We start from the raw sequence: 115343 nt of genomic DNA on the forward strand, positions 1-115343 counted from the left end.
CGATGACGTCCCCCGACTCGGGATCGAGCCGTCCGGCGGCCTCGTTCGCCGCGGCCGTCGCATCGGTCGTGTCCGGCCGTACGACGGTGACCTCGCGGGCGGGGTCGGTGCGCAGTGCCCACACGCCGTGCTCGACGCGCAGCCGCAGCCGGAGGCACGGGTGCGCGGCCACGACGGCGTTCGCGGCGCGCTCGGCGTCGGCGAACCCGACGCCCTCGGGCGCCACCAGCGACCTGGCCTGGGCGAACCGGGCGAGCGATCCGCCCAGTTCGCGCTGGCGCAGGATGATCGGCGTCGGCGTGAGCGGGCCGTCCTGCGGGCGGGCGGGTGCGGGCGCCGCCCCGGTCCGCGGTGTCTGCGTGCCCGCGTGCTCGGCGAGCGCCCGCGGGGTCCGGAGCAGGAACACGTCCCGTGGAGCGATCCGGAGGCCGAGTGCCCTGGCCCGGTTGACCACGGTGATGGCGACGATGCTGTCGCCCCCGGCCCTGAAGAAGTCGGTGTCGCCGTCCGCTTCGGAGCCCGGCAGGGTCTCGGTGAAGATGTCGATCAGTGCGGCGAGGGCGGCGTCCCCGGTGCCGAGGGAGCCGGTCGCCGGGGTGTCGTCCTGTGCCGCCCGCTCGATCAGGGCCTTGCGGTCCAGCTTGCCGTTGACCGTCAGCGGCAGGACGTCGGCCCGCAGCACCCGCCCCGGCACCATGTGCGCGGGCAGCTTCGCGTTCAGCCGGGTGGTGAGGTCTCCGGGTACCCGTCCCACGATGTGCGCGATCAGGTCGTCGCCGCCGCCCGCGACGGTGACGGCCACGTCCACGACACCGTCGAGTTCCCGGATCGCGGCCTCGACCTCACCCAACTCGACGCGGAATCCCTTGAGTTGGATCTGATCGTCGGCACGGCCGGTGAACTCCAGCTCGCCGTCGAGGGTGCGGCGGGCGAGGTCGCCGGTGTGGTACATGCGGGCGCCGCCGCCCACGAAGGGGTCCGCCACGAACCGGCCCGCCGTGAGCCCGGGCCTGCCCAGATATCCGAGCGACACCTGGTCGCCGGCGACGTAGATGGCGCCCACGCGGCCCGGCGGGACCGGACGGAGCCGGTCGTCGAGCAGGTAGGTGGCCAGACCGGGGATCGGGCCGCCGATCGGGCTGACGTCGTCGCCCGGTTCGAAGTCCGCGGCGGTCAGCACCCGGTGGGTGACGTGGACGGTGGTCTCGGTGATGCCGTACATGTTGACCAGCTCGGGCGAGGCGGTGCCGTACCGGTCGACCCAGCCGCGCAGCCGCCCGAGATCCAGCGCCTCCCCGCCGAAGATGATCCGGCGCAGTGCGGTGACCGGTTCACCGGTATGCCGGTCGGCCTCGATGAACCGGTAGAACGCCGACGGGGTCTGGTTGAGCACGGTGACTCCGCGCTCGCGGACCAGCCGGTGGAAGTCGACCGGGGAGCGGGTCAGTGCATACTCGGGCACGAGCAGCTCACCGCCGTACGCCAGCGCGCCCCACAGCTCCCAGACCGCGAAGTCGAAGGAGAAGGAGTGGAACAGGACCCACACGTCGTGCGGGCCGAACTCCATCTCGGGCTGCGTGTTCGCGAGCAGCGTGACCACGCTGGAGTGCGGGACGACGACGCCCTTGGGCCGGCCGGTCGAGCCGGAGGTGTAGATCACGTACGCGGGATCGTGCCAACCGGCCGCACGCACGGGCCCGGTGGTGGCCGACGGCAGCTCGTCCCCCTGTACGAGCACGGCGGCCGACACGCCCGCACGGGCCAGCAGCCGTGTGAAGCGGTCCCGCTGTTCACGGTCCACGAGAACGACCTGCGGAGCGGCGTCGGCGAGGATGTACTCCAGCCGTTCGTCCGGGTAGGCCACGTCCAGCGGCACATAGGCGCCGCCCGCGCTGACGATCGCGACCAGGGCGACGACCTGCTCGACGGAGCGCGGGACGGCGACCGCGACCCGCCCGCCCGGCCCGACACCGGCCGCGCGCAGGGCCGAGGCCAGCTCGTTCTTGGCGTCGGCCAGTTCGCCGTACGTCAGTGACCGGCTCGTGCCGTCGAGACCGCACTGGGTGACGGCGGTGGCGGCCGGGGCGCGGCGCGCGGCGGCGTCGAACAGGCCGCCCAGGGTCGTCGGGCTGATCTGCGCGGGGCTCCGGGAGCCCTCGGGTGCCAGGTCGTCGACCAGGGTGTCCGGCCGGGTGAGCAGGCCGGTGAGGGTCGTGGTGAACGTGTGCAGGATCGCCCGGGCGCTGTCCTCCCGCAGCAGCTCGCCGTCGTAGATCAGGTTGAAGCGGGGACGCCCGTCGGGAGTGCGCTCCACGACCAGCGTCAACGGGTAGTGCGGGGCGCCTTCGTTCACGATGTCGGTGATGACCAGCGTATGGCCGGGCCCTCGCAGGGCGGCCACGTCGGTCGCGACGTCGAACACGACCAGGGTGTCGAACAGGGAGCCGGCACCGGCCTGGCGGCCGATCCTCGCCAGCGAGACATGCTGGTGCGGCAGCACGGCGCTCTGGTGTGCGCGCACCGAGGCCAGCAGGTCGCCCGCCGTGGTGGCGCCGGTCCAACGGGCCCGTACGGGGATCGTGTTGATGAACAGACCCACCATGTCCTCGATGCCGGGAACATCGGCGTCGCGCCCGGACACCGTGGAACCGAACACCACGTCCCTGCCGTGCAGGATGCCGCCCAGCGTCACCGCCCAGGCGCTGTGCACCGCCACGCTCAGCGGTACACCGGCCGAGCGGACGGCCGCGTCGATGTCGCCCACCGGCTCCACGGCGGTGTCGGCGAACCGATCGGACGGGGTGTGCCCCTCGGCGACCAGCGAGGGACCGGGCAGGTCGGTGAGCTCGTCGCGCCACACCCGGTCGCTCTCGTCGGCGTCGCGTCCGGCGAGCCGGCGCACGTAGTCGGGGAAGCCGCCGAGCGGGTAGCCGGTCCCCGGCGCGTGGTACTCGGCCAGCAGCGCGCGGAGCATCGGCGGCACCGACCAGCCGTCGGCGATGATGTGGTGCACGGTCTGCACGAGCACGCTGCCGCCCGAGCCCGCCCGGATGAGCGTGTACCGCATCAGGGGCCCGGTGGCCAGGTCGAATCCGGCGCGGCGGTCCCGCTCGGCCAGGTCGGCCAGCTCGTCCTCGGTGATGCCGGGGCGGTCCAGCGTGGTGAAGGGCGCCTGAACACCGCTCTCCAGCACGGACACCACCCGGCCGTCGGCCAGGGCGACGAACCGCGCGGCCAGGTTCGGGTACAGGGTGAGCAACCGGGTGGCCGCCGCCGCGAGCCGGTCGGCGTCCACCTCGCCCTCCAGTGTCAGCAGTTGCTGCTCGACATAGGCGCCCGCCGAGTCGTCGTCGAAGACCGAGTGGAAGTACAGGCCCTCCTGCAAGGGGGTCAACGGCAGGATGTCCCGCAGCGCGGGGCCGTCCAGGGCGTCGACGTCCGCCTGGGTGAGCCGCACCAGGGGGAAGTCACTGGGCGAGTGGCCGCCCTCGTCGAGCGCGGCCAGCCCGGACAGGGCCGCTCGGAAGTAGTCGCCGAGGGTCGCGATGTCCTGGTCGGTGAACATGCCGTCGGGCCAGGAGATGGTGGTGACCAGCTCGTATTCACCACTCGGGGCGGGTTCGGCGATCGCGTTGAACTCCAGGGGGCGCGGCAGGCGCATCCTGGGGTCGCGCTTCTCGCCCAACTGACCTGTGGTTCCCGTGAGTTGCCAATCCCCCGGCGCGCCCGCGTCGAAGCGGCCCAGGTAGTTGAACAGCACCTGCGGTGCGGGCGCGTCGAACTCGGTCCGGGTGAGGTAGCGCAGGGCGCCGTAGGAAACGCCGTTGTCCGGCACTCGGGCGAGGTCCTCCTTGACCGCCCTGAGCGCGGCGGCCAGATACTCGGGTGCGGTGAAGTCGGCCGCCGCTCCCGGGTCCACGGTCACCGGGAAGAGGGTGGTGAACCAGCCGACGGTCCGCGACAGTTCGGGGTCGAAACCGGCGGAACCGGCCACGAACTGTCCTTCGCGGCCATGCCCCTCCAGTTCGATGTGCGCGAAGGTCTGGTCCTGCCCGAGGTCACGACGCCACCGGGCGAGGGCGACGGCGAGCGCGGTCAGCAGTACGTCGTTGACGCTTGCGTAGAACTTCGCGGGGATCTGACCCAACAGCGCTGCCGTGGCCTCGGGCCCGACCGAGACGGTCCGCAGCCGCTCCCGCGCGACGGTGTCGCCCTCCGACAGCGCGCGCCTGCCCAGTGGCCGGTCCGCGCCCGGCAGGGGACGCCAGTAGTAGTCGCCGTTCGCGTGGAACGCCGCCAGCTCCAGCAGCTGCGTCCAGCGCCGGAACGACGTGCCCACCGCGGGCAGTTCGACCGACGCACCGGAGGCGCACTGCCGCCACGCCGTGGCCAGGTCCTCCATCAGGACCCGCCAGGACACTCCGTCCATCACCACGTGATGGACCGCCACGACCAACTGCCGTGCCGCGCGGCGCCAGACGGCTCGCAGCATGACGCCGTTGTCGGGGTCAAGACCTTCGGTGGCGAGCCCCACGCACTCGTCGAGCCGCCGGTCGCTCTCCTGCCACGCGACGGCGACCTGGTCGGCCTCCGGGATGTCGAAGCTCCAGTGGTCACCGCGGACGAGCCTGGCGCGCAGCATGTCGTGCCGCCGGACCACGGCGGCGAGGATCTCCTCGAGCGCGTCGGCGGTCAGCTCCGCCGGAGTGTTCAGCACCACCGACTGCACGAAGCCGTCGATCGCGTCCGTGGTCTCGCCGAGCCACTGCAGGGTGGGCGAGCCCACGACGGCACCGGTCGCGACATCGCGGTGGTCCACCGTGGAGACGTCCTCACGGCTCGCGACCGCCGCCAGCGCCCCCACGGTGCTGTGGGTGAAGATCTGCCGTGCGGTGACGTAGAGGCCCGCGTCCCGCAGCGCGCTCAGCAGGGAGATCGCCAGGATGCTGTCCCCGCCGAGCTGGAAGAAGTCCTGGTCGACGCCGACCTCGTCGAGCCGCAGCACCTCCGCGACCGCCGCGCACACCGCACGTTCGTCGTCGGTGGTGGGCAGGACGATCGGGCCCGACCCGATCACCGGCTCCGGCAACGCGTTCCGGTCGAGCTTGCCGTTCGCGGTGAGCGGGAACTCCGTCATCACGACGACATGGGCGGGCACCATGTACTCCACCATGTGCTCCGCGGCCCACGCCTTGACCTCGTCCGCCCTAAGGTCCTGGCGCCCGGCGACCGGGATCACGTACCCGACCAGATAGGTGCTGCCCGCGGCGTTCTTCTTCGCGACGACGCAGGTGTACCGCACCCCGGGGTGCTCCGCGAGGCCGACCTCGACGTCCTCGATCTCCAGCCGCATACCGCGGATCTTGATCTGGTTGTCCGCGCGGCCGAGGAAGTCCAGCGATCCGTCCGGGGCGAACCGGGCGAGGTCACCGGTCCGGTACAGACGGGACCCGTCGTCGGCGAAGGGGTTCGCGACGAACCTGGACGCCGTCAGGCCGGGCGCGCCCACGTACCCGCGCCCCAGGAGGAATCCGCCCGCGTACAGTTCACCGCCGACCCCGACCGGGACCGGGCGCAGTTCGTCGTCCAGCACGTACAACTGGGTGTTGGGGTTGGCCCGGCCGATCGACGTCGACAGGCGTTCCGCCGCGCCCCGGTAGATGACGTGCGAGACACCGATCGTCGTCTCGGCCGGCCCGTAGCCGTGGTACAGGGGGATGTCGAGCTGGGTGCGGAACCTTTCGTACAGCTCCGGAGTCAGGACCTCGCCGCCGCACCACACATGCCGCAGACTGTCCAGCCGGCCGGAGTCGCCCGCGATCTCCAGCAGTACGTCCAGCATGGACGACACCAGGTAGGTGAAGGTGACGCGCTGCTCGGCGATCACGCTCAGCAGATGGTGCGGGTCGCGTTCGCCGCCGGGCCGCAGGACCACCAGTCTGGCGCCGGTCACGAGCGGCAGGAAGATCTCGTTGATGGAGATGTCGAAGGACAGCGGCGCCTTGAACAGCGAGGCGTCGTCGTGGCCGAAGCCGAGGATCTCGCGCGACTGCCACAGCAGGCGCTCGCTGATGGCCTCGTGCCGGATCATCGCGCCCTTGGGGCGCCCGGTCGAACCGGAAGTGAAGATCACGTAGGCCAGGGCATCGCCGCGGACGGTGACCCCGGTCCCCTCGGTGGAGCAGGAGCCGTACCGCCAGTCGCCGAGGTCGACGGCCACCGCTTCCGGTTCACCCGGGTCGTGCTCGCCCGAGTCGTTGAGCTGCAGCACGACCCGGGCGTCCTCGATGACGACGGCACGGCGCGCGGCGGGCCACTGGGGATCGAGCGGTACGAACGCGCACCCGGCCTGGAGCACGGCGAGCAGGCCGATCACCATGTCGGCGGAACGGCTCAGTGAGATGCCGACGACGCCTTCGGCACCGAGGTGACCGCGTTCGATCAGATGGTGGGCCAACTGGGCGGACATCTCGGCTGCCTGACGGTATGTCAGAGACCGGTGCTCATCCACGATCGCGACGGCGTCCGGCCTGGTCCGGGCGTGCTCGCGGAACATCTCGACGACGGTCGGGCGGACCCGGTCGGCGCCGGTGTCGTTCCACCGCGCCAGGGTTTCGAGCCTCGTCGCCATGGTGGACGGCCCGATGGTGCCGATGGGCCGGTCCGGGAAGTCGGCCAGGTCGTCCAGCGCGAGTCGGGCGTCGGCCGGCACGACACCCTCCGGGGCGACGATGCTCCGCCCGTCGGCGTCGACCTCCCAACCCTCGGCCCCCGCACCGCCGTTGTCGACCCAGCCGAGTACGTCGGCGAACAGCGTGCCCGGGGTGAGGTCGATGCCGTCGGGACTGCGGCCCGTCGCCCAGTACGACAGCCCGATGGCACATGCTTCGGCGATGGTCCTGTCGGAGTAGTCGCCGACCCGTCGGCGTACGTCGGCCAGGCGCGCGGGAGACAGCGGTATGTGACGAGCGCTCGGTTCCATCGACGACTCAACGCCCCTTCTGAGCATAAAAGTTGACCGAACCCAACTAAGGGTTACCTAACTACCTTCTCGCCAGGCGCGCCACAGTCGCGCGTACCGGTCGCCCAGTGCGACCAGCTCCTCGTGCGTTCCCTGCTCGACGACGCGTCCCGCGTCCAGCACGGCGATCCGGTCGGCCGCCATCGCCTGGGTCAGCCGGTGCGCCACGAACAACGTGGTCCGGCCCGCACAGGCGGCCGTCACGGCCCGTTCCAGCTCGGCGGCGCCCTCGCTGCCGGCTTCCGCGGTCGATTCGTCGAGCACCACCACCGGGGCGCTGCCCAACACCAGCCGGGCCAGGGCGATCTGGGCGACCTTGGTGACGTCCAGGCGCTCGCCGCCCTCGCCGACCAGGGTGTTCAGCCCCTCGGGCAGTGCCTCGGCCCACTCGCCGGCGCCGACCGTGCGCAAGGCGTCCATCAGCTCGGCGTCGGACGCGGCCGGTGCCGCCAGCCGCAGGTCGTCACCGAGCGGCCCGGAGAACACATGTGTCTCCTGCGTCAGGATGCTCACCAGGGTCCGCGCCCCGGCCTCGTCCAGCCCGGCGAGATCGGTCGGCCCGATGCGCACCGACCCGGTCTGCGGGGTTGCGATGCCCGCGATCAGCGCGGCCAGGGTCGTCTTGCCCGCACCTGTCGCCCCCACCAGCGCGAGCGAACCACCCGCCGGAATCGTCAGGTTGACGTCCTTGAGGACCGGCTCCTCGGTACCGGGATAGCTGAAGGTCAGCGCTTCCACCGTCACCGGCAACGCGGCGGGGTGCGCCGATGCCACGGCCGGATGGCCCACCAGCCGCCCCTCCCCCGCCTCCCCCAGAACGCCGACCAGCCGGGTCAGGCTCGCGCCCGACTTCTGCGCCTCGTCGAAGGTGAACATGATCAGGCCCAGCGGGGTGAACAGCCGGTGGAAGAGCAAGGGGGCCGCCGACACCTCGCCCAGCGTGGCGGCATCGGTCTCCAGCAGGGCGTACCCCACGAGCAGGATCAGGACCAGCCCGATGAACTCGGCACGATTCTCCCGGCCGACGAACCGGCCGAAGAACCGGAACACCTCGATGCCGAGATTGCGTACCCGCCACGACTCGTCGGTGACCTTCTCGCGGAAGGCGTGCTCCAGGCGGTACGCCCGGACCGTGTCGATTCCGTTCAGACCGCTGATCAGCGCCTGCGCACGGTCCGCCTGGACGGCCCGCTGCTTCCGGTAGAGCGGGGCGGAGCGGGGGAGGTACCAGCGAAGGGCCAACGCGTACGCGGGCAGCGCGCCGGCGCCCGCCAGGCCCAGGCGCCAGTCCAGTCCGAACATGCCGAACGTGGCGATGGCGACCAGCACTCCCGCCGAGAACACCGTGGGAATGGCCGTACGGATGCCCTTGGAGATGACGGCAACGTCGTCACCGACCCGCGAGAGGACATCGCCACGACCGACCTGCTCTATCCGTGCGCTGGGCATCCCGAGCACCGCCCGGACGGCCCCTTCCCGCAGCCTCGCGAGCAGATCCGCGCCCAGCCGCCCGATCAGGTAGGTGGACACCGCGGTGGCCGCCGCGCCGAGCAGCGCGGCGGCCCCCATCAGCACGCCGATCGTGACCAGGACCGAGCGCGATTCGCCCTCGACCACCGCGTCGACCACCCGGCCGAGCAGCAGTACGGGGAGCACCTGGAGCGCCGCCCCGGCCACCGTGGTGAGCACGGTGGCCGCGGTCAGCCAGGGAACCTCGCGGCAGTGCGCCGCGACCCATCGAGCGGCCTCGCGGCCGGTCGCCGTGCGCAGGGTGGCCGGTGCCACCCCCATGTCGGTCGTGCTCACACCGCACCCTGGGCGGACCGGGGACAGGAAGTGTTGATCGACATCGTCAGCCGGCCGCCGACTTCACGAGCTCGTCGATGGCGTACGGCATGGACAGCAGGGTGCCCTGGGAGATGGCGGCGCCGACCGCCGGACCCTCGCTGTCCAGCAGGTAGGAGACGTTCCCCTTCTTCACGGCGTCCAGGTTGGCGAAGAGCTCGAACTTCTTCAGCGCTTCTGTGTCCGCCTTGTCGTTGATGACGAAGATGTGGTCGACGTCGACCAGGTCGACGCGCTCGGGCGAGAGCTTGGTGTAGAAGCTGCCGCCCGCGATCTTGTCGATCCCGGTCTGGTACTTGAAGCCGATGCCCGACACCAGGCGTCCGCGTACGTCGGTCGAGGTGAACGGCGCCACCGAGTTCTCGTACCAGGACAGCGCCACGGCGGTCTCGTCGCCGAACTGCGGGTGCTCCTTCTTGGCCGCGTCGAGCTTGCCCTGGATGTCCGCCACCATCTTCTCGCCGTCCTCGGCCCGGCCGAGTGCCTTGGCGATGTGCAGCGCGTTGTCCTGCCAGGGCGCGCTGAACGGCTCCTTCTCGGCCTTGGTACGGCCCACCGTCGGAGCGATCCTGGAGAGCTTGTCGTAGCCGGCCTGGTCGATCTCGGAGTAGACCGCGATGATCAGGTCCGGGCGCAGGGCGGCGATCTTCTCGTAGTTGGGGCCGTTGTCACCGTTCTTCATGATGACCTCGGGCCGGCTGTCGCCCCACTGGTCCTTCACCCAGGGCCACTGGGTGTTGATGTCGGGGCTCCGGCCCGCGGGGTTCGGGTACTGGTCGACCATGCCGACCGGCTTGATGCCGAACGCCAGGATGGTCTGGTCGTCGGTGTAGCCGACGGAGACGACCCGCTTCGGGGCCTTGGTGACCGTCGTGGATCCGAACGCGTGCTCCACAGTGACCGGGAAGGTGCCGGCCGCGGTGGTCGAGGTGTTGTCGCTCGCCTTGTCCGCCGAGTCCGAGTCGGAACCGCATCCTGCGAGGAGGCCGACGCCGAGAGTCGCGGCGGACAGCATCGCCGCCAGCCGCCGCCAGGTCCTCTTACGCGTCGTTCCGTGGAGGAGCATCCGCAATCTCCTTGCTTTCGCGCTGTGAGCGCCCCGTCCGAGGGCAGGCAAACCGTACCCCAGGGAGATAAGGTAAGCCTAGCCTAACTTCTGTAACTTTATTGCGAACTAGGCCAGTTCGACGTGTGTACGACCGATCGGCACGATGAGCGGCCGGTCACCCACGGGGTCGTCGATCACCTTGGCGCGCAGTCCGAACGCCTCGTCCAGCAGCTCGGTGGTGATCACGTCACGCGGGTGGCCCTGCGCCAGGATCGACCCCTCCTTCATCACGATGAGGTTGTCGCTGTAGCGCGTCGCCAGATTGAGGTCGTGCAGCACCATGACCACCGTGCAGCCCGACTCATGCAGGTCGTTCACCAGATCGAGCACGTCGATCGCATGCGCCAGGTCCAGGAACGTGGTCGGCTCGTCCAGCAGCAGCAGATCCGTGCCCTGGGCCAGGGTCATCGAGATCCAGACACGCTGACGTTGCCCGCCGGACAGCGTGTCGACCGGACGGTCGGCCAGGTCGGACACCCCGGTCATCGCCAGCGCGCGCTCCACGACGGCGGCATCGTCCGAGGACCACTGCCGCAGCCAGCTCTGGTGCGGATGGCGACCCCTGGCCACCAGGTCCGACACCGTCAGCCCCTCCGGCGCCACCGGCGACTGCGGCAGCAGGCCGAGCTTCTTCGCCACGTCCCTGGTCCTGAGTCCGGCGATGTCCTGGCCGTCCAGCACGACCGTCCCGCGGGAAGGCTTCAACAGCCGCGACAGGGTCCGCAACAGGGTCGATTTCCCACAGCCGTTGGGGCCGATGATCGTGGTGATCACCCCTGCCGGTATCGCCACGTCGAGATCGTCGATGACGGTCCGGGCGCCGTAGCCGACCGTGACACCTCTGGCTGCCAGCCGGGAGGTGTCATCGACCTCGGACTGCGTCCTGGTGACGGAGTGAGTGACCACAAGTCCCCCTTGTTCGGGCTTTCCTGACTCTGTACCGGCTGTCCGACTCCGTGCCGGCTATCTGCGGTTCGCCCGCACCAGCAGATGGACCAGGAAGGGGCCGCCGATCGCCGCGGTGACCACACCGACCGGGACACTGACCGGGAGTGCCGTACGGGCGACCAGGTCCGAGCCGATCAGCAGCAGGGCACCGAGCAGTCCTGAGGCCGCCATCGGCGGTGTCGGACACCGCGCCAGACGCATCGCCACCTGCGGCGCCACCAGCGCGACGAACGCGACCGGGCCCGCCGCGCTCACCGCCACGCCGGCCAGCAGGACCGCGCACAGGAGCAGGACCGCCCGCACGGCCGTGTAGCGCACGCCCAGGCCCGCGGCGACGTCGTCGCCGAGGTGCAGGGGCTTGAACTGGAACGCGACACACGTCACGACGGCCAGGAGGACGAGCGTGCCCCACAGCGCCACCCGGACCTCGTCCCACGAGCGGTTGTCCAACGAGCCCACCAGCCACGCCTGGGCCTGGGCCACGTCCCTGATGTCGGCCGTGGCCAGCAGCCAGGTCGTGATCGACTCCATCACGGCGCTCACCGAGATGCCGATGAGGATCAGCCGGAAGCCGTCGATCCCGCGCCGCCAGGCCAGGAAGTACACCAGCAGACCCGTGCAGAGACCTCCCGCGAGCGCCGCCGCGGACAGACCCACGGAGTCGACGACCGCCGCGGCGGTCCCGCCCGACACCGTCACCCCGAACACCGCGACCGCACTGGCGCCCCAGGTGATCCCCAGAGTGTCCGGGCTGGCCAGCGGATTGCGCGCGATGGACTGGGTGATCGCCCCGGACACCCCGAGCGCGATCCCCACGACGAGTCCGGCCAGGGCACGTGGCATCCGCAGGTCCATGACGACGAACTCGTCGACCTGCTCGCCCCGGCCGAGGATCGTGGCGACCACCTGGGGCAGGCCGATGGGGAAGTCCCCGACGCTGATGGACAGGCAGAACACCAGGAAGGTCGCCGCCGCCAGCAGGCCGGTCACGGACACGATCCAGGGTCGCCATACGAACGACATGCCGCCGAGCCGTACGCCCGGCGCCACCGATGGCTTCACATCCGTCCCGTTCATGCGTTCTTGAACCTTCCGCGCCAGACCAGAGCCGCGAAGAACGGGGCCCCGAGCAGGGCCACGAGAACTCCCGCGTCCAACTCGCCCGGCCGCACCACCAAACGCCCCACGATGTCGCAGACCAGCAGGACGATGGCACCGAGCAGACCCGCGTACGGCACCAGCCAGCGGTAGTCCGGCCCGGTCAGATACCGGGCGACATGGGCCACCATGAGCCCGAGGAACGCGATGGGGCCGCACGCCGCCGTCGCCGCGCCCGCCAGCAGGGTGATGGCGGCGATGCCGACGCTCCGGCTCCACGCGATGTTCACGCCCAGCCCTCGCGCCACGTCCTCACCGAGGTTCAGCAGATTGATGGAAGGCAGCGTGCTCAGCGCCAACAGCAGTCCGACCACGATGAATGCGGTCACCGGCCAGATCACGTCGAATCCGACCCCGGCCAGGGAGCCCGCGTTCCAGAACCGCAGCGCGTTCAGCGACTTCTGGTCCGACAGCGCGACCGCCGTGGTCATCGCCGCGAGGAACACCGTGACCCCTTGCCCGGCCAGCGCGAGCGTCAACGGGTTGCCCGCGCCCCGGCCGATGCTCGCCAGCCCGAACACGACGACACCGGCGACCCCCGCTCCCAGGAAGGCGAACCAGACGTACTGGAACGGGCTGGTGAACCCGAACAGGGCGATCACCGACACCACGGCGAACGAGGCACCGGAGTTCACCCCCAGCAAGCCCGTGTCGGCGATCGGATTGCGCGTGTAGCCCTGGATCAGCGCTCCGCCGACCCCCAGAGCGACGCCCGCCACGATCGCGAGCACCGTCCGGGGCACCCGTACGGTCTGCACGATGAGCCTGATCTCGGTGAGCCGCTGGTCGGAGTCGGGCGCCGCGAACAACCCGTGCCACACCTCGGCGGGACTCAACGCGCGCGCACCGACGGCCAGCGACACCGCCCCCGCGATCACGAGGATCACCGCCAGCGCGCCCAAGCCCACAACTCGCCTACGGCGCACCGGCGTTGTTGCCTTGGACGCGGGGCGCTCAACTGCTGTCGTGCCCATGTGGACGTACGCTATCCCTTGATCAGCGGGCGGTGCTGCCGGTTCCGTCGGCGACCGTGCGGGCCTCGTCCGGCACGGACTTGAGACCCCGGTCGAGGAGCGAGTCCAGGATCTCGCCGACCCTGATCGCGGTGTTGGACAGCAGGGACGACGTGATGCCGTGCGTGTGCTCCGTGCCGCCCTGCAGGTAGATGCCGCACCGCAGGTCGGAGTCCGTCGCGATGCGGTAGTCGCGCTCGACGCGGACGCGGCCCTCGTCGTCGCGCAGGCAGCGGTCCGCGACCTCTCCGAGCAGACCGGTCGGGTCGGCGGGACTGTAGCCGGTGGCGAAGACCACGACGTCGGCGTCCAGCAGGGTCTCCTCGCCGGTGACGAGGGACGTGACGGTGGCCCGGACCTTGTCCGTTGTCTCCTTGACGTCGGTGAGCCGCGAGACGTTGAGGAAGCGCAGGCGCTCGCTGCCGAGGACCTTCTCCTGGTACATCTGCCGGTACAGGTCGTCGATCAGATCGATGTCCACCACGGAGTAGTTGGTGTTGCCGTGGTAGTCCATCAGCCGGCGCTTGACGCTCTCCGACGCGGTGAAGAAGTCGTCGACGGCCTCGGGGTCGAAGATCCGGTTGGCGAAGCTGCTGTCGTCGGCCGGGCTGTACCCGTAGCGGGAGAAGACGGCGCAGACCTCGGCCCGGGGGAAGCGCCGGTGGAGGTAGGCGACGTTCTCCGCGGCGCTCTGTCCGGCGCCCACGACGACGAAGCGGGAGGGCGATCCGGCCTGAAGGTCATCGACCTTCGCCAGCAGTTCGGAGTTGTGCCAGACGCGGTCGGTGCGCTCCACGCCCTCCGGCATGAGGGGACGCAGGCCGGTGCCGATGACGAGGTTGCGTGCGCGGTGGACCGCGAGCCCCTCCCCCGACCGGACCGTCACGTCCAGGTACTCCACGGCACCGTCCCGTACGACCGGCATGACGCCGACGACCTCATGGCCGTAGGAGACGACGTCGTCGACCTTGTCGGCGGCCCACTCGAAGTAATCGTGGAACTCCACCCGCAGCGGGAAGAGGTTCTTGTGGTTGATGAAGTCGATCAGCCGTCCCTTGCTCTGGAGATAGCACAGGAAGCTGTACTCGCTGGCCGGGTTCCGTAGCGTCACCAGGTCCTTGAGGAAGGACACCTGCATGGTCGCGTCGTCGATGAGCATGCCTCGGTGCCAGCCGAAGCGCGGCTGCTGCTCGAAGAAGTGAGCCGTGATCACTTCCTCGCGGTCGGCGCGTGCGTTGTGCTCGCTGAGTGCGATCGCCATGGCCACGTTGGACGGCCCGAAGCCGATCCCAATGAGGTCGTGGATCAAAGGGGCGTCGCCAGGACGAGCCTGTGCCATGTCACTCCCATCGTGCGGCGGCGGCCGTGCGGGGCAGGCAGCCGTTGGTCGAGCATCGGGAAGTACGAAAGTCGGGCACGCCGAAGAGCCACGGCCCAAAACTTAGGTAAGGCTAAGCTCATCCTGTGGAACTGTCCATGGACAAAGCGGACAGTGCGGGGGTCGGTGACGGTCAACACACCACGATACGAGCCCAGTTGACCACTTAGGTAAGCCTTGCTTTACTGGCCACGGCCAATCCCTGCCTTGAGGAGGAACCCCATGCGGGTCGTCATGTTCGGTTACCAGACCTGGGGGCACCGCACTCTGCGAGCTCTCCTGGACTCCGAGCACGACGTGGTCCTGGTCGTGACCCACCCCAAGAGCGAGCACGCCTACGAGAAGATCTGGAGCGACTCGGTCGCCGACCTGGCCGAGGAGCACGGCGTACCGGTCGTGATCCGCAACCGGCCTGACGACGAGGAGCTGTTCGCGCGCCTCAAGGAGGCCGACCCGGACATCATCGTGGCCAACAACTGGCGTACGTGGATCCCGCCGCGCATCTTCGGCCTGCCGCGGCACGGCACACTGAACGTCCACGACTCGCTGCTGCCGAAGTACGCCGGCTTCTCGCCGCTCATCTGGGCCCTGATCAACGGCGAGCCCGAAGTGGGCGTGACCGCGCACATGATGAACGACGAACTCGACGCCGGCGACATCGTGCGGCAGGAAGCGGTACCGGTCGGGCCCACGGACACCGCCACCGACCTCTTCCACAAGACCGTCGACCTCATCGCCCCGGTCACCATCGGCGCCCTCGACCTCATCGCCTCCGGGCAGACGGCCTTCACCGAGCAGGACCGCTCCGAGGCGAGCTTCTTCCACAAGCGCTCCATCGAGGACAGCCGCATCGACTGGACGTGGCCGTCGAAGGACCTGGAGCGCCTGGTCCGCGCCCAGTCCGAGCCGTACCCCAGCGCCTTCACCTTCCACAGGGGCAAGCGACTCGAGGTCCTGGCCGCCGTGGTCTCCGAGGGGCGTTACGGCGGCACACCGGGTCGCATCTTCTACCGCGAGGGCGACGGCGTGGTGATCGTCGCCGGAGCCGACGCCCGCACCGGCCGCAACCACGGCCTGGCCATCACCCGCGTACGGACCGAGGACGGCCGCGAGCTGCCCGCGACCGAGTACTTCACGTCGATGGGCGGCTACCTGACCAACCGCCCCTGACCACGGCATCCCTACGGCGGCGATCGGTGAACGTCGTGAGGTTCGGATTCAGGCCGTCGTGATCAGTCTGCGGACCACCGAGGTGAAGAACGCCGCGCCGTCCGTGCCGGTGCCGACCAGGGGCTCGACGGCGTGTTCGGGGTGCGGCATGAGGCCGACCACGTTGCCCTGGGCGTTGGTGATGCCCGCGATGGCTCTCATGCTGCCGTTGGGGTTGCCCTCCAGATAGCGGGCGACCACGCGGCCCTCGGCTTCGAGGGCGTCGAGTGTGGGCTCGTCGGCGACGTAGCGGCCGTCGATGTTCTTCAGCGGGATCGTGACCCGTTGACCGGTGGTGTAGTTCCCCGTCCATGCCGTGTCCGCGTTCTCGATGGCCAACCGCTGCGGGCGGCAGATGAACCGCAGGTGCTGGTTGCGGGTGAGCGCTCCGGGCAACAGGCCCGACTCGCACAGCACTTGGAAGCCGTTGCAGATGCCGAGCACGGGCATCCCGCCCCGGGCCGCGTCCAGCACGGTGCGCATCAGGGGTGCGAACTGGGCGATGGCCCCGGCCCTGAGGTAATCGCCGTAGGAGAAGCCGCCGGGCAGGATCACCGCATCGGATCCTGCCAGGTCGGCATTCTTGTGCCACAGGGGAACGGGGCGTCCTCCGGCAAGCCGTACGGCCTTGGCGGCGTCGCGGTCGTCCAGTGATCCGGGGAAGGTGACGACTCCGATTCTCGCGGTCATGCTCGGGTCTCACCCCGGGCGGCGGTGGTGAGGTCGTTCCAGTAGCTCGGGGCGGCCCGGTCGACGCGACGGTGCAGCGGGTCATGGACCAGACGGGCCAGGACGCCCGCGGGGACGACGACCAGGCAGTAGAGCAGCAGGAGTGCGAGGTTGCGCAGGGGCATGGGGTTCTCCTTGTTCCGGCGATCGGTCAGTCGAGGGGGATCTCGTCGCGCCAGTCGCCGTTCTCGGCCCACTCCGGCTGGTCCTCCTTGAGCAGCAGGAAGCCGCCCAGGACGAGGACGTCGATCCGGGTCCGCATGAAGCAGGTGTACGCCTCCCGGGGCGAGCGGACGATCGGCTCGCCCCGCACGTTGAAGGAGGTGTTCACGAGCACCGGGCATCCGGTCTCCGCCTTGAAGGCGGTGAGCAGCCGGTGGAACGCGGGGTTGGCCTCCGGGCTCACGGTCTGGACGCGGGCGGACATGTCCACGTGGGTGACGGCCGGGACGGTGGAGCGGTGGACCTTCAGCCGGTCCAGTCCCCGGGCGTCGCCCGCGGAGTCCGGTACGGGCAGGCGCTGAGCCGCGGCCACGTCGGCGACCACCAGCATGTAGGGGCTTTCCTGCTTGAGTTCGAAGTAGTCCTGGGCGTCGGTGTCCAGGACGGCCGGCGCGAAGGGCCGGAAGGACTCCCGGAACTTGATCTTCTGGTTCATCGCGGACTGCATGTCGGTGTCGCGCGGGTCGCCGAGAATCGACCGTGCGCCAAGGGCCCGCGGTCCGAACTCCATACGGTCCTGGAACCAGCCGACGACCTTGCCCCGCGCCAGCTCCGTGGCCGTACGGGCAGCGAGCGCGTCCTGGTCCAGCGCGGTGTACGGCACTCCCGCTTCATCCAGGTACGCCCGGATCTCCTCATCCCGGTAGGCGGGGCCGAGGAGGGCTCCGGACATGGCGTCCCGGCCGCTGCCGAGGTGGGTGCGTTCGGCGCCGGACTCCATCGCCACGGCGAGGGCCGCGCCGAGAGCGCCGCCCGCGTCGCCGGCGGCGGGCTGGACCCAGACCCCGTCGAAGATCTCATCGCGGATGATCTTTCCGTTGGCGACGCAGTTGAGGGCGACACCGCCGGCCAGACACAGACGGGTTTCCCCGGTGCGCCGCTGGGCGTTGCGCGCCAGGAGTACGACGGCTTCCTCGGTGACCTGCTGGACGGAGGCCGCCAGGTCGAACTCACGCTCCGTCAGTGCCCCTTCGGGGCGGCGGCGCGGTCCGCCGAACAGCTCCTCGAAGCCCCGTCCGGTCATCACCTGGCCACGCAGATACTCGAAGTACCGCATGTCCAGGCGGAACGAGCCGTCGGGTTTGAGGTCGATGAGCCGTTCGCGGATGAGGTCCGCGTAGCGGGGCGTGCCGTAGGGGGCCAGGCCCATCAGCTTGTACTCGCCGGAGTCCACCTTGAAGCCGCAGAAGTAGGTGAACGCGGAGTACAGCATGCCGAGCGAGTGTGGGAAACGGAGTTCGGCCAGGGGTTCGAGCCGATCGCCCCGTCCGTGCCAGAGCGTGGTGGTGGCCCATTCGCCCACGCCGTCGATACAGAGGACCGCGGCGGATTCGTACGGGCTGGGGTAGAAGGCCGAGGCGGCGTGCGACTCGTGGTGGCGGCGGCAGACGACGTCCGGTACCGGTCCGAGGCCGAGGGCCGCGAGCTCCCGGCGGACGGTCCGGTCGGTGCGCCGTTTCCAGCGCAGCCAGTCGGGGAGGGTGTCACGGAACCCCGGGAAGGCGAACGGCGCGGCACCGGCGTAGGAGGAGAGCACCCGGCGGAACTTGAGGGCGGGGTCCTCGTAGTACGCGACGGCCGTGACGTCCTTCAGGCTCGCTCCGGCCTCGCGCAGACAGTACGACACCGCCTGGGCGGGGAACGAGGGGTCGTGCCGGCGCCGGGTGAACCGCTCCTCCTGGGCGGCGGCGACGACGGTCCCGCCGTTCACCAGAGCGGCCGCGCTGTCGTGGTAGTAGGCGGAGATGCCCAGGACGAGATCAGCCATGGTGCGTGTCCTCTCCCTCGACCCGAGCGTCGGTCCTGGCGGGACGTGGTCCGAACAGTGCGGTGCCGAGCCGCACCTGGGTGGATCCGGCGGCGATCGCGGCCTCGAAGTCGCCGCTCATCCCCATGGAAAGGGTGTCCCAGTCGTGTCCCGCCGCGACGTGCTTGGCGAACAGCTCGGCCAGCACCTCGAAGGCGGGTGGGGTCGCTCCTTCCTCGCCAGGCCCGGCCTTGCGGGGAATGGTCATCAGGCCGCGGACCGTCAGCCGGCGCAGGTCCTGGACTGTCTCCAGGAACGCGCTGAGCCGGTCGGGGGCGAGCCCCGACTTGGCCGGGTCCCCGTCGGCGTTGACCTGGACGCACACCTGGAGCGGTGGGAGGCCCTCGGGGCGCTGGGCGTCGAGCCGGCGGGCGGCCTTCTCGGAGCAGAGTCCCAGCACCCAGGAGAAGTTCTCGGCGAGCAGCCGGGTCTTGTTGGTCTGTATCGGGCCGAGATAGACCCACTGGGCCGCCGTGCCGTTGAGTTCGGTCAGCTTGGGGACGGCTTCGGTGGCGTAGCTCTCGCCGAACCGGTCCAGTCCCAGCGCCATCGCCTCACGGACGGCGGAGGCGGGGTGGCCCTTGGACACGGCGAGCAGTTCGACGTCCTGGGGGCGACGGCCCGCCGCGAGAGCGGCGGCGTCGATGCGGGCGCGCAGGACGTCCAGTCGGTCGGCTATCACGCGACCACGCCCCACAGGGCGGCTGCGGCGAGGACGACGAACACCACAGGGGGGATCCAGGGCAGGACGTTGCGCACCGGGCCGAGCCGTTCGGTAGCCGGAGCGAGCTGGTGGCCGAGCAGGGCCATGAGGGTGTTGACGGTGAAACCCGAGAGGTTGAAGCCGAGTCCGAAGGCGAGCAGCTTCCAGGTGCTCGCCCCTGAAGGCACCAGCTGCGGCAGGATCGTCAGGAAGAACAGCGCGATCTTCGGGTTGGACACATTGAGCAGGAAGCCCTTGATGAACGGGTGGGAGACGGCTTCCTGGGACGTGGCGCTCGCCGCCCCGTCGTTCTGCTGGGCGCGCGGGACGCTGGTCCAAGCCATGTAGGCCAGGAAGCAGATGCCGATGAGCTGCACCACGGTGTAGACCGTCGGGGCCGAGACCAGCAGCGCGGCGAGCCCGGTCACGGTCGCCAGCACATAGACGAACACGCCGAGTTCGACACCCAGGGCCGCCCGGACACCGGCTCGCGGGCCGCTGCCGACGCCGCTCGCTACGCAGTGCAGCATCGCCGGCCCGGGTGTCAGATTCACCACCAGGGCGACGGCGATGAAGGCGAGGACGCTGCTCAATGAATGTCTCCTTCGGTGTCGTGCACGCGCTGGGCACGGCGTGCCGCTCTTCTGGCCCGCAGCCCGCTCGGTGGGTTCAGCGACCGGTAGCCCGTCCTGACCCGCTCCCAGATCTCCGGTTCGCAGCCCGGGCCGAGCACGGAGGGCACGGTGGCCATGTAGGCGTCGACCGCGTCGGCGGCCCAGGCGGAGTGGCCGGTGGCGACGTTGTCGATGGTGTTGTGGATGTCGACGAAGCGGGTGCTGAACCCGTACGCCTCCAGGGCGATACGGGCCCGCCGGTAGCTGCCGCCCACACCGGACAGCTCCATGGCCACGTTCAGCCCCAGCACTTCCGGCAGGAAGGTGCGCGGCAGCCGTCCGATGGACAGCCAGTACACCGGCAGTTCGAACGACTCGTCGCGGAACCCCGGCCAGTGCGCGAACTCCCGTGACGCCGTGGGCGGCAGATCCACCCCCATCTCGCGCAGTACCTCGCGGTAGATCAGGGGGTGGTTGAGGTTGAGGTCGCCGTTGCCGAGTTCGTCCCAGTAGGTGGAGAACAGCAGGTGGCCGACGTCCGACGAGGCGTGGCCGTAGTCCGTGAAGCCCTGCAGCCAGCTGCCGTCGATCAGGGTCAGCGGCGCGAGCTGCACGGTGGCGTCGACCAGCGCTTCCTTGCTGGGCAGCGGGGTGTCCGCGCCCTGCTCGAACTCCTCGCCGTGCCGATCGTGCTGTTCCTGCAGCCAGGGCCGCAGCCCACGCGGATCCCATCGCTCCGGCGGCAGGTGCTCGGCCCGGTCCCAGCCGACGCGCGAACGCGCCAGCCAACCCCTTACGTACCGGGTCGCGAACCGGCGCACGGCGGGCGAGTCGCTCCGGCTGAGCAGCAGGTGGTAGGCATCGCGAAGGGTGCCGGGCGGCGCGTCGGACACGTCGGCGACGGGCCGTACGACCACCGGCCGGGGGCCTTCCTCCACCGTCCGCGTGCCTTCCTCGACCGGCTGCGGAGCTTCTTCGACCGTCTGCACGCCTTCCTCCACCGTGGGCAGCACACGACCGGCGGGGGGTGTGTGCCGAGCCTGGCCGGTGGGCGTCGCGGGCAGTGCGCGGATCCAGCGGCGGATCACCGCTTGGTCCCCGGGGGAGAAGATGCGGAACATCGGGCCGTTCTCGGCGATCAGCCCCTGCAGCAGTGGGCTGCGCTCGGGGCGGCCGGGTCTGACCAGACGGCTGGTCGCGAGGGCCCGGAGCAGTCCCTCGGGATCGGTGCGGGCCTCGGCGAACCAGTCGGCGAGGGAGCGGCCCTCGAACTCGAACTCCCGGTGGTACAGGGCCGCTTCACGGGCCCGCAGGCGCAGCAGCTCGGCCATCTCGTAGGCCGGGTCCAAGGCCGTGGACAGTTCCTTGTGGAGTGCGGTGCTCCACTGCCGCACGGTCGCCAGCGTCCAGCGGAAGCCGGCGAGCAGGCCCGGCGCGGCCGGTGCCTCGTCGAGCAGCGCGGCAACGGCGGCGCGCGCGAGGTCGAGCCCGTGGGGAGCCTCGGCGCGGCGGGCCGCCCCGGGGTCGAGGGCGGCCCAGTCGGCCGCCTCCGGCAGCAGCTCGCGTATCGCGGCCAACGGCGGGAGGAGTCCGACGGCGCGCAGGCACAGGTCGGCGCCGAGCAGTTCCGCCCGGTACGCGTCGGGCCGCCGGCTCATCGCCAGCAGCGGACCGGGCAGAGCGAAGGCCAGGTCGGACAGGTGCGGGTCCTGGGCCAAGCGCGCCGTGGGCGCCGCGCGCTCGGCGAGCCGCAGCTGGTGCAGCATCGCCCGGTACGCGTTGCCCCGGTCCGCGCCGCAGTGCCCCTCCCCGAGGTCCTCGGCGTAGAGGGAGAGCACGCGCATCGTCGACTCGGTGTCGCCGTTGCCGGGACCGCTCAGCCACTGGAGCCAGGCTCCCGAGACCAGGGCGAGGGGGGCCGCGCCCATGGCCGCCCGGCGCACCAGCGCGTCACGCGCCTCCGGGTCGACGGCCGACTCCGCGAGCTCGCGGTAGGCGACGCGGGCCGCGTCGGACCAGTCGGCCGCCCGGCGCTCCAGCCGCTTCAGCTCGTTGTGGGGTTCCGCCGGCACCGCGGTGCACGCCTCGGGAATCGTGACCGGAGGGGTGAAGCCCTCCGGGTCGGCGGCCTGCACATACAGGGTGCGGCAGTCCGGGGCGCCGGCCCGGGACCGGTGGTCGGCCGGTCCGGCCGTCGCCTGCTGGCGCTGCATCAGAACTCCTCTTCCCAGCCTCGGGTTCCAAGCGTCAGAACATCGGATAGATGGACGCGTCGTCCTTGGGTTTCCGCTTGCGCCGGAAGAGTCCGAACAGCTTGCGCAGCAGTGACATGGGGGCTCCCTTCAGGGGATCGAGTGCGATGTGGATCGAGTGCGATGTGGGTCGTCTGCGGGCGTGGTCAGGACAGGCCGAGGCCCGTGGCCAACAGCCGGGAGACGAGGTCGTAACCGTCGTCGGTGAAGTGCGCGCGGTCCACGAACAGCCACTGCCCGGGGGCCGCGGCCTGCGCCACCAGCGGGTTGAGATCCAGGAAGGCCACATCGCTCTTCGCGCACGCCTGCGCGATGCCCTCGGCGTAGCGGCGGCCGACCTCGGCGGGGGCGATGTCCCCGAAGAGCTGCCAGAAGGTGGACTCCTTGCGGTCCAGCTCCGCGAAGAGTTCCGTCTCCTCGGGCGCGGGTGCCTCGCGGACCCACGTGGCAAGTGGCTGCAGCGCAAAGGAGATCCGAGTGCCCGACGCGGCGGCCAGCAGCTTCCAGCGCTCCAGGTCGAGCGCGGTGCGTTCGACGGCGACCGCCAGGCGCTCATCGAGGCCGACCGGCGTCTCGTCGGCGGTCGGCGGCTGAGCGGCGGCCTTGCGTTCGCCCAGGCCGAAGCGGCCCGCGCGCCGGGGCTTGCGGTGCCGGGCGCGCAGTTCCTCCATCTGCTGGTAGTACTCGCCGGAGAAGAAGAACGCGCCGTAGTCGCCCTGCAACGACCGCGGGAGCCCGGCCAGCGCGAGGTTGTTCAGCCCGGACAGGATGACGATGTGGCCGACCGGGGGCAGCATCTCCCGGTGCAGCAGGTAGAGCATCATCTCCTGGGTGGAGCAGTAGCCGCGAACGCCGAGGTTCAGCCAGGGGGCCGAGGTCGCGTACCGCGTCCACAGCCGGGACGGGATCGCGGCGGCGTCGCTCGCGGCTCCCACGCCGAAGGCGGTGGAACTGCCGGCCAGCAGGTTGACCGGGCCCCCGGTCGGCGCGTCGACGACGGACGCGGTGCCGGCCGGTCCATGGGAGAGCCGGAATCCCAGGCGATCGGTGTTCACCACGTCGGACCGGTAGTCGGCGCGGTGGTGGTACATCAGATAGGGCACCCAGCGGGTCTCCCCACGGTCGACGAAGTCGTCGTACCGGGCCATCTGCGGGGTAAGCGCATAGCGCTTTGCGGTCACGAAAAGAGCTCCTGTCAGCGAGCGGTTGCCGGGGCCTGGGGGACGGTCAGTCTCCCCAGCCCAGATCGTCGTCGGACCGACCGAAGGCCGACGGGCCGCAGGACAGGGGGCACGGCATCGTCGAAGCCGGACATCGCCTGGTCAGAACCATGTGAACTCCACGTCTCCAAGGAACGGGTCACCGTAATGAGCCTGGACGACAACGCATTGGGGGTATACAGGCACGGGGTGTCGTGTCTGCGCCTGGCACGAATCCGCGGGGGGTGGGAAGGGCGTCGGCCCACAGTGCCACCGGCCCGGAGCGGTTCGCGGACACAGGGAACTCTCACCCGTGCATGCGATACTTGCCCGACACCTGGCGTCCTCCAACTCGACCTGGAACAGGGAGGATCAGGTCACTCGGGGTCTCGATCCGGCGCCCTTTCATGAGATCGGCCCGGTCGGCCCCCGACCGCCCGGTGTGGTTCTCACGCATGGCTTGGACACGGGGGTGTTTGGCGTGGAGATACCCGGCCTGCCCGACACTGGGGGACGGCCCACTCTGAGCGACGAGGCGCGGCTCGTCTACCAGTTCCTGGCCGAAGTCCAGGACGGTGCCTCGCCCGACGACGTACGCAGAGGGACGAATCTGTCCGCCGACCGTCTGGACCAGGCCGTCGACAGGCTGACGACCCTCAAGTTGCTGTGCGAGTCGTCGCAACGGGCAGGCACACTGCGGGCGCTCCCACCGGACAGCGCCAGAATGCAGCTGGTCTGGCCGATCGTCCGCGAACTGAACCGCCGCCGACGCGAAGTGGACGCCATCCGGGAAGTGTTCTCCGAGCTCTCGCAGGTCTACGAGAGCGCCTCCCTCCACGCTGCCAGGACCAGCCCCCTGGAAGTCGTCCGAGACCTCGACTCGGTACGGCGGACCATCACGCAGCTGGCCGCGGAGGCCGCCGAAGAGGTGATCACCGCGCAGCCGGGCGGAGCACGGTCGGCGGAGACCCTCAAGGAATCGCTGGAGCGCACTGACGAGTTACTCGGCCGAGGTGTCCGGCTGCGCACGCTCTACCAGCACCCCGCCCGGTTCAACACCGTCACCACGGAGTTCGTACGGCATGTCACCGCTCTGGGAGCGGAGGTCCGCACCCAGAGCGACGGATTCATGAGACTGCTGCTCTTCGACGGCGAAGTGGCGGTCACTTCCCTGCGTGACGACCGTTGCGGGGCGTTGATCGTGCGGGACCCGCACATGATCGACTTCATGCGAACCACGTTCGAACAGGCATGGAGCCGAGCCACCCCCTTCGCGCCCGAGTACGACCCCGCGATCGTCGACCGGACTCTGGACGACACCAAGACGGCGATCGCCCAGCTTCTGGTCGAGGGGCTCGAGGACAAGGTCATCGCGCGGCGGCTCGGCATCTCACTCCGTACCTGCCAGCGTCACATCTCCGACATCATGCGAAGGCTGGGCGCCAAGAACCGGCTGCACCTCGGCTACCTGCTGCACTCCCGCCGCATCCGCGAACGGGGCGTGGCTCCCCATACCTCCGCGGACACGGTCGGAGCGTCCTATGGAGACGTCGACTGAGTGAACGTGCCCCGGAGGTGGTGGCGAACGGTAACGGATCCGGCCGTTCGGTGACGATGATGCGAGGCCCGGTCGCAGTGCATTCCGCATCAGGTCGTCACCCCTGCGGGCCAGAGCCTCGGCGGGCGATTCGGCGGATCCGCAGCGCCTGGGCAACTTCACGTTTGGCGCGCATCTCCACCGATTACGGCGCTTGCGGCCTGGCTTGCCGTCTTTGGTGAGATCGAGCCATCTGATGGCGGGTTCAGTGGTGGTGTCATCGCGTCATCGATGAACTCGCCACGCCGGATGCCGACTTGTGAGCACACGGTTCCATCAAAAGGTCACAAACGGCGCCCTAACTTCCTCAACTAGCGCTTTATGGCAGAAATTGACCGTGCAGCGCGTTCCCGTGCGCCACTAGCGTCCTCAGGTGTACGCCCGAACCTTCGTGCCCTGATGCCCCATGGCACAGACCAGCCACCTCAACACGCTGACGTCACATGACGAAGGGAGGAACATGCGTAAACCCGCCACCGCGGCCGCATCGATTCTGGGAGCGCTCCTGCTTGCCGTCACCACGACGGGCACGGCTCACGCGGCGCCCGTCTCCGACGACGGCACCGATCGCGTCCCCAGCGACAGCGCCGACACACGGCTCACGTCCGTACCCAAGGGGGCGACAAAGGAATGTGTGGACACCGCACACCGCCGAGCCCTGCGGGCCTGGGCCTGTGTGGGTTCCGATCTGTACGCCAACGGCAAGGTCGAGCACCTGGCCAAGGGCAACAAGCCCCAGAAGCCGAGCCTCACCGTCGCTCCGAACGCCGACGACGACAGCTGGTGCGAACCCGTCGGTCTGTGCTCCCGGTTGGTCAATGACTACATCCGGGAGACCAAGGCGAACATCTGGTACGGCTACGGCTCCGAGAACGTCGGCACCTTCGACGCCGTCCTGCGCAACAACCTCAACGGACGCCAGCCGCGCCTCACGACGTCACTGATCCACGACGAGGGGCCGGCTCTGTACTTCCCTGACGTGCGGACCGTCTGCTGGGAGGAAGAATCCCTGTGGCCGGACAACGAGTGCGGCACCGACGTGATGGGCGGAGCATTCCTCTCGACACCGGGAGCGCGCTGGTCCAGCGGCGAGAAGCGCGGCGCCTGGCTCGAGAACTCCAACGAGTACTACCACGAGCTCGCCGCGAGCTGGGTACCCACGGGGCGTCCGCCATTGAGCGGCACGCTCTTCGAGACCCCGTACTTCAACTGCTACGGAACCTCGGACGACAACTGCTATTTTCCCGACGAGTGAGCAGTGACGAATGACGGGTGAGCAATACCGCCGTTCCTGGCGGGAGACCGATGCTCCCGGACCGCGCGGCACGATGAGCAGGACGAGGCGGGCGGGAACGTGCGGGAGCCGGTCATCCCGACGCGGCGGACGGGTGGCCGACCCTCGGTCGGCCGCCCGCCGTCACCAGGCGCGGCATCGCGAGTACGGAAGGGACCACAGTGCACCAACCGCCCTACACCTGGCCGGACTTCCCGCTCGCAGCCCCTCCGGATCCGCGCGCGCTGGCCATCGCCCCGGCGCCCGTCACCCTCCACCGCTCCGGCCGCCGCTACGAAAGAATCGGGGACTCCGGCTGGCACATGGTCGTCTGTTGGTACGCGGGCCCTGATCATGCGGTGCGCGTACGGGACCAACCGGACTGGCACACCGTCCGCACTCGCTTCGCCGCCCCCGACGCAGCCGATCGCACCCACGCCGAACCGCGCACCACGGACGACCAGGACATCATCGAGGAAGCCGTGAACAGCTATCTCGCGGAGGCCGGGATCCCGCCCCGTCCACGCGGCTTCACCTGGTTCATCGAGGTCCCCGCGCACCGCCCGCTGACCGCCCTGTGGCAGGACATCTCCCAGCGGGAGAGGCGCCTGCCGACACGGGCCCCCGGCGCCGACGAAATCGCCGCGGCCATCGCACCGGCCGTGACCCGCTTCTACGATCCCGACACCTACGCTGCCCTCGATTCCGGCCCGTTGTGACCTCCTGCGCAGGTGCCCAGCTGCGGCAGGACGGACCTGGCACGGCGGCGGCGTCGCCGCAACCCATCGGCTCAGGAGCCCTTCGCCGCCGGCTCCAGGATCGCCACGCACTCCACGTGATGCGTCATCGGAAACAGATCGAACGCCCGCAGCATCCGCACCCGATACCCCCCGTCCCGGAAGTACCCCAAGTCACGCGCCAGCGCCGCCGGGTCGCAGGCGACGTAGGCGATTCGGCGGGCGCCCAGTGACGCCAGGTGCTCGACCGTCTTCCGGCCCGCCCCCGCCCGCGGCGGGTCCAGGACGATCAGGTCGACCTCGGTGATGCCGGTGCGCGGCAGGACCGACTCGACCTTGCCCTGTTCGATGCGGACGCGCTCGAAGCCGGCCAGGTTGTGCCGGGCGTCCTCCACCGCGCGCTTGCCCGACTCGATGCCGAGGACGGCGCCCTTGTCGCCGAGGCGGTCGGCGAGGGCGCCGGCGAACAGCCCCACGCCGCAGTACAGGTCCAGCGCCATCTCGCCCTTGCGCGGCAGCAGGCCCTGCATGACCGCGGTCACCAGGGTGTCCGCGGCCTTCGGGTGGACCTGCCAGAAGCCGCCGCTGCCGACCCGGTAGGTACGGCCGTCCGCGCGCTCGCGGACGAAGGGGCGGCCGTGGACTCGGTGGGTGCCGCCGTCCTTCTCGCCGACCCGCATCACCGACACCGGGCGGTCCAGCTCCACGATCGGAAGCCGCGCGCCCGGCCGCGGCGTCAGGATCACCTGGCGGTCCTGCGAACCCGTCGCCGCGATCGCCTCCACCGACGCCATGCCGGTCCAGTCCCGCTTCTCGATGCCCAGTTCGCTGACGCCCTCGGCGGCGATCATGCAGTGGTCCACCGGCTCGACCTCGTGCGAGCGGTGCCTGCGCAGACCCGCACGGCCCTCGGCGTCGACGGCGTACTGCACGCGCGTGCGCCACTGCGGCACCTGTCCCGCGGGCAGCTTGTCGCCCTCGGCCGGCATCACCGTGCCGTCCCAGCCGACGTCCTGCGGCGTCAGTCCGGCGAGCCGCTGCAGCTGCTCGGCGACGACCTCGCCCTTCAGCCGGCGCTGGGCCCCCGGCTTGGCGTGCTGCCAGTCGCAGCCGCCGCAGCGGCCGGGGCCGGCGAAGGGGCAGGGTGCCTCGATGCGGTCCTTGGCGGCCGTGAGGATCTCCACGGCGTCCGCGCGCAGGAAGCGGTCGCCCTCCTCGCCCTCGGTCACCCGGGCCACCACCCGCTCGCCGGGCAGCGTGTGCCGTACGAACAGCACCTGGCCGGCGTCGGTGCGGGCGATGCAGTGCCCACCGTGGGCTACGGGGCCGATCTCGACCTCGTACTCCTCCCCCACCAGCGACTTCTTCTCTTCTGCCTGCATGGTGGGGTGACTCCAGATCGGGAAAGGGTACGGCCCGCAACCAGCCGTCTCCGGGGGGCCTGACAACAGCCCACCAGTCTACGTGCTCCCGGCCCCACGACCGCGCCCCGCCCGAGTCGGAGCCCCCGGCCCCACGACCGCCGCCCCGCCCGAGTCGGCGCCCCCGTCACTGACGGGCTTCGGTCTCCTTCGCCCGCTCCTGTGCCGGGCCCCGTCGCACCGCACCGGGCGCGTTCCACTCCCCGCGCTTGCGGGCGCGGACCTTCGCCGCCTCGGAGGACTGGAGCTGATAGGGCACCGAGGTGACCATGATGCCGGGCGTGAACAGCAGCCGGCCCTTCAGCCTCAGCGCGCTCTGGTTGTGCAGCAGATGCTCGTACCAGTGGCCGACCACGTACTCGGGGATGATCACCGAGACGGCATCGCGCGGAGACTCCTTCCGCAGGCTCTTCACGTACTCGATGATCGGCCGCGTGATCTCGCGGTAGGGCGAGTCGAGCACCTTCAGCGGTACCTCGATGCCCCGCCGCTCCCACTCCTCGCGCAGCGCCTTGGTCTCCGCCGGGTCGACGTTGACGCTGAGCGCCTCCAGGGTGTCCGAGCGCAGCAGCTTGGCGTAGGCCAGGGCGCGCAGCGCGGGCCGGTGGATCTTGGAGACCAGGACGACGGAGTGCACCCGGGAGGGCCGGACGCTGTCGTCGCTGGGGCCCTCGGGGGCGGAGAGTTCCTCGGAGACATGGTCGTAGTGGCGGCGGATGGCCGTCATCGTCACGTAGAAGATCACCATGCCGAGCAGGGCGACCCAGGCGCCGTGCGTGAACTTGGTGACCAGGACGACGACCAGGACGAGCCCGGTGAAGAAGGCACCGAAGGTGTTGATCGCGCGGGAGCGGACCATGTGACGCCGCTTGGCCTGGTCCTTCTCCGTGGCGAGCAGGCGGTTCCAGTGCCGGACCATGCCGATCTGGCTCAGCGTGAAGGACACGAACACACCGACGATGTAGAGCTGGATCAGGCGGGTGGAGTCGGCGCCGTAGATCCACACCAGGAGCGCTGCCGCGCCGGCGAGGAGCACGATGCCGTTGGAGAAGGCGAGCCGGTCGCCGCGGGTGTGCAGCTGGCGCGGCAGATAGCGGTCCTGGGCGAGGATCGAGCCGAGCACCGGGAAGCCGTTGTAGGCGGTGTTCGCGGCCAGGAACAGCACCAGGGCCGTAGCCGCCGCGAGCACGATGAAGAAGAAGCTGCCCTTGCCGAAGACGGCTTCCGCCACCTGGGTGATGACCGGGTTCTGGACATAGCCGGAGCCGACCGCGACACCGTCCTTGATCAGGTCCACGGCCGGGTTCTCGGCCATCCGGACCTTGGTCGCCATGGCGAGCCCGATGATGCCGCAGAACATGGTGACGGCCAGCAGGCCCATCATCGCCAGCGTGGTGGCGGCGTTCTTCGACTTGGGCTTGCGGAAGGCCGGGACGCCGTTGGAGATCGCCTCGACGCCGGTCAGCGCCGCACAGCCGGAGGAGAACGCGCGCAGGAGGAGGAAGACCATGGCGAAGCCCGCCAGCCCCTCGTGCTCCGGCTTGATCTCGTACGACGCCGTGGGTGCCCGCATGGTGTCGTCCAGGACGAGGCCGCGGAACGCACCCCAGGCGATCATGATGAAGACGCCCGTGACGAAGACGTACGTCGGGATGGCGAAGAGGCTGCCGGACTCCCGCACGCCACGCAGGTTCATCACCGTCAGCAGCAGGATCACCGCGGCCGCGCACTCGACCTTGTGCTCGACGACGAACGGGATCGCGGAACCGAGGTTCTCGATGCCGGAGGAGATGGAGACGGCGACGGTCAGGACGTAGTCGACCAGAAGCGCGCTCGCCACCGTCAGGCCCGCCTTGGGGCCGAGGTTGGTGGTCGCCACCTCGTAGTCGCCGCCACCGCTGGGGTAGGCGTGCACGTTCTGCCGGTAGGAGGCGACGACCGTGAACATCAGCACGACGACCGCGACCGCGATCCAGGGGCTGAAGTGGTAGGCCGACACGCCCGCGATGGAGAGGACCAGCAGCACTTCTCCGGGCGCGTACGCCACGGAGGACAGCGGGTCGGAGGCGAAGACGGGCAGCGCGATGCGCTTCGGCAGGAGCGTTTCCGCCAGCCGATCGCTGCGCAGCGCGCGCCCGATCAGAATCCGCTTGGGCACGTCGGTCAGTTTGGACACAACAGTGAATCGTAGGCCCCCGGCCTGGGGCGGAGCACATCCGGGTGAAATCGCGCACGGCGCGGGGGTGAATTCCGGGCCGGTCACGTGCCAGGCGCGGAGCCGGATGGCGTCCGCATGCCTCCATGACCTGCGTCGGTACGCTCATCACATCCGGGAGACCTCATGTCGCAGACGACAGCTGAGCTCGTCGGAGCCCTCGTCTCGCTGGCCGGACTCGGGGTCCTGGCGCTGGCCAGCGTCCGCAGCTTCAACCGCCGCTGAGGGCACGGAGGGACGCCCCGGTCGGCGTGTCGGTGCCGACGGCTACGGTGGGACCGAGGCACACGCGCGTCCACGATCCGTACCGCGAGGGATCATCCCGGGCATTCCCCGGCATGATGTTGCCCAGCGGTCCGCGACCGGCCCGCGCCCGTTGCCCGGCGAACCGAGAGAAGGTTATGAGCACCACGTTCACGCAAGTCAGACGCCTCACGAGGAGTGCGGGGTAAGCGCCGTGCACATCGTCATCATGGGTTGCGGAAGGGTGGGTTCCGCTCTGGCCCAGACCCTGGAGCAACAAGGGCACACGGTCGCGGTCATCGACCAGGACCCCACCGCGTTCCGCCGGCTGGGCCCCGGGTTCGGCGGCCGCCGCGTCACCGGCGTCGGCTTCGACCAGGACACCCTGCGCGAGGCCGGCATCGAGGAGGCGGGCGCCTTCGCCGCCGTCTCCAGCGGCGACAACTCCAACATCATCTCCGCCCGGGTGGCCCGCGAGATGTTCGGCGTGGAGAACGTCGCGGCCCGGATCTACGACCCGCGCCGCGCCGAGGTCTACCAGCGCCTGGGCATCCCCACCGTGGCCACGGTCCGCTGGACGGCGGACCAGATGCTGCGCCGTCTGCTGCCCTCGGGCGCCGAGCCGCTGTGGCGTGATCCCACCGGTGGCGTCCAGCTCGCCGAGGTGCACGCCTCCGCGGACTGGGTGGGCCACAAGATCAGCCGGCTCCAGGAGGAGACGGGCGTCCGCGTGGCGTTCCTGACCCGCCTCGGCGAGGCGATCCTGCCCAGTTCGCAGACGGTGCTGCAGGAGGGCGACCTGGTGCACGTCATGATGCGCGCCGACGAGGTCGACAAGGTCGAGGCGGCGTTCGCCAAGGGTCCCGAAGAGGAGGGCGGTCACTGATGAGGGTCGCCATTGCCGGTGCCGGCGCGGTGGGCCGCTCGATCGCGGGCGAACTGCTGGAGAACGGCCACGAGATCCTGCTGATCGACAAGGCGCCGACCGCCATCTCGGTCGAGCGGGTCCCGCAGGCGGAGTGGCTCCTTGCCGACGCCTGCGAGATCACGTCGCTGGACGAGGCGGCGCTCCAGCGCTGCAACGTGGTGATCGCGGCCACGGGTGACGACAAGGTCAACCTGGTCGTGTCCCTGCTGGCGAAGACGGAGTACGGCGTTCCGCGCGTCGTCGCCCGGGTGAACAACCCCAAGAACGAGTGGCTCTTCAACGAGTCGTGGGGCGTGGACGTGGCCGTCTCCACCCCGCGTCTGATGTCCGCCCTGGTCGAGGAGGCGGTGAGCGTCGGCGATCTGGTCCGCCTGCTCCGCTTCAGCCACGGCGACGCCAACCTCGTCGAGCTGACCCTCCCCGAGGAGTCGGCGCTGGCCGGCACCCAGGTCGGCGACGTCGAGTGGCCGCAGGACACGTCCCTGGTGACGATCATCCGCGGCACCCGCGTGCTCACCCCGTCCCGCGAGGACTCCCTGGAGGCGGGCGACGAGCTTCTCTTCGTGGCCGCCCAGGCCCGCGAGGAGCAGCTGGAGGACCTGCTGTCGGTCCGCCGCGAGGACACGGCGCGCTAGCCGCCCCGCGTGAGACATGAGGAAGGGCGCCCCGGGATTCCGGGGCGCCCTTCCTCACGCGTAACTACTCGGCCCGGCCGGCGGCGGCCTGGCGCTCCTTCTCGGCCTTCTCGGCCGCCTCCATCTCCGCGAACACGTCGATCGGCGCCGGAGCCTTCGCCAGGAACACCCAGGTCAGCCATACGGCCAGCAGGAACGGCGGGATCTTCAGGGTGACCAGCACCCAGCCGAACTGCGTCGTGTCGGCCCACCAGTACAGCGGGAAGAGGATCGCGCACTTGGCCAGCAGGATCAGGCCCCAGGCGTAACTGGCCTTCGCGTACGCCTTCTTGCGGCCGGGGTTGCGGGTGCGCCAGGAGAGGTTCTCCTTGAACACCGGACCCAGGATCAGGCCGATCAGCGGCACCCCGCACAGGGTCGTGATGATGTACGCGAGCGCCAGCCCCAGCGTGTAGAGCATGCCGGGCAGGTAGAAGTCCTTGGCGTTGCCGGTCATCATCGCGAACACGACACCGAAGGCGACGCCGAAGACGCCGCTGAAGGCGTGCTTGACGGTGTCGCGCCGCACCAGGCGCACGACCACCAGGATCAGCGACACCGCGAGGGCGGCGATGGCCGACAGGTGCAGATCCTTGTTGATCGTGTAGATGGTGACGAAGAGCAGGCCGGGCAGGACCGTCTCGATCATGCCGCGCATGCCGCCGAAGGCCTCGAAGAGCGCGGCCTCGGTCACCGCCCGGGAGTCGTGCTCGGCGTCTGCGGTGGTGTCTTCGGTCGGCTTGTCGAGCGACGTCACCGGCTACTCCCGTCCGAGGGGTCTCAGTTCGTATTTCGGGTTGAACAGCACACGGCGGCCCCGGCTCATGGAGACCCGGCCCGATGCGATCAGCCGGCGCCCGGGCTCTATGCCCACTATGGAGCGTCTGCCGAGCCACACCACGTCCAGGGCGGCGGAGCCGTCGAACAGCTCGGCCTCCAGGGCCGGGACTCCCGCACGCGGCCGCAGGGTGACCGTGCGCAAGGTACCAGTAACCGTCACGATCTGGCGGTCATGGCAGTCACAGATCTTGATGCAGCCGGTGGTCTCGGCGTCCTCACGCAGCTCCTCGGACTCCAGGTCCTCCTGCGACGAGGAGAGCCGGTCGAGCATGCGCCGGAACCGGCCCACCGACTTTTCGGAACGAGGAACAGCAGTCATGTCTTGAAGACTACCGGGCATCACTTCTCGAACCGATAGCCCATCCCAGGCTCCGTGACGAAGTGCTGGGGATGCGAGGGGTCCGCCTCCAGCTTCCGGCGCAGCTGGGCCATGTAGACCCGCAGGTAGTTCGTCTCCGTCCCGTACGACGGCCCCCACACCTCCTGCAGCAGCTGCTTCTGGCTGACCAGCCGGCCCGTGTTGCGGACCAGCACCTCCAGCAGATGCCACTCCGTGGGCGTGAGCCGTACGTCCTTCCCGCCGCGGTTGACCTTCTTCGCGGCGAGGTCGACGGTGAATTCCTCGGTCTCCACCATCACGTCGTCCTCGCCGCCCCCGGTGGGCTCGGCCCGGCGGACGGCGGCCCGCAGCCGGGCCAGCAGCTCGTCCATGCCGAAGGGCTTGGTGACGTAGTCGTCGGCGCCCGCGTCGAGGGCCTCGACCTTCTCGTCGGAGGAGTGCCGGGCGGACAGCACCAGGATCGGCACCCGGGTCCAGCCGCGCAGCCCGCGGATCACCTCGACGCCGTCCATGTCGGGCAGACCGAGGTCCAGGACGACCACGTCCGGGTGTCGGGTGGCGGCGAGTTCGAGGGCGGTGGCCCCGTCGTGGGCCGCGTCGACCTCGTACTTGCGGGCCTTGAGGTTGATCACGAGGGCGCGCACGATCTGCGGCTCGTCGTCGATCACCAGTACCCGGGTCATGTGGTCTGCCTTTCGGGTCGTACGGAGTGAACGGGCTCATCGGAGCGGGGGTGTCCCGTGGCGTGAGAGGGCTCGCCGGGGCCGGGTGGTTCCCCGGACCGCGCTCCCGCCGCCCTGAGGCTGAGCACCATGGTGAGGCCGCCGCCGGGGGTGTCCTCGGCGTGCAGGGTGCCGCCCATGGCCTCGGCGAAGCCGCGTGCGACGGCCAGGCCGAGCCCGACGCCGGCGCCGCGCGGGGCGTCGCCGTAGCGCTGGAAGGGGGCGAAGATGCGCTCCTTGGCCTCGTCCGGGACACCGGGCCCGCGGTCGACCACCCGGACCTCGACCCGGTCGGCGATGGCGCTGGCGGACACCAGGACCCGGCCGGCGTCCGGGCTGTACTTGACGGCGTTCTCGACCAGGTTGGCAACCGACCGCTCCAGCAGCCCGGGGTCCACGGCCACCATCGGCAGTGTCTCGGGGACGTCCAGGTCGACGCTGCCCTCGGGCACTCCGCCCAGTGCCATCGGCACCACCTCGTCGAGGTCGATCTCCCTGATCAGCGGGGTGACCGTGCCGGTCTGCAGGCGGGACATGTCGAGCAGGTTCCCGACCAGGTGGTCGAGCCGGTCGGCACCCTCCTCTATGCCTTCCAGCAGTTCGGCCTCGTCCTCCTCGGACCAGGCCACGTCGTCGGAGCGCAGCGAGGAGACGGCGGCCTTGATGCCGGCGAGGGGTGTGCGCAGGTCGTGGCTGACGGCGGCCAGCAGTGCCGTACGGATGCGGTTGCCCTCGGCCAGTTCCTTGGCCTGGTCGGCCTCCCGCTGGAGGCGCTGGCGGTCCAGTACGACGGCGGACTGCGCGGCGAAGGCGGCGAGGACGCGGCGGTCCTCGGCGGGCAGCACCCGGCCGGTCAGCGCGAGCGCCATGTGGTCGCCGACGGGGACGTCGACGTCCGCGTCCTCGGGCCGCACCGGTGCCTCTCCCGCGCCCACCCGGCCCGCGCAGGTCCACGGGTCGACGTCGCTCTCCCGTTCCAGCAGCGCCGCCGACTCCATGCCGAAGGTCTCGCGGACCCGCTCCAGCAGCTCCGTCAGGCCGGTCTCGCCGCGCAGCACGTTGCCGGCGAGGAAGGACAGGATCTCCGACTCGGCGCGCAGCCGGGCCGCCTGGTGGGTGCGCCTGGCCGCCAGATCGACCACGGAGGCGACCGCCACCGCCACGAAGATGAAGATCACCAGCGCCAGCAGGTTCTTCGGGTCGGCGATCGTGATGCGGCGCAGGGGTGGGGTGAAGAACCAGTTCAGCAGCAGCGAGCAGACCGCGGCCGAGGCCAGCGCGGGGTAGAGCCCGCCGAGCAGGGCCGCCGCCACCGTCAGGGTGAGGAACAGCAGCATGTCGTTCGCGAGCCCGAGGTCGGCGTCGATGTGGGTCAGCAGCAGGGTGAGCAGGACCGGGCCGCCGACGCCGACGAGCCAGCCGGCGAGGATCCGGGTACGGCCGAGGCGTGCGCCGCGGGCCACGGGCAGCCCGCGTCCCTTGGCGACCTCCTCGTGCGTGACGATGTGCACATCGAGGTCGGGGCCGGACTCGCGGGCCACCGTGACGCCGACGCCCGGTCCGAAGACGTACTGCCAGGTCTTGCGGCGCGAGGAGCCGAGCACTATCTGGGTGGCGTTCGCCCCGCGTGCGAAGGCCAGCAGCGCCGCCGGGATGTCGTCGCCGACGACATGGTGGAAGGTCCCGCCGAGGTCCTCGACGAGGGTGCGCTGGAGGGCCAGTTCCTTCGGTGAGGCGGACGTCAGCCCGTCGCTGCGGGCGATGTAGACGGCGAGCACCTCACCGCCGGCGCCCTTCTCGGCGAGCCGCGCGGCCCGGCGGATCAGCGTCCGGCCCTCCGGTCCGCCGGTCAGCCCCACGACGATCCGCTCCCGTGAGCCCCAGATCTTCGACACCCGGTGATCGCTGCGGTACTGCTTCAGATACTCGTCGACCCGGTCCGCCACCCACAGCAGCGCCAGCTCGCGGAGGGCGGTCAGGTTGCCGGGGCGGAAGTAGTTCGACAGGGCCGCGTCGACCTTGTCGGGCTGGTAGACGTTGCCGTGCGCCATGCGCCGCCGGAGCGCCTGGGGCGACATGTCGACGAGCTCGATCTGGTCGGCCCGGCGCACCACCTCGTCCGGCACGGTCTCCCGTTGCCGTACGCCGGTGATCGACTCCACGACGTCCCCGAGGGACTCCAGGTGCTGGATGTTGACCGTCGATATGACGTCGATGCCGGCCGCGAGGAGTTCCTCGACGTCCTGCCAGCGCTTGGCGTTGCGCGAGCCGGGGATGTTGGTGTGGGCGAGCTCGTCGACGAGGGCGACCTGCGGGCGCCGGGCCAGGACGGCGTCCACGTCCATCTCGGTGAAGGCGCTGCCCCGGTACTCCAGCCGTCGGCGCCGGATCTGCTCCAGGCCGTGCAGCATCACCTCGGTGCGCGGCCGGTCGTGGTGCTCCACGAAGGCGACCACACAGTCGGTGCCCCGCTCCACACGCCGGTGCGCCTCGGACAGCATGGCGTACGTCTTGCCGACGCCCGGTGCCGCACCGAGGTAGATCCGAAGCTTGCCGCGTCCCATGGTCCCCATTGTGTTCCGGTCATCGCTGCCTACGCAGCGTCGACCTTACGGCCAACAATCGAGACAAATGGGGCCGAGTGCCGCGGCGGGAGCGTCTTTGACGCAACTCTGACGCCCCGCCGCGGGTCAGGCGCCTCAGCTGGGGTTGTCGCCGTGGGTGAGGGTCTCCCACGCCACGAACAGGTTGTTGCTGCCGGCCGGGCGGCCGCGCTCGGTCAGCGTCTGGGTGTTGGTCATCGCGATGCCGAGGCGGTTGTGCAGGGCGTTGTATCCGACCTCGGTGATCGGGCCGAGGCCGAGCTTGAGGGAGCCGCCACAGAGCCAGCTCGGGGCGGCCGTACCCAGCTGGTACTTCGACTGGAACCCGAGCGCCTGCCGCAGCCGCTCGCCGACGTCGGTGCCATAGAGGTCCTGGCCCTGGATGCGGCTGGTCTCCGCGACGTGCGAGATCGCGGAGATGCCGTAGCCGGTGTGCGTGAAGTCGCGGCAGGTCTCCTGGGTGAGGCCGGTGACGAAGGTGCCCTGGCCCTGCCAGTACTTGACGATCTTGTCCCGGGTGTCGAGGTTCTGGCTCGGCACGGTCCTCGGCAGATCACCGTCGGAGGACAGATAGACGTAGGCCGCGGTGCGGGTGCGGAACTTCGCCATGGCCTTGTCGTACGACGCCTTGTCCTCCAGGAAGACGGAGATGCCGACGGCGGCCTCCATCATCGACAGCTCCCAGTTGCCGTTGGAGTTGGAGCCGTTGATGATCTCGGGCAGGTAGACGTTGCGGAGCATGGTGGCGAACCGTCCGGAGTTCGCCCAGCTCCCGGTGTACGTGTGCTTGATGATCTCGGCGGCCTTGGGCCAGGAGGAGCCGGCCCAGCCCGTCTGGAGCGGCGCGTTGCTGTTGGTGTGGTCCTTGATCACCGCGGACCAGGCGTCCATCAGCTCGATGGCCTTGCGCGCGTACCGCTCGTCCCGGGTGATGTACCAGGCGAGGGCGTCGGTGTAGGCCGCCATCGCGTCCTCGCGCTCGTCGGTGCAGCCGTAGTTCGGGTTGGAGTACGAGCCGCACTCGACGACCGCGCGCGGCTTGGGGGTGCGGTTCAGATCGGCGTACTTGCTCGCCCTCATCTGGTCGAAGGCGCCCTTCCAGGGCTGGGCGCCGGCGTTGACCTTGGAGCGCACGAAGTCCAGCTGGGACTTGGAGACGGTCACTCCGGGGTGGACGAAGGCGGCGGGCGCCGCATCGGCACGGTCGGCCTGCGGCCGCAGCAGCAGGGTGGACACCAGCGCGGTGGTCAGTACCGCGAACAGGGCGGTGCGACGGAATCTGCGTCGGTGACGTGCGGGAGCAGGTGACATGTGGGGGCCATCCGTTCTCGTACGTGAACAGTGAGCGTCCCTTTGAACACTCGCGATGGCCGCAGACGATAGGTACAGACCAATAGGCCGTCAAGGGTTCACGCAAAGGGTTCACGCACGAGAAAGGGCCGTACCCCCGACGGGGTACGGCCCTGATGTCCTTACGATGCTCAGCGGACCTCGGTGATCTCCGGTCCGCGCTGGAGCTGGCCCATGCCACCGGAGAAGCGGGATCCCGCCTCCTCCTGCTGCACGCCCTCGGGAACCATCTGGGCGTCGTTGGGCAGCTGCAGGACGATCGGGTCACGCGGGGCCATCGGACCCTCACCGCGGACCACGACCGTGTCCCGGAAGATCTGCTCGAGCAGACCGGCGGCCTGCGGCTGCACCGCGCCCTGGCCCGAGATCACACCGCGCAGGAACCAGCGGGGACCGTCCACACCGACGAACCGCACGACCTGGAAACCACCCGTGCCGTCCGGCAGTTGCACCGGTACCTGGGCCCGCAGCTCCCAGCCGAGCGGCCCCTCGACCTCGTCGATGATGCCACCCTGCTGAGTGATGCCGGAGCCGATCTCCTCGCGTACCTCACCCCAGATGCCCTCGCGCTTGGGCGCGGCGAAGGCCTGGAGCTGGATGGCGCTGTCGCGCAGCACGACCGTCGCCGCGACGATCGCGTCGCCCGCGACCTCCACGCGCAGTTCCATGCCGTCCACGCCCGGCACCAGCATGCCGCCCAGGTCCACCCGGCCCTCGGCGGGGTCACGGACCTCGGAGCTGTCCCAGGGCCCGTCGGGCCGCGGTTCCGGTTCGAGCCGTACACGCTCACGCGTGCCGTCGTCGTCCGCCTCAGAGTCGATGTCGACGACCTGCTCGGGCTCGCCGGCCGCGTCCTCGGCGGCACCCTTCTTGTTGCGACGTCCGAACACGTCACTGTCCTTCCCGGTCGGATACGACCGAAGCGTATCGATTCCCACCCGTAGTGCCGCCGTCGGCGGCCTGACCGCTTGTTTCGCTTGTATCGCCCACCGCGGCATGGCCGCCGGTGGACCCGAAGCCCCCCTCGGCCCGTGCCGAATCGGGAAGCTCCGCGACCTCCTGGAAGCGAACCCTCTCGACCTGCTGGACCACCAGTTGGGCAATCCGGTCGAAGCGCTCGAACCGCACGGGCTCGTGCGGGTCGAGATTCACCACGATCACCTTGATCTCCCCACGGTACCCGGCATCAACCGTCCCCGGGGCATTCACGAGGGCGACACCGAGGCGGGCGGCGAGACCTGAGCGCGGGTGCACGAAGGCCGCGTACCCCTCGGGGAGGGCGATCGACACCCCGGTGGGCAGGACGGCCCGCTCCCCCGGCTTCAGCTCCCGGCTCTCGGTGGTCCGCAGATCGGCTCCCGCGTCGCCGGGGTGCGCGTACGTCGGAAGCGGTACGTCCGCATCGACGCGCCGGATCAGCACGTTCAGGGGGTCGCGGCTCACGGGTTCACCTCGAAGGCACGGGCCCGCCGCACCTGGTCCGGGTCGTCCATGGCGGCCCGGATCTCCTCCGGACGGCCGTTGTCGATGAAGTGGTCGACCTTCACCTCGATGAAGAGGGCGTCGGCGCGGACGGCGACGGGCCCCTCGGGGCCGCCGATCCGCCCGGAGGCGGTGGAGTAGATCTTGCGACCCGCGACCGCCGTCACCTCGGCCTCCAGGTACAGCACCGTGCCGACCGGAACCGGCCGCACGAAGTCGGTCTCCAGCCGCCCGGTCACGGCGATGGTCCGCAGCAGCCAGTTGAGCGAGCCGAGGGTCTCGTCGAGCGCGGTGGCGAGAACACCGCCGTGCGCCAGTCCGGGCGCACCCTGATGGGCGGGCTGCACGGTGAACTCGGCGGTGATGCTCACACCGTCCCCGGCCCGCGCCTGAAGATGCAGCCCGTGGGGCTGCTCGCCGCCACAGCCGAAACACTCGCCGTAGTGCGCGCCGAGAAGCTCGCCGGGCGCGGGAGCATCCGCGTGCCGCACCGGTTTCACGGCGTCGGCCGGAGGCTGAAGAGCTGCTGAAGTACCTCTCACAGCCGCAGACCTTACCCGCGCGTCGGAATGTGTCGGACACCGTGCCAAGCTTGGCTTCATGCAGCTCTCCGCCGCCCCGTACGAAGAACGTCTCACCGCCCCCCGGTCCTGGTGGCTGATCTCGTTCCTGGTCGGGCTATCGCTGGCCCTGATCCTTCTGCCGTTCGGCACGCTCCCCATGCTCGCGGGCCTGGCGGGCGGTACCGCCGCGGCGGCGGTCGTGGCGAGTTCGTACGGCTCCATCCGCATCCGTGTGGTGGGCGACTCGCTGATCGCGGGCGAGGCGAAGCTTCCGGTGCGTGCACTGGGCGAGGCGCATGTCATGGACCCGGAGGAGGCGCGGGCCTGGCGTACCCACAAGGCCGACACCCGGGCCTTCCTGCTGCTGCGCGCGTACATCCCGACGGCGCTGCGCGTGGAGGTCGTCGACCCCGAGGACCCGACCCCGTACCTGTACCTGTCGACGCGTGAGCCGGAGCGGCTGGCGGAGGCGATCAGGGCGGCGAAGGCCGCGGCCTAGCACACCAGATCGGGCCGTCACCGGCCCGGTCAAGGTTTGTTCTCCCCGGGGCAAAATCTTCGTTCCGGGGCGCTCCGGGCCCTCAGTGGCCTCCGAGTTCCCTGCGCCAGTGGCTGCGCTCGGTGTCCCCCATCGGCAGCGGCTCCGCCGGCTTCTCCAGCGGCGGCAGCTCCAACTCCTGCCACGGCACCTGGACCTTGCGCAGGTCCGTACGGATGCGTGCCGCGAGTTTCTTGGTGTCCCGGCGGTTCATGGCCGCGCCCACGGCGGCGCCCACCAGGAAGGGCATCAGGTTCGGCAGATTGCGCACCATGCGCTTCATGATCTGCTGACGCAGTTCACGCTTCATCTGCCCGCCGAGAGCGGCGTTGACCGTCGAGGGCTTCGCGGGGTCGATGCCGCGTTCCTCGGTCCACGAGGACAGATACGCGGTGCTGCGCTCCCGGAGGTTTCCGGGCGGGCGTACGCCGTACACCTCGTGCAGTTCGGCGATCAGCTTCAGCTCGATGGCGGCCACGCCGGTGATCTCGGCGGCCAGTTCGGTCGGCATCGCGGGCGGCACGGGCAGCATCGCCGCCGCGCCCACTCCGGCCCCGACCGTCGAGCTCGCGTTGGCCGCGCCCGCCACGAGCTTGTCGGCGATCTGCTCGGGCCCGAGGCCCGGGAACTGCCGCCGCAGCGTGGCGAGGTCACGTACGGGGATACGCGGGGCGTTCTCGATGATCCGGTCGGCCAGGTACCCAAGGCCCGCTCTGGCGCGGCTGCCGCCCCTACGGACGCCTTCCCTGGCCCTTTCCCGGACGACCGCGACCCGCCGCCGGGCGACGGGCGCGGGAATCTCGGCCGGTGCCGGGAGGTCAGCCCCGGACATCGGTTCGAGCGAGGCTCCCGTCCCGGATGAGCCCCGCTCGTCGTCACGCGCGCCGTACGGGCCGTCGGACGGCCCCGAGTCCGCTTCCCGTTTGCGGAAGCGGCGCTTCCGAGGAGGGGTCGAGCCAGTCATGCCCGACCCGTCCTCAGTCGCAGTCGCGGCAGATCGGCTGACCGTTCTTCTCCCGGGCCAGCTGGCTGCGGTGGTGCACCAGGAAGCAGCTCATGCAGGTGAACTCGTCCTGCTGCTTCGGCAGCACCCGGACGGCCAGCTCCTCGTTCGAGAGGTCCGCTCCGGGCAGCTCCAGGCCCTCGGCGGCCTCGAACTCGTCGACGTCCACAGCGGATGTCGACTTGTCGTTCCGCCGTGCCTTCAGCTCTTCAAGGCTGTCCGAGTCGACGTCGTCGTCGGTCTTGCGTGGGGTGTCGTAATCCGTTGCCATGTCGCTCTCCCCCTCTGGGTGTCTGCGGTGTCTCCAGCGCACGTAACGCGTGAGAGGCCGGACTTGTGCCCGACCCGAGGCGGAGATTTTGCCTCACATCAAGGTCTGTTACTCAATCGACACCCAACCGGACTCCTCAAGAGTGATCGGCTTGGATGGCGAACGGGACCGTACACGGTCCTAATGCCGCAGTTCAAAGGCGTCTCACCCTGTACTTCCCGTGATCAAGACCCTCGAAAACCCGGATTTTCCCGGCTTTCCGACAGGTCACATGATCACGGAGAGTAGATGGCCGGAAATTCGCCCTTGTGATCGATCACACACGGTTCCGCTCGCCGTGCGCCCAGAAAATTCCGCGCAAAGCGAACATCCCCGTGCCAGCGGCGTGTGTCGGCGCACATGCTCTCAGACCGGCAGGGTGACTCGCATCACGAGCCCGCCACCCTCACGCGGCTGCGCCGAGATATGGCCACCGTGTGCCCGCACCACCGATCGCACGATCGACAGGCCCAGGCCCACACCCTTGTCACTGCCGGTGCGCTCCGTCCGAAGCCGTCTGAACGGCTCGAAGAGGTTGTCGACCTCGTACGCCGGCACCACCGGCCCGGTGTTGGACACCACCAGGACGGCCTGTCCGTGCTCGACGTCGGTGGTGACCTCGACCCAGCCGTCCTCCGGCACGTTGTACCGGACGGCGTTCTGCACCAGGTTCAGGGCGATGCGCTCCAGCAGGACGCCGTTGCCCTGGACCACCGCGGGTTTCTGCTCGCCGCGGATCACCACGCCCTTGGCCTCCGCCTCGGCGTGCACCTGGTCGACCGCCTGCTCGGCGACCTCGGCGAGGTCGACCGGTTTGCGCTCGACGATCTGGTTGTCGCTGCGGGCGAGCAGCAGCAGGCCCTCCACGAGCTGCTCACTGCGTTCGTTGGTGGCCAGCAGCGTCTTGCCGAGCTGCTGGAGCTCCACCGGTGCGGTCGGGTCCGACAGATGCACCTCCAGCAGCGTGCGGTTGATCGCCAGCGGGGTGCGCAGCTCGTGCGAGGCGTTGCCGACGAAGCGCTGCTGGGCGGTGAAGGCGCGCTGCAGCCGCTCCAGCATCTCGTCGAAGGTGTCGGCCAGCTCCTTCAGCTCGTCGTCCGGGCCGTCCAGCTCGATCCGGCGGGACAGGTCCGAGCCGGCCACCGCGCGGGCGGTGCGGGTGATCCGGCCCAGCGGCGACAGGACACGGCCGGCCATCGCGTAGCCGAAGGCGAAGGCGATGATCGCGAGGCCGAGCAGGGCGAGCAGGGACCGGCTCAGGAGATCGTCCAGGGCGACCCGGCGCTGCGCGTCGATGCAGTGACTGACCGCTTCGTTGAACTGCGGGTAGGTGAGGTTGGTGGCGTTGTTTATCGCCTGGCAGTTGTCGCTGGTGACCCTGAGCTGGTCGCCGTCCACGATCTTGAACAGCGGTTCGTTGCCGGTGTTGATCGCCTGCGCGGCCAGCAGATAGATGATCGACAGCAGCAGGATGCCGGCGATCAGGAACATGCCGCCGTACAGCAGCGTGAGCCTTATCCGGATCGTCGGGCGCAGCCACGGGAAGGGCGGCTCCGACCTGCGGGGGTCCCAGGTGGGTTTCGGGGGCGCCTGGGGCGGCGCGGGGGTGGCGGCCACGGCGGATCAGATCCGGTAGCCGGAACCCGGGACGGTCACGATGACCGGCGGCTCGCCCAGCTTGCGGCGCAGTGTCATGACGGTCACCCGCACCACGTTCGTGAACGGATCGGTGTTCTCGTCCCAGGCCTTCTCCAGGAGCTGCTCGGCGGAGACGACCGCGCCCTCGCTGCGCATCAGCACCTCCAGCACGGCGAACTCCTTCGGCGCGAGCTGTACCTCCTTGCCGTCACGGAAGACCTCGCGGCGGTTGGGGTCCAGCTTGATGCCGGCGCGCTCCAGGACGGGCGGCAGCGGCACGCTGGTGCGGCGGCCGAGCGCACGCACGCGTGCCGTCAGCTCGCTGAAGGCGAAGGGCTTGGGAAGGTAGTCGTCGGCGCCGATCTCCAGTCCCTCGACCCGGTCGCTGACATCGCCGGAGGCCGTCAGCATCAGCACCCGGGTGGGCATGCCGAGTTCGACGATCTTGCGGCAGACGTCGTCACCGTGCACCAGCGGGAGGTCGCGGTCGAGGACGACCACGTCGTAGTCGTTGACGCCGATGCGCTCCAGGGCGGCCGCACCGTCGTACACGACGTCGACGGCCATGGCCTCCCGGCGCAGTCCGGTGGCCACCGCATCGGCGAGCAGCTGCTCGTCCTCGACGACGAGTACGCGCACGTCGCTTGTCCTTCCTGTGTCCACCCGCGTAGCGGTTGTGTCGCGCGCGGGCAGGTGTGTTTGTCGGGTCTCTTGGCCTCCATCCTGCCCTTTTCGGCCATAAGTCGGCGGTAAGACGGGTGAGCGGAGCATGCAGGACAGGTGTGAGGCCCGGGAATGCGAGATTTTCTCTTCCGGTTGAGGTTTCCGTGGGAGGGACCGCGGGGAGGACGGCATGTACACCCCGCGATCACGCTCTGCTTGTGCCGCACCACCATGCGGTACGAGAGGATCCGCTTTCCGCAGAGCGGGTGTGGGTGTCCGGCACCGTCGCCGCCCGGCCTGGGCAGCGCTGGGCACCTACTGGAGACGTGATCGCCCCTTCCGAATGGCACACCCCCGTGCCACCGACCCACGACCCAGGACGAGGGGGCGCAGCATGGACGCATTCACCGCAGGACTTCTGCAGCGCATAAAGACGACCGAGTCCGACCTGACGCGGGCTCGTGACGAGGGCGACGACTTCCTCGTCGAGGTGGAGCAGGGCGAGCTCGACGACCTGCGCCGCCTCGCCGCCGAGCACGGTGTGGAAGTCGGCGCGTCTAGCGTCTGATCGGCTTTTCAGTACAACGGCGGCCCCCGGCGAATCCAGCGCCGGGGGCCGCTTCTTGCGTTTGTTCGCCGGGGTCAGTCGTGCCAGGCGCCCAGGTTCTCCAGCAGCTCCTGGAGGGGCTCGAAGACGCCCGGGGTCGCTGCGACCGTCAGATCGCGGGACGGGCGTTCTCCGGGGCGGCCGCCGGTCAGGGCACCCGCCTCGCGGGCGATGAGGTCGCCCGCGGCGAAGTCCCAGGCGTTGAGGCCACGCTCGTAGTAGCCGTCCAGCCGGCCCGCAGCCAGGTCGCACAGGTCGATCGCGGCCGAGCCGCCGCGGCGGATGTCGCGCAGCAGGGGGATCAGTCGCCGGGCCACGTCGGCCTGGTGGGTGCGGACCTCGGTGACGTAATTGAAGCCGGTCGAGACCAGGGCCTGGTCGAGGGGGGCCGTGGGGCGGCAGGTCAGCCTGCGCTCGCCGTCCCAGGGGCCACTCGCCCAGGCGCCCCCGCCCCGCACCGCGTGGTACGTCTCGCCGCGCATGGGGGCGGCCACGACTCCGGCCACGGTCTCGCCGTCCTGCTCGGCGGCGATGGAGACGGACCAGGTCGGCAGTCCGTAGAGGTAGTTGACCGTGCCGTCGAGGGGGTCGATCACCCAGCGGACGCCGCTGGTGCCCTCGGTGGAGGCCCCCTCCTCGCCGAGGAAGCCGTCGTCGGGGCGCTGCTCGGAGATCAGGTTCGTGATCAGCTTCTCCGCCGCGATGTCCATCTCGGTGACGACGTCGATCGGGCTGGACTTGGTCGCGGCGACCGCGAGGTCGGCCGGACGCCCGTCGCGCAGGAGTTCACCGGCGCGGCGGGCCGCCTCCTGGGCCAGGGTGAGCAGTTCCGTGGGCAGGGCGTCGGTCACGGGGCTCCTCATGCGTAGGGGCTGTCGGCGCCGGCTGCGGCGGGTTTGGGCGTGCGGGACGGGCAGCAGCCGACCGGGCAGAGGTTGTGGCTCGCGCCGAGCGCGCCGAGCGCGCAGGGCGTGACCTCCTCGGCACGCTCCACGGCGGCGCGCTCCAGGACGAGGTCGCGGACCGCGGCGGCGAAACGCGGGTCGTCGCCGACGGTGGCCGAGCGGCGCATCGGCAGGCCCAGTTCCTCGGCCTTCGCCCTGGCCTCCGTGTCGAGGTCGTAGAGGACCTCCATGTGGTCGGAGACGAAGCCGATGGGCGCGATCACGACCGCCGGGACACCGGCCGCGTGCCGCTCGTGGAGGTGGTCGCAGATGTCGGGCTCCAGCCACGGGATGTGCGGGGCGCCGGAGCGGGACTGGTAGACGAGCTGCCACGGGTGGTCCACGCCCGTGCGTTCGCGGACGGCGTCGGCGATCAGCCGGGCCACGTCCAGGTGCTCGGCGACGTACGCGCCGCCGTCGCCGTGGTCCTCGGGACGGCCGGAGCTGTCGGCCGCGGCGGTCGGGATGGAGTGGGTGGAGAACGCGAGGTGCGCTCCGGCCCGGACGTCCTCGGGGAGGTCGGCCAGCGAGCGCAGCACGCCGTCGATCATCGGCTCCAGGAAGCCGGGGTGGTTGAAGTAGTGCCGCAGCTTGTCGACCTTGGGGAGCTCGAGGCCCTCGGCCTGAAGTGCGGCCAGCGAGTCGGCGAGGTTCTCGCGGTACTGGCGGCAGCCCGAGTAGGAGGCGTAGGCGCTGGTGGCGAGGACCAGGATGCGGCGGTGGCCGTCGGTGACCATCTCGCGCAGTGTGTCCGTCAGGTACGGCGCCCAGTTGCGGTTGCCCCAGTAGACCGGCAGATCGAGGCCGTGCTCGGCGAAGTCCTTGCGCAGGGCGTCCAGCAGGGCGCGGTTCTGGTCGTTGATCGGGCTGACGCCGCCGAACTGGAAGTAATGCTCACCGACCTCCTTCAGACGTTCCTTGGGGATGCCCCGCCCACGGGTGACGTTCTCCAGGAACGGGAGCACGTCGTCCGGGCCCTCGGGGCCGCCGAAGGAGAGCAGGAGCAAGGCGTCGTAGGGGCTGGCATCGCGCGCGTCTGGCATGGGTCGATCCTGTCATCCGGTGCTGACAGCCGGGAAACGGCGGGGGGTCGACCCGGGTTCCCCGTTCGCCCGGAAGGGTGCGTTAGGGTCACCTAACTCGTAAGCTGTCTCGGCTGGCGACACGCCTTACCGCGCGCTCCAGAGCCTTCCCCGTCCACGCTTGCTTCCGCCTGACCGGAGACCCCCGTGCCCAGCCCCTACCGCGCCCTGTTCGCCGCCCCCGGCAGCAAGGCCTTCTCCGCCGCGGGACTCCTCGGCCGGATGCCGCTGTCGATGATGGGCATCGGCGTGGTGACCATGGTGTCGCAGCTGACCGGGCGGTACGGCCTGGCCGGCGCCCTGTCGGCCACCATCGCGCTCGCCGCGGCCGTGGCGGGCCCTCAGGTCTCGCGCATGGTGGACCAGTACGGGCAGGCGCGGGTGCTGCGTCCGGCGACGCTGATCTCGCTCGCGGCGGGCGCCCTGCTGCTGTTCGCGGCGCACTACGGGTGGCCGGACTGGGTGCTGTTCGTGGCGTGCGTCGGCATCGGCTGCGTGCCGAGCGTGGGGGCGATGATCCGGGCCCGCTGGGCCGCGCTGTACCGGGGGACGCCCCAGCTGCACACCGCGTACTCCTTCGAGTCCGTGATCGACGAGGTGTGCTTCATCTTCGGGCCGATCATCTCCATCGGGCTGTCCACGGCGTGGTTCCCGGAGGCCGGGCCGCTGCTGGCCGGCTGCTTCCTGGCGGTCGGCGTCTTCTGGCTGACCGCGCAGCGCGCCACCGAACCCGCCCCGCATCCGCGCGAGAAGCACGGGCAGCGGGGCGGCACCTCGGCCCTGCGCGCCCCGGGGCTCCAGGTGCTGGTGGCCACCTTCGTGGCGACGGGCGCGATCTTCGGTGCCGTCGACGTGGTCACCGTGGCCTTCGCGGACGAACAGGGGCACAAGAGCGCCGCGAGCGTGGTCCTCGCGCTGTACGCGGCGGGCTCCTGCGCGGCGGGCCTCGTCTTCGGGCTGCTGCGCTTCAAGGGGTCGGCGGAACGTCGTTGGCTGCTGGGCATATGCGCGATGGCCGTGAGTATGATCCCCCTCCTACTGGTCGGAAACTTGCCGTTTCTGGCCGTGGCGCTGTTCGTCTCGGGCATGGCCGTCGCTCCCACGATGATCACCACCATGTCCCTGATCGAAGAGCACGTACCACGCGCGCAACTGACCGAGGGCATGACCTGGGTGAGCACCGGGCTCGCGGTCGGGGTCGCGCTCGGCTCCTCCCTGGCCGGGTGGGTGATCGACGCGGCCGGTGCGGCCGCCGGGTACGGGGTTCCGGCGGTGTCCGGGGCCGTCGCGGTCGCGGTCGGTTTCCTGGGGTACCGCCGGCTCAGCAGGCCGGCTCCGCGTCGGGAGGGCACCGTTGAGCAGCACAGCGAGCGGGAAGAACGGCACGTGGCGTAACTGGGGCGGCAATGTCGCCGCCCGCCCCGCGCGGGAGGTAGCTCCGGCTTCCGTCGAGGAACTGGCCGGGGCGATACGCCGGGCCGCCGAGGACGGCCTGAAGGTGAAGGCGGTCGGCAGCGGGCACTCCTTCACCTCCATAGCCGCGACCGACGGTGTGCTGATCCGCCCTCAGCTGCTGACCGGCATCCGCCACATCGACCGCGAGGCCGGGACCGTCACGGTCGAGGCCGGCACCCCGCTCAAGCGCCTCAACATGGCCCTGGCGCGCGAGGGCCTGTCGCTCGCGAACATGGGCGACATCATGGAGCAGACGGTCTCCGGCGCCACCAGCACCGGCACCCACGGCACGGGCCGCGACTCCGGTTCGATCGCCGCCCAGATCAAGGGCCTCGAACTGGTCACCGCCGACGGCTCGGTGCTCACCTGTTCCGAGAAGGAGAACCCAGAGGTCTTCGCGGCCGCCCGTATCGGCCTCGGCGCCCTGGGCGTCGTCACCGCGATCACCTTCGCCGTGGAACCGATCTTCCTGCTGACCGCGCGCGAGGAGCCGATGCCGTTCGCGCGGGTCCTGGCGGAGTTCGACGAACTGTGGACCGAGAACGAACACTTCGAGTTCTACTGGTTCCCGCACACCGGCAGCACCAACACCAAGCGCAACAACAGAAGCGCGGGCCCCGAGAAGCCGGTGGGGCAGCTCGCGGGCTGGTTCGAGGACGAACTGCTCTCCAACGGCGTCTTCCAGGTGGCCCAGTGGGTCGGCCGCGCGGCGCCCGCCACGATCCCGACGATCGCCCGTGTCTCCAGCAAGGCCCTGTCCGCACGTACTTACACGGACATCCCCTACAAGGTCTTCACATCACCGCGCCGGGTGCGCTTCGTGGAGATGGAGTACGCCGTTCCGCGCGAGGCCGTCGTCGAGACGTTGCGCGAACTCAAGGCCATGGTCGAGCGCTCCGGGCTGCGGGTCAGCTTCCCCGTGGAGGTGCGCACCGCCCCGGCCGACGACATCACCCTGTCCACCGCATCCGGGCGCGACAGCGCGTACATCGCCGTCCACATGGTCAAGGGCACTCCTTTCCAGCGGTACTTCACCGCGGCCGAGCGCATCTTCACGGCGCACGAGGGGCGCCCGCACTGGGGCAAGGTGCACACGCGCGACGCCGAATACCTTGCCGGGGTCTACCCGCGCTTCGAGGAGTTCACCGCGCTGCGGGACCGGCTCGACCCGGACCGGCTGTTCCAGAACGACTACCTGCGGAGGGTGTTGGGCGCGTAGCGGACCCCGTCTCGAACGAACTCCCGGCATTGGTTCCGTTTCTGACGTTTGCGTGAAGTACGCCACGTTCCGACGACCCAATTCGCCCGCGTCACGGCCGAGTCACGCCCCTTGCCAGAAGTTGGGCGGCGTGCCAATCCACGCACGTGGCCCAAATGGAGTACTGTGGCGAGCCCTGGGTCCGGTCTCCCGCCTGGGCATCCGTGGCCTTCAAGGACCGCCGGGAGGGGGCTAGTTGCACAGGGTGACGGAGTTGGTCACTTAGCGTTGCGAATAGGTAACCGTGCCATAACGGCGATCCAGGGCCCTGGCCCGACACGCCGGGCAACTCGGCAAGGTTGTGGCAGGCTGCACCCGGGCAGGCCACACTCGACTAGCGGAAGCAGCGACGCACGTGACGTCGGCAGGCACCACCCGGGAGGTCCCCATGCCCGAACTGCGTGTCGTGGCCGTCTCAAATGACGGCACACGGCTGGTGCTGAAGGCTGCCGACGCAACGGAGTACACCCTTCCGATCGACGAACGCCTGCGCGCAGCCGTGCGCGGCGACCGTCCGCGCCTCGGCCAGATCGAGATCGAGGTGGAGAGCCATCTCCGCCCCCGCGACATCCAGGCGCGTATACGCGCCGGTGCCACCGCGGAAGAGGTCGCCCAGCTCGCCGGCATCCCCGTCGACCGCGTACGGCGCTTCGAGGGCCCCGTGCTCGCCGAGCGCGCCTTCATGGCCGAAAGAGCCCGCAAGACTCCCGTCCGCCGGCCCGGCGAGAACGCCGCCGGTCCGCAGCTCGGCGAGGCCGTCCAGGAGCGGCTGCTGCTGCGCGGCGCCGACAAGGACACCGTGCAGTGGGACTCGTGGCGCCGCGACGACGGCACCTGGGAAGTGCTGCTGGTCTACCTGGTGGCGGGCGAACCGCACTCGGCGAGCTGGACGTACGACCCGCCCCGGCGGCTCGTCCAGGCGGTCGACGAGGAGGCGCGCTCGCTGATCGGCGAGTCCGACGACCTCGCCGCGCCGGAGCCGAGCTTCCCGTTCGTGCCGCGGATCGCCCGGCTTCCGCGGGAACGTTCGATGGACCGTGCCCTCGACCGGCCGAGCCTGCCCGCGCAGGCGTCCGAACCGGCCGAGGAGACCACGGAGGAGCGGGACTCGCTGACCAGCCTGCTGGAGGCGGTGCCGAGCTTCCGCGGCGACATGGTGGTTCCCGAGCGCCCCGCGGAGCCCGAGGTGGAGGAGCCTCCGGCCGAGCCGGCCGCGGAGGAGCCTCCCGCCCCGGCCGCGTCGGCCGGTTCCGCCTACGCGGACGTCCTCATGCCCCGGTCCGTCGGCAGCCACCGTGATCGCCTCATCGGTGCCACCGACCGTCAGGCCGAGGCGGACGGCGTCCGTCCGGGCCGCCGGGCCGCCGTCCCGAGCTGGGACGAGATCGTGTTCGGCACGCGCAGGAAGAAGCAGGAGTAGCCGGTAACAGCCGGTCGTACGGCTGCCCGTGCGGCCGTACGAAGACGAGGGCCGCGTTGCTCGCAACGCGGCCCTCGGCCTGCATCTGGAGGCGATGTGTCCTGCGGGCGCCCTACTGCGGGTCCGGCCCCACGGCGACCGGACGGGACGGGTCCGAGGACCACTCCGACCAGGAGCCGACGTACAGGTCCGCCGAAAAGCCCGCGACCGCCAGGGCCAGGGCCTCGTGCGCGGCGGAGACTCCCGAGCCGCAGTAGACGCCGACCCGGGTGTCCTCGGAGGCACCCAGGGACTTGAAGCGGGCGGCGAGTTCCTCGGCGGGCAGGAAACGGCCGTCCGGGGCGACGTTCTCGTTGGTCGGGGCGGACACGGCGCCGGGGATGTGGCCGCCGACGGGGTCGATCGGCTCGACCTCGCCGCGGTAGCGCTCACCCGCTCGTGCGTCCAGCAGGACCCCCGACCGGGCGAGGGCCGCGGCGCCGTCGGCGTCGAGCAGACCCGTCGCCCCCGGCACCGGCTCGAAGTCGCCCTCCGCCGGCGTCGGCACCGAGGTCTCCAGCGGGCCCTGCCAGGCCGGCAGTCCGCCGTCGAGGACCCGTACGTCGGGGTGCCCCGTCCAGCGCAGCAGCCACCAGGCGCGGGCCGCCGCCCAGCCCTGTCCGCCGTCGTACACGACCACCGGCGCCCCCGAGGACACCCCCGCCCGCCGCATCGCCGTACCGAATTCAGCCAAGTCGGGCAGGGGGTGACGGCCGTGCGCACCGGGCGCGGAGGCCAATGCGCGATCCAGATCGATGTAGACCGCGCCGGGGAGGTGACCGGACTCGTAGGCCTTCCGGCCGTCGAACGGGGGCTCGCCGGGGGTCTTGGCCAGGCTCAACTGCCAGCGGACGTCGAGCAGCACCGGCGGCTGCCGCCCCGTCAGGGCGCTCGCGAGGTCGGATGCGGAGATGATGGCGTTCATGGCCACCATCCTCGCGCACGGGGTGGCCGCATCGCCCGGCTCCGGATACTCTGCCCGCCGGACAGGCCCGATCACGAGGCGTACGGGATCGGGCACATGCTGTACAGCCGATCGACATCCGTCGGCAATCGCACGGAAACGGGCAGTCCATCGCACACCGGGCATCCTCCGGTCGGCGGCCGTCGTGCGGCGGCGTGCCCGTAGCGCGCGCGACGATGGGCGGTGCGAGCATCGGCACGGGGGGCGGGACAGCGGATGAGACGCGGCCACCGCGAGGGGCCGAGGAGAGAGTGACGATGACCGAGGCACGGGGGTCGGCCGGCCCGAACGGCGTGACGCACGCTCGGCACGCGCCCGGCACGCCCTGCTGGGTGAGCCTGATGGTGCACGGGCTGGCCGCGACCCAGGAGTTCTACGGAGCGCTGTTCGGCTGGGAGTTCCGCCCCGGCCCCCAGCAGCTCGGTCCCTATGTGCGGGCCCTGCTCGACGGCCGTGAGGTGGCCGGCATCGGCCGGCTGCCGCCCGACCGTCACCTCCCCGTCGCGTGGACGCCCTACCTCGCCTCGAACGATGTGGACCTGACCGCCGACGCGGTACGGCTGTGCGGCGGCACCGTGGGCGTCGGCCCGCTGGACGCCGCCGAGGCCGGCCGGATGGCGATCTGCTCCGACCCCTCCGGCGCCGTCTTCGGCATCTGGCAGACAGCCGCCCACCTCGGCACCGCCATCACCGGCGTGCCCGGCACCCCGGCCTGGAACGAGCTGGTGACCTTCGAGTCGGTGACCGTGGCCAAGTTCTACGAGTCGGTGTTCGGCTACGAGGAGGAGGCAGCGGACTCCCCCGACCTCGACTACGTCGGCCTGCACCTCGACGGCCGCCCGGTGGCCGGCATCCACGGCGTCGGCACCGCCCTGCCCCGCGACCGGGGACCGCACTGGATGACGTACTTCGAAGTCGGCGACACGGACGACGCGGTGGAGCGGATCGTCGGCCTCGGCGGCCATGTGCTGCGGCCTGCCCGCGACAGCGCCCATGGCCGGGTGGCGACGGTGGCGGATCCCGAGGGCGCCCGGTTCTCCGTCATCGAGAACCCGCGCTGACGGCGGACCGCCCGGCGGTTCAGGCCGGCTGCACCGGGAGCACGTCCGGGGACAGTGCCGCCGCCCGTGCGCTGGCCGCCGTCATCCGGCGGCGGTGGTGGCGGCGGCACAGGACCTCGTAGCCGACGGCGTCGGACTGATTGACGTCGCCGACGACCACCTGGGCGCCTTCGACGACCATCTCGCCCCCTATCGTGCGGGCGTTGTGGGTGGCGCGGGCGCCGCACCAGCACAGGGCCTCGACCTGGAGCACCTCGACCCGGTCGGCGAGTTCCACCAGGCGCTGGGAGCCGGGGAACAGCTTGCTGCGGAAGTCGGTCGTGATGCCGAAGGCGTACACGTCGAGGCCCAGGTCGTCCACCACGCGCGCGAGTTGGTCGATCTGGTCCGGGGCGAGGAACTGGGCCTCGTCCGCGATGACGTAGTCCGCGCGGCCGCCCCGGGAGAGGTGGTCGACCATGTAGCCGTAGAGGTCCATGCCGTCCTCGACCTCCACCGCGTCGGTGACCAGGCCGAGCCGTGAGGACAGCTTGCCCTCGCCCTCGCGGTCGTCGCGCGTGAAGATCATGCCTGCGAGGCCACGCGCCGAACGGTTGTGCTCGATCTGGAGAGCCAGCGTCGACTTCCCGCAGTCCATCGTTCCGGAGAAGAACACCAGCTCGGGCATGTGGAGTTGAGCACCTTTCGGCAACAAGGGGGCTTGGGGAGGCTTCAGGAGCGTACTTCGAGCAGCGGGACCAGCTGCTCGGTGGGGGTCATCGAACCGTGGTTGCCGACCATCGCCGACTCCTTGGGCTCCCGCTCGGAGGCGATGATCAGGACGTCGTCGTGGGCGGCCGCGACCACGTCGCCGATGCGGTCGTGGACCCGCTCGTCGATCTGCGGCCCGAACCAGCCCGCTTCGATCGCCTCGTCCCGCGAGGCCACCCAGAACTGCTCGCCGAGCACCTCACGCCAGCAGGTGAGGACGTCGTTCGCGGCGCCCGGCACCGCGTACACGTGCCGCGCCCGGCCCTCGCCGCCCAGCAGGGCGACACCGGCGCGCAGCTCCCAGTCCTCGTCGAAGTCGATGCGGTGCTCTTCGTCGAAGGGCACGTCGATCATGCCGTGGTCGGCGGTGACGTAGAGCGCGGTGCGCGGCGGGAGTTGCTCGGCGAGGCGCTGGACGAGCCGGTCGACGTACATGAGCTGGCCGCGCCAGGTGTCGGAGTCGACGCCGTAGCGGTGGCCGGCGCCGTCGAGTTCGGCGTAGTACGTGTAGACCAGGGAGCGGTCGCCGGCGGCCAGTTGCTCGGCCGCGAGGTCCATGCGCTCCTCGCCGGACAGCCGGCCGAGGAACGTTCCGCCACTGAGCGCGACCTTGGTCAGCGGGGTGTTCTGGAAGGTGGGCGAGGACACCTGGGCCGCGTGCACACCCGCCCGGTGCGCCAGCTCGAAGACGGTCGGATACGGCTGCCAGACGTGCGGCGGCGTCCACGGGTTCCAGCGCAGCTGGTTCATCAGCTCGCCGGTGGCGGGGTTGCGCACGGTGTACCCGGGCAGGCCGTGTGCGCCCGGCGGCAGTCCGGTGCCGACGGAGGCGAGGGAGGTCGCGGTGGTCGCCGGGTAGCCGGTGGTGAGCGGGCGTCCGGTGCCGCCGCGCGAGCTGCCGAGCAGCGCGCTCATGAAGGGGGCTTCCTCGGGGTGCGCCCTGAGCTGCTCCCAGCCGAGGCCGTCGATCAGGAACACGCAGTTGCGGTCGGCGGGGGTCAGCTCGCCTATCGAGGCGGTCATGCCCGGCACGGCCATGCCGGCGGCCAGCGTGGGCAGCAGGTCCGCGAGCGAGCCGCTGCCGTACTCGGGGGACGGCGCGGAGCTGACGGCGAGGGGTTCCGGATGGGGGTCCCAGGCGGTGGACTGAGCGGACTGGGACATCAGCGAGTGAGGTCCGCGGTCGCCTCGGAGAGGGCCTGGGCGAAGGCGAGCGCCTGGCGCACCGTCTCCGGTCCGTCGCCGGCCTCGCTGACGCGCAGGCTGAGGTCGTCCGCCGTCGAGCTGCCCGTGTAGCCGTGGTCGGCCTCGCAGTTGGGGTCGCCGCAGGCGGCGGGCTCCAGGTCGATGCGGGAGACGGCGCCCCAGCCGATGGTGAGGACCACCTCGCGGGGCAGTGTGCCCACGGTGTACTGCTCCGGGTTGGCGACGACGCGGCTGAGCACGACCGAGGAGATCCGGCCGAGCTTGACCGACTCCGTCGAGGTCGTGGCGTACGGCGTCGGGGAGGTGCTGTCGGCGGCCTGCTCATCGGTGTGGCTGACGATGAAGCGGTTGCCGGTGAGGACGAGGACGGTCACATGGCGCCGCACCTCGTTCTGGTCGAACGTGGTCTCCTGGTGGACCAGGTACGACCGGATGGGCTCGCCGCCCACGGCGGCCTCCACCGCCTCGGCCACGAGGGCCGGGTAGTAGCCGCTGCGCTCGATCGCCGCTCGCAGCCCCTGGGTCGTCGTACTGGTCTTGGCCATGACGCCCATCCTACGGGGGTGCACTGACTGCGAGGCACCGCTCACGGCGGTCTCAGTACGTCGGCAGCGTCCGCGGGCCGAGGTCGTCGCGGGCGGGCGGCAGCGCGAGGCGCACGGAGGCGCCGAGCACGCTCAGACCGTGGGTGGCGACCACGACCGGCTCCAGGGTGACCGCGACCACCTCAGGGTGGCCGTCGACCAGCCGCGACACCCGCAGCAGCAGCTCCTCCAGGGCGGGGGTGTCGACGGGTGTGGAGCCGCGCCAGCCGAACAGCAGCGGTGCCGTCCGGATCGACCGGACGATCGAGGTGGCGTCGCGGTCGGTGACCGGGATCAGCCGGTGCGCCATGTCGCCGAGCAGTTGGGAGGCGGCTCCGGCGAGCCCGAAGGACAGCACGGCGCCGGCCGCCGGGTCGATCACGGCCCGTACGACGGTGTCGACGCCGCGCGGTGCCATGGTCTGCACGACCGGCCTGAGCTCTTCCGGTCTGCCGAACAGCTCGGTCAACTCGGCGTACGCCCGCCGCAGTTGTTCCTCGTCGGCGAGGTCGAGCCGTACGCCGCCGAGGTCGGCGCGGTGCCGCAGGTGCGGGGCGGTGGCCTTGAGGGCGACGGGGTAGCCGAGGGTGCGGGCGGCGTCGACGGCCGCGCCGGGGGTGGGGGCGTGCAGGGCGCGGTGCACCTCGATGCCGTACTTGCCGAGCAGGTCGCAGGTCTCGTCGGTGCCGAGGGTGAGCCCCTGGCCGCGGGTGAGCAGGCCGTCGATCAGCCGGGCGGCGCCCTTCTCGTCGATGTCCTCGTACTCGGGGACCTTGCCGGGCTCGGCCGCCTCGCGCCGCCACTGGGCGTATTTGACGGCCTCGCCGAGGGCGCGGACCGCGCGTTCGGCGGCCGGGTAGGCGGGGATGAGGCGGGGGGTGTTCTCGGCGGCGTCCGACGGTTCGGGCAGCGGTTCGGCCGGGAAGTCCAGCGGGCGGACGGGGTGGGTGCGGGTCGCGGTGCGGGGCGCCGTCGATGCGGCCCGGGGTGCGGTGCGGGGCGCCGTCGCAGCGGGCCGGGGCGCGGTACTGGCCGCGGCGGACAGGGCCTCCGCGAGCCCTCCGAGCTCCACGTGCACCACCTGTACGGGCTTTCCCGGCACCCGCTCGGCCGCCGAGCTCAAGGCCTGCGCCAGCTCGGCGTCCCCCGTCGTGGCGTCCCCGATCGCCGGTATCGCGGTGACCACGACCGCGTCGCAGGTGTCGTCGGCGAGCGCGTGCGAGAGCGCCTCGTGGAAGTCGGCGGCCGACGCCGCGGTGGTCAGGTCCAGCGGTGGCAGCGGCCGCAGCCCCTCGGACAGGCAGGCGTCGTAGGTGAGCAGCCCCAGCGACTCGGAGTTCCCCAGGATCGCCACGCGCGGCCCGGTCGGCAGCGGCTGGCGCGCGAGCAGCAGGCCCGCGTCGACCAGTTCGGTGATCGTGTCGACCCGGATCACGCCGGCCTGCCGCAGCAGGGCGGAGACCGTGGTGTGCGGGAGCCGGGTGACCCGGACGGTGTGGCCCTGCGGCGCCGCTCCGCCGTGCCGGGCGCCCTGCACCACGACCAGCGGCTTCGCGGCCGCCGTGCGCCGGGCGAGGCGGGTGAACTTGCGCGGGTTGCCGATGGACTCCAGGTACATGAGGACGACGTCGGTGTCCGGGTCGTCGTACCAGTACTGCAGGACGTCGTTGCCGGAGACGTCGGCGCGGTTGCCGGAGGAGACGAAGGTGGAGATGCCGGTGACGCCGGTGACTCCGCCGCCGCGCCGGTGCAGCCGGGACAGCAGGGCGATCCCGATGGCGCCGGACTGCGCGAACAGCCCGATGCGGCCCGGCCTCGGCATCTCGGGGGCCAGTGAGGCGTTCAGCCGTACGTCGTCGGCGGTGTTGATGATCCCGAAGGCGTTCGGACCGATGATGCGCATGCCGTACGTGCGCGCCTGCCGGACGAGTGCGCGCTGGCGCTCGCGTCCGTCGGGCCCGCTCTCGGCGTATCCGGCGGAGAGCACGACCAGCCCCTGCACGCCGTGCTCGCCGCACTCGGTGACCACGTCGGGGACGTACTCGGCGGGCACGGCCACCACCGCGACGTCGACCTGCTCCTCGATGTCTTGCACGGAGCGGTGCGCGGGCACTCCGTCGAGTTCCTTGAGGTCCTCCGGGAACGCCTTGTTCACGGCGTACAGCCGCCCGGTGAACCCGGCCTCCCTGATGTTGCCGAGGACGCCGCGGCCGACGCCGCCGGGGGTGCGGCCGGTGCCGATCACGGCGACGGAACCGGGCACCAGCAGCCGCCGTACGGAACGGGCCTCGGCGCGCTGCTCGCGCGCGTACTGCACGGCGAGCGAGCGGTCGGTCGGCTCCAGGTCGAACTCCAGGCGTACGACGCCGTCCTCGAAGCTGCGCTTCTGGGTGTACCCGGCGTCCGTGAACACCTTGATCATCTTGGAGTTGGCGGGCAGCACCTCGGCGGCGAACCGGCGGATGTCGCGCTCGCGGGCGACCGCGGCGATGTGTTCGAGCAGGGCCGAGGCGACGCCGCGCCCCTGGTGGGCGTCCTGGACGAGGAAGGCGACCTCGGCCTCGTCGGCGGGTGCGGACGCGGGCATTCCGTCGGCGCCGATCCGGTCGTAGCGTACGGTGGCGATGAACTCGCCGCCCACCGTGGCCGCGAGTCCCACCCGGTCCACAAAGTCGTGGTGCGTGAAGCGGTGGACGTCCTTTGCGGACAGTCGCGGGTAGGGCGCGAAGAAGCGGTAGTACTTCGACTCGTCCGACACCTGCTCGTAGAAGCTGACCAGGCGCTCGGCGTCATCAACGGTGATGGGGCGGATGCGCGCGGTGCCGCCGTCGCGCAGCACCACGTCGGCTTCCCAGTGGGCGGGGTACTCGTGCCGGTCCGAGGCGCTCTGCATGGGGCCCAGATTACGGCTCGCGTCCGACAACGGCGCGGGGCAGTCCGTGGAGGACGTGTTGTGGGGTCGAGGCCGCGACCCGACGGTCACCATGGGAGGGACGTTTTGTCCCTCCCGGTCTGCTTCACGGGTGTGGGAAACTGGTCTAGACAACCCTGAACACCGAAGGGCAGCATCACATGGCTGAGCGCCGCGTCAACGTCGGCTGGGCCGAGGGCCTTCACGCCCGCCCCGCTTCCATCTTCGTCCGGGCCGCCACGGCCGCAGGTATCCCGGTGACGATCGCCAAGGCTGACGGCAACCCCGTCAACGCGGCCTCCATGCTGGCCGTCCTGGGCCTGGGTGCCCAGGGCGGCGAGGAGATCGTCCTCGCCTCCGACGCCGAGGGTGCGGACGCCGCCCTCGACCGGCTGGCGAAGCTGGTCTCCGAGGGACTCGAGGAACTGCCCGAGACGGTCTGAGCGGGGTCCCCGGTAAACGGTGAAGCCGCGTCCGCCTTTCCGGCGGGCGCGGCTTCGCTGTTTCGGGCCGCCCGGGTTCGCTGTTTCGGGACTCCCGGTTCACCGTTTCGGGCAGGCGTCGGCGGAATTCACGGCAGGCAGCAGAGAATCCGAAAAAGGGCAGCGGAAATTGTCCGCCGCCGAATATCTCCTCTTTGTATACGGCGCCCGTGTTAATGCCGCAGGCTCGGCATGTTTACGGGATGTTGCGAATTCCTCACACGCTCCGTGCGCTCGCCTCCCGCGGCGAACCGCAGGCGGTGCGCGGAGAGCGAGCGCTCGGTGTGCAGCGCCGTGATCGCGCGGGCGCGTTCGCCGTCGCCGCGCGCCACCGCGTCCACGATCGCGCCGTGCTCGGTCCAGGACTCCACGGGGTCGACCGGCGCCTCCACGGCGTACATCCAGGCGATCTTGTGGCGCAGCTGGGCCAGTATCGAGGTCAGGGCGGGGCTGCCGGTGGACTGGGCGAGCGTCTCGTGGAACCAGCTGCCCAGGGAGCGCAGGTCGTCGCTGTTCCCCCGCTTGGCCCGCTCCTGGCCCAGCCTGACCAGGCCGCGCAGGACCTTCAGATGGGCCTCGGTGCGCCGCTGGGCGGCCCGGGCGGCGCCGAGGGGTTCCAGCAGGCCGCGCATCTCCAGCAGGTCGGCGGCCTCCTGCTCCGTCGGTTCGGCGACGCACGCGCCCGCGTGGCGCCGGGTCACCACGAAACCCTCCGCCTCCAGAGTGCGCAGGGCCTCCCGCACGGGGACGCGGGAGACGCCGTAGCGGCGGGCGAGCAGTTCCTCGGTGAGCCGGCTGCCGCGCTCGTAGACACCGGCGACGATGTCGTCCCGGATCGCCGTGCACACCGAATGCGCCGGAATACGCATGACCGACCTCCGCCTTAATCCCCGTGAAACGTCTACGAATGACGTGTTCCCGAGGACTCTATGGCAACCGGCCGGAATTTCCGACGGCGAGCCGGAATCCATGGATATTTTTTGGTCAGCGAACCGGTCGAAAACATCGAAAGCCCCGGCTCGGGGAGCCGGGGCTTCGAGGGGGCGCGGTGGCGGCGTCAGAGGTTCACGCCGTGCCCGCGCAGATAGGCGACGGGGTCGATGTCGGAGCCGTACTCCGGCGTCGTGCGGGCCTCGAAGTGCAGATGCGGCCCGGTGACCTTGCCGGTGGCGCCGGACAGGCCTATCTGCTGGCCGGGGGTGACGGTCTGGCCCACCGAGACGCCGATGGACGACAGGTGGCCGTACTGCGTGTACGTGCCGTCGTTCATCTTGATCACGATGTTGTTGCCGTACGACCCGCCCCAGCCGGCCTCGACCACGGTGCCGGTACCGACGGCGTGCACGGAGGTGCCGCTCGCGGCGTGGAAGTCGACGCCGGTGTGGCTGCCGGAGGACCAGACGGCGCCGCCGCTCTTGTAGCCGGTGGAGACGTACGAGCCGGCGATCGGGGCGACGTACGACAGCAGGCGCTTGCGTTCGGCCTCGCGGGCGGCGCGCTCCTTGGCCTCGCGCTCCGCCTCGGCCTTCGCGGCCGCCTTCTGGCGCGCGGCCTCCTGGGCGGCCTTCTTAGCGGCGGCGGCCTCCGCCGCGGCCCGCTCCTGGGCGATGGCCTGGGCGTCGATCTGGTCCACGATCGAGTTCTCGACGGTGACGACGGGGATGAGGCCGGTCTGCTCCGCGGCGGGCTCGGCGGCGAGCGCCGGGGCGGCCAGGGTGCCGACGACACCGGTGGCGGTGAGCGCGGCGACTCCGGCCGCGCGGGCCGTGGTGCGCTCGAACCGGCCGGGCTTACGGTGCTTCCCGGTGGGGCGGTTCTTCTCGGTGCTCTTCCCGGTGGCGCAGGTGAACGCCATGTAGTGGCTGATCCTTTCCTTCCTTCTCGCCTACCGGGTTAGCTGACGGGTTCGGAGCAGGAAGGTCTCCTACGGGCCCCCTCGCGGCTCGCGCGGGCGTCCGATTCACCCCAGGGACTTCGATGGGTCCCCGGCTCCCCTGGCTCGCGCCGTACGGGGACTCGGCGATGGCTGTCCGGTGCCGCGGGTGCGGCGCACTGCCTGACGGACAGCCCGGAAGACGCTAAACGGGGCATCTTTCAATCCCCAAATGGATCCCGGTTTTTGTAGCGCATCCCACAGGGCAGACAGGCAACCTCTCCCTCAATTCGGGCATAAGGGGGCCCTGGTGACTCTTTCGTCACCAGGGCCTCTTACGCGCGTGTGGCGCCCTTCGCCGTCTACTCGGCTGCCACGACGGTGACTTGACCGATGCCGAGGGCCTCCACGGGCTCCCGGATCTCGGCCGCGTCGCCGACGAGGATCGTCACCAGACGGTCCACCGGGAAGGCGCTGACGGCCGCCGCGGTGGCCTCGACCGTGCCTGTCGCGGCCAGCTGCTGGTACAGCGTCGCCTGGTAGTCGTCGGGCAGGTGCTGCTCGACCTGGTCGGCCAGCGTGTTCGCCACGGACGCCGCGGTCTCGTACTTCAGCGGCGCCACCCCGACGAGGTTCTGCACGGCGAAGTCCCGCTCGGCGTCGGTGAGCCCCTCGCCGGCGACGCCCCGCAGCACCTTCCAGAGGTCGTCCAGGGCCGGACCGGTGTTCGGGGTGTCGACGGAGCCGCTGATGGCGAGCATCGCCGCGCCCGTGCCGTCCGGGGCGGAGCGCAGGACCTGGCCGAAGGCCCGCACGCCGTAGGTGTAGCCCTTCTCCTCACGCAGGACCTTGTCCAGACGCGAGGTGAGGGTGCCGCCGAGGCAGTAGGTGCCGAGCACCTGCGCGGGCCACACCCGGTCGTGCCGGTCGGGGCCGATGCGGCCGATCAGCAGCTGCGTCTGGACGGCGCCGGGACGGTCGACGATCACGACGCGTCCGGTGTCGTCCGCGGCGACCGGCGGGACGGGGCGCGGCTCGCCCGGGGAGCCGGTCCAGGCGCCCAGGGTGTCGCCGAGCAGGGCGTCGAGGTCGACGCCGGTGAGGTCGCCGACGACCACGACGGTGGAGGTGGCGGGGCGTACGTGCCGCTCGTAGAAGGCGCGTACGGACGCCGAGTCGATGGCCGCGACGGTGTCCTCGGTGCCCTGGCGCGGGCGGGACATGCGCGAGGTCGCCGGGAACAGCTCCTTGGAGAGCTCCTTGGCGGCACGGCGCGAGGGGTTGGCCAGCTCGTGCGGGATCTCGTCGAGCCGGTTGTTCACCAGGCGCTCGACCTCGGAGTCCTCGAACGCAGGCGCCCTGAGGGCGTCCGCGAGCAGGCCGAGTGCCTTGGGCAGCCGGGAGGCCGGCACTTCCAGGCTGACCCGGACGCCGGGGTGGTCGGCGTAGGCGTCGAGCGTGGCACCGCAGCGCTCCAGCTCGGCCGCGAACTCCTCGGCGGTGTGCTTGTCGGTGCCCTCCGACAGGGCGCGCGCCATGATCGTGGCGATCCCGTCGAGGCCCTTCGGTTCGGCCTCCAGGGGCGTGTCCAGGAGCACCTCGACGGCGACGACCTGCTGGCCGGGGCGGTGGCAGCGCAGGACGGTGAGGCCGTTGTCCAGCTTGCCGCGCTCGGGCGCCGGGAACGCCCAGGGCTTGGCCTGGCCGCCCTGGGGCTGCGGGTGGAACTCCATGCTGGCGAGCTCGGTCACTGCGCCGACTCCTCGGTCTCGTCGGTGGCGGAGGCGGCCCCTTCGGTGGCGGCGGCCTCCAGTTCCTCGGCCTCGTCGGCGACCGGCTCGTAGACGAGCACCGCGCGGTTGTCGGGGCGCAGCCGGGCCTGGGCGACGGCCTTGACCTCCTCGGCGGTGACGTCGAGGACGCGCTGCACGGCGGTGAACGCCAGCTGCGGGTCGCCGAACAGGACGGCGTACCGGCACAGTTCGTCGGCGCGGCCCGCGACCGTGCCGAGCCGGTCCAGCCACTCGCGCTCCAGCTGGGCCTGCGCGCGCTCCATCTCCTCGGCGGTGGGGCCCTCCTGCGCGAAGCGGGCGAGCTCATCGTCGACGGCCGACTCGATGACCGGCACCTCGATGTCGCCGGATGCCTTCACGTCCAGCCAGCCCAGCGAGGGCGCGCCGGCCAGGCGCAGCAGGCCGAAGCCGGCCGCCACCGCGCTGCGGTCGCGCCGCACGAGGCGGTTGTAGAGGCGCGAGGACTCGCCGCCGCCGAGGACGGTCAGCGCCAGGTCGGCGGCGTCGCACTCGCGCGTGCCGTCGCTCGGGAGGCGGTAGGCGGCCATCATCGCCCGCGCGGGGACGTTCTCCTCGACGACCTCGCGCAGCTGCTCGCCGATGACCTCCGGCAGCGCGCCGTCACGCGGGGCGGGCTTGCCGTCGTGGCCCGGGATGGTGCCGAAGTACTTCTCGACCCAGGCGAGCGTCTGCTCCGGGTCGATGTCGCCGACGACGGACAGGACGGCGTTGTTGGGCGCGTAGTAGGTGCGGAAGAACGCGCGGGCGTCCTCCAGGCCGGCCGCGTCCAGGTCGGCCATCGAGCCGATCGGCGTGTGGTGGTACGGGTGTCCGTCCGGGTACGACAGGGCGGTCAGCTTCTCGAAGGCCGTGCCGTACGGGACGTTGTCGTAGCGCTGGCGCCGCTCGTTCTTCACGACGTCGCGCTGGTTCTCCAGGCTCACCTCGTCGAGCGCCGTCAGGAGGCTGCCCATACGGTCGGCCTCCAGCCACAGCGCGAGCTCCACCTGGTGGGCGGGCATGGTCTCGAAGTAGTTGGTCCGCTCGAAGCTGGTGGTGCCGTTCAGCGAGCCACCGGCGCCCTGGACGAGCTCGAAGTGCCCCGTGCCCTTGACGCTGTTCGAGCCCTGGAACATCAGGTGCTCGAAGAGGTGGGCGAGTCCGGTACGGCCCTTGACCTCGTGGCGGGAGCCTACGTCGTACCAGAGGCAGACCGCGGCGACCGGCGTGAGGTGGTCCTCGGAGAGCACCACGCGCAGGCCGTTGGCCAGGCGGTGCTCCGTCGCGGTGAGGCCGCCGGATTGTGCCTCCGGTGTGGCCGTGTGACCCATGGGCAAGGTGTCCTTCCGGTCGCGTGCACTGCGTTGTGCCGAGCAGTTCGGCTTCAGTTCCTGCCACTGTATGCAGCGTCCGAAGGGTCGGCGAAGTTCCCGGTCAGAACGGCCCGCGTGGAGTGTGGGGGCGCGAGCCGGGACGACTCGTCGCCGGGGGGCCGCCATCTGCGGATCGGGGTGGTCGCGTGGCACGCCGGGGGTCGTTTGTGCCGGATGTGGCGTGTGTGTCGAGTTGTGGTCGTCGGGGCGGGGGACGCGGGCTGGTGCTCCGCGGACTCGCGCGGCTGATTGTCGATCACTCCGGCGAGTGAACGGTTGTGGGGCGTGAGCTTGCCACCGAGGTCGGAGTGCCTGCGCGGGCGTGGCCGGGCCAGGGCGGAGGCGCACCGGGAGCCGGATGATTTCGGCCGGGGGACGAACTCGACACGGCCGAGGGCGGACTCCCTCCCCCGGCAACCGGCCCGTCGACCAGGCCCGTTGATGCCGGATCGCCCCGTCGGTCGCCGGTGGGGCCCTGCGTCGGCGACACTTCTCACGCACCGGGCGGGAGACCGACATCGGGTCCTGGTCGGTGGTTGTCAGTGCCGCGGTCCACAATGGTCCGCGTCAGATCCGTCCACGCTTCAGCAAGGAGCCGGCAGCGATGGCCCGCCGTAGCACGAAGACCCCGCCGCCCGACGACTCGTACGAGGAGAAGATCCTCGACATCGACGTCGTCGACGAGATGCAGGGCTCCTTCCTCGAGTACGCGTACTCGGTCATCTACTCCCGCGCCCTGCCCGACGCCCGCGACGGCCTCAAGCCGGTGCACCGCCGCATCGTCTACCAGATGAACGAGATGGGTCTGCGCCCCGACCGCGGCTATGTGAAGTGCGCCCGTGTCGTCGGCGAGGTCATGGGTAAGTTGCACCCGCACGGCGACGCGTCGATCTACGACGCGCTGGTGCGCATGGCCCAGCCCTTCTCGATGCGCGTCCCGCTGGTCGACGGCCACGGCAACTTCGGCTCGCTGGGCAACGACGACCCGCCGGCCGCCATGCGGTACACCGAGTGCCGCCAGGCGCAGGCGACGAGCCTGATGACCGAGTCGATCGACGAGGACACGGTCGACTTCACGCCGAACTACGACGGCCAGGAGCGGGAGCCGGTGGCGCTGCCCGCCGCCTTCCCGAACCTCCTGGTCAACGGCGCGTCCGGGATCGCCGTCGGTATGGCCACGAACATGCCGCCGCACAACCTCGGCGAGGTCATCGCGGCCGCCCGCCATCTGATCCGCCACCCGAACGCGGATCTGGACACCCTGATGAAGCACGTCCCGGGCCCCGACCTGCCCACCGGCGGCCGGATCGTCGGCCTTGCCGGCATCCGGGACGCCTACGAGACGGGCCGTGGCACCTTCAAGATCCGCGCCACGGTCGAGATCGAGACCGTGACCGCCCGCCGCAAGGGCCTGGTCATCAGCGAGCTGCCCTTCACGGTCGGCCCGGAGAAGGTCATCGCCAAGATCAAGGACCTGGTCGGCTCGAAGAAGATCCAGGGCATCGCCGACGTCAAGGACCTGACCGACCGCGAGCACGGCCTGCGCCTGGTCATCGAGATCAAGAACGGCTTCGTGCCGGAGGCGGTCCTGGAGCAGCTGTACAAGCTGACGCCGATGGAGGAGTCCTTCGGCATCAACAACGTCGCACTGGTCGACGGCCAGCCCCTCACCCTGGGCCTCAAGGAGCTCCTGGAGGTCTACCTCGACCACCGCTTCGAGGTCGTCAGGCGCCGCAGCGAGTTCCGCCGCGGCAAGCGCCGTGACCGACTGCACCTGGTCGAGGGCCTGCTCACGGCACTCGTCGACATCGACGAGGTCATCCGGCTGATCCGCTCCAGCGAGAACAGCGCACAGGCGAAGGAACGCCTGATGGAGCGCTTCTCGCTGTCCGAGATCCAGACCCAGTACATCCTCGACACGCCGCTGCGCCGGCTCACCAAGTACGACCGCATCGAGCTGGAGGCGGAGAAGGAGCGGCTGGGCGAGGAGATCGCCGAGCTGACCCGGATCCTGGACTCGGACGCGGAGCTGCGCAAGCTGGTCTCCGCCGAACTGGCCGCGGTGGCCAAGAAGTTCGGCACCGAACGGCGTACGGTCCTGCTGGAGTCGGCGGGCACACCGGTCTCCACGGTTCCGCTCCAGGTGGCCGACGACCCGTGCCGGGTGCTGCTGTCCTCGACGGGGCTGCTGGCCCGTACGGCGAACGGCGACCCGTTCGCGGAGGACGGCGACGCCAAGCGCTCCAAGCACGACGTGATCGTCTCGGCGGTGCCGGCCACGGCCCGCGGCGAGGTGGGCGCGGTGACGTCCACGGGCCGCCTGCTGCGGATCAACGTCATCGATCTGCCGCAGCTGCCGGAGACGGCGTCGAGACCGAACCTCGCGGGCGGCGTGCCGCTGGCGGAGTTCGTGTCGCTGGCGGACGGCGAGACGCTGGTCTGCCTGACCACGCTCGACGAGTCCTCGCCCGGCCTCGCACTGGGCACGGAGCAGGGTGTGGTCAAGCGTGTGGTGCCCGACTACCCGTCCAACAAGGACGAGTTGGAGGTCATCACGCTGAAGGACGGTGACCGGATCGTCGGCGCGGTCGAGCTGCGCACCGGTGAGGAGGACCTGGTCTTCATCACGGACGACGCCCAGCTGCTGCGCTACCAGGCCGCGCAGGTCCGCCCGCAGGGCCGCGCCGCGGGTGGCATGGCCGGCATCAAGCTCACCGAGGGCGCGAAGGTCATCTCGTTCACCGCGGTGGACCCGGCGGTCGACGCGGTGGTGTTCACGGTCGCGGGCTCGCGCGGCACGCTGGACGACTCCGTCCAGACGACGGCCAAGTTGACGCCGTTCGACCAGTTCCCGCGCAAGGGCCGCGCCACGGGCGGGGTGCGCTGCCAGCGGTTCCTGAAGGGCGAGGACTGTCTGTCCCTGGCCTGGGCGGGCGCCGCTCCCGCACGGGCCGCGCAGAAGAACGGCACACCGGCCGAGCTCCCGGAGATGGATCCGCGCCGCGACGGCTCGGGCGTCTCGCTGGCGAAGACGGTGTCCGTGGTGGCGGGGCCGGTCTAGGCCGAGAGGCGGTCGCAGGCCAGGTCTAGGCCGACAGGCGGTCGCAGGCCAAATCTAGGCCGAGAGGTCTTCGAGGCCCTGCTCGTCAGGGCTTTGTACGTAGCGCAGGACGCCCCACATGCCGTGCTCGTCGGCCGCGTGTGGGGCGTCGCTCTTGCACGCCTCCAGGTCCTTGGCCACGGCGGTGGAGTCGATGCCGGAACCGATGAGGACGAGCTGGGTGAGACGGGTGCCTGCGTCGGCCCACGGTTCCGGGTAGAAGCGCAGGAACGGCCCGACGGCGTGCACGGCGTAGCGGTTCACGGCGTCGTGCGCCCCGAAGTCCACGTACCCCTTGATCCGGTACAGCCCGTCGGGCCTGCTGTCCAGGAACCCCATCAGCCGCCGCGGATCGAGGGGCTGTTCGGAGACGAAGGACAGGCTGTCGTAGGCGGCGTGCAGGTGCGCGTGGTGACCGTCGCTGTCGTCGCCGTCGCCGGTGTGCTCGTGCAGGTCGTCGAAGGACAGCTGCCCGATGCGCTCCTGGCTGGGCCTGCAGTCGAAGAGGAACCCGGGGTCGATCCGGCCGTAGGTGGCGGGAACGACGGCGGCACGGTCGGCGAGCTCACGGACCAGCCCGAGGACGCGTCCGCCGTCCGCCGCCCGGTCGAGCTTGTTGACGACCACGAGGTCGGCGAGCGCGAGGTGCCGGTCGATCGCGGGGTGCTTGGCGCGTGTGCCGTCGAACTCGGCGGCGTCGACGACCTCGACGAGTCCGCCGTACACGACGCCGGGATGCTCACTGGCGAGCAGCATGCGCACCAGCTCCTGGGGCTCGGCGAGTCCGCTGGCCTCGATGACGATGACGTCGATACCGGCGGCCGGCCGGGCGAGCCGCTCCAGATAGACGTCGAGCTCGCTCGCGTCGACCGCGCAGCACAGACAGCCGTTGCCGAGCGAGACCGTCGAGTCGCCGAGTGCGCCGGCGACCGCCATGGCATCGATCTCGATGGATCCGAAGTCGTTGACGATGGCCCCGATGCGGGTGCCTCCGCTGCGGTGGAGGAGGTGGTTGAGCAGAGTCGTCTTGCCGGAACCGAGGAATCCGGCGAGAACGACGACCGGAATCTGCTGCTGCCCGGGGCTCCGCTGACTCAACGTGCGACCTTTCTCACGCCGACGGGTGCACCGGCTCGCGGCTCGGCGCACATACGAGGAATTGAATGCCGACCCAGGATACGAGCGGGAAGAATCTTCGCGAAGTGAACGATTGTTAGCTGCACTTGCCGGGCAGACGTTGGGCATGGCGCCGGAGTGTGCGACCCTCGCTTCCCTCCGTGCGCCTCCTCTCCGCCTCCCCGCCGATCAGAGCCGCTCGGCACTCTGGGAGACGGCAAGCGCCGCCCACCGCTCGCCGGTCCCCTCCAGTCGACCCGCATCCCGACGACCGGCGGACGGCCGCCTGATCGGGGGTATTTGACATGGCCACACGGAAGCGCTCAGCACAGAGGCTGGGCTCCGCCGCGCTCACTCTCGTGGCAGCCACTGCCACGGTGGCACGGACAGCGCGTCAGAGGCGGTCCGAGAAGACGCGTCTGCACGAGCGACAGCTGGAGCTCGAAGAACTCGCGATCCGGCGAACGGCGCTGGCTCATCAGCAGCGTATGCACTGGGAGTTGCTGGCGAGGGCCATCGACGATCCCTCCCTCGCGGCGGTGATCGACACCTACGACCAGAGCATCCCGGCAGAGAGGCGCCGTCAGTTCCTCTACGCCAACGCCTGGTACGTCCACCTCTACCACCTGTACCAGGCGGAGCTGCTGGACCGGGAGGAGCTGTACACACGCCTGCGGGAGTTCTTCCAGAGCCCGGTCTTCCGCGAGTACTGGGAGGCATCGCGCCACATGCGGGCCAGCCTGGACGAGTCGTCCGTGGAAGCCCAGCTGGGACGGATGGTCGACGGGCTTGCCCGCGAGCTGGACGAATCCGATACGGACGAGTGGTGGGTCGTCGGCACCCCTCCGACCGACTGATCCGAGGGCTGCAACAGCGGAGCTGTCGGCGGGGGCAGTCGGCGGGCACCGGAGCAGAACAGCGCGGGACATGCGTGTGGCCTGGTGCCGTTCTGGCGCCAGGCCTCATCGGTGGAGATCGAGCAGTGACGGGGTACCGGCTGCTCGCCGGGTGCGTTGTGGCCCGGCTCGCTCAACGGTGGCTTGCGACCGGGAAGTGTGACGGTACGGTCCGGTTGGACGCGTGCTCGTGCGGGACTGTCAGGCGTCGGGGATGTCTGCCTTGGCGCGGATGAGAGTCTCCCGGCTGACGATGACGATGCGCTCGTAGTCGGCGCGGGCGGCATCGGCCGGCAGTTCCCCTTCAAGCGCCTCGGTGGCCTCGGTGCCGATGACGGCGAAATTGCCGTCACTGAGTTCGAACACGTCCGGGCAGGTCGCTCCTGAACTACTGCCTCGGGCGCTCGGAGGCACACCGATGCGGCGCACGATCTTCAAGGGTACCGGTCCTTAGGAACAAGGGGCTGGGCATAGTGGTGGGAAGCACGGTACTGGTGTTGCAAGTCTCCTGGACGCCGGATGGCGAAAAAGTCACCCGGTCGCGCCCCTCTTGCACCGCTGTTGACAGTCCCGCGGCCCATCACGCGCCACCTCAGCAGCGACACTGCCCCTCAAGCAGTGAGCCGACTCAAGTCAGGTTAGGCTCACCTCTGTGAGTACGTGCTCAACCGTCTCGCAGGACCTCGACGAGCCCATCGCGGGGACCGCGGCGACCGCGACGACATGGCTGCTGCTGGAGCAGCCCGGTCCGTGGGGTGCCAAGGCGCTCACCCAGAGCCACCTGGATCCCGCGTTGGGCCGCGCTCTGGAGGCGGCCGCGCGAGGCACGGGCGTACGCATCGCGCTGATCCGCCGCCCCGGCCGGCACGCGGACTGCGGCGGGCCCGCCGAACGCCAGGTCTACGTGGCCCACACCGTCCCCGGCGACGTATGGCTGCACGCTGCCACAATCAGCGACCCCCAACGTCTGCTCGACCTCGACTTCACCGCCCTCGGCATGGGCGATCACCACACCTTCGACTCGGTTCTCCAGGGGCGGCCCCACACAGGCGACCCGCTTGCGCTCGTCTGCACCAACGGCAAGCGCGACCGCTGCTGTGCCCTCCTGGGCCGCCCGCTCGCGGCGGAGCTCGCCGCCTCCGGGGTGGACGGGGTCTGGGAGGTCACGCACCTGGGCGGACACCGGTTCTCGCCCACGCTGCTCGTGCTGCCGTACGGCTACGCATACGGCCGGGCGCAGGCCCATGCCGTCAAGGAAGTCCTGCACGGCGTCCAGGAGGGCCGGATCGTCGTCGAGGGCTGCCGCGGGAGCTCTGCCTGGGAGCGACCGGCGCAGGCGGCCGAGCTGGCGGTCCGCAGAGCCACGGGCGAGACCGCCGCCGAGGCACTGAGCGTCGTGCGGACCGACGGCGCGGCCCCGCGGTGGGAGGTGACCGTCGCGCATGTGGACGGACGGTGCTGGCGGGTGATCGTGACCCAGGGCACCTCCCTGCCGCCCCGCCCCGAGAGCTGTGGGTCGGTGCTCGGCTCGCCCGCGCGGATGGACGTGGTGGCGCTGCGCGAGCTGAGGATGACAACGGCGCCGGCGAGCTGACCGAGGGGCGGATGGCACGGCTCGGCACGGGGCCGTCGGATGCCCACCCGACCGGCATCGATCAGGAGATCCACGCCACATCCCTCTACGGCCCTCCCCGCACCCCCACGTACCGTCATGGGTATGAGCCCCACTCCCCCCGCCCGTCGCCTGCGCCTGCATCTGCCCCGGCGGATGTTCGCGCAGGTGCTGCTGATGCAGGTGGCGATCGCCGCGGGAGTCGCGGTGCTCGCGACCGGACTGTTCCTCGCCCCGCTCAGCGACCAGCTGGACGACCAGGCGATGCGCCGCGCGCTGTCGATCGCGCAGACCACCGCCGCCCAGCCGCAGATCGCCGAGGACCTGACAGATACGCCGGCGACGGCCGGCGGCCCGGTGCAGCGGGAGGCGGAGCGGATTCGCACGGCCACCAAGGCCGAGTACGTCGTCGTGATGGACCGACGCGGGGTGCGCTGGTCGCACCCCACCCCCGGCGAGATCGGCAGGCTCGTCTCGACCGACCCGGGCCAGGCCCTCGCCGGCCACGACGTGATGCAGATCGACAGCGGCACCCTGGGCCGCACCGCCCGCGGCAAGGTGCCGCTGCGCGACGACGAAGGGAAGATCGTCGGGGCGGTCTCGGTCGGTATCGCGTACGACAGCGTGCGGGCCCGGCTACTGCACGCGATCCCGGGGCTGTTCGCGTATGCCGGCGGCGCCCTGGCGGTGGGCGCGCTGGCCGCCTGGCTGATCTCCCGCCGGGTCCAGCGACAGACCCGTGACCTGGCGTTTTCCGACATCTCGGCGTTGCTCGCGGAGCGCGAGGCGATGCTGCACGGCATCCGGGAGGGCGTCGTCGCCCTGGACCGCGGCGGCCGTATCCGCCTCCTCAACGACGAGGCGCGGCGGCTGCTCGGCATCGGTGACGAGGCCGCCGGCCGGTCCCTCGACGAGGCGCTCGGCGAGGGCCGTACCGCCGATGTGCTCGCCGGCCGGGTGACCGGCACCGATCTGCTCACGGTCCGCGGCCAGCGCGTCCTGGTCGCCAACCGCATGCCCACCGACGACGGGGGCGCCGTGGCCACCCTGCGCGACCGCACCGAGCTGGAGCAGCTCGGCCGGGAGCTCGACTCCACACGCGGTCTGATCGACGCCCTGCGCGCCCAGGACCACGAGCACGCCAACCGCATGCACACCCTCCTGGGGCTGCTGGAGCTGGAGATGTACGACGACGCCGTGGAGTTCGTCGGAGAGGTCGTCGGCGATCACCGGGCCACCGCGGAGCAGGTCGCCGAGAAGATCCAGGACCCACTGCTCGCCGCGCTGCTGGTGGGCAAGGCGACCGTGGCCGCCGAGCGCGGGGTCGCGCTGAGCCTTGCGGACCGCACCGGGCTCCCGGACCGGCTGATCGACCCCAGGGGCCTCGTCACGATCGTCGGCAACCTGGTGGACAACGCGCTGGACGCCGCCGCGGGCACGCCGCACGCGCGCGTGGAGGTCGAATTGCGGGCCGAGGGGCGTACCGCGACCCTCCGGGTGCGCGACACGGGCCCGGGAATCCCCGAGGAGCAGCGCGAGTTGATCTTCACCGAGGGGTGGTCCACCAAGCAGCGGCCGGCGCACCGCGAGCGTGGCATCGGGCTGCCCCTCGTGCGCAGGCTCGCCGAACGGCAGGGCGGCAGCGCGACGGTGGGCGAGGCGGCCGGCGGCGGCGCCGAGTTCACCGTGGTCCTGCCCGAGGCGCTGGCCGAGGCGCTCGCCGATGCGGAGCTGGAGCCCGCTCTCACCCTGCCGTCGGATCCGCGTCCGCAGCCCGTCGCCGAGGAGGAGTCGCGATGATCGAGGTCCTGGTCGTGGACGACGACACGCGCGTCGCGCGGGTCAACGCCGCCTACGTCGAGAAGGTGCCGGGCTTCCACGTGGCAGGCGAGGCGCACAACGCCGCCGAGGCGCTGCGCAGGGTGGAGGAGCTGCCTCAGCTGGACCTGGTCCTCATGGACCACTATCTGCCTGACGACACGGGCCTGGCGGTCGTCCAGGAGATGCGCCGGCGCGGCCACCAGACCGACGTGATCATGGTGACGGCGGCGCGGGACATCTCGACCGTGCAGGCGGCGATGCGGCACGGGGCGCTGCAGTACCTGGTCAAGCCGTTCGCCTTCGCGGGGCTGCGCGCCAAGCTGGAGGCGTACGCGGAGCTGCGCCGCACCCTCGACGGCGGCGGCGAGGCGGAACAGGTCGAGGTCGACCGCATCTTCGGCGCGCTGTCCGCCCCTTCGGAGCCGAACCTGCCCAAGGGGCACTCCCCCACGACCGCGGAACTCGTACGGCAGTCCCTGATGAACGCCGAAGGCCCGCTGTCGGCCCAGGAGATCGCCGAGCGGACCGGGGTGAGCCGCCAGACCGCCCAGCGCTATCTCAAGCTCCTGGAACGCACCGGACGCGCCCGCCTGACCTTGAAGTACGGGGACGCGGGTCGCCCGGAACACCGTTACGTGTGGGCGACCCGCGCCTGAGGCACGGCCCGTGGGGGCGGGGGAAGGAACCGTGCCACCTCTTGATACGGATGCCGACGGCCGAATCGTCAGCCGAGGGGACGCCGACACGCCGGGGCGCCCCAGCCGCACGACGCGGGGCGAGTCTTACGGTGCCGCGTGAGTCGTAGGGCGCGGGGCGTTCGTACGGTGCCGCGTGAGTCGTACGGTGCCGCGTGAGTCGTACGGCTTCGGGGCCTCGCCCCCCTCAGACCGCCCCCGCCCCCGTCAGCGACCGCACCTCGGTCTCCGCGTGCTTGGCCTCGTCGGGGACCTCCGCGGAGGTGACGGTGCCGAGCCAGCCCGCGACGAAGCCCAGGGGGATGGAGACGAGGCCGGGGTTCTGGAGCGGGAAGTACTGGAAGTCGACCGTGGGGAACAGCGATTCGGGGCTGCCGGACACGACCGGCGACAACACGACGAGCATGACGGCCGGGATCAGCCCTCCGTACACGGACCAGACGGCTCCCCTTGTGGTGAAGCCGCGCCAGAACAGCGAGTACAGCAGCACCGGCAGGTTGGCGGACGCGGCGACGGCGAAGGCGAGGCCCACCAGGAACGCGACGTTCAGATCCCGGGCCAGCAGCCCCAGGCCGATCGCGACCACGCCGATGCCGACGGCGGCGACTCGGGCCACGGCGACCTCGCTGCGGGGCTTGGTGTGCCGGCGCCGCAGGGAGGCGTACAGGTCGTGGGCCACGGAGGCCGAGGAGGAGAGTGTGATGCCGGCGACCACGGCGAGGATCGTGGCGAAGGCGATGGCGGCGACGACGGCGAACAGAACCGTTCCACCGGTGGATTCCGCGCCGCCGCCGAGGTCGAGGGCGAGCAGGGGTACGGCCGTGTTCCCGGCCCCGTTCGACCCGCGTACCGCCTCGGGCCCGACGATCGCGGCGGCGCCGAAGCCCAGGACGATCGTCATCAGGTAGAAGCCGCCGATGAGCCCGATCGCCCAGACCACCGAGCGCCGGGCCGCACGGGCGGTGGGCACGGTGTAGAAGCGGGACAGGATGTGCGGCAGCCCTGCGGTGCCCAGTACCAGCGCGAGGCCGAGGCTGATGAAGTCGAAGCGGGCCGTCCAGTCACCGCCGTACTTCAGACCGGGCGCGAGGAACGCGTCCCCGTGACCGCTGCGTTCGGCAGCCGTGAGCAGCAGTTGGTCGAAGTCGCCGTGAAAGCGCAGCAGGACGAGCACGGTCAACGCGACGGTACCGCCGAGCAGCAGGACCGATTTGACGATCTGGATCCAGGTGGTGGCTCGCATCCCTCCCAACGACACATAGATCACCATGAGCGCGCCGACGCCGATGACGGTCCAGGACTGCGCCGCCTCGCCCTTGCCCCCGAGCAGCAGCGCGACCAGGGTGCCCGCGCCGACCATCTGCGCCACCAGATACAGAACGGACACGGTGACCGAGGAAGTTCCCGCCGCGATCCGCACGGGGCGCTCGCTCATCCGCGCGGCGACCACGTCGGCGAGCGTGAACCGCCCGCAGTTGCGGACCAGTTCCGCGACCAGGAACAGCACCACGAGCCAGGCCACGAGAAAGCCCACCGAGTACAGCAGCCCGTCGTAGCCGAAGAGGGCGATGAGCCCGGAGATGCCGAGGAAGGAGGCGGCGGACATGTAGTCGCCGGCGATGGCAAAACCATTCTCCATGGGCGTGAAGAGCCGGCCGCCCGCGTAGAACTCCTCCGCGGAACCACGCCGGTTGCGGCTCACCCAGGTGGTGATGCCGAGCGTGATCGCGACGAACACGCTGAACAGCAGCAGCGACAGCGTCTGATGGTCGACCGTCACACCGCACCGCCCTTCGCGACGCGCGTCAACTCCTGGGTGTCCCAGCGCAGTTCGAGCGCGGCCCGGTCCCGACGCAGGCGCGCGTGACGGGCGTAGGCCCAGGTGAGCAGGAAGGTGGTGAGGAACTGCCCGAGTCCGGCGAGCATCGCGACGTTCACGGCGCCCACGACGGGGCGTGCCATCAGCCCCGGAGCGGTCGTGGCGGCGACGACGTACGCCACGTACCAGGTGAGGAACACGACGACCGCCGGCACCACGAACCGCCGGTAGCGGCTGCGCACTTCGCGGAAGGCGGCGCTGCGCTGCACCTCCAGGTACACATCACCGGCGGGAGGCGGGGCCGCCTCGGGGGCGTCCGGACCGTCCGATTCCCCCCACCCCGAGGCGAGGGCGTCGTACCAGGGATCGTCGTACCGCGCACCTGTGGTTTCGCGGGGACGACCATCGCTTGAGTGCATGCCCAAGCATGGACAGAACGGAAAGATCGCCGACTTGGCTTCTCCGCGGACTTCACCCCATCAGGTGATTCAAACCGGAAGGACCAGGCAAGTCGGCAAATATTCCCGCACTCGCCGACGGCGGTCGCCCCCAGGGGCCACCCGCACCCGCCGACGAGAGCCGCACCGGGGGTGCGGGTGGGAACCCAAGAAACAGCCGAAGGCGAAGCCGAGGCCGGAACCCCGGCCTCGGCCCAGCGCAGCGGCTACGCGTCGATGCGCGACCGGTCCAGCGTCGCCGCCGAGCTGGAGATGAACTCCTTGCGCGGCGCCACGTCGTTGCCCATCAGCAGATCGAAGACCCGCTCGGCCGCCTCGAGATCGGTGAGGCTGATCCGCCGAAGCGTGCGATGGCGCGGGTCCATGGTGGTCTCGGCCAGCTGATCGGCGTCCATCTCACCGAGACCCTTGTAGCGCTGGATGGTGTCCTTGTAGCGCACACCCTTGCTCTGGAACTCCATGAGCTTGTCGCGCAGTTCCCGGTCCGAGTACGTGTACACGTACTTGTCCTGCCCCTTCTTGGGCTGGATCAGCTCGATCCGGTGCAGCGGCGGTACCGCCGCGAACACCCGGCCCGCCTCGATCATCGGCCGCATGTAGCGCTGGAACAGCGTCAGCAGCAGCGTCCGGATGTGGGAGCCGTCGACGTCGGCGTCGGTCATCATGATGATCTTGCCGTAGCGGGCGGCGTCGATGTCGAAGGTCCGGCCGGACCCCGCTCCTATGACCTGGATGATCGCGCCGCACTCGGCGTTCTTGAGCATGTCGGTCACGGACGACTTCTGGACGTTGAGGATCTTGCCGCGGATCGGCAGCAGCGCCTGGAACTCGGAGTTCCGGGCGAGCTTGGCCGTGCCGAGCGCGGAGTCTCCCTCGACGATGAACAGCTCGCTGCGGTCCACGTCGTCGCTGCGGCAGTCGGCGAGCTTGGCGGGCAGCGACGACGACTCCAGGGCCGTCTTGCGGCGCTGCGCGTCCTTGTGCTGGCGGGCCGCGATACGCGTACGGGCCGCCGCGACCGCCTTTTCGAGCACCACGCGCGCCTGTGCCGCCGCGTCCCGCTTGGTGGACGTCAGGAACGCCTTGAGCTCCTTGGCGATCACGGTGTTCACGATGCGCCGGGCCGCCGAGGTGCCGAGGACCTCCTTGGTCTGGCCCTCGAACTGCGGCTCGGCGAGCCGGACGGTGACGACCGCGGTCAGGCCCTCCAGGGCGTCGTCCTTGACGATGTCGTCCTCGGCGACGCGCAGCATCTTCTTGGTGCGCAGCACCTCGTTCATGGTGGCGGCCACGGCCGTCTCGAAGCCCGCGACATGGGTGCCGCCCTTGGGGGTGGCGATGATGTTCACGAAGGACTTCAGGGTCGTGTCGTAGCCGGTGCCCCAGCGCAGCGCGACATCCACCTCGAGCTCACGCGTGACCTGGGTCGGGGTCATCTGGCCGTGCTCGTCCAGGACCGGGACGGTCTCTCTGAAGGTGCCCTGGCCGGCGAAGCGAAGGACGTCGCAGACCGGCTTGTCGGTGGCCAGGTACTCGCAGAACTCGCTGATGCCGCCGTCGAAGCGGAAGGACTCCTCGCCCTTGCTGCCGCCGTCGCCGAGACCGAACTCGTCACGGACGACAATGGTCAGGCCGGGCACCAGGAACGCGGTCTGCCGGGCGCGCTGGTGCAGGTTCTCCAGGGAGAGCTTGGCGTCCTTGAGGAAGATCTGGCGGTCGGCCCAGTAACGCACGCGCGTGCCGTTGCGCGTCTTGGGGATCTTCTTGGTCTTGCGCAGGCCGCCCTTGGCGTCGAACTTCGCGTTCGGGCCGTCGGCGGCGAAGGCGCCGGGGACACCGCGCCGGAAGCTGATGGCGTGGGTGTGGCCGCTGCGGTCCACCTCGACGTCCAGCCGCGCGGACAGGGCGTTCACCACGGAGGCGCCCACACCGTGCAGACCGCCGGAGGCGGCGTAGGAGCCGCCGCCGAACTTGCCGCCGGCGTGCAGCTTGGTCATGACGACCTCGACGCCGGACATCCCGGTCTTGGGCTCGACGTCGACCGGGATGCCCCGGCCGTTGTCCCGGACCTCCACGGACCCGTCGTCGTGGAGGATCACCTCGATGTGATCGCAGTATCCGCCGAGAGCCTCGTCGACGGAGTTGTCGATGATCTCCCACAGGCAGTGCATGAGACCGCGGCTGTCGGTCGACCCGATGTACATACCCGGGCGCTTGCGCACGGCCTCGAGACCCTCGAGGACGAGCAGGTGCCGCGCGGTGTAGTTGGAACCGTCCCGGTCTGCTCCTGCCAGCAGCGCTGTGGACGGCACGGACGTCTCGGCGGTCACGCGGTTCGCTCCTCGCTGAATTTCAGGTTGCGCCCTGGTGGGTAAGGGCGCGGCTTCGGTCGCCGTCAAGAGGGTACCGAGGCCTGGTAGAGCCGTTGTAACGCCACCCTCGTGTGAAACACAGACTAGTCCAGCATCGCATACGTGTTCGATCCCTCGATGGGGTGAAGTACATATCACGTTCCCTTCCAGGCATGAACCATTTAGGCTCCGGGCACGTCCTCATGAACAAACCGGCAAGCCAGCCGGAAGGACCGACCTTGACCAACAGCGCGAAACCGTAAGCACGACACCGGCGCAATACGGCACATTCGCCGCCAAACCGGCAGCAGCCGGCCACCTCAGAAAAATTTCTCTCTGGGTGAAGCCCCGAGCGGGAACGTTTTGGGGCTGGTTGGATGTTGACCCTGGTACGACAGCTCGTCGAGCTAGAGAAGAGGCGACGTGACTACTGTTCTGACCCCCGCGAGCCCGCTGACGGCCGCTGACCGCTGCGACCGTTGCGGCGCCCAGGCGTACGTGCGCGTCGTCCTGCTCAGCGGCGGAGAACTGCTCTTCTGCGCCCACCACGGCCGCAAGTTCGAGCCGGAACTCAAGAAGATCGCCGCTGAGATACAGGACGAGACGGAGCGGCTCACGTCCGTTCCCGCATCGGCGTCCGACGAAGAGCGCTGACACCTCGCGTCAACGACGAGCCAGCTCCGGCACAGGCCGGTCGACGGGCGGCTGCCCCTGACATCAGGGGCGGCCGCCCGCGCTCGTATCCCGCGAGGCCTCAGCCGCCCGCCGAGCGCTTCCGAGCTCCGGCCCGCCACCCCATGGCACGTACGACCTCGGACACCCGTGTGTACACCCCGGGACTGCCCGCGCGCCCGCACCCGTTCCCCCAGGACACGAGCCCGATCAGCTTTCCGTGAGCGACCAGCGGTCCGCCGCTGTCCCCCTGACAGGCGTCCCGGCCACCCGTGTCCTCCCCCGCGCAGAGCATGCTGCCCGCCAGATATCTGCCGTCACCACCGCCCGGATACGCCTGCCTGCACAGTGCGTCGGGCAGGACGTGCACCCGGGCCGCCCGCAGCCCGCGCGGATAGTCGCCCGCGCCCGTGACGTCCCCCCAGCCGTAGACCAGGGCCTGCGTCCCCGGTACATAGGCGGGATCGCCGGCGCCCGCCATCCCGATCACCGCACTGGCGGGAAGAGCCTGCGCGAGCGTCACCACGGCGAAGTCGCCGCTGTTGCTGCCCTCGTCGTAGTCCGGGTTCACCCAGGCGCCCCGGACGGGAATCTCCTGTCCCCGGCCCGACAGCAGGTCCGAACGGCCGGTGATGACCTTGAGGTCCCGCACCTGCTCCAGCGACGTCCCCAGGACCTCCTCACCCAGACAGTGGGCCGCGGTCAGCACGGTGGACCGGCCGACCGCCACACCTACGCAGAACTGACCGGCCCGCGTACCCCCGAACCGGTCACGGCTGGACAGCGCGACGGTCCAGGGACTGGCGGACACATCGACCGGGAATCCACCTACGACGACACTGTCGGCGGCCACGGGGGCTGCGGACACCAGCGGTATGGCGGTCGCCACAGCCGCCATGACCAGCGGCCGGGCCAACGCCCGGGCAAAGGGACGGCGCATGGCGCTCCTCACTCTCGGGTGGTCGTGGAAAACCCAGAGTGAGTCAGCCCGCCGCACCCCGCACCCGCGCGCCGAAGCCGAAGGCCCGGCCCCACTCGGGGACCGGGCCTTTCGCTTCGCGGGAAACGCGTCGTGCGTGTGCGACCTAGTCGAGGTAGTCGCGCAGCACCTGGGAACGCGACGGGTGGCGCAGCTTCGACATGGTCTTCGACTCGATCTGGCGGATGCGCTCGCGCGTCACGCCGTAGACCTTGCCGATCTCGTCGAGGGTCTTCGGCTGACCGTCGGTGAGACCGAAGCGCATGGAGACGACGCCCGCCTCGCGCTCGGACAGGGTGTCGAGGACCGAGTGCAGCTGCTCCTGCAGGAGCGTGAAGCTGACGGCGTCGGCCGGGACGACGGCCTCGGAGTCCTCGATGAGGTCACCGAACTCGCTGTCGCCGTCCTCGCCCAGCGGGGTGTGCAGGGAGATGGGCTCACGGCCGTACTTCTGGACCTCGATGACCTTCTCGGGGGTCATGTCGAGCTCCTTGGCCAGCTCCTCCGGGGTGGGCTCGCGGCCCAGGTCCTGGAGCATCTGGCGCTGCACGCGCGCGAGCTTGTTGATGACCTCGACCATGTGCACCGGGATACGGATGGTGCGGGCCTGGTCGGCCATGGCGCGGGTGATCGCCTGACGGATCCACCAGGTGGCGTACGTGGAGAACTTGTAGCCCTTGGTGTAGTCGAACTTCTCGACCGCGCGGATCAGACCGAGGTTGCCCTCCTGGATGAGGTCCAGGAAGAGCATGCCGCGGCCGGTGTAGCGCTTGGCCAGGGAGACCACCAGACGGAGGTTGGCCTCCAGGAGGTGGTTCTTGGCGCGGCGGCCGTCCTCGGCAATGATCTCCAGCTCGCGCTTGAGCTTGGGGGCGAGCTTGTCGGCGTTGGCCAGCTTGTCCTCGGCGAACAGACCGGCCTCGATGCGCTTGGCGAGCTCGACCTCCTGCTCGGCGTTGAGCAGCGGGACCTTACCGATCTGCTTGAGGTAGTCCTTGACCGGGTCGGCGGTGGCACCGGCGGCCGCGACCTGCTGCGCGGGCGCGTCGTCCTCGTCCTCGTCGGAGAGGACGAAGCCGGCGCTCTCGGCGCCCTCGGGCTCGTCGCCGGCCTTGCCGGGCGCCGCCTCCTCGAGAGCCTCGTCCTCGAGAATCTCGGCGTCGTCCTTCTTGGCGGTCGTCTTCTTGGCAGCGGTCTTCTTCACTGCCGTCGTCTTCTTCGCCACCGCCTTCTTGGCGGTCGTCTTCTTGGCAGCCGCCTTCTTGGCGGGGGCGTCGTCCTCGACGGCGGGTTCGGCGGTGGGCGCCGCGGGCGTGGCGGTGGCGGTGGCCTTCTTGGCGGTCACCGTCTTCGCCGCGACCGTCTTGGTGGCGGTGCGCTTGGCCGGACTCTTCGCTGCGACGCTCTTTCGGGTGCGCTTGGGCTCCGCGGCACTGACCATCAGCGTCACACCCTCTTCCTCGAGGATCTGGTTGAGGCTGCGCAGTACGTTCTTCCACTGAGTGGCCGGAATCTGGTCGGCTTCGAAGGCCCGACGCACATCGTCGCCGGCGATCTGCCCCTCAGCCTTTCCCCGCTCGATAAGAGCCATGACAGAGACGGACTCGGCGATCTCCGGCGGGAGCGTACGGGATGTGCTGGCCGACACGAACAACCTCTCGGAACGTTGAAAAACGGCTTCCGGCCCCGTCCACAGCGGACAGGAGCCGACCACCGGCCTGGGGATTGGACCGACGGTGCGGGCGGGGGCCGGGAAGATTCACAGCGCCTTGAACGGCGTCCGTATTCCCTCCGCGGCTGTCACCTCTTAGGTCATCGCGCTGTTTCCCCGAGTGTTACGCCCAATCTGCGTGGCCCGAGTCACATCCCGTAACCGATCAAAAGCACGCAGACACGGACAGAACCGGTCGCCAGCTGCTTGTCCCTTGCACTGTACGGCGATTCCGCCGTCCCTCGCACCGTCGGACCCGCAGGATCCGCGCGGGATCCTGCGGGTCCGACGGGAGGGGGTGCGCAGACCGGGAGCGCCACAGGAGGGGGAGGCGTCCCTGGCCGCGCCACCCTGGCGCGCGGTCAGTGCTCGCGGGGTGCGGGCACCACGCGCTCCACCTCGGGGTGGACGGTGAGCAGCTGACGCATCGCCGTCTCCGCGGCCGCCCCGTCGCCGGTGGCGAGGGCGTCGACGATCCTGCTGTGCTGCGCCAGCGAGGTCTCGTTCGGCCGGTCACAGCCGGTCACGGGCCCGCCGGAGACCTGGAGGGCGGCCGACACGATGCCGGAGAGATGCTCCAGCATGCGGTTGCCGGCGACCTGGATGAGCAGCGAGTGGAACTCGGTGTCGGCGCGGGAGAAGGTGAGCACGTCACCCTGCCCCATCGCGTGGCTCATGATCTCGACCATGTCAGCGAGCCGCTGCTGGACGTCGTCGCGGCCGTGCCCGGCGGCGAGGCGGGCGGCGAGCGGCTCGATCGTCCAGCGCAGCTCGCTCAGCTCCCGGCGCTGGTCGTCGCGCTGCGGTCCGAAGGCCCGCCACTCGATGATGTCCGGGTCGAGAAGGTTCCAGTCGCTGACGGGGCGCACGCGCGTGCCGACGTTCGGGCGAGCACTGACCAGGCCCTTGGCCTCCAGGACGCGGAGCGACTCGCGGACGACGGTGCGGGAGACCTCGAAACGCTGGCCGATCTCCTCCGGCACCAGCGGGCGGTCGGCGCCCAGGTCTCCGGAGACGATCATCTGGCCCAGCTGTTGGACGAGTTGGCCGTGCAGCCCGCGTCCGCGGCTGCCCGCGGCGCGCCGGCCGACCCGGCCCAGCTCCGGCTCCGCGTTCTCCCAGGCGGGTGCTCCGACGCGGTCGGCGACGGACGCCTCGGCGTAGGGGTAGCGGTCGAGATCGCCCGGGCCGGCGAGACCGGAGTCGGCGGCGCGGGCGGCGGTCATCATGGTGTGCGCAAGGGTACTCACGGATCCTTTGTCGGCGCCCTCCTCAACTCCCTTGAGGTCTTTGGTGAAAAGCACACGAAAGGGTGATCGCTCACCCCGTCGCAATTGACGCCTTATCGGAAAGAAATGGGCTTTCCCCGGGGAGTTGCGAGCACGACGGATCAGGGAACGGCACGGACGGTCGTCATCGGACCCTGCTCCGCAGAGTCGTGAACAGATAGGCGCAGAGCAGAGCGACCAGTGACAACGTCATTGCGCCGCCCACGGGTTGACCCACGACCCGCGCGACTGCCGCGAGATACCGCTCTCCCCCGAACGGCCACTGCGACAGGAGCACCTCCCTCAGCCGCAGCGGAAATCCGGCCGCCGTTCGCACAGACGGTCCTTCCACGATCTTCTGTACGAGCGGTACGACGACGATGGGCACGGTGACCACCGCGGCGAGCCCTGCCGTGGTGGAGCGGAAAAGACCGGCGGCGAGCACGCCGGCCCAGGCACAGCCGACGACGAGTGCGATCCAACTCGCGCTCAGTGAAAGCCAGTCGGCGGGAACTTCCGCGAGCTCCCGTCCGTAGACGAGATAGAGCATCTCGATGTCGCAGCCCACGGTGAGGACGGCCAGCGCCAGGGCGGTGACGGAGGCGACGAGGAGCTTCGCGGCCAGCAGCCCCAGCCGACGGGGGACGGTGCCGCGATCCGCCGCCAGGGCGGGATGGCGGAACTCGTCTCCGAACGCGATCGCCCCGAGCAGTCCGGCCCCCAGCGCCGCCGGCGGCAGCGGCAGCTCGCGCGGCCATGCGACCAGCAGGCGCGCATGCGGCGTGTGCCCGATGCGGGCGAGCACCACGGCCGTGAGTGCGGACACCACGAGCACGACACCCGAGGTGACGAACCCCGTGCTGACCCCGAGTGCCCGGCGGAGCTCGTAGCGGAGAGGGCGCAGGGGGCTGGGGGCGGGGCGGACGGAGATGGGGGGCGGGAGGTCGGGGAGGTCGTGGGCGGGGTGGTCGGACGTACGTGATCCGGCGTCCCGCGCCGCAGCCTCGCCCTCGGTCCCGTGCCGGCCCTCGCCGGAGTCCTCGCGCGCTGCGATCCCTTCCTGCCCCTCGCCGGGCCGCTGCGACGTCTCCGAGGCCGATGGGAGATCACCGGCCGGGGTTCGCCGCTCGCCCCGCCTCGGCGCTGCGGCCCTGCGCCGACGGCCGGCACCTCGGGCATCGGCCGCGGGCGCTTCAGCGCCGCCGCGCGCCCGGGGCTCCTCGCTGCCCCGCGCCTCGAACGAGTCGGGGTCCGTCTCGGGCCCCGGCCCCATGTCGCCGATCTCGTCGGCGAGTTGGTGTACGAGGATGCCGTTGCGGAAGGCGATCTCGCCGACATCGGCGCAGCTACTGCCGTACACCGAGAGACGGTTGCCGCTCTCGCGCACGACCTCGACGGAACGGTGGGCGGTGCGTGCCTGCTTGCCGAGCAGGGTGGCCAGGCGCGAGGCGTGCGGGGTACGGACGGCGACACGTGGGCGCAGCCGGGTGCGGGCGAACTCGGAGGCGTCCTGGTCGGCGACGAGCCTGCCCCGCTCCAGCGTGACGACCCGGTCGGCGTTGCGTGCGGCTTCCTTGGGGTCGGCCGTGGTCAGCAGGACCGTGCCGCCCTGGGTCGCGTGTGCGCGCAGCGCGCCGTGCAACCAACGGCGCTCGCGGGTCGTGAGCCCGGCCGCGGGGTCGTCGAGCACGAGGGTGTGCGGGTCGGCGAGGAGCGCGCAGGCCAGACCGAGGCGGCGGTCCATGCCGCGAGAGAGGGTGCCGAGGCGTTCGTCGCGCAGGCTCACGAGGCCGACCGCCTCCAGGACCTCGTCCGCGCGACGGCCCGGCACACCCGTCGCGGCGCACAGCATGCGCAGATGACCGCGCACCGAGCGCGCCGGATGCCCGGGAACGTCGCCCAGAAGCACACCGACCTCGCGTGACGGATGCGCCATGCGATGCAGGGGGCGGCCTCTGAAGAAGGTGATGCCACGGCCCTGTTGGAGTTCGAGCATGAGTCTGAGCGCCGTCGTCTTGCCCGCTCCCGCCCCGCCGAGCAGCGCGGTGACACAGCCCGCCGGCGCCTCGAAAGACACGTCGTCGAGGGCGGGGGGAAACTCCTTGCGAGGGTTGCTGGTCAGTCCGATCGCCTGGATCACCCGCAGCAAGATAGCGCGCTATGTCCGTTTTTTCCGGTAGGGCAAGGCCCTCTCGGCCGACGGTATTCCGCCCGGTCAGCCATCTGAGCGGCCACCTGTTCGCTTCGGCTCCGGGCCGGGCCGTCTCGGACCGCCTGAGGACCGGCGTTGCGCCCCCTCGCGCCTCAGACCTCGGGGCGCAGCATCGGCGGGTTGAGCAAGGTCGCACCACCGGCTCGGAAGAGCTGGGCGGGGCGGCCGCCCTGACGGGTCGTGGTACCGCCGGTGGGGACGAGGAAGCCTGGCGTGCCCGTCACCTTGCGGTGAAAGTTGCGCGGGTCGAGCGCCACACCCCACACCGCCTCGTAGACCCGGCGCAGCTCCCCGACGGTGAACTCGGTCGGGCAGAACGCCGTGGCCAGCGACGAGTACTCGATCTTGGAGCGAGCACGCTCCACACCGTCGGCAAGGATCTGTGCGTGGTCGAAGGCGAGGGGCGCGACCGGTTCGCCGTCACGCCCGTATCCGCCCTGCTGCAACAGCTCGTCGACCGGTGCCCAACGGGCGTTGCTGGCGTCGCCGCCCGCGCGCGGCGCCGGCAGATCCGGGGCCAATGCCAGGTGGGCAACGCTCACCACCCGCATCCGCGGATCCCGCTTGGGGTCACCGTAGGTCGCGAGCTGCTCCAGGTGCGCACCGTTGTCCTGCGCGGGGGCTGCGGGCTCATGTGCCCGCAGCCCGGTCTCCTCGGCCAACTCGCGCGCGGCGGCCTGCGACAAGTCCTCGTCCGCCCTCACGAACCCGCCCGGCAGTGCCCAGCGTCCCTGAAACGGCGGTTCGCCCCTGCGCACCGCCAGCGCGCACAAGGCGTGGCGGCGCACGGTCAGCACGACCAGGTCCACGGTTACGGCAAAGGGCGGGAAGGCTGACGGGTCGTAGGGCATGCGGCGATCATAGTCGTCTGCCTGACGATAAACACTCCCTTCGTCGACCCCATCGTCCGTTGATCCAAGTTGATCCACTTCGGTCCGGCATGAGGTGCACCGGCCTCTGACGTGGCGCGTCCTGCTGTGCGCCGCCGCGCACGGTCACGCCGTCCGGCGGTTGACGGCATGTCGTCCGGCGTGCCCGGCTGTGGCACCTGCCGTGTGATGTCGCTTCGTACGCCGCGCTCGGTCAGCACACGTGTCGAATGAGGTCGCGCCCTGCGTCGTGCGGGACCGCGTCGGGTGAGGTGCGAGGTCATATCGGGCGCTGTGCGAGGTCACGCTCGCAGTTGCAACCCGTCGGCTGCCTCCTCGACCATCGCGAGACCCAGTCGGCTGACCCGTACCGAGAAGGGGGCCCCGGCGACCCGAAGGCCGGTCAGGACGATCTCTCCGAGCGGCGCACCGCGCATGGGCCGCAGCGTGACCGCCCCTGCCGGAGCGTCCGGGCGTATGCCGGCGAGGGTGGTCAGGAGCAGTACCCCGGCTGCCGCGGACGTGGCCGCCGGGCGGCAGGCCGCCGGATGCGGGAGGGGAGCGCTTCCTCGGGTGCGTGCCTCCCCCGCGTACATGTCCGGGAGCCGGTTGCCGAACGCCTCCGCGGCCGCCAGTACGCCCCGCAGCAGTGCGCTCGCCTCCTTCTCGTATCCGGCCGCGGCGAGTCCGGCCACGGCGACCGCCGTCTCATGGACCCTCACGGCGCCGCTGCGATGACCGAACGGGTTGTACCCCGCCTCCTTCGCGCTCAGCCCACGCAGCCCCCAGCCCGAGTCCATGGTCGGGCCGCCGAGCAGCCGGGCGAGCTGCTCGGTCTGCACTTTGTCGAGCAGACCGGGAGCGAGTTCTCCCCCGCCCAGCAGGCCGGTGTCGAGCAGGTGGGCGGCAGCCGCTCCCAGATACGGCACCGGGCGTCCGTCCGGGGTCCGGGCGGCGGCGGGCCTGCCGCCACCCAGGTCGTCGATCCAGAAGTCCGCCCGGAACGCCGACCGCAATTCCCCGGCCCACTGCCGAAGCCCGGCACCGCCCGATCTGCCGCAGGCGTCCAGCAGATCTGCGCCGAGCAGTGCCGCGCGGTGGGCATGAGCCTGGGTCTCGCAGCGGACGGGACCGCCGGGGTGCGGGTCCGGCAGATAGGTGCCGTCGCCGACCATGGCCCGTAACCGGCTCAGGCATCGCTCGGCCGCCGGCAGGAGTTCCTCGACCTCCTGCTCGGGCAGCCCCCAGCGTCGGGCCTCCGCGAGCAGCGCGGGGAAGAGCAAGGTGGCTTCCGTGCCCGTGCAGCTCGGCGGCAGATGCGTGCCCGCGTCGCGTCGAGGTCCGGGGATCGCGCCGGACTGCGGTCCCTTGTCCCGGAGTTGGGTGCGGGCGAGGGTACGCAGCGTGCCCGCGGCGAGCCGGGTCCCCAGGGGCAGGGCCATCCGCGCGGCGGAAAGGGCCTCGGCCGGTGCCAGACCGCAGCGCCAGGGCGCCCCGGCGGCCAGAAGGGTGTCGGACGGGTGGGTGGGATCACGCAGGAGCAGGCCTTGGAGGTCCTCGATGCTCGTCCGCAGCAGCGCCTCGATTCTTGGATCGTCACCTGCCGCCTGTACCGGTGCCAACGGGCTGGTCGCCGCCCGACCCACCGCGCGCAGGGCCCCGGCTCCGTCCGGCCGCACCCTCAACTCGATGTTCGCCACCCCTCCGGGAGGCAGCTCGAACTCCCAGCGCAGCAGTCCTGCCGAAGCCAGTGCGTCGGTGGGCGGCGGGTCGGCCGTGACCATCGAGTTTCCCCGGCCGGACGACCACCGCAGGCCTGAGTCATGAACGCTGGCGGGGAGTTCGGGTCCTGCGTTGCCGGATGCAATGGCACCGAGGTCGGCCAGGTCCGTGGCCAGTGCGACCTCGACCGGCAGCCGAAGCGGTCGAACGGCAGCACTGCGCAGGGTGATCCGCTCAGTACCGTCCGCGTGCCGGGTCCGCTCGACGATGACGTCCGGGTCGGGGCCGGCCTGCGGTGAGCTGCGGAGCGTGCCCACGAAGCGGACGGAGTCGGCCGCGGTCCTCCGGGCCTGCAACGCGAGCGGTTCACGTCCGGCCACGCGAATCTGGCAGCGAGAAAGCACCCGTCGACCCGCACGATAGAAGCCGTCGAGGCCATGGCCGGTCAACTGACCCTGGTCCGTGGAGATCGCGAGGCCTGGCAGAGCCACGCAGATCAAGGCCGTGTGGGTGGGGGGCAAGGCGGCGGAGGGGCGTGCCGGGCTGCTGTGTGGCGAGGGTGAGGGGCTCGGACTCGTCGGCCTCGTCGGACTGGTCGGCCTCGTCGGACTGGTCAGCCTCGTCGGACTGGTCAGCCTCGTCGGACTGGTCGGCCTCGTCGGACTGGTCGCCTGCTGAGGGAGCTTGGTGTGTAGTTGCTGATCGGCCGGCGGTGGTGAGGGCCATCCCTCGACGGTCGACGTCGGCCAGTCATTGGGGGACGGCCGGGACGAGCCTTGGCCGGTCTGCTGGGCAGTCCGGGGAGCAGCGCCAGGAACACTGAGCGATTGCTGCACCCCACCGCTCGGGGCGCGGGGCGGACCCGTGTCCTGCCGTTGGGACGGCACCGGCCCGCCGGCCGTCGAGCGGTCATCGGCGGCCGACGAGGTCGGCATCGGCTGTGGCATGGTGCGGCTTCCTCTGCGCTCATAGTGCCGCGGGCGGGTGCGGCGCCGGCCGGGGGATGCGGAGTGACGGGGGCGGTTCGGCGGCACGGCCGGTGCAGGCGTTCCGCCACTCAGGTGAACGGGGAGGGATCCCTCCAGGTCACGCCCGCTATGGAGTAAGCCCGGCGCGCCGGAATCTCGTTCAGCTCGGCAACGCTCCTCAGTGCTGGGTTCGCGCCGGTTCACGCCTCCCGCTCCCCACCCGCACTCTTGGGAAGCACCCCGTCGGGACGGGCCCCGCTCCGACGCACTGCTCCCTGCTTCGGGGCGCGCGGAGCTGTGCTTTTCACCTCCCTCGGTGCAGTGCTTTTCGCCGCGCGTGCTGGAGTGCTCTTCGGCGCGTGCGATGCAGAGTCGTTCGCCGTGTGCGATGCAGAGTCGTTCGCCGTGTGCGATGCAGAGTCGTTCGCCGTGTGCGGCGCAGAGTCGTTCGCCGTGTGCGGCGCAGAGTCGTTCGCCGTGTGCGGCGCAGAGTCGTTCGCCGTGTGCGATGCAGAGCTGCTCGCCGCGTGCAGCTCAGAGTTGGTCGCCGCCTGCGACGGAGAGCTGCTCGCCGAACGCGGCCTGTTGCCCTTCGCGGTGCGCGACCTCACATCCCTCGACACTCCCGACGCGTTGCCGCCAGGCCGCGCGGCCTCCGGATGCGACCGAGGCGCCGTTCGCGCACGTGCAGCGCTCGCCCCTCGCTTTCGCACGATGGCCCTCGCGACATGAGAGAAGCCGCCGGAAGAACCCGCGGAGTGCCGGAAGCCGCCGGCCGAACCCGCAGAGTGTCGGGTCCGGCGCCGATCCCCCAGGTCAGACGTCGACGCGTGCTTCACCACCTCACGCCGGGCCGATCCATCCGTCGGATCCTCGACATCCCCGGACCTGTCCTGCCACCCTTCATCTTCATCCCCTGCCTGCTCACGTCGCGCGCGTTCGTTTCGCAGGCAGCGGCGGATCGACTCGGGGTCCAGCCCCTCGTTGCAGGCCTGGTGCAGAAGACGGGCGAAGAGATAGTCGGTGTCGGCGCCCAGAGCCAGGGCGAAAGCCTCGCGGGCCTCCACCTCGTCCCCGGTGGACCAGGCGACCCAACCGGCCAGGGTGAGGGGCGCAGCGCCGTGCTCGCGGTACGGCCCGACACAGCGGCGGGCCAGTGCGCGCCAGAGCCGTAGGGCAGGCGGTGCCTCGTCGCCCTCCATCCACTCGGCCAGGCGATCGCGCGTCACACGGTCCTGCAGGCCCAGAATGAGCCTCGCGGCTTCGTCATGATCGAGCAGGGCGTCGTCACGGAGATCCGCGGTGACGGTTCCGGACAGGGCCGGGGCCGCCGCGAACCGGTTCCGAAGCCGATCGGCCAGATCCAGCGTTTCCTCCGCCACGCCTGGGCGTTGTTCGTCGTCAAGGATCCTGGGGACCAGCGTCATTCCGCCCCTGTCCAGGGCGCTCTCCTGTTCGAGGGCTGCGGCGGTCTCCCAGGGCAGCAACCTGGCCCGCAGCTCGCTCAGGGTGCCGCGCACCTGCACTCCGGCGTAAGCGGCCGCAGCCGCCAGCACCGACGTACCGGGCAGGCCCATCGGTCGGCCCTCGGCGGGGCAGCACTCCGTGCGGTCGCAGCAGTACGACCAGAAACGGCCGCCCGAGATGCACAGGGCCTCGACCACCGGCACATCCAGGCTGCCGCAGGCGAGGCGCATCTTCTGGGCGAGCGGCCGCAGCCGTTCCATCACCTGCCGTCCCGTCTCGCCCGGGGCCGGCTCCTGGCAGAGGAAGGCGACGATCTGTTCCGGCCGGGCTCCCCTGCGCTCGCTGCCCGTCACCAGACCGTGGGCCAGCTGTGTGGCCGCGGAGTCCCAGTCGTCCCCGCTCGCCGGGATGCCGAGCCGCGCACGGCCGCCGAACCGGCCGCGGCCGTCCTTGTCGTGCAAGGCGGCGAGCACCATGCTGTCCTCGGGGCGATAGCCGAGGAGATACGGCAGGGCGTCGGCCAGTTCGGCCGGGGTGCGCAAGGTGACCTGGTGCTCGGGCAGCTGCGCTTCGTACGCCGGGTAGTCGAGTGGGTTGCCCCGCCGTACGCCTGCTGGACTCTCGTCGTGCCCGCCCCGCATTTCACGCGCGTCGTTCGGGTCGGTCGCCCGAGGCGCGAGGGGCTGCTCCTGGCCTGCGGTTTCGTCGTTTTCGGGGGATCCGGTGGCTTCGCTGTGGTTCGTCATGCGGAGACGATCTCGCGGATCTTGAGACTCCGCTTTGCCCTGTGGATAACTCCGACCAGGGACACGACAACTTTGGAACGGGCGAGGCGGCCCGCGCCTCGACTCCGCCCTCCGCCCTCCGCCCTCCGCCCTCCGCCCTCCGCCCCCGATCGTCCGCCCGCCCCCTCCGCCCCGGACACCCGACCAGTCGGGCCTCGGATCCCGACCCCGCCCGCACACCCGACCCGCCCCGCCCACACCCGACCCGTCCGGCCCGCACACCCGACCCGTCCGGCCTCGGATGTCAGTGCCGTCCTGTTGTATGGAACCCATGGAACACACGAGCAACGCGGATCTACGGACTGCCGCCGACGCGGTCCTCGCCCGTCTCGTCGGGGACGACTCCGGTACCGCCCGGCTGCGCGAGGACCAGTGGCGGGCGATCGAGGCACTGGTCGCCGACAGACGCCGCGCGCTCGTGGTCCAGCGGACGGGGTGGGGCAAGTCCGCGGTGTACTTCGTGGCCACGTCCCTGCTGCGGTCCGGGGGCAGCGGACCCACGGTGATCGTCTCCCCGCTGCTCGCCCTCATGCGCAACCAGGTCGAGGCCGCCGCCCGGGCCGGCATCCACGCACGCACCATCAACTCCTCCAACACCGAGGAGTGGGACACGATCCAGAGCGAGATCGCCGCGGGTGAAGTCGATGTGCTGCTCGTTTCGCCAGAACGCCTCAACAACCCCGACTTCCGCGACCAGGTACTGCCCAAGCTGGCCGCTGCGACCGGCCTGCTCGTGGTGGACGAGGCGCACTGCATCTCGGACTGGGGCCATGACTTCCGGCCGGACTACCGGCGGCTGCGCACCATGCTCTCCGACCTCCCGCCCGGAGTGCCCGTGCTGGCGACCACCGCCACCGCCAACGCGCGCGTGACCGCCGACGTCGCCGAACAGCTCGGCACCGGGGGCACGTCGGACGCCCTGGTGCTGCGCGGTCCGCTGGACCGGGACAGCCTGAGTCTGAGCGTTCTGCGGCTGCCTGACGCCGCGCACCGGATGGCCTGGCTCGCCGACCACCTCGACGATCTGCCGGGCTCGGGCATCATCTACACGCTCACGGTGGCCGCCGCCGAGGAGGTCACGGCCTTCCTGCGGCAACGCGGACACACGGTCGCCTCCTACACCGGCAAGACGGAGAACGCGGACCGCCAGCAGGCGGAGGACGACCTGCTCGCCAACAGGGTCAAGGCCCTGGTGGCCACCTCCGCGCTCGGCATGGGCTTCGACAAGCCGGACCTCGGCTTCGTGGTGCACCTCGGTTCGCCCTCCTCCCCCATCGCCTACTACCAGCAGGTCGGCCGCGCCGGCCGCGGCGTCGAGCACGCCGAGGTGCTCCTGCTTCCAGGCCAGGAGGACGAGGCGATCTGGCAGTACTTCGCCTCGCTCGCCTTCCCCTCCGAGGACCTTGTGCATCGCACGCTCGATGTCCTCGCCCGGTCGGACAGGCCTCTGTCCCTGCCCGCTCTGGAGCCCTTGGTCGAACTGCGCCGCTCCCGTCTGGAGACCATGCTCAAGGTCCTGGACGTGGACGGCGCGGTCCACCGGGTCAAGGGCGGCTGGATCGCGACCGGGCAACCCTGGGTGTACGAGGCCGAGCGGTACGACTGGGTCGCCCGGCAGCGCAAGGCCGAGCAGCAGGCGATGCGGGAGTACGCCTCGACGACGGGCTGCCGCATGGAGTTCCTTCAGCGTCAACTCGACGACGAGGGAGCCAAGCCCTGCGGTCGCTGCGACAACTGCGCGGGCGCGCGCTTCACCGCCGATACGTCCACGGTCGCGCTGGACGCCGCGCGTGTCGACCTCGGTCGAGCGGGGGTCGAGGTGGAGCCGCGCCGCATGTGGCCGACCGGTCTCGCCGCGATCGGCGTCGAACTCAAGGGACGTATCCCGGCCGGCGAACAGGCCGCTCCGGGCAGGGCCTTGGGGCGGCTGTCGGACATCGGCTGGGGCAACCGTCTGCGGCCGATGCTCGCGCCCCACGCCCCTGACGGACCCGTGCCCGACGATGTGACAAAGGCGGTCGTGAGCGTCCTGGCGGACTGGGCCAAGGGACCGGGCGGCTGGGCTTCCGGCGCTCCGGACGCCGCACCACGCCCGGTCGGAGTGGTCACCATCGCCTCCCGCACCCGCCCGCAGCTGATCAACTCACTGGGCGCACGCATTGCGGAGATCGGCCGACTGCCGCTGCTGGGTTCCCTGGAGTACGTCGGCGAGGGCTCTCCGGTCTCCAGGAGCAACAGCGCGCAGCGGCTGAAGGCGCTCGACGGTGCGCTGAGTGTGTCTGCCAACCTTGCCTCGGCACTCTCCGAAAACCCTGGGCCCGTTCTGCTGGTGGACGACTTCACGGAAACGGGGTGGACCCTCGCCGTCGCCGCCCGCATGCTCCGCCGCGCAGGGGCGCAGGGCGTCATGCCGTTGGTTCTGGCCGTCCAAGGTTGATCCCGGTCGATCCGAACCACGGTCGCCAAGTCCGCGACACCCAGGGCGTACGCGCTCACCAGGCGGGTACGACCTGGTTGCGCACGGCCTCCCCATGCGTCTCACAGTTATGCGTTGGGTAGGGATATAACCCGCGCACCATCAGATATCGGTCGGTGGCCCCAATTGCTCGTTGCCGCATTCCGGTTCGACAGGAAGAATTGGAGTCCGCTCCCCGTGCGGCTCGTCCGTGATCCGGATGGGCTCTGCTGTGGTGTGCGCTCCCCCGAATCCGATCTCGCCCGCAGTGTGGGCGCGTAGCCGAAGGGAGGACCGTGACCTTCGGATTCGCTCCGTCCTCCGCGGCAACCGATCTGTCTGCCGCATCCGCCAACTCCCTGGCCCGCATGCTCGAACCCGCGGAGTGGGCCGCTGCGGGCATTCCGCTGCTGCGCAACCCCCGCGAGATAGTCAGCGGTCTGCACACTCGGCACCGCCCCAGGCCTACGACCGCGGTCGTCGCCGTGCTCGACGCGGAGGAGCGACTGCGGGCGAGTGCCTCGTTCACCCGCCGAGCGGCCCCGGCCGACGGCTGGATGTTCCGCAACGCGCTGCTCTCCCAGTTGCGTCGGGTCATCCCGCACGACCTGCGGCGCCGCACTCCGGTACGCACCGCCGTGCTGCTCTACTGCCGCGAGGGCGACGCCCGTTGGACGGAGGAGGACGGCGCCTGGATGTGGGGCCTGCGGGACGCCTGCACCCTGCACGGCCTGCGCTGCGGGGCTTACATCACGCTGACCAGTGACGGCTGGCAGGTCCTCGGTGAGGGACGCGGCGGCCGCCGCCCCAACGCCGACTCGTCACCGGAGCCCTTCGCGACGTCCGAGTCACCGGTCCCCCTGCCACGCACCGGCGGCGCGGCGTCCGAGGTCCTGCGTCGCGCGGCTGCCCGCTGAGAACACAGGGCACCTGCGCCCGCTCAGGACACCTCGCTGTCTCTGAGGAAACAACCGAAGATCCCTGCCGACAACCCGGTAGAACGTTCAGCGTCACGACACACGAATCACTGGGAAACCGGTCCATGACGACTACCCGTACATGGACCCGCCCCCGAATTTCACAGGCCTGGGCACGCCGAGTTCCCCACTCGTGCGCGCACTCCAAAGACCCCACCGTGCAAAGACGACGCCGCAGCGACGTCCCATCCCCCCGGCGTCCTGGGGGAATGCCCCCGGACGATCCGGAACCGGATCAGACGCTCGCGCCCAGCACCGAGTTGATCCGCTGCGGGTCACCGCAGACGATCAGCAGGGCACCCGCCTTGCCGAGAGCCAGCGGCAGGGCACCGGCGGCTGCGGTGTCAGGACCGCCGTTGACGGCCACGACGACCACGGGGCGCGTCGTGGCGCGGCTCGCGGCGGAGGCGTCGGCGTAGAACACGTCGTCGCCGGCGTCGTGCTGCGCCCAGTAGGAGGTGTCACCGAAGGACAGCTCATGGGTGGCCCACGGGTGCTGTTCGCCGGTGGTGATCACCAGCACCTCGCCGGGAGCGCGACCCGTGTCGAGCAGCAGGTCGACGGCTTCCTCGGCAGCGTCGAGCGCTCCCTCGGGCGAGGCCGGGATCAATTGGATCTGCGGGGTCGCCGACGCCGGAGCGGGGGCGACGGAAGCAGCGGGGCCCGACGGTCCGGGCTTGGCGCCGGCCACATCACGCGGCGCACGTTGCACCGGCGGCGCGGGCCGCACGGGCCCGGGTCGGCCGGGACGCGACGGAGCCGCGGGGCGCGGGCCGGGTACGGGACGGGGGGTCGGCGCGGTACGGCCATTGGCCGGCGTGGCGCGGGGACCCTGGGCACTCTCGTGAATCTGAGGCTCCTCGGGAATGAGAGGCATGAGTTGATGTCTATCAAACGCTGGTACGGCTCGCGTCGGCGGGTGGCACATGAGTGCGAGCGGAATCGTCAGAAGTCGAAGCCGAGCTGACCCTCGATCTCCGGAACGCTTCCGTCCACCCAGGTGCGCACCTTCTTGAGGTGCTGCCACTGGGGCAGCGCATCAAGATACGCCCACGACAACCGGTGGTACGGGGTGGGTCCCCGCTCCGCCAGTGCGGCCTTGTGCACGGGCGACGGATACCCGGCGTTGTCCGCAAAACCGAAGTCTGCATGGTCGATACCCAGTTCGGCCATCATTTTGTCGCGCTGGACCTTGGCGATCACCGAGGCCGCCGCGACAGCCACGCAGGACTGGTCGCCCTTGATCACCGTCCGGACCTTCCAGGGAGCCCCGAGATAGTCGTGCTTCCCGTCGAGGATCACGGCGTCGGGGCGGGCCGGAAGGGCTTCCAGGGCGCGGCACGCTGCCAGTCGCAGCGCGGCCGTCATCCCGAGCTCGTCGATCTCCTCCGGAGAGGCGTGCCCGAGGGCGTACGACGTCACCCACGTCCGCAGCACCGCGGCGAGCTCGTTGCGGCGCTTGACGGTGAGCAGCTTGGAGTCGGTGAGTCCTTCGGGGGGCCGGCGCAGTCCGGTGACCGCCGCGCAGACGGTGACAGGTCCGGCCCAGGCACCGCGCCCCACCTCGTCGACACCGGCAATGATCTTCGCTCCGGTCGTGGCTCGGAGGGAGCGCTCGACGGTGTGAGTAGGCGGTTCGTACGGCATGGCGCCCTTAGCCTACGCCGCCCCGAACCCGCTTCGACACCCTGGTTCCCCGAAGTGATCTCCGGGCCGGTGCAGCGATCCGTCAGCCACCTGTCGGGCGGAGCAGCGGGACCATGAGCTGGTCGATCATCTCCTCGAGATCCCGATCCTCCCATTCGCTTCCGCACATCTTCGACCGGTACATCATCATCGCCGGGATGGCGTCGAAGACGTAGCTGTTCGCCGCATCCTCCCGCACCTCTCCCCGCTCAATGCCACGGGTGATGACCTCGCGCAGCAACGCGATCGTCGGCTCCACGACCCCCTCGAAGATCACGCCGTGAAAGCGCTCGGCCTGGAGCGTGTCGCATTCGTGAATCACCGACCGCAGGGCGAATCCGGGGCGTGAGTACATCGCCTCACGCGCCTGTCGGCACAGCGTCAGCAGGTCGTCGCGCACACTCCCGAGGTCGGGGGCGGACTCGAAGCTCGGCAGTCCGGCCCGCAGCGCGTCGGCGACGAGGTCCTCCTTGGACGGCCAGCGACGGTAGACGGCGGCCTTACCTGTCTGCGCACCGGCGGCGACACCCTCCATGGTGAGGCCGTTCCAGCCGACGGTACTGAGTTGCTCCAGTGCGGCTTCAAGGATCGCGCGTTCGAGCACGGCGCCGCGCCGACGGAGGGAGGCCGCCTGAGCGGGGGCGGCCGTCCAGCGCGAGGTAACCATCTGAGCGTCTCCAACAAACAAGGGAAGCGGGGATTCCGGGACATGGAACTCGTCCCGCGGCAACTACGGGGGACATGCCGCGCGACGACAATACGAGTGAACGCTTGCGTTCACTAAGGGGGACTCACTACGGTTGTCGCGACAGTGAACGCGAGCGTTCACTAAGGCACTTGTGGGGGACCCATAGTGACAACCTCTCAGTTGATCAAAGATCAGAAACCAGGTGCGGCTCGCCGGGAGGGACATCCCGGCATCGCGCTCACCGTCATCGCGGCCTGCCAACTCATGGTGGTACTCGACGCGACGATTGTGAACATCGCGCTCCCGCACATTCAAGACGCGCTCAAGTTCAGCACGACCGACCTCACCTGGGTCGTCAGCTCGTACACACTCACCTTCGGTGGCCTGCTGCTTCTGGGTGGCCGCGCCGGTGACATCCTGGGCCGCCGCCGGGTCTTCATGACCGGCATCCTGCTGTTCACGCTCGCCTCGCTGCTCGGCGGACTGGCCCAGGAGCCCTGGCAGTTGCTGGCCGCGCGTGTGCTCCAAGGCATGGGTGGCGCAATCGCGTCGCCCACGTCGCTGGCGCTCATCACCACCACGTTCCCCGAAGGACCGGAACGCAACCGGGCTTTCGGCGTCTTCGCCGCCGTCTCGGCGGGCGGTGGCGCGATCGGCCTGCTCGCGGGCGGCATGCTCACCGAGTGGCTCGACTGGCGATGGGTGCTCTTCGTCAACGTGCCCATAGGCATCGCGATAGCAGTGCTCGCACCGCTGTACATCAGCGAGTCCGAACGGCACACCGGCCGTTTCGACATAGCGGGCGCGGTGACGTCGACGGCGGGCATGGCATCCCTGGTCTACGGCTTCATCCGCGCGGCGGACGAGGGCTGGCGGGACAGCCTGACCATCGGTTCGTTCGCCGCCGCGGTGGTCCTGCTGCTGGCCTTCGCGTTCATCGAATCGCGGGCCAAGGAACCCATCACCCCGCTGAAGATGTTCGCCGACCGCAACCGCTCGGGCACGTATGTGATCATGCTCAGCCTGGCCGCGGCGATGTTCGGCATGTTCTTCTACATCGTCCTGTTCGTGCAGAACGTGCTCCAGTACAGCCCGATCGAGGCCGGCCTCGCCTTCCTGCCCGTGACGGTCGTGATCGCGCTCGGAGCAGGGCTGTCGCAGCGCTTCCTTCCGGTGCTCGGCCCCAAGCCCTTCATGCTCGCGGGCTCGGCGCTCGCGGCGATCGGGCTGGCCTGGCAGACTCTCATCACCGCGGACAGCTCGTATGTCGGCGGAGTGCTCGGCCCGATGCTGGTGTTCGGCTTCGGTATGGGTCTGAACTTCGTGACGCTGACGATCACCGCGGTTTCCGGTGTCGCCCAGCACGAGGCGGGCGCCGCGTCCGGGCTTCTCAACGCCACGCAGCAGGTGGGCGGTTCGCTCGGCCTCTCCATCCTGACGACGGTGTTCGGCACGGCCAGCAAGGACGAGGCGGAGAAGCAACTGCCGAAGTTCATGACGGAGGGATCGGCAGAACAGAAGGCTGAGTTCGCCAAGACGCACCAGCTGCCCGGTCGGTGGGGCCACGAAGTGCTCACGCAGGGCATCTCGACGGGCTTCGTGGCGGCCGCAGCGATGGCCGTCCTCGCCCTGGCCACCGCCTGGTTCGTGATCCGGGTCCGCAAGAGCGATCTGGACGCTCTCTCCGGGACGGCGGGGCCGATGGCCGGCTGACCTGGCCGGACCCCCGAAGGGCCGCGGATGGCCGGATCGGGTCCGGGGGACCCGAAGCGAGGGCGACGATCCGGTCATCCGCACCTCCTTCACGGCGACCGTCGTGGGGCGAGACGCGATGGGGCGGGCAGGCCACAGCCCGCCCCACACTGCAGCCGCCGCGACGCACAGCGCGCCCAGCACCGACGTGAACCCCATGACTCCACCCCCTGCGCCCCTCGCGTGAGACCTGTGTGTGCTGCCCACCGGTCGCACTCCAACTGCCACGACAACGGACCAACCGTCACGCAGAGTTCCCGGGATATACGGAAAGTTATCGAGAGCTCCGGCAGAGCCGAGCCGCCGCACGGCGCTGGGCCGTCATCGTCGTCGGCACCCACTCGGGCCATGCCTCCAGCTCTAGGCCGTCATCGCCCTCAGCGCCCACTCGGACAATGCCCCAGCCCTAGGCCGTCATCGCCCTCGGCGCCCACTCGGGCAGTGCCTCGGTCTGCTCCGCCCATTCCGCGGGCACCGACCCGGCCTTCCCGGAGCCGATCACGCCGCCCACGATGGCGCACGTGGTGTCGACGTCGCCGCCGACCTGAGCGGTCGTCCAGAAGCCCCGCTCGTAGTCGCCCAGGGTCCGTGCGGCGGACCAGAGGGCGAAGGGCACGGTGTCGTGAGCCGTCGTACGCCGTCCGCAGCCCAGGACGGCCGCGACGGTGCCGGCATCGCCGTAGTCGAGCATGTCCCGGGCGCGCCGCAGACCTGCCCCGACCGCACTCTTCGGAACCAGAGCGACAACGTCGTCCAGGAGCGATTCCGGACTGGGCGGACCGCCGGGGGCGGCGGCCAGCGCGGCAGCCGCGGCGACGGCCATGGCGCCGACCACGGCCTCGCGGTGCTGATGCGTGGGGTAGGCGGAGATCTCGGCCTGGTGGGTCGCCTGCTCGGGGTCGTCCGCGTACCAGGCCCCGAGGGGTGCGATCCGCATCGCGGCGCCGTTGCCCCAGGAGCCCCGACCGTTGAAGAGCGCGGCTGACAGCTCGCGCCAGTCCCCGCCTTCCCTGACCAGGCGCAGCAGCCGGTTGACCGCAGGGCCGTAGCCGCGGTCGAAGTCGTGATGCTCGGCGAAGGAGCGGGCCAGGGCGTCCTGGTCGATGCGGTGGTGGGCGGCCAGGACGGCGACCACGGAGCAGGCCATCTCGGTGTCGTCCGTCCATTGCCAGGGGCCGGACGGAAGCTCGCGCCGCTTCAGCAGCGGATAGTTCACCGGCACGAAGAACTGCGAGCCGAGGGCGTCCCCCACCGCGAGTCCACGCAGGCTGGCGAGGGCGCGGTCCAGGCGCCCTTCGGGAGAGGAATCAGCGGTCATCGCCCTGCCACTCTATCCGGTGATCCCGTACGGTTCCGGATCACGCCAGCGTTCGAACGGCCGGTCAAGCGTGTACTTGCCGTCGTCCCCGAGAACGAGCATCCGCATCTCCGCGTTCCCGGGGTTCGACAGCGACTCGAAGTCAGCGACCGTCCAGTGGAACCAGCGCATACAGAACAGCCGCATGGCCAGTCCGTGGGTCACCAGCAGCACGTTCGGTGGATGATCGGGCGCTTCGAAGCTGCGGTACAGGCTCTCCAGGAAGTTGCCGACCCGGTCGTACACGTCTGCGCCGGACTCGCCCTGGGCGAAGCGGTAGAAGAAGTGGCCGTAGGCGTCCCGGTAGGACTTCTGGAGACGTACGTCGTCGCGGTCCTGCCAGTTCCCCCAGTCCTGCTCGCGCAGGCGGGGTTCCTCGCGCACCCGTATGAGCTCGGGGTCAAGATGGAAGGCGCGGAGCGTCTCGTGGGTACGACGGTAGGGCGAGACGTACACGCTGACGCGCTCGCGGCCGAACACCTCCCGCAGGCGTTTGCCCGTCTCCTCCGCCTGCCGCCAGCCCCGCTCGGTCAGGGCCAGCGCGTGGTCGGGCTCACGCTCGTAAACGGTGTCATCAACATTGCCCGTTGACTCCCCGTGTCGGACAAGGACGATGCGCCGTGGTCGTGCCATGCCAAAACCCTAGATCGGCCGACGGCTGATCGAGCACTCGTACGGGCTCCATACGGCGTAGGTCACACATTTCCTGTATCACCTGCCACATCAGGACGCCCGCGTAGCGGGTTTGGATTTCAAACCATGTCAAACCGTCCAGGTGGCTTCGAGGTCCACGATGTCACCTGTGAGGGCCGCGACATCCGCCTCGATCTGGGCACGCAAGGCCAGTCGCTCCACGCGCTCGGTCCGGTACTTGCCGTGTTCGGCGGCCGAGTGCCACATCGACAGCACCAGGAACTCATGCCCCGGCGCCTCACCGAACAGCCCGCGGACCATGCCCGGGGAGCCGGCCATGGCGGGGTTCCAAACCTTCTCCTGCATGAGTGTGAAGTGCTCGGCGCGCTCCTCGTGGACACGGCAGTGGGCCACCCGGACCAGGTCCGCGTCGGTGAAGCGCGGCTCGAAGCCGGTCTTCACGTCGAAGCGGTAGTCGAAGAGCTTGACCTGCATGTCCTTGAAGGTGCCGGACTGGGCCGCGGCCAGCCGGTCATGGGAGCGGGCCATGAAGGAGTCGTAGAAGGAACGGCTCTCCCAGAACGAGAAGATGTGCGCCACCCCCTGCCGCCCCCGGCTCCAGCCACCACCCTGCCCCCGAAATCCCGGCTCCCCCAGAAGCCCCGCCCATTTTCGCTGCCCCCGCTCGAAGCCGCGGCGGTCCACCACGGTGCAGCGAATCCACTTGACCAGCACCGCGCCATGGTAAGGCCCATCAGCGTGGCGTCGGTCACTGTCTGCCCCACTGGTCCTCCGCCCGCGAACCCGCAGGCGTGGCAGGATGGACAACCGGCCTCGTCCACAGGGCAGTTCGGGCTGGGAGCATTCGCATGACGGGGAAGGGGAAGCCTGGTGAACGCCATCAACAAGGGAAACCGGAAAGTCGAGATCTCACTCAAGTGGGATCCGAGTCCCGCCGGGCAGCCGCCCACCGATCTGGACATAGTGGCCGCGACCTATCTGACGAGCGATCCCTACGGCGATCCCGCTTACGTGGTGCACTTCGACAGCCGCTCTCCTGACGGCACCATCTATCTCAACCGGGACAGCAAGGACGGCAAGGGCTTCGGCTGGGACGAGGTGCTCACCGTTGAACTCGACCGGCTCGACAGCCGGTACGCGCGCGTGATGGTCGGCGTCGTGATCCAGCAGCGCCCGGCGGAGCGCACCTTCGTCAGTGTCATCAAGCCCGCCCTGCGCATCCGTGAGGGCTACACCGTGCTGGCCGAGGACGACTTCGGCGGCGTGCTCGGCTCGACGGCGGCCACGGTCGCGGAGTTCGTGCGCGAAGGATCGAGCACGTGGGAGTTCCACCCGGGCATCCACGGTTTCGAGGACGACCCGGAGACCTTCACAGCGGTCATGGGCAGGGCTCGCCAGCCCTGAGAGTGGCTCGCACACGCGTGGGGAGGCAACACGCACACGCGGGCCGTACGACGAAGAGGGGCGCCGACATGTCGTCGGCGCCCCTCTTTGTGAGCTACCTGCCGTCAGAGCCCTTCAGGGCTTTCCGAACGGTCCGGGGCCGAGCCCCGGGCGCTGTCAGCTGCAACCGCTGGTCGAGCCGCAGCCCTCGCAGATGTAGCAGGAGCCGGCCCGCTGCATCTTCGTGCCGCAGGAGAAGCACAGCGGAGCGTCGGCCTGGATGCCCAGCTGCATCTCCACCAGCTCGGCACTGGTGTGTGCCTGCTGCGGGGCGGGCTTGGCCGCCGAGGCCTCGGCCTTCGGCGTGGCGACGGCCTTCAGCTCCTGGGCGCGAGGCGCCGACTGCGCCAGGCCCTCGACGTCGACCTCGTCCTCGTTGGGCTCGTAGGAGCCCGTCTCGAGGTGCCGCTGACGCTCCTCGGCGGAGTGGATGCCGAGCGCGGAGCGCGTCTCGAAGGGCAGGAAGTCCAGCGCCAGGCGGCGGAAGATGTAGTCGACGATCGACTGCGCCATCCGCACGTCCGGGTCGTCCGTCATGCCGGCCGGCTCGAAGCGCATGTTGGTGAACTTCGAGACGTACGTCTCCAGCGGCACGCCGTACTGGAGACCGACGGAGACCGCGATCGAGAAGGCGTCCATCATGCCCGCGAGCGTCGAGCCCTGCTTGGACATCTTCAGGAAGACCTCGCCGAGACCGTCGTCCGGGTAGGAGTTGGCGGTCATGTAGCCCTCGGCGCCGCCGACGGTGAAGGACGTGGTGATGCCGGGACGGCCCTTCGGGAGGCGCTTGCGGACCGGGCGGTACTCGACGACCTTCTCGACCGTCTCACGAATGGTGGCCTCGGCCTTCTCCGTGATCTCTGCCTTCTCCTTCTCCTTGGTCTTGGCGGAGAGGGGCTGGCCGACCTTGCAGTTGTCGCGGTAGATCGCGAGCGCCTTGACGCCCATCTTCCAGGCCTCGAAGTAGATCTCCTCGACCTCCTCGACGGTCGCCGACTCCGGCATGTTGACCGTCTTGGACAGGGCGCCGGAGATCCACGGCTGGATCGCGGCCATCATGCGGACGTGGCCCATCGCGGAGATGGAGCGCTCGCCCATGGCGCAGTCGAAGACCTCGTAGTGCTCGTGCTTGAGGCCCGGGGCGTCGACGACATTGCCGTGGTCGGCGATGTGGGCGACGATCGCCTCGATCTGCTCCTCCTGGTAGCCCAGGCGGCGCAGGGCCTGCGGGACCGTGCCGTTGACGATCTGCATCGAGCCGCCGCCGACCAGCTTCTTGAACTTGACCAGCGCGAGGTCGGGCTCAAGACCGGTGGTGTCGCAGGACATCGCCAGACCGATGGTGCCGGTCGGGGCGATGACGGACGCCTGAGAGTTACGGAAACCGTTCTTCTCACCAAGGCGCTGCACGTCCTGCCAGGCCTCCGTGGCGGCGGCCCAGATCGGCGTGTCGAGGTCGTCCATGCGGACGGCCTTGCCGTTGGCGTCGGCGTGCTGCTTCATGACGCGCAGGTGCGGCGTCGCGTTGCGGGCGTAGCCGTCGTACGGGCCGACGACCGCGGCGAGTTCGGCGGAACGGCGGTACGAGGTGCCGGTCATCAGGGAGGTGATGGCACCGGCCAGGGCACGGCCGCCGTCGGAGTCGTACGCGTGGCCGGTCGCCATCAGCAGGGCGCCGAGGTTGGCGTAGCCGATGCCGAGCTGGCGGAACGCGCGCGTGTTCTCACCGATCTTCTGCGTCGGGAAGTCCGCGAAGCAGATGGAGATGTCCATCGCGGTGATGACGAGCTCGACGACCTTCGCGAAGCGCTCGACGTCGAAGGACTGGTTGCCCTTGCCGTCGTCCTTCAGGAACTTCATCAGGTTCAGCGAGGCGAGGTTGCAGGACGTGTTGTCCAGGTGCATGTACTCGCTGCACGGGTTCGAGCCGTTGATGCGGCCGGACTCCGGGCACGTGTGCCAGTGGTTGATGGTGTCGTCGTACTGGATGCCGGGGTCGGCGCAGGCCCAGGCGGCCTCGGCCATCTTGCGGAACAGGGCCTTGGCGTCGACCTCTTCGATGACCTCGCCGGTCATACGGGAGGTCAGGCCGAACTTGCCGCCCGACTCGACGGCCTTCATGAACGTGTCGTTCACGCGGACCGAGTTGTTGGCGTTCTGGTACTGGACGGACGTGATGTCGTCGCCGCCCAGGTCCATGTCGAAGCCCGCGTCACGCAGGGCGCGGATCTTCTCCTCTTCCTTCACCTTGGTCTCGATGAAGTCCTCGATGTCGGGGTGGTCGACGTCGAGGATGACCATCTTGGCGGCGCGGCGGGTGGCACCGCCCGACTTGATCGTTCCTGCGGAGGCGTCGGCACCGCGCATGAAGGAGACCGGACCGGAGGCGTTGCCGCCGGAGGACAGCAGTTCCTTGGAGGAGCGAATGCGGGAGAGGTTCAGGCCGGCGCCGGAGCCGCCCTTGAAGATCATGCCCTCTTCCTTGTACCAGTCGAGGATCGACTCCATGGAGTCGTCGACGGACAGGATGAAGCAGGCCGAGACCTGCTGCGGCTGGGGCGTGCCGACGTTGAACCAGACGGGGCTGTTGAAGCTGAAGATCTGGTGCAGGAGGGCGTACGCCAGCTCGTGCTCGAAGATCTCGGCGTCGGCGGGCGAGGCGAAGTACTTGTAGTCCTCGCCGGCCTTCCGATACGTCTTCACGATGCGGTCGATGAGCTGCTTGAGGCTCACCTCGCGCTGCGGGGTGCCGACGGCACCGCGGAAGTACTTGCTGGTGACGATGTTGACCGCGTTCACCGACCAGAAGTCGGGGAACTCGACGCCGCGCTGCTCGAAGTTGACCGAGCCGTCGCGCCAGTTGGTCATGACGACGTCACGGCGCTCCCAGGCCACCTCGTCGTACGGGTGCACGCCGGGGGTGGTGTGGACGCGCTCGATACGCAGTCCCTTGGTCGCCTTGGTGCCCTTGGCGCGGGAACTCCGTGCCGGACCGCTCGCCGTCTCTGTCATGCCGCCTCCCTGTACGGGCTAAAACGCCCTGAAGTGCCCCGATGTTCCCCGTGGCACGTGTTCTGTCTGTTGCTGCGGGCACCCTCTGATCGCCACCCGCAGCAGGTCTTCTGTAGCCGCCCTCTCGGCCGGATCCGGGGTCTGACATCCGGATCCGGCCCGCCCTATTCGGCGGCGTTGGCGGGAACGGGGACCTGTGCAGTCCCTCCGGACCCGCGATCGTCTTCCTGGCCCCCCGTGACTGCGCCCACGTTGTCCTCGCGGTCGTCCTTGTCCGCGGCGGAGCGTCCCGTCGTCTCCCGGAGCTCCACGATCGCGGCCTCGAAGTCCTCGAGCGAGTCGAAAGCCCGGTAGACAGAGGCGAATCGCAGATAGGCGACGAGGTCGAGTTCCTGCAACGGGCCGAGTATCGCCAGTCCCACGTCGTGGGTGGTCAGCTCGGCGCTTCCGGTGGCCCGCACCGCCTCCTCGACCCGTTGGCCGAGCTGGGCGAGCGCGTCCTCGGTGACAGGTCGTCCCTGGCATGCCTTGCGCACGCCGTTGATGACCTTGGTACGGCTGAACGGTTCGGTGACTCCGGACCGCTTGATCACCATCAGCGAGCATGTCTCCACCGTCGTGAAACGACGGGAGCAGTCAGGACACTGGCGGCGCCTGCGGATCGACGTGCCGTCGTCGGTCGTACGGCTGTCGACGACACGGCTGTCGGGGTGCCTGCAGAAGGGGCAGTGCATAACTCCCAACCCTCCTTCACAGCAGACTCAATAGCCTCGCTGGGCCTCATGGGCCCCTCGAAGCAGCCCCAAGCATAGGCGATCTCCGAGGGTCCGAGGACCGGGGGGACCACAACTTCTGGGCTGCTGCTGCAATCCAACCACTAGATGTGGGGATTGGCTCATACATCCAGGCCGTACGCGCGTGTCGCACAGACATGAGCAGGTGGCGTACCGCCACGCCGGTCCGCCGCACACGCCGATGCACAGCCGTATCGCTACGGCACATACGGAGATACCGTGAGCGCCACACGGAGGGGACGTGGGACTCCCGCAGAGATGGGGGTCGGTTCCCGGCTGAGCTGATCCCGGATGGCAGACTGGGGCAACAACCCACGAGGTCGTCACCCCGGCGGTGAAGAGTACAACAATGGGCCCTTTTGCCCGCCGGGCAGTTCGTTAGCCATACACCCCGACATGCGATCACGTAAGCCGATTCGCGATTTTTCACTCGAACGTGTGTTTGGCGCAACCTTTCGAAAGCAACTACCGTTGTGCAGCAGGGAGACCATCGAGAGGGGCCGACGTGACCACCACCGCAGACAGTGCCACCATCACTGCCCAGGACCGCTCCCAGGGCCGACTCGAGCCGGTGCATGCGATGAACGAAGCCATGAATCCCGAGGGACAAAAGCGCTCCCTACCGGGTCGACCTCCCGGCATCCGGGCGGACAGCTCAGGGCTCACCGACCGCCAGCGCCGCGTGATCGAGGTCATCAGGGATTCCGTCCAGCGCCGTGGCTACCCGCCGTCGATGCGGGAGATCGGCCAGGCGGTCGGCCTGTCCAGCACGTCCTCGGTGGCGCACCAGCTGATGGCACTGGAGCGCAAGGGCTTCCTCCGCCGAGACCCGCACCGCCCGCGCGCGTACGAGGTGCGCGGCTCCGACCAGGCCGCCTCGGTGCAGCCCACGGACACCGCCGGCAAGCCCGCGGCGTCGTATGTCCCGCTGGTCGGCCGCATCGCCGCCGGTGGCCCCATCCTCGCCGAGGAGTCGGTCGAGGACGTCTTCCCCCTCCCCCGGCAGCTGGTCGGCGACGGTGAGCTGTTCGTGCTCAAGGTCGTCGGCGACTCGATGATCGAGGCCGCGATCTGCGACGGCGACTGGGTCACGGTCCGTCGTCAGCCGGTCGCCGAGAACGGCGACATCGTGGCCGCGATGCTCGACGGCGAGGCCACGGTCAAGCGCTTCAAGCGCGAGGACGGCCACGTCTGGCTCCTCCCGCACAACTCCGCGTACGAGCCGATCCCCGGCGACGACGCGACCATCCTGGGCAAGGTGGTGGCGGTGCTGCGGCGCGTGTGACGGCTGCGGCGGGCGAGCCGATAGGCCTCGCCCCCTGACCGGGCCCCGGAACCCCTGCGCCGGTTCCGGGGCCCTGTGCTGTTTCGGATGGTGAGCCGGAGTCGGATGGCCCCGGTGCCCTCGGCTTTTGGAGCAGTCGTTAGCCTGTCGCGGTGCCGCGACAGGCTAACGACGGTGGTCCCGGCTATTTCGCCGCTGCCTCGGCCTCCGCTTCCGCCTGCGTCGCCGACGCGTCGATCGCGGCCAACGACTTCCGGACCTGGTTACGGTCCGTCGTGTACCAGAAGTCGGGGAGTGACGCCTTCAGATAGCTCCCGTACCGGGCTGTCGCCAGCCGCTGGTCCAGGACGGCCACCACGCCCCGGTCCCCCGAAGCACGTACGAGGCGGCCTGCGCCCTGCGCCATGAGCAGCGCGGCGTGGGTGGCGGCGACCGCCATGAAGCCGTTGCCGCCGGCGTCCTCCACGGCCTTCTGGCGGGCGCTCATCAAGGGGTCGTCGGGGCGCGGGAACGGGATCTTGTCCATGACGACCAGCTGGCAGCTGGGGCCGGGCACGTCGACGCCCTGCCAGAGCGAGAGCGTGCCGAACAGGCAGGTCTTCGGGTCGGCGGCAAAGTTCTTGATCAGCTCGCCGAGCGTCTCCTCGCCCTGGAGGAGGATCGGGAACTCGGGGATGCGGGAGCGGAGCTCCTCGGCGGCCAGCTGCGCGGCTCGCATCGAGGAGAACAGTCCGAGCGTGCGGCCCCCGGCCGCCTGGATCAGTTCGGTCAGCTCGTCGAGCATGTCCACGCGGTCGCCGTCCCGCGCGGGGCGCGACAGGTGCTTGGCGACGTACAGAATGCCCTGTTTGCGGTACTCGAACGGCGAGCCGACGTCTACGCCCTTCCACTGCGGGAGGTCGTCACCCTCCGTGCCTTCCGGAGCGAGCCCGAGAGACGCACCGACGCCGTTGAAGTCGCCGCCGAGCTTCAGGGTCGCTGAGGTCAGAGTGACGGAGCGGTCGGCGAAGAGCTTCTCCCTCAGCAGGCCCGACACCGACATGGGGGCCACGCGCAGGGACGCGCCGAAGCGGTCGTGCCGTTCGTACCAGACGACGTCCCACTCGGAGCCGTTGGTGATCCGCTCCGCCACGTCGTGCACCGACTCGACCGAGGCCAGCGCCTGCTTACGGACCGCGTCCTCGTCCTGCACGGACTTGTCGCGCGTCGCACCGATCGCGGAGATCACGGTGCGGCAGGCGTCGCGCAGCGCCATGAGTGCGTAGGCCAGGTCTTCCGGGATCTCCTCCAGGCGACCCGGCAGGGCCAGCTCCATCAGCCGTTCGAAGCCCTCGGCGGCGGTCTGGAGCTGGTCGGCGGCCTTCTCGTTCACGAGCTTCGAGGCGCGGCGCACCGCGCGATTGACCTGCCCCGGGGTGAGTTCGCCCGTGGCGACTCCGGTGACGCGGGAGACCAGTTCGTGCGCCTCGTCGACGATCAGGACCTCGTGCTGCGGGAGGACCGGGGCACCTTCGATGGCGTCGATCGCGAGCAGTGCGTGGTTGGTGACCACGACTTCCGACAGCTTGGCCCGCTCCCGGGCCATCTCGGCGAAGCACTCGGCACCGTACGCACACTTCGTAGCGCCGAGGCACTCCCGCGACGACACCGACACCTGCGCCCAGGCGCGGTCGGACACGCCGGGCGCCAGGTCGTCGCGGTCGCCCGTCTCCGTCTCGTCCGCCCAGTCACGCATCCGCAGCAGGTCCTGGCCCAGCTTGCTGGTGGGTGCGGCCGCCTCGAACTGGTCGAAGAGGCCTTCCTCCTCGTCCTGCGGGACGCCTTCGTGCAGGCGGTGCAGACACAGGTAGTTCGACCTGCCCTTGAGCATCGCGAACTCCGGGCGACGACGCAGCAGCGGGTGCAGCGCGTCGACGGTGCGCGGCAGGTCCCGCTCCACGAGCTGGCGCTGAAGCGCCAGGGTGGCCGTCGCCACGACGACACGCTCCCCGTGCGCGAGCGCGGGCACGAGGTAGCCGAGCGACTTTCCGGTGCCGGTGCCGGCCTGGACGAGCAGGTGGGTACCGCCGTCGATGGCCTCCGCGACGGATTCGGCCATCGTCACCTGGCCGGGGCGCTCCGTGCCGCCAACAGCGGTGACGGCGGCATGCAGGAGTTCGGGGAGTGAGGGCTTTTCCATAGAGCGACCACCCTACGACTCGGGACTGACAAACGAGCGACCACGGTGGGGACGGGGGACTGGATCAAGACCGGCCGTTCCCCGGGCAGGGATCGAATGGGTTCGGGTGTCTACGGAATCGGTCCGGGTGGGCACGGTGGCGGTTCGGTCGAGGTCAGGGACGGTTCGGGTGGGTGCGGAATTCGCTCGTTGCGGTCGGTTGAGCGTCGGATGCGATCAAGGTCGGTCGACTTTGGACGGAGTGATGTCGGCTTCGGCCGGAGTGACCCGGAGCGAGGGGGAGTGATGGGGAGTGGGTCGGGGTGCCTCCGGCGTCGGGCCGGGGATGGTTCGGGCGCCGACAGCCCGATCGGTTGGTGCCCGGGGTCCCGCTGCATCCGGGCAGAGATCGACTCGGCCTGAATTCGGTTCATCGGGAGTGGGAACCGGATCGGTGCGAGCGGTGTACCAAAAGTGATGACGTTGCGACGCGGCGTCACATCAGATGGCGCAGGCTCCGGTCTCTGATCACGAGTGCGGCCCGTTTGCTGGGCAGGTCGATCTCGGCGGAGAACCGGAAGCCGGCGGTCAAGAAGGCGGCGACTGAAGGGGTGTTGCGAATGTCCGGTTCGGCGACGACGCGAGCGCAGGCGGACTGTTTGTCGAGTGCGAGGTCGGCGACAGCTCGAAGAAGAGTTCCGCCGAGTCCTCGCCCTCGATCACCCACAGCACCGATGAGGAGATGAACTCCGGTGTCGTAGGGCCTGGCCGGGTAGTGGCGAGCCAGCGGGTCGAGGTCGGCGCGGTAGATCTCCCAGTAACTCATCGGCGTGCCCTCCAGCAGACCCATGCACGGGACGCTGCGTCCGTCGCCGAGGAGCTGAGACCTCAGATGCTCCTCGATGGCGTCCTCCGGTCCGGCGAGGCCCCAGAACGCTGTGACGGCGGGATCGTGCATCCAGCGGCTGATGATCAGGAGGTCTCGCTCGATTCGCACGGGTACCAGGTGCAGCGCGCCTGCCGGCGTGCTGACTGGTCCCCAGTCGGGGACGCCTCCGAGGAGGTCGTCGGCGTTCGGGACGTCGGAAGCAGGTGCACCCCCGGACGTACGGGTGTCTACGCCGCCGCCAGTGCCCGGGTCAGTGCCGGTGCCGGTACCTGCACTTGTGGCTGTGGCGCTGGCCGCGCCACTGGCTGTGGCTGTGGCTGTGGCAAGGCTCGGCCTCCCGCCGCCAGCGGTGTCCTTCCCGAAGAGCGCGACGAATTCGTCGGGCAGATGCAGGTCCAGCGTGTCCTCGCTGTCTGGGCCTGCGTCGGCAGCCGGGCCGATACGGCTCTCACGAGCAGTCGGACTCGTGGAGCCGATGTCGGTGACCGGGGCGGCGCCTGCGTTGGCACTCGCGTCGGTGGGAGGCACGGAGACGCTCCTCTCAGGAAGCGGGATCGGGCATGTTCCTCAGGAATGCAAGGGGTTGGCGATCGTGACGTAGACGGACTGGGTATCGACCGGGCCTTCGAGTTCATCGAGGCCGTGGATGCGGGTCAGGAGGTTTGCTTTGCAGCGCAGGACCGATGAGTCGAGCAGGCGGGCCGGGAGTGACGTACGCAGCCGGGTGGGACCGACGACCACTTCGCCGAGAAAACGACGGAAAGCAGCGAGCAGCAGTTGTTCGTCGACGAGACGTTGGGAGCCGAACGCGCCGATGAGACCGAAGACGTTGTTGATCGCGAGGTAGTACGCGAAGCGCTCGTCGGTGACCTCGTCCGAGACGAAGGTGTCGCTGTGCTCGCCGATGCCGGGCAGCCGGGCCTCCAGCTCCGCGCGCCGGGACTCACGGAAGTAGTAGCCCTGGTTGTCGCGGTACCGGCCTCCCGAGGGCCAGCCGTCGCCGTCCAACAGAAGCAACGTGTTCTGCTGGTGCGCCTCCAGGGCGACGCCGGCCTCGGCGTCCAGCCACAGCACAGGGCGAACGACATGTGCGAGGTAACGCAGGAACCACTCGGCGGCAACGGCTTCCCGGGAGCGACCGGTTCGGGCGGCGAGACGCGTGATCAGCTGGGCGAGCCGGGACCGCAGCGGCTCCCTGTCCGGCTGCCGTCGATCTGAGCTGATGCCGGTTTGTGGGTGAGGAAGGGGTGAAACGAGTCCGGCTACGCAGGACACATCGTCGGAGGGCCGGAAGGGGTTGTGCCGGATCATCACGTCGAGACCTGGCACGGGGGCTCCATCCAGCCCGTCGACGGCGAGCCAGGCCGGGTCGCGAACGATGTCGAATGCCGGGTGCGCGCCTTGCCACTGCGCCGCGAGACCACTGCGCAGGAGCCTGTGCGCCTCCACGCCGCGGTGCAGCTCCTTGCGGAGGTTCTCACGCCGGGAGTTGGTGATGCGCAGACCCAGCGAGAGCTTGAGCATGGCCGGAGCGCCGGACCGATAGACGGTGCGTACGGAGGAGGTGGGATGCCACGGTCCGCTGTGGTTGCTGTGGTTGCTGTGGTTGCCGTGATCGCCAAGGTCGCCGAGGTCGACAAGTAGTCCGGCATCGAGCAGAGCGGCACTCTCGGGGCGGTGCCGTACCTCGCGCGCTTGCCAGGGATGGAGCGGCAGGGCCGCATAGCCGTCCGGCAGGGACAGGTCGGGGCCGGCAAGTCGGGCGGTGAGCTGCGGGGCGGGGACGGCACGGCCGCGTTCGGTCCACGCCGAGTCAGTGGCGAGCACAGAAGGAGATACGGCCAACCAGCGCAAATGGAAGGAGCCGCGGAGCTCGGGTGAATACAGCCGGGCTTCGGTCTCGGAGAGGCTCTCGCGACTCTTCGGCGTCGGGTGGTGCGGGTGTCCGAGGAGGAGCGCTTGCTCGGCCGCGAGGAAGAGGTCAGGGCTGTCGGCCGGGTTGTGCCGACGCTCGCTGATGAAGGTGGCGGTTCGTTGGGCGGAGTCGGCGACGCGGGCGACGAGGTCGGTGGCGGCGGTCATCGCGGAGAGCGTCGCGGGTGGGGGTGACGGTACTGAGGAGGTCTCGGGTGCATCGGAGGTCTGGTATAGCGCCTCCCTGGTGAGCAGTGCTGCGAGGGTGACGGAGTCGATGAGCGAGGACTGATCTGTGGCGGCGGCCAGATGTGGAAGGGCGAGGCGGTGCCACCCCGTCGGGGACCAGTAGTGGACCGGAGCGACCAGGGCCGTGCCGGTGGCAGGCAGCAGGATGCGAAGAATCCCGTCGTGGGGGGCCGGGGCGTTGGTCTCGCGTACCCAGCAGCGGAGCAGGTTCTCCACGGCGGCGGCCTGGGCTGCGGTGTGCGGGTCGGGGTGCTCCAACAGGTCGGAAGTCTCATCCGGGAGTTGCTGGATATCCGGGGCGCCGCTCTGCATCGGCGTGCGGATCGGTCCCCGCCTTGGGGCTGCTCCGTGCGCCGACGCAGAAGTTGCCCGCTGTGCCGCGGCTGGTTCCTGCGGTGCGTCTTCGCGGAGCGGTCGGGTAAGACGGCGGCCGGCGGTTGTGGGGGTGCTGTTCAAGGTTGGTCCTCGTGAAGTGATTCCGGCTCGCGCGGCAGCGGTAGCCGTACTGCTTTGTGGGGGGGGGCTGGAGTGCCGCGTTCGGATGGTGCAGAGGGAGGGGGGTGGGTCAGTTGGAGTTGAGGCTGCGAGGGAACGTGATGCTTGGCTTGGGAGTAGGCCGTCGCCGAGAGAGGGCACGGATCGGTAATCGCACCTGCACGTCCCTGCTGCCTCCTGCGGTGCTACCCCACCTGGTCCGCGCGATCGGCGCGCTCGGTGTGATCTGCGCGATCAGCGCGCTCGGTGTGGTCTGCGCGATCGGCTCGGTCCGCGCGATTCGCTCGGTCGGAGCGTCGCTGCTGGCCAGGTTGCGGTCGTTGCAGCCGGCCCTGACCCGCGTGGTTGCGGGATACCGCGTCCACCGCATCCGCGAGACGGTCGAGCACGGCGGTCGCCTGCTCGTCGCTGATGGTGAGGGGTGGAAGGAGCCGTACGACGCTGGAGTGGCGGCCGCCGAGCTCGACGATCAGGCCACGTCGCAGGCACTCGCGCTGGATGGCGATCGCGAGTTCGGGGGCTGCCGGTCGAGGGTGGTGGTCCTCGCCGCCCTGCATCGCCGCCGCTGCGGTGGGTGCTGCCGATACCGTGGGTGCTGCGCGGCCGGCAGGGGCGACGCCTGCCGGTGTACCGCCCACAGCCCGGTCAGGGTCGGGGCCCATGAGCCCGCCAGCCCCACTCCTACGACCGCCGATACCCCCAGGGCTGGCCGAACCTCCTGGCACGGCCCGTTCGTCCGCTCCCCCATGCCAGTACGGAGCGGCCAACGCCTCGCCGCGACCCGCCAGGACCGACGACCGCTCCCTGTCACGCACAGGCTCTGCCTCCGGCTCCACCACCTCGACGCCGATCATCAATCCCCTCCCACGCACATCCCCGATGCACTCGAAGTCATCGGCGAGTCCGCGGAGTTGGTGCAGCATCCGCGCGCCCAGGTCAGCCGCGCGCTCGGCGAGGCGGTGCTCACGAACGTAGGCGAGGGTCGCCATGCCGGCGGCCATGGCGAGTTGGTTGCCGCGGAAGGTGCCGGCGTGGGCGCCGGGTTGCCAGGCGTCCAGATCGTCGCGGTAGACGATGACCGCCAGCGGCAGGCTGCCTCCGATGGCCTTGGAGAGGACCATCACGTCGGGGGTGATGCCGCTGTGCTCCACGGCCCAGAAGGAGCCGGTGCGCCCGACGCCCGTCTGGACCTCGTCGGCGATCAGGGGGATGGACCGGTCGGCCGTGATCTGGCGCATGCGCCGCATCCATTCGTCCGGGGCGGGGATCACTCCGCCCTCGCCCTGGACGGGTTCGAGGATCATCCCGGCGGGGTGGCGGACGCCCGACTTGGGGTCGTCGAGGACGGACTCGGTCCAGCGGGCGGCGAGTTCGGCGCCGCGTTCACCACCGACGCCGAAGGGGCAGCGGTAGTCCTGTGGGTAGGGCAGACGCGCGACCCGTACGTCGAAGGCGCCGCCGGACGCTTCGAGCGCGCCGGCGGTCATGCCGTGGTAGGCGCCGCTGAAGGCGAGGATGCCCGTTCGTCCGGTCGCGGCCCGGACGAGCTTGAAGGCGGCTTCCACCGCGTCCGTGCCGGCCGGTCCGCAGAACTGCACGCGTGCGTTGTCGGCGAGCCCGGGCGGCAAGGTGCGGAACAGCTCGGTGATGAAGGCGTCCTTGACCGGGGTCGCCAGGTCGAGGACATGCAGGGGGGCGCCGGAGTCGAGGACCTTGCGGATGGCCTCCAGAACCACGGGGTGGTTGTGTCCGAGCGCCAGCGTCCCGGCGCCGGAGAGGCAGTCCAGGTAGCGGCTGCCGTCCGCTCCCTCGATGGTCAGTCCACGTGCTCGCACCGGCACGATGGGCAGGGCACGTGCGTAGGTGCGCGCCGCCGACTCGCGCGCCGACTGCCGTCGCAGGATCCCCTCGTGTACGGCGCCCACCCCCGCCGACTCGGACGTGTCCCCGCGCACAGATTCGGTCACGGCCATGGCTCCCTGTCCTCCCGCTGTCCAGGGGCGAGCAGGTCTTTCACATCCTCGCCCGACCCGACATACGAAGCCCCGCGAGCGTCCACTCGAAACTCCGGGGAACTGGGCACAGGGGGCCGCTCACGGGCGGCGGACCCCCACGGCTACCAACCGTGGACCGTTCACCGGGTTACGGGTTGCTTCAAGATCCTTGCCGAGACGAAACCGTTGGTGGTCGGTCCGTGGCGACGGTGGCAGTGGCGTCTGGCGGTCACGGGGTGGTGGCTGTCCGGTTCCCACGCCCCCTGCTCCGTGTTGACGCGTTGTCGGCATCGACATATCCCGGCTCGGCGACGGCGTGCACGCCGATCCGTCGACGCTCGGCACCGACCGCCCACCCGGCCCGATCCACGGCGCCGTCACGAACCTCACCGTGACATCCGCCACCGAATAGGCCTCGGCCGGCAGGGGCAGTGCCCGACAAAACCGGACACCGGGAGACTTCAAATCGGCTGCTCTGCCAGCAAGTTGCCTGTTCAGACGGCTCGTAGCGAAACCGTTGCCGTTCCGTCGGAACTCACCCACAGCGAGCACATAGTGTGTGATGCCGTCCCAACGCGCCGTGACAGCACGGCCGGCGAGCGATCAGTGAGTGATCGGCAAGCGATCGGCGAAGCGTCACGGCGTGGCACCACGAACCGTCACCTCAGGGGGAGACAGATCATGCGATCGATACGGCCGTCGTTCACCGCCCGTCGAGGGAGGAGCGCGCGCCGCAGAACCTCCCCGCTGCCGCTGCTCGCGCTCGCGGCGGCGCTGACGCTCACCGTCACCGCCTGCGAGTCGGGCGGCACCGAGGCTGGTGGCGAGGCGAGTGCGTCCGCCGCGGCCGGGGGCGAGGGCAAGATCACGAT

At 70.3% G+C, this 115343-nt stretch carries 89 protein-coding genes and 1 riboswitch (2 of these 90 cut by a window edge); of the genes, 26 read left to right on the plus strand and 63 right to left on the minus strand.

The features are described 5' to 3' along the window. The 7 genes from ACFPQ9_RS42585 to ACFPQ9_RS42615 form a co-directional block, all read right to left on the minus strand. Positions 1 to 6982 carry the 5' portion of a non-ribosomal peptide synthetase gene (locus ACFPQ9_RS42585; RefSeq protein WP_380865375.1) on the minus strand. Its footprint begins 3929 nt before the window's first position, so the window shows 6982 of its 10911 coding nt (coding positions 1-6982); the start codon lies at positions 6980 to 6982; its stop codon lies off the left edge, out of view. Between the two features lie 57 nt (positions 6983 to 7039). Next, entirely contained in the window at positions 7040 to 8812 is a 1773-nt protein-coding gene (locus tag ACFPQ9_RS42590; RefSeq protein WP_380865698.1) for an ABC transporter ATP-binding protein, read from the minus strand. 61 nt (positions 8813 to 8873) lie between these two features. Continuing rightward, on the minus strand, positions 8874 to 9932 hold the full coding sequence (locus ACFPQ9_RS42595; RefSeq protein WP_380865378.1) for an iron-siderophore ABC transporter substrate-binding protein: 1059 nt from the start codon (positions 9930 to 9932) through the stop codon (positions 8874 to 8876). A 108-nt stretch (positions 9933 to 10040) separates the two neighbouring features. Then, a complete protein-coding gene (locus ACFPQ9_RS42600; RefSeq protein ID WP_380865380.1) occupies positions 10041 to 10880 on the minus strand; it encodes an ABC transporter ATP-binding protein in 840 nt (279 codons plus the stop codon). Between the two features lie 57 nt (positions 10881 to 10937). Beyond that, positions 10938 to 11999, minus strand: a complete 1062-nt coding sequence (locus ACFPQ9_RS42605) for a FecCD family ABC transporter permease (protein WP_380865382.1) — start codon at positions 11997 to 11999, stop codon at positions 10938 to 10940. After that, a complete protein-coding gene (locus tag ACFPQ9_RS42610) occupies positions 11996 to 13054 on the minus strand; it encodes a FecCD family ABC transporter permease (RefSeq protein WP_380865385.1) in 1059 nt (352 codons plus the stop codon). Before ACFPQ9_RS42610 ends, ACFPQ9_RS42605 begins: the two co-directional genes overlap by 4 nt. A gap of 22 nt (positions 13055 to 13076) precedes the next feature. Next, on the minus strand, positions 13077 to 14432 hold the full coding sequence (locus ACFPQ9_RS42615) for a lysine N(6)-hydroxylase/L-ornithine N(5)-oxygenase family protein (RefSeq protein WP_380865387.1): 1356 nt from the start codon (positions 14430 to 14432) through the stop codon (positions 13077 to 13079). Positions 14433 to 14693: 261 nt separating this feature from the next. Here ACFPQ9_RS42615 and ACFPQ9_RS42620 point away from each other — a divergent pair, with 261 nt between their 5' ends. After that, positions 14694 to 15641 (plus strand): methionyl-tRNA formyltransferase, encoded by a 948-nt coding sequence (locus ACFPQ9_RS42620; protein ID WP_380865389.1) that lies wholly within the window; start codon positions 14694 to 14696, stop codon positions 15639 to 15641. Positions 15642 to 15689: 48 nt separating this feature from the next. Here the strand turns inward: ACFPQ9_RS42620 and purQ are convergent, their stop codons facing one another. The 7 genes from purQ to ACFPQ9_RS42655 all read right to left on the minus strand — a co-directional run bounded on the left by purQ (position 15690) and on the right by ACFPQ9_RS42655 (position 23188). Continuing rightward, on the minus strand, positions 15690 to 16370 hold the full coding sequence (purQ, locus tag ACFPQ9_RS42625; protein ID WP_380865392.1) for a phosphoribosylformylglycinamidine synthase subunit PurQ: 681 nt from the start codon (positions 16368 to 16370) through the stop codon (positions 15690 to 15692). Next, positions 16367 to 16534 carry a hypothetical protein gene (locus tag ACFPQ9_RS42630; protein ID WP_380865394.1) on the minus strand — a complete coding sequence of 56 codons (168 nt, stop codon included), beginning with the start codon at positions 16532 to 16534 and terminating at the stop codon, positions 16367 to 16369. The genes purQ and ACFPQ9_RS42630 overlap by 4 nt, the downstream gene beginning before the upstream one ends. A 26-nt stretch (positions 16535 to 16560) precedes the next feature. Beyond that, positions 16561 to 18399 carry a carbamoyltransferase family protein gene (locus tag ACFPQ9_RS42635; RefSeq protein WP_380865397.1) on the minus strand — a complete coding sequence of 613 codons (1839 nt, stop codon included), beginning with the start codon at positions 18397 to 18399 and terminating at the stop codon, positions 16561 to 16563. After that, the gene (locus ACFPQ9_RS42640; protein ID WP_380865399.1) at positions 18392 to 19120 is read right to left on the minus strand and encodes a YggS family pyridoxal phosphate-dependent enzyme; all 729 of its coding nucleotides are present in this window, start codon (positions 19118 to 19120) and stop codon (positions 18392 to 18394) included. Before ACFPQ9_RS42640 ends, ACFPQ9_RS42635 begins: the two co-directional genes overlap by 8 nt. Beyond that, positions 19117 to 19734, minus strand: a complete 618-nt coding sequence (locus tag ACFPQ9_RS42645; RefSeq protein WP_380865402.1) for a LysE family translocator — start codon at positions 19732 to 19734, stop codon at positions 19117 to 19119. Before ACFPQ9_RS42645 ends, ACFPQ9_RS42640 begins: the two co-directional genes overlap by 4 nt. Next, on the minus strand, positions 19731 to 21968 hold the full coding sequence (locus ACFPQ9_RS42650) for an iron-containing redox enzyme family protein (protein WP_380865404.1): 2238 nt from the start codon (positions 21966 to 21968) through the stop codon (positions 19731 to 19733). The genes ACFPQ9_RS42645 and ACFPQ9_RS42650 overlap by 4 nt, the downstream gene beginning before the upstream one ends. Before the next feature lie 185 nt (positions 21969 to 22153). Further along, entirely contained in the window at positions 22154 to 23188 is a 1035-nt protein-coding gene (locus ACFPQ9_RS42655) for an SGNH/GDSL hydrolase family protein (protein ID WP_380865407.1), read from the minus strand. Positions 23189 to 23687: 499 nt separating this feature from the next. On the opposite strand from ACFPQ9_RS42655, the gene ACFPQ9_RS42660 reads away from it, so the two are divergent. The 3 genes from ACFPQ9_RS42660 to ACFPQ9_RS42670 all read left to right on the plus strand — a co-directional run bounded on the left by ACFPQ9_RS42660 (position 23688) and on the right by ACFPQ9_RS42670 (position 26795). Further along, positions 23688 to 24764, plus strand: coding sequence for a LuxR C-terminal-related transcriptional regulator (locus ACFPQ9_RS42660; RefSeq protein WP_380865409.1), 1077 nt, complete (start codon positions 23688 to 23690; stop codon positions 24762 to 24764). Between the two features lie 499 nt (positions 24765 to 25263). Further along, positions 25264 to 26058 carry a hypothetical protein gene (locus ACFPQ9_RS42665; RefSeq protein ID WP_380865412.1) on the plus strand — a complete coding sequence of 265 codons (795 nt, stop codon included), beginning with the start codon at positions 25264 to 25266 and terminating at the stop codon, positions 26056 to 26058. A 200-nt stretch (positions 26059 to 26258) separates the two neighbouring features. Continuing rightward, positions 26259 to 26795, plus strand: a complete 537-nt coding sequence (locus ACFPQ9_RS42670; RefSeq protein ID WP_380865414.1) for a DUF5956 family protein — start codon at positions 26259 to 26261, stop codon at positions 26793 to 26795. 71 nt (positions 26796 to 26866) lie between these two features. On the opposite strand, the gene ACFPQ9_RS42675 is transcribed toward ACFPQ9_RS42670, so the two are convergent. Together ACFPQ9_RS42675 and ACFPQ9_RS42680 are read right to left on the minus strand one after the other, a co-directional pair. Next, on the minus strand, positions 26867 to 28195 hold the full coding sequence (locus ACFPQ9_RS42675) for a class I SAM-dependent RNA methyltransferase (protein ID WP_380865416.1): 1329 nt from the start codon (positions 28193 to 28195) through the stop codon (positions 26867 to 26869). A 166-nt stretch (positions 28196 to 28361) separates the two neighbouring features. Next, the gene (locus tag ACFPQ9_RS42680; RefSeq protein ID WP_380865419.1) at positions 28362 to 30410 is read right to left on the minus strand and encodes an APC family permease; all 2049 of its coding nucleotides are present in this window, start codon (positions 30408 to 30410) and stop codon (positions 28362 to 28364) included. Positions 30411 to 30906: 496 nt separating this feature from the next. Between ACFPQ9_RS42680 and ACFPQ9_RS42685 the strand changes: the two genes are divergently transcribed. Both ACFPQ9_RS42685 and ACFPQ9_RS42690 read left to right on the plus strand, forming a co-directional pair. Then, positions 30907 to 31578 carry a potassium channel family protein gene (locus ACFPQ9_RS42685; RefSeq protein ID WP_380865421.1) on the plus strand — a complete coding sequence of 224 codons (672 nt, stop codon included), beginning with the start codon at positions 30907 to 30909 and terminating at the stop codon, positions 31576 to 31578. After that, positions 31578 to 32255: a potassium channel family protein gene (locus tag ACFPQ9_RS42690; RefSeq protein ID WP_380865424.1), complete on the plus strand. Its 678-nt coding sequence runs from the start codon at positions 31578 to 31580 to the stop codon at positions 32253 to 32255. The genes ACFPQ9_RS42685 and ACFPQ9_RS42690 overlap by 1 nt, the downstream gene beginning before the upstream one ends. Before the next feature lie 64 nt (positions 32256 to 32319). Here ACFPQ9_RS42690 and ACFPQ9_RS42695 read toward each other — a convergent pair whose 3' ends face one another. The 8 genes from ACFPQ9_RS42695 to ACFPQ9_RS42730 form a co-directional block, all read right to left on the minus strand. Beyond that, on the minus strand, positions 32320 to 33051 hold the full coding sequence (locus tag ACFPQ9_RS42695) for a DUF3159 domain-containing protein (protein ID WP_380865427.1): 732 nt from the start codon (positions 33049 to 33051) through the stop codon (positions 32320 to 32322). A 3-nt stretch (positions 33052 to 33054) separates the two neighbouring features. Next, entirely contained in the window at positions 33055 to 33453 is a 399-nt protein-coding gene (locus tag ACFPQ9_RS42700; protein ID WP_380865429.1) for an OB-fold nucleic acid binding domain-containing protein, read from the minus strand. A gap of 20 nt (positions 33454 to 33473) precedes the next feature. Then, on the minus strand, positions 33474 to 34157 hold the full coding sequence (locus ACFPQ9_RS42705) for a response regulator (RefSeq protein WP_380865432.1): 684 nt from the start codon (positions 34155 to 34157) through the stop codon (positions 33474 to 33476). Beyond that, entirely contained in the window at positions 34154 to 36760 is a 2607-nt protein-coding gene (locus ACFPQ9_RS42710; protein WP_380865435.1) for a DUF4118 domain-containing protein, read from the minus strand. Before ACFPQ9_RS42710 ends, ACFPQ9_RS42705 begins: the two co-directional genes overlap by 4 nt. A 135-nt stretch (positions 36761 to 36895) precedes the next feature. Next, positions 36896 to 38110, minus strand: coding sequence for an alginate lyase family protein (locus tag ACFPQ9_RS42715; RefSeq protein WP_380865437.1), 1215 nt, complete (start codon positions 38108 to 38110; stop codon positions 36896 to 36898). Between the two features lie 170 nt (positions 38111 to 38280). Next, positions 38281 to 39039, minus strand: a complete 759-nt coding sequence (locus tag ACFPQ9_RS42720; protein ID WP_380865439.1) for a DUF3710 domain-containing protein — start codon at positions 39037 to 39039, stop codon at positions 38281 to 38283. Between the two features lies 1 nt (position 39040). Next, a complete protein-coding gene (dut, locus tag ACFPQ9_RS42725; protein ID WP_380865441.1) occupies positions 39041 to 39592 on the minus strand; it encodes a dUTP diphosphatase in 552 nt (183 codons plus the stop codon). Continuing rightward, complete coding sequence (locus ACFPQ9_RS42730) at positions 39589 to 40173, minus strand: PaaI family thioesterase (RefSeq protein ID WP_380865443.1); 585 nt, start codon at positions 40171 to 40173, stop codon at positions 39589 to 39591. The genes dut and ACFPQ9_RS42730 overlap by 4 nt, the downstream gene beginning before the upstream one ends. 58 nt (positions 40174 to 40231) lie before the next feature. Here ACFPQ9_RS42730 and ACFPQ9_RS42735 point away from each other — a divergent pair, with 58 nt between their 5' ends. Further along, positions 40232 to 40693, plus strand: a complete 462-nt coding sequence (locus ACFPQ9_RS42735; RefSeq protein ID WP_380865446.1) for a DUF3093 domain-containing protein — start codon at positions 40232 to 40234, stop codon at positions 40691 to 40693. Positions 40694 to 40775: 82 nt separating this feature from the next. Here ACFPQ9_RS42735 and ACFPQ9_RS42740 read toward each other — a convergent pair whose 3' ends face one another. From ACFPQ9_RS42740 to ACFPQ9_RS42755, 4 genes are all read right to left on the minus strand, one after another. Next, positions 40776 to 41696 (minus strand): hypothetical protein, encoded by a 921-nt coding sequence (locus ACFPQ9_RS42740; RefSeq protein ID WP_380865448.1) that lies wholly within the window; start codon positions 41694 to 41696, stop codon positions 40776 to 40778. 13 nt (positions 41697 to 41709) lie between these two features. After that, a complete protein-coding gene (locus ACFPQ9_RS42745; RefSeq protein WP_005481602.1) occupies positions 41710 to 42006 on the minus strand; it encodes a DUF4193 domain-containing protein in 297 nt (98 codons plus the stop codon). 405 nt (positions 42007 to 42411) lie between these two features. After that, a complete protein-coding gene (locus ACFPQ9_RS42750; protein WP_380865457.1) occupies positions 42412 to 43662 on the minus strand; it encodes a sensor histidine kinase in 1251 nt (416 codons plus the stop codon). 6 nt (positions 43663 to 43668) lie between these two features. Beyond that, positions 43669 to 44322, minus strand: a complete 654-nt coding sequence (locus tag ACFPQ9_RS42755; RefSeq protein ID WP_007385219.1) for a response regulator transcription factor — start codon at positions 44320 to 44322, stop codon at positions 43669 to 43671. Between the two features lie 418 nt (positions 44323 to 44740). Here ACFPQ9_RS42755 and ACFPQ9_RS42760 point away from each other — a divergent pair, with 418 nt between their 5' ends. Then, positions 44741 to 44914 (plus strand): hypothetical protein, encoded by a 174-nt coding sequence (locus ACFPQ9_RS42760; RefSeq protein ID WP_380865461.1) that lies wholly within the window; start codon positions 44741 to 44743, stop codon positions 44912 to 44914. A gap of 74 nt (positions 44915 to 44988) precedes the next feature. On the opposite strand, the gene ACFPQ9_RS42765 is transcribed toward ACFPQ9_RS42760, so the two are convergent. Beyond that, positions 44989 to 45804, minus strand: a complete 816-nt coding sequence (locus ACFPQ9_RS42765; protein ID WP_380865464.1) for an inositol monophosphatase family protein — start codon at positions 45802 to 45804, stop codon at positions 44989 to 44991. An 8-nt stretch (positions 45805 to 45812) separates the two neighbouring features. Then, entirely contained in the window at positions 45813 to 46940 is a 1128-nt protein-coding gene (locus tag ACFPQ9_RS42770) for a ferrochelatase (RefSeq protein ID WP_380865467.1), read from the minus strand. Positions 46941 to 47126: 186 nt separating this feature from the next. Here ACFPQ9_RS42770 and ACFPQ9_RS42775 point away from each other — a divergent pair, with 186 nt between their 5' ends. The 3 genes from ACFPQ9_RS42775 (at position 47127) to sepH (ending at position 51112) form a co-directional block, all read left to right on the plus strand. Beyond that, positions 47127 to 48374, plus strand: coding sequence for an MFS transporter (locus tag ACFPQ9_RS42775; protein ID WP_380865470.1), 1248 nt, complete (start codon positions 47127 to 47129; stop codon positions 48372 to 48374). Then, complete coding sequence (locus ACFPQ9_RS42780; RefSeq protein ID WP_380865473.1) at positions 48334 to 49653, plus strand: D-arabinono-1,4-lactone oxidase; 1320 nt, start codon at positions 48334 to 48336, stop codon at positions 49651 to 49653. Before ACFPQ9_RS42775 ends, ACFPQ9_RS42780 begins: the two co-directional genes overlap by 41 nt. A 427-nt stretch (positions 49654 to 50080) precedes the next feature. Then, positions 50081 to 51112 (plus strand): septation protein SepH, encoded by a 1032-nt coding sequence (gene sepH / locus ACFPQ9_RS42785; RefSeq protein WP_380865476.1) that lies wholly within the window; start codon positions 50081 to 50083, stop codon positions 51110 to 51112. Positions 51113 to 51224: 112 nt separating this feature from the next. Here the strand turns inward: sepH and ACFPQ9_RS42790 are convergent, their stop codons facing one another. Further along, positions 51225 to 52076 carry a sulfurtransferase gene (locus tag ACFPQ9_RS42790; protein WP_380865479.1) on the minus strand — a complete coding sequence of 284 codons (852 nt, stop codon included), beginning with the start codon at positions 52074 to 52076 and terminating at the stop codon, positions 51225 to 51227. A 296-nt stretch (positions 52077 to 52372) separates the two neighbouring features. On the opposite strand from ACFPQ9_RS42790, the gene ACFPQ9_RS42795 reads away from it, so the two are divergent. Beyond that, positions 52373 to 53176, plus strand: coding sequence for a VOC family protein (locus ACFPQ9_RS42795; RefSeq protein ID WP_380865482.1), 804 nt, complete (start codon positions 52373 to 52375; stop codon positions 53174 to 53176). Positions 53177 to 53195: 19 nt separating this feature from the next. Here the strand turns inward: ACFPQ9_RS42795 and ACFPQ9_RS42800 are convergent, their stop codons facing one another. From ACFPQ9_RS42800 to ACFPQ9_RS42815, 4 genes are read right to left on the minus strand one after another with little or no spacing between them, the layout of a single operon-like run. Then, a complete protein-coding gene (locus ACFPQ9_RS42800; protein WP_380865485.1) occupies positions 53196 to 53843 on the minus strand; it encodes a thymidine kinase in 648 nt (215 codons plus the stop codon). Positions 53844 to 53887: 44 nt separating this feature from the next. Further along, positions 53888 to 55090 (minus strand): alkaline phosphatase family protein, encoded by a 1203-nt coding sequence (locus tag ACFPQ9_RS42805; RefSeq protein ID WP_380865490.1) that lies wholly within the window; start codon positions 55088 to 55090, stop codon positions 53888 to 53890. Continuing rightward, positions 55090 to 55677, minus strand: coding sequence for a DUF5998 family protein (locus ACFPQ9_RS42810; protein WP_380865491.1), 588 nt, complete (start codon positions 55675 to 55677; stop codon positions 55090 to 55092). The genes ACFPQ9_RS42805 and ACFPQ9_RS42810 overlap by 1 nt, the downstream gene beginning before the upstream one ends. Before the next feature lie 52 nt (positions 55678 to 55729). Next, on the minus strand, positions 55730 to 58609 hold the full coding sequence (locus tag ACFPQ9_RS42815; protein WP_380865494.1) for a bifunctional acetate--CoA ligase family protein/GNAT family N-acetyltransferase: 2880 nt from the start codon (positions 58607 to 58609) through the stop codon (positions 55730 to 55732). Positions 58610 to 58788: 179 nt separating this feature from the next. Between ACFPQ9_RS42815 and ACFPQ9_RS42820 the strand changes: the two genes are divergently transcribed. Next, the gene (locus tag ACFPQ9_RS42820; RefSeq protein ID WP_016432192.1) at positions 58789 to 59070 is read left to right on the plus strand and encodes an HPr family phosphocarrier protein; all 282 of its coding nucleotides are present in this window, start codon (positions 58789 to 58791) and stop codon (positions 59068 to 59070) included. A 212-nt stretch (positions 59071 to 59282) separates the two neighbouring features. On the opposite strand, the gene ACFPQ9_RS42825 is transcribed toward ACFPQ9_RS42820, so the two are convergent. The 4 genes from ACFPQ9_RS42825 to ACFPQ9_RS42840 all read right to left on the minus strand — a co-directional run bounded on the left by ACFPQ9_RS42825 (position 59283) and on the right by ACFPQ9_RS42840 (position 64106). Then, positions 59283 to 59978: a GntR family transcriptional regulator gene (locus ACFPQ9_RS42825; RefSeq protein WP_380865496.1), complete on the minus strand. Its 696-nt coding sequence runs from the start codon at positions 59976 to 59978 to the stop codon at positions 59283 to 59285. A gap of 188 nt (positions 59979 to 60166) precedes the next feature. After that, entirely contained in the window at positions 60167 to 60964 is a 798-nt protein-coding gene (locus tag ACFPQ9_RS42830; RefSeq protein WP_380865499.1) for a M23 family metallopeptidase, read from the minus strand. Between the two features lie 13 nt (positions 60965 to 60977). Then, a riboswitch (cyclic di-AMP (ydaO/yuaA leader) is annotated at positions 60978 to 61141 on the minus strand. Positions 61142 to 61344: 203 nt separating this feature from the next. Then, positions 61345 to 62733 carry a M16 family metallopeptidase gene (locus ACFPQ9_RS42835; RefSeq protein WP_380865502.1) on the minus strand — a complete coding sequence of 463 codons (1389 nt, stop codon included), beginning with the start codon at positions 62731 to 62733 and terminating at the stop codon, positions 61345 to 61347. Next, on the minus strand, positions 62730 to 64106 hold the full coding sequence (locus tag ACFPQ9_RS42840; RefSeq protein WP_380865503.1) for a M16 family metallopeptidase: 1377 nt from the start codon (positions 64104 to 64106) through the stop codon (positions 62730 to 62732). Before ACFPQ9_RS42840 ends, ACFPQ9_RS42835 begins: the two co-directional genes overlap by 4 nt. 646 nt (positions 64107 to 64752) lie before the next feature. Between ACFPQ9_RS42840 and ACFPQ9_RS42845 the strand changes: the two genes are divergently transcribed. Beyond that, positions 64753 to 67209 (plus strand): DNA gyrase/topoisomerase IV subunit A, encoded by a 2457-nt coding sequence (locus ACFPQ9_RS42845; protein ID WP_380865506.1) that lies wholly within the window; start codon positions 64753 to 64755, stop codon positions 67207 to 67209. 54 nt (positions 67210 to 67263) lie between these two features. Here ACFPQ9_RS42845 and ACFPQ9_RS42850 read toward each other — a convergent pair whose 3' ends face one another. Next, a complete protein-coding gene (locus ACFPQ9_RS42850; RefSeq protein ID WP_380865508.1) occupies positions 67264 to 68346 on the minus strand; it encodes a CobW family GTP-binding protein in 1083 nt (360 codons plus the stop codon). 377 nt (positions 68347 to 68723) lie between these two features. Between ACFPQ9_RS42850 and ACFPQ9_RS42855 the strand changes: the two genes are divergently transcribed. Beyond that, positions 68724 to 69221 (plus strand): DUF6082 family protein, encoded by a 498-nt coding sequence (locus tag ACFPQ9_RS42855; protein WP_380865511.1) that lies wholly within the window; start codon positions 68724 to 68726, stop codon positions 69219 to 69221. Between the two features lie 240 nt (positions 69222 to 69461). On the opposite strand, the gene ACFPQ9_RS42860 is transcribed toward ACFPQ9_RS42855, so the two are convergent. Further along, positions 69462 to 69698, minus strand: coding sequence for a hypothetical protein (locus tag ACFPQ9_RS42860; protein WP_380865513.1), 237 nt, complete (start codon positions 69696 to 69698; stop codon positions 69462 to 69464). A gap of 214 nt (positions 69699 to 69912) precedes the next feature. Between ACFPQ9_RS42860 and ACFPQ9_RS42865 the strand changes: the two genes are divergently transcribed. From ACFPQ9_RS42865 to ACFPQ9_RS42875, 3 genes are all read left to right on the plus strand, one after another. After that, a complete protein-coding gene (locus ACFPQ9_RS42865) occupies positions 69913 to 70854 on the plus strand; it encodes a sucrase ferredoxin (protein WP_380865514.1) in 942 nt (313 codons plus the stop codon). A gap of 123 nt (positions 70855 to 70977) precedes the next feature. Beyond that, on the plus strand, positions 70978 to 72672 hold the full coding sequence (locus ACFPQ9_RS42870; RefSeq protein WP_380865516.1) for an ATP-binding protein: 1695 nt from the start codon (positions 70978 to 70980) through the stop codon (positions 72670 to 72672). Next, complete coding sequence (locus ACFPQ9_RS42875; RefSeq protein ID WP_380865518.1) at positions 72669 to 73349, plus strand: response regulator; 681 nt, start codon at positions 72669 to 72671, stop codon at positions 73347 to 73349. The genes ACFPQ9_RS42870 and ACFPQ9_RS42875 overlap by 4 nt, the downstream gene beginning before the upstream one ends. A 226-nt stretch (positions 73350 to 73575) precedes the next feature. Here the strand turns inward: ACFPQ9_RS42875 and ACFPQ9_RS42880 are convergent, their stop codons facing one another. The 3 genes from ACFPQ9_RS42880 to ACFPQ9_RS42890 form a co-directional block, all read right to left on the minus strand. Next, the gene (locus ACFPQ9_RS42880; RefSeq protein WP_380865520.1) at positions 73576 to 75168 is read right to left on the minus strand and encodes a solute symporter family protein; all 1593 of its coding nucleotides are present in this window, start codon (positions 75166 to 75168) and stop codon (positions 73576 to 73578) included. After that, positions 75165 to 75626, minus strand: coding sequence for a DUF485 domain-containing protein (locus ACFPQ9_RS42885; protein WP_380865522.1), 462 nt, complete (start codon positions 75624 to 75626; stop codon positions 75165 to 75167). The genes ACFPQ9_RS42880 and ACFPQ9_RS42885 overlap by 4 nt, the downstream gene beginning before the upstream one ends. A 245-nt stretch (positions 75627 to 75871) precedes the next feature. Then, entirely contained in the window at positions 75872 to 77995 is a 2124-nt protein-coding gene (locus ACFPQ9_RS42890) for a DNA gyrase/topoisomerase IV subunit B (protein ID WP_380865523.1), read from the minus strand. A 444-nt stretch (positions 77996 to 78439) separates the two neighbouring features. On the opposite strand from ACFPQ9_RS42890, the gene ACFPQ9_RS42895 reads away from it, so the two are divergent. Then, positions 78440 to 78670, plus strand: coding sequence for a DUF7455 domain-containing protein (locus ACFPQ9_RS42895; protein ID WP_380865525.1), 231 nt, complete (start codon positions 78440 to 78442; stop codon positions 78668 to 78670). Between the two features lie 100 nt (positions 78671 to 78770). On the opposite strand, the gene ACFPQ9_RS42900 is transcribed toward ACFPQ9_RS42895, so the two are convergent. From ACFPQ9_RS42900 to ACFPQ9_RS42925, 6 genes are all read right to left on the minus strand, one after another. After that, positions 78771 to 79628: a S1 family peptidase gene (locus ACFPQ9_RS42900; protein WP_380865527.1), complete on the minus strand. Its 858-nt coding sequence runs from the start codon at positions 79626 to 79628 to the stop codon at positions 78771 to 78773. Between the two features lie 145 nt (positions 79629 to 79773). Further along, positions 79774 to 81315 carry an RNA polymerase sigma factor gene (locus ACFPQ9_RS42905; RefSeq protein WP_380865529.1) on the minus strand — a complete coding sequence of 514 codons (1542 nt, stop codon included), beginning with the start codon at positions 81313 to 81315 and terminating at the stop codon, positions 79774 to 79776. 425 nt (positions 81316 to 81740) lie between these two features. Continuing rightward, positions 81741 to 82628, minus strand: a complete 888-nt coding sequence (locus ACFPQ9_RS42910; RefSeq protein WP_380865530.1) for a FadR/GntR family transcriptional regulator — start codon at positions 82626 to 82628, stop codon at positions 81741 to 81743. A 163-nt stretch (positions 82629 to 82791) separates the two neighbouring features. After that, the gene (locus ACFPQ9_RS42915) at positions 82792 to 84786 is read right to left on the minus strand and encodes an ABC transporter ATP-binding protein (RefSeq protein WP_380865531.1); all 1995 of its coding nucleotides are present in this window, start codon (positions 84784 to 84786) and stop codon (positions 82792 to 82794) included. Between the two features lie 164 nt (positions 84787 to 84950). Continuing rightward, positions 84951 to 85709 (minus strand): NUDIX hydrolase, encoded by a 759-nt coding sequence (locus tag ACFPQ9_RS42920; protein ID WP_380865533.1) that lies wholly within the window; start codon positions 85707 to 85709, stop codon positions 84951 to 84953. 320 nt (positions 85710 to 86029) lie between these two features. Next, on the minus strand, positions 86030 to 87970 hold the full coding sequence (locus ACFPQ9_RS42925) for a glycogen debranching N-terminal domain-containing protein (protein WP_380865535.1): 1941 nt from the start codon (positions 87968 to 87970) through the stop codon (positions 86030 to 86032). Between ACFPQ9_RS42925 and ACFPQ9_RS42930 the strand changes: the two genes are divergently transcribed. Further along, a complete protein-coding gene (locus ACFPQ9_RS42930; RefSeq protein ID WP_380865711.1) occupies positions 87912 to 88127 on the plus strand; it encodes a hypothetical protein in 216 nt (71 codons plus the stop codon). The genes ACFPQ9_RS42925 and ACFPQ9_RS42930 overlap by 59 nt on opposite strands. 490 nt (positions 88128 to 88617) lie before the next feature. On the opposite strand, the gene ACFPQ9_RS42935 is transcribed toward ACFPQ9_RS42930, so the two are convergent. After that, complete coding sequence (locus ACFPQ9_RS42935) at positions 88618 to 90630, minus strand: DUF4192 domain-containing protein (protein ID WP_380865537.1); 2013 nt, start codon at positions 90628 to 90630, stop codon at positions 88618 to 88620. Positions 90631 to 90940: 310 nt separating this feature from the next. On the opposite strand from ACFPQ9_RS42935, the gene ACFPQ9_RS42940 reads away from it, so the two are divergent. Together ACFPQ9_RS42940 and ACFPQ9_RS42945 are read left to right on the plus strand one after the other, a co-directional pair. Next, positions 90941 to 93106, plus strand: coding sequence for a RecQ family ATP-dependent DNA helicase (locus ACFPQ9_RS42940; protein ID WP_380865539.1), 2166 nt, complete (start codon positions 90941 to 90943; stop codon positions 93104 to 93106). A 314-nt stretch (positions 93107 to 93420) separates the two neighbouring features. Continuing rightward, a complete protein-coding gene (locus ACFPQ9_RS42945; RefSeq protein WP_380865541.1) occupies positions 93421 to 94041 on the plus strand; it encodes a hypothetical protein in 621 nt (206 codons plus the stop codon). Positions 94042 to 94336: 295 nt separating this feature from the next. On the opposite strand, the gene ACFPQ9_RS42950 is transcribed toward ACFPQ9_RS42945, so the two are convergent. The 3 genes from ACFPQ9_RS42950 to ACFPQ9_RS42960 form a co-directional block, all read right to left on the minus strand. Then, entirely contained in the window at positions 94337 to 94978 is a 642-nt protein-coding gene (locus ACFPQ9_RS42950) for a hypothetical protein (RefSeq protein ID WP_380865542.1), read from the minus strand. 68 nt (positions 94979 to 95046) lie between these two features. Next, positions 95047 to 95748 (minus strand): ribonuclease HII, encoded by a 702-nt coding sequence (locus ACFPQ9_RS42955; RefSeq protein ID WP_380865544.1) that lies wholly within the window; start codon positions 95746 to 95748, stop codon positions 95047 to 95049. 82 nt (positions 95749 to 95830) lie between these two features. Next, positions 95831 to 96454 carry a TetR/AcrR family transcriptional regulator gene (locus ACFPQ9_RS42960; RefSeq protein WP_380865546.1) on the minus strand — a complete coding sequence of 208 codons (624 nt, stop codon included), beginning with the start codon at positions 96452 to 96454 and terminating at the stop codon, positions 95831 to 95833. Positions 96455 to 96640: 186 nt separating this feature from the next. Here ACFPQ9_RS42960 and ACFPQ9_RS42965 point away from each other — a divergent pair, with 186 nt between their 5' ends. Next, a complete protein-coding gene (locus ACFPQ9_RS42965) occupies positions 96641 to 98188 on the plus strand; it encodes an MFS transporter (RefSeq protein ID WP_380865549.1) in 1548 nt (515 codons plus the stop codon). Positions 98189 to 98633: 445 nt separating this feature from the next. Here the strand turns inward: ACFPQ9_RS42965 and ACFPQ9_RS42970 are convergent, their stop codons facing one another. The 3 genes from ACFPQ9_RS42970 to ACFPQ9_RS42980 form a co-directional block, all read right to left on the minus strand. Beyond that, entirely contained in the window at positions 98634 to 99545 is a 912-nt protein-coding gene (locus ACFPQ9_RS42970) for an ADP-ribosylglycohydrolase family protein (RefSeq protein ID WP_380865551.1), read from the minus strand. 12 nt (positions 99546 to 99557) lie between these two features. After that, positions 99558 to 100217, minus strand: coding sequence for a histidine phosphatase family protein (locus tag ACFPQ9_RS42975; RefSeq protein WP_030944720.1), 660 nt, complete (start codon positions 100215 to 100217; stop codon positions 99558 to 99560). A gap of 129 nt (positions 100218 to 100346) precedes the next feature. Further along, positions 100347 to 100952: a YdbC family protein gene (locus tag ACFPQ9_RS42980; RefSeq protein WP_380865553.1), complete on the minus strand. Its 606-nt coding sequence runs from the start codon at positions 100950 to 100952 to the stop codon at positions 100347 to 100349. A 156-nt stretch (positions 100953 to 101108) separates the two neighbouring features. Between ACFPQ9_RS42980 and ACFPQ9_RS42985 the strand changes: the two genes are divergently transcribed. Further along, on the plus strand, positions 101109 to 101642 hold the full coding sequence (locus ACFPQ9_RS42985; protein ID WP_380865556.1) for a TerD family protein: 534 nt from the start codon (positions 101109 to 101111) through the stop codon (positions 101640 to 101642). Positions 101643 to 101798: 156 nt separating this feature from the next. Here the strand turns inward: ACFPQ9_RS42985 and ACFPQ9_RS42990 are convergent, their stop codons facing one another. Together ACFPQ9_RS42990 and nrdR are read right to left on the minus strand one after the other, a co-directional pair. Continuing rightward, positions 101799 to 104693 carry a vitamin B12-dependent ribonucleotide reductase gene (locus tag ACFPQ9_RS42990; RefSeq protein ID WP_380865559.1) on the minus strand — a complete coding sequence of 965 codons (2895 nt, stop codon included), beginning with the start codon at positions 104691 to 104693 and terminating at the stop codon, positions 101799 to 101801. A gap of 164 nt (positions 104694 to 104857) precedes the next feature. Further along, positions 104858 to 105427: a transcriptional regulator NrdR gene (gene nrdR, locus ACFPQ9_RS42995; protein ID WP_380865561.1), complete on the minus strand. Its 570-nt coding sequence runs from the start codon at positions 105425 to 105427 to the stop codon at positions 104858 to 104860. A 565-nt stretch (positions 105428 to 105992) separates the two neighbouring features. On the opposite strand from nrdR, the gene lexA reads away from it, so the two are divergent. Continuing rightward, positions 105993 to 106772, plus strand: a complete 780-nt coding sequence (gene lexA, locus ACFPQ9_RS43000) for a transcriptional repressor LexA (protein ID WP_030944708.1) — start codon at positions 105993 to 105995, stop codon at positions 106770 to 106772. Between the two features lie 184 nt (positions 106773 to 106956). On the opposite strand, the gene ACFPQ9_RS43005 is transcribed toward lexA, so the two are convergent. The 4 genes from ACFPQ9_RS43005 to ACFPQ9_RS43020 form a co-directional block, all read right to left on the minus strand. Continuing rightward, positions 106957 to 108951: an ATP-dependent DNA helicase gene (locus ACFPQ9_RS43005; RefSeq protein ID WP_380865564.1), complete on the minus strand. Its 1995-nt coding sequence runs from the start codon at positions 108949 to 108951 to the stop codon at positions 106957 to 106959. A 475-nt stretch (positions 108952 to 109426) separates the two neighbouring features. Continuing rightward, positions 109427 to 110347, minus strand: a complete 921-nt coding sequence (locus tag ACFPQ9_RS43010) for a GNAT family N-acetyltransferase (protein ID WP_380865567.1) — start codon at positions 110345 to 110347, stop codon at positions 109427 to 109429. A gap of 39 nt (positions 110348 to 110386) precedes the next feature. Continuing rightward, positions 110387 to 112294 (minus strand): IucA/IucC family protein, encoded by a 1908-nt coding sequence (locus ACFPQ9_RS43015; RefSeq protein ID WP_380865570.1) that lies wholly within the window; start codon positions 112292 to 112294, stop codon positions 110387 to 110389. 368 nt (positions 112295 to 112662) lie between these two features. Continuing rightward, the gene (locus ACFPQ9_RS43020; protein ID WP_380865572.1) at positions 112663 to 114450 is read right to left on the minus strand and encodes a diaminobutyrate--2-oxoglutarate transaminase family protein; all 1788 of its coding nucleotides are present in this window, start codon (positions 114448 to 114450) and stop codon (positions 112663 to 112665) included. 702 nt (positions 114451 to 115152) lie between these two features. On the opposite strand from ACFPQ9_RS43020, the gene ACFPQ9_RS43025 reads away from it, so the two are divergent. Further along, positions 115153 to 115343 carry the start of a trypsin-like serine peptidase gene (locus ACFPQ9_RS43025; RefSeq protein ID WP_380865575.1) on the plus strand. The gene runs 1030 nt beyond the window's last position, so only the first 191 of its 1221 coding nucleotides appear in the window; the start codon lies at positions 115153 to 115155; its stop codon lies beyond the right edge, outside the window.

Origin of the sequence: Streptomyces coerulescens, assembly GCF_042657965.1 — a bacterium.
GTDB lineage: Bacteria > Actinomycetota > Actinomycetes > Streptomycetales > Streptomycetaceae > Streptomyces > Streptomyces coerulescens.

What these genes read in the sequence shown, in the direction of transcription:
- ACFPQ9_RS42810 (WP_380865491.1), bottom strand. Translation starts at nt 55,677, where the DNA reads ATGGCCAAGACCAGTACGACGACCCAGGGGCTGCGAGCGGCGATCGAG.
- ACFPQ9_RS42875 (WP_380865518.1), top strand. Translation starts at nt 72,669, where the DNA reads ATGATCGAGGTCCTGGTCGTGGACGACGACACGCGCGTCGCGCGGGTC.
- ACFPQ9_RS42830 (WP_380865499.1), bottom strand. Translation starts at nt 60,964, where the DNA reads ATGGCGTTCACCTGCGCCACCGGGAAGAGCACCGAGAAGAACCGCCCC.
- ACFPQ9_RS42960 (WP_380865546.1), bottom strand. Translation starts at nt 96,454, where the DNA reads ATGGTTACCTCGCGCTGGACGGCCGCCCCCGCTCAGGCGGCCTCCCTC.
- nrdR (WP_380865561.1), bottom strand. Translation starts at nt 105,427, where the DNA reads ATGCACTGCCCCTTCTGCAGGCACCCCGACAGCCGTGTCGTCGACAGC.
- ACFPQ9_RS42665 (WP_380865412.1), top strand. Translation starts at nt 25,264, where the DNA reads ATGCGTAAACCCGCCACCGCGGCCGCATCGATTCTGGGAGCGCTCCTG.
- ACFPQ9_RS42800 (WP_380865485.1), bottom strand. Translation starts at nt 53,843, where the DNA reads ATGCCCGAGCTGGTGTTCTTCTCCGGAACGATGGACTGCGGGAAGTCG.
- ACFPQ9_RS42690 (WP_380865424.1), top strand. Translation starts at nt 31,578, where the DNA reads ATGAGGGTCGCCATTGCCGGTGCCGGCGCGGTGGGCCGCTCGATCGCG.
- ACFPQ9_RS42805 (WP_380865490.1), bottom strand. Translation starts at nt 55,090, where the DNA reads ATGTCCCAGTCCGCTCAGTCCACCGCCTGGGACCCCCATCCGGAACCC.
- ACFPQ9_RS42840 (WP_380865503.1), bottom strand. Translation starts at nt 64,106, where the DNA reads ATGGGTCACACGGCCACACCGGAGGCACAATCCGGCGGCCTCACCGCG.
- ACFPQ9_RS42885 (WP_380865522.1), bottom strand. Translation starts at nt 75,626, where the DNA reads ATGCACTCAAGCGATGGTCGTCCCCGCGAAACCACAGGTGCGCGGTAC.
- ACFPQ9_RS42590 (WP_380865698.1), bottom strand. Translation starts at nt 8,812, where the DNA reads ATGGGGGTGGCACCGGCCACCCTGCGCACGGCGACCGGCCGCGAGGCC.
- ACFPQ9_RS42620 (WP_380865389.1), top strand. Translation starts at nt 14,694, where the DNA reads ATGCGGGTCGTCATGTTCGGTTACCAGACCTGGGGGCACCGCACTCTG.
- ACFPQ9_RS42705 (WP_380865432.1), bottom strand. Translation starts at nt 34,157, where the DNA reads ATGACCCGGGTACTGGTGATCGACGACGAGCCGCAGATCGTGCGCGCC.
- ACFPQ9_RS42615 (WP_380865387.1), bottom strand. Translation starts at nt 14,432, where the DNA reads ATGGCACAGGCTCGTCCTGGCGACGCCCCTTTGATCCACGACCTCATT.
- ACFPQ9_RS42740 (WP_380865448.1), bottom strand. Translation starts at nt 41,696, where the DNA reads ATGACTGGCTCGACCCCTCCTCGGAAGCGCCGCTTCCGCAAACGGGAA.
- ACFPQ9_RS43020 (WP_380865572.1), bottom strand. Translation starts at nt 114,450, where the DNA reads ATGGCCGTGACCGAATCTGTGCGCGGGGACACGTCCGAGTCGGCGGGG.
- ACFPQ9_RS43005 (WP_380865564.1), bottom strand. Translation starts at nt 108,951, where the DNA reads ATGGAAAAGCCCTCACTCCCCGAACTCCTGCATGCCGCCGTCACCGCT.
- ACFPQ9_RS42790 (WP_380865479.1), bottom strand. Translation starts at nt 52,076, where the DNA reads ATGAACGCCATCATCTCCGCATCCGACCTCGCGAGCGCCCTGACGGGG.
- ACFPQ9_RS42845 (WP_380865506.1), top strand. Translation starts at nt 64,753, where the DNA reads ATGGCCCGCCGTAGCACGAAGACCCCGCCGCCCGACGACTCGTACGAG.
- ACFPQ9_RS42650 (WP_380865404.1), bottom strand. Translation starts at nt 21,968, where the DNA reads ATGCAGCGCCAGCAGGCGACGGCCGGACCGGCCGACCACCGGTCCCGG.
- ACFPQ9_RS42990 (WP_380865559.1), bottom strand. Translation starts at nt 104,693, where the DNA reads ATGACAGAGACGGCGAGCGGTCCGGCACGGAGTTCCCGCGCCAAGGGC.
- ACFPQ9_RS42900 (WP_380865527.1), bottom strand. Translation starts at nt 79,628, where the DNA reads ATGCGCCGTCCCTTTGCCCGGGCGTTGGCCCGGCCGCTGGTCATGGCG.
- ACFPQ9_RS43015 (WP_380865570.1), bottom strand. Translation starts at nt 112,294, where the DNA reads ATGCAGAGCGGCGCCCCGGATATCCAGCAACTCCCGGATGAGACTTCC.
- ACFPQ9_RS42760 (WP_380865461.1), top strand. Translation starts at nt 44,741, where the DNA reads ATGGACGCATTCACCGCAGGACTTCTGCAGCGCATAAAGACGACCGAG.
- ACFPQ9_RS42630 (WP_380865394.1), bottom strand. Translation starts at nt 16,534, where the DNA reads ATGCCCCTGCGCAACCTCGCACTCCTGCTGCTCTACTGCCTGGTCGTC.
- ACFPQ9_RS42955 (WP_380865544.1), bottom strand. Translation starts at nt 95,748, where the DNA reads ATGCCGTACGAACCGCCTACTCACACCGTCGAGCGCTCCCTCCGAGCC.
- ACFPQ9_RS42975 (WP_030944720.1), bottom strand. Translation starts at nt 100,217, where the DNA reads ATGGCACGACCACGGCGCATCGTCCTTGTCCGACACGGGGAGTCAACG.
- ACFPQ9_RS42920 (WP_380865533.1), bottom strand. Translation starts at nt 85,709, where the DNA reads ATGCCCTACGACCCGTCAGCCTTCCCGCCCTTTGCCGTAACCGTGGAC.
- ACFPQ9_RS42770 (WP_380865467.1), bottom strand. Translation starts at nt 46,940, where the DNA reads ATGCCAGACGCGCGCGATGCCAGCCCCTACGACGCCTTGCTCCTGCTC.
- ACFPQ9_RS42635 (WP_380865397.1), bottom strand. Translation starts at nt 18,399, where the DNA reads ATGGCTGATCTCGTCCTGGGCATCTCCGCCTACTACCACGACAGCGCG.
- ACFPQ9_RS42595 (WP_380865378.1), bottom strand. Translation starts at nt 9,932, where the DNA reads ATGCTCCTCCACGGAACGACGCGTAAGAGGACCTGGCGGCGGCTGGCG.
- ACFPQ9_RS42815 (WP_380865494.1), bottom strand. Translation starts at nt 58,609, where the DNA reads ATGCAGAGCGCCTCGGACCGGCACGAGTACCCCGCCCACTGGGAAGCC.
- ACFPQ9_RS42820 (WP_016432192.1), top strand. Translation starts at nt 58,789, where the DNA reads ATGGCTGAGCGCCGCGTCAACGTCGGCTGGGCCGAGGGCCTTCACGCC.
- ACFPQ9_RS42710 (WP_380865435.1), bottom strand. Translation starts at nt 36,760, where the DNA reads ATGGGACGCGGCAAGCTTCGGATCTACCTCGGTGCGGCACCGGGCGTC.
- ACFPQ9_RS42950 (WP_380865542.1), bottom strand. Translation starts at nt 94,978, where the DNA reads ATGCCTCTCATTCCCGAGGAGCCTCAGATTCACGAGAGTGCCCAGGGT.
- ACFPQ9_RS42970 (WP_380865551.1), bottom strand. Translation starts at nt 99,545, where the DNA reads ATGACCGCTGATTCCTCTCCCGAAGGGCGCCTGGACCGCGCCCTCGCC.
- purQ (WP_380865392.1), bottom strand. Translation starts at nt 16,370, where the DNA reads ATGACCGCGAGAATCGGAGTCGTCACCTTCCCCGGATCACTGGACGAC.
- ACFPQ9_RS42795 (WP_380865482.1), top strand. Translation starts at nt 52,373, where the DNA reads ATGACCGAGGCACGGGGGTCGGCCGGCCCGAACGGCGTGACGCACGCT.
- ACFPQ9_RS42940 (WP_380865539.1), top strand. Translation starts at nt 90,941, where the DNA reads ATGGAACACACGAGCAACGCGGATCTACGGACTGCCGCCGACGCGGTC.
- ACFPQ9_RS42610 (WP_380865385.1), bottom strand. Translation starts at nt 13,054, where the DNA reads ATGGGCACGACAGCAGTTGAGCGCCCCGCGTCCAAGGCAACAACGCCG.
- ACFPQ9_RS42675 (WP_380865416.1), bottom strand. Translation starts at nt 28,195, where the DNA reads ATGCAGGCAGAAGAGAAGAAGTCGCTGGTGGGGGAGGAGTACGAGGTC.
- ACFPQ9_RS42735 (WP_380865446.1), top strand. Translation starts at nt 40,232, where the DNA reads ATGCAGCTCTCCGCCGCCCCGTACGAAGAACGTCTCACCGCCCCCCGG.
- ACFPQ9_RS42605 (WP_380865382.1), bottom strand. Translation starts at nt 11,999, where the DNA reads ATGAACGGGACGGATGTGAAGCCATCGGTGGCGCCGGGCGTACGGCTC.
- sepH (WP_380865476.1), top strand. Translation starts at nt 50,081, where the DNA reads ATGCCCGAACTGCGTGTCGTGGCCGTCTCAAATGACGGCACACGGCTG.
- ACFPQ9_RS42745 (WP_005481602.1), bottom strand. Translation starts at nt 42,006, where the DNA reads ATGGCAACGGATTACGACACCCCACGCAAGACCGACGACGACGTCGAC.
- ACFPQ9_RS42935 (WP_380865537.1), bottom strand. Translation starts at nt 90,630, where the DNA reads ATGACGAACCACAGCGAAGCCACCGGATCCCCCGAAAACGACGAAACC.
- ACFPQ9_RS42870 (WP_380865516.1), top strand. Translation starts at nt 70,978, where the DNA reads ATGAGCCCCACTCCCCCCGCCCGTCGCCTGCGCCTGCATCTGCCCCGG.
- ACFPQ9_RS42825 (WP_380865496.1), bottom strand. Translation starts at nt 59,978, where the DNA reads ATGCGTATTCCGGCGCATTCGGTGTGCACGGCGATCCGGGACGACATC.
- ACFPQ9_RS42715 (WP_380865437.1), bottom strand. Translation starts at nt 38,110, where the DNA reads ATGTCACCTGCTCCCGCACGTCACCGACGCAGATTCCGTCGCACCGCC.
- ACFPQ9_RS42700 (WP_380865429.1), bottom strand. Translation starts at nt 33,453, where the DNA reads ATGACTGCTGTTCCTCGTTCCGAAAAGTCGGTGGGCCGGTTCCGGCGC.